This window comes from Devosia submarina (assembly GCF_003056345.1).
Taxonomy (GTDB): domain Bacteria; phylum Pseudomonadota; class Alphaproteobacteria; order Rhizobiales; family Devosiaceae; genus Devosia; species Devosia submarina.
Window position 1 is genome coordinate 1 of the sequence record NZ_PYWB01000010.1, and the last position, 114,069, is coordinate 114,069.

At 60.5% G+C, this 114,069-nt stretch carries 104 protein-coding genes, 1 tRNA gene and 2 pseudogenes (1 of these 107 only partly in view); 64 read left to right on the forward strand and 43 right to left on the reverse strand.

The window, feature by feature from the left end; all coding sequences use genetic code 11:
• From DDE77_RS19750 to DDE77_RS15350, 3 genes are all read left to right on the forward strand, one after another.
• Nucleotides 1–203: hypothetical protein (locus tag DDE77_RS19750; RefSeq protein WP_210204412.1), on the forward strand; the 203-nt coding region annotated here is incomplete at its 5' end.
• Nucleotides 204–218: 15 nt separating this feature from the next.
• Nucleotides 219–767 carry a recombinase family protein gene (locus DDE77_RS15345; RefSeq protein WP_108398369.1) on the forward strand — a complete coding sequence of 183 codons (549 nt, stop codon included), beginning with the start codon at nt 219–221 and terminating at the stop codon, nt 765–767.
• Nucleotides 768–2,308: 1,541 nt separating this feature from the next.
• Nucleotides 2,309–2,566: a hypothetical protein gene (locus tag DDE77_RS15350; RefSeq protein WP_108398370.1), complete on the forward strand. Its 258-nt coding sequence runs from the start codon at nt 2,309–2,311 to the stop codon at nt 2,564–2,566.
• 255 nt (nt 2,567–2,821) lie between these two features.
• On the opposite strand, the gene DDE77_RS15355 is transcribed toward DDE77_RS15350, so the two are convergent.
• The 3 genes from DDE77_RS15355 to DDE77_RS15365 form a co-directional block, all read right to left on the reverse strand.
• Complete coding sequence (locus DDE77_RS15355) at nt 2,822–3,712, reverse strand: YsnF/AvaK domain-containing protein (protein ID WP_108398371.1); 891 nt, start codon at nt 3,710–3,712, stop codon at nt 2,822–2,824.
• An 831-nt stretch (nt 3,713–4,543) separates the two neighbouring features.
• Complete coding sequence (locus DDE77_RS15360; RefSeq protein ID WP_108398372.1) at nt 4,544–5,455, reverse strand: Kiwa anti-phage protein KwaB-like domain-containing protein; 912 nt, start codon at nt 5,453–5,455, stop codon at nt 4,544–4,546.
• Nucleotides 5,436–6,029: a hypothetical protein gene (locus DDE77_RS15365; RefSeq protein ID WP_108398373.1), complete on the reverse strand. Its 594-nt coding sequence runs from the start codon at nt 6,027–6,029 to the stop codon at nt 5,436–5,438. The genes DDE77_RS15360 and DDE77_RS15365 overlap by 20 nt, the downstream gene beginning before the upstream one ends.
• A 237-nt stretch (nt 6,030–6,266) precedes the next feature.
• Here DDE77_RS15365 and DDE77_RS15370 point away from each other — a divergent pair, with 237 nt between their 5' ends.
• A complete protein-coding gene (locus DDE77_RS15370; protein ID WP_157959874.1) occupies nt 6,267–6,701 on the forward strand; it encodes a Panacea domain-containing protein in 435 nt (144 codons plus the stop codon).
• 13 nt (nt 6,702–6,714) lie between these two features.
• Nucleotides 6,715–7,440, forward strand: coding sequence for a hypothetical protein (locus DDE77_RS15375; RefSeq protein ID WP_108398375.1), 726 nt, complete (start codon nt 6,715–6,717; stop codon nt 7,438–7,440).
• 170 nt (nt 7,441–7,610) lie between these two features.
• On the opposite strand, the gene DDE77_RS15380 is transcribed toward DDE77_RS15375, so the two are convergent.
• The 4 genes and pseudogenes from DDE77_RS15380 to DDE77_RS20250 all read right to left on the reverse strand — a co-directional run.
• A complete protein-coding gene (locus DDE77_RS15380; RefSeq protein WP_157959875.1) occupies nt 7,611–8,204 on the reverse strand; it encodes a hypothetical protein in 594 nt (197 codons plus the stop codon).
• A 64-nt stretch (nt 8,205–8,268) separates the two neighbouring features.
• Nucleotides 8,269–9,192, reverse strand: coding sequence for a restriction endonuclease (locus DDE77_RS15385; RefSeq protein ID WP_108398377.1), 924 nt, complete (start codon nt 9,190–9,192; stop codon nt 8,269–8,271).
• 27 nt (nt 9,193–9,219) lie between these two features.
• Nucleotides 9,220–9,951 carry a tyrosine-type recombinase/integrase gene (locus DDE77_RS19965; protein WP_245895316.1) on the reverse strand — a complete coding sequence of 244 codons (732 nt, stop codon included), beginning with the start codon at nt 9,949–9,951 and terminating at the stop codon, nt 9,220–9,222.
• Between the two features lie 273 nt (nt 9,952–10,224).
• A pseudogene (locus DDE77_RS20250) lies at nt 10,225–10,455 on the reverse strand (Arm DNA-binding domain-containing protein); the annotation flags it as partial.
• Between DDE77_RS20250 and DDE77_RS15400 the strand changes: the two are divergent.
• The 3 genes from DDE77_RS15400 to dnaJ all read left to right on the forward strand — a co-directional run bounded on the left by DDE77_RS15400 (nt 10,424) and on the right by dnaJ (nt 13,689).
• Nucleotides 10,424–11,206: a hypothetical protein gene (locus DDE77_RS15400; RefSeq protein WP_157959876.1), complete on the forward strand. Its 783-nt coding sequence runs from the start codon at nt 10,424–10,426 to the stop codon at nt 11,204–11,206. The pseudogene DDE77_RS20250 and the gene DDE77_RS15400 sit on opposite strands and share 32 nt — an antisense overlap.
• 105 nt (nt 11,207–11,311) lie before the next feature.
• Nucleotides 11,312–12,367 carry an alpha/beta hydrolase gene (locus DDE77_RS19970; protein ID WP_108398380.1) on the forward strand — a complete coding sequence of 352 codons (1,056 nt, stop codon included), beginning with the start codon at nt 11,312–11,314 and terminating at the stop codon, nt 12,365–12,367.
• A gap of 194 nt (nt 12,368–12,561) precedes the next feature.
• Nucleotides 12,562–13,689, forward strand: coding sequence for a molecular chaperone DnaJ (gene dnaJ, locus DDE77_RS15410; protein WP_245895318.1), 1,128 nt, complete (start codon nt 12,562–12,564; stop codon nt 13,687–13,689).
• Nucleotides 13,690–13,865: 176 nt separating this feature from the next.
• Here the strand turns inward: dnaJ and miaB are convergent, their stop codons facing one another.
• Nucleotides 13,866–15,260, reverse strand: a complete 1,395-nt coding sequence (gene miaB, locus DDE77_RS15415) for a tRNA (N6-isopentenyl adenosine(37)-C2)-methylthiotransferase MiaB (protein WP_108398381.1) — start codon at nt 15,258–15,260, stop codon at nt 13,866–13,868.
• 93 nt (nt 15,261–15,353) lie between these two features.
• Between miaB and DDE77_RS15420 the strand changes: the two genes are divergently transcribed.
• From DDE77_RS15420 to DDE77_RS15460, 9 genes are all read left to right on the forward strand, one after another.
• On the forward strand, nt 15,354–15,545 hold the full coding sequence (locus DDE77_RS15420) for a hypothetical protein (protein ID WP_108398382.1): 192 nt from the start codon (nt 15,354–15,356) through the stop codon (nt 15,543–15,545).
• 114 nt (nt 15,546–15,659) lie between these two features.
• Nucleotides 15,660–17,357: a sensor histidine kinase gene (locus tag DDE77_RS15425; RefSeq protein ID WP_108398383.1), complete on the forward strand. Its 1,698-nt coding sequence runs from the start codon at nt 15,660–15,662 to the stop codon at nt 17,355–17,357.
• Between the two features lie 10 nt (nt 17,358–17,367).
• A complete protein-coding gene (rpsO, locus tag DDE77_RS15430) occupies nt 17,368–17,763 on the forward strand; it encodes a 30S ribosomal protein S15 (RefSeq protein ID WP_245895323.1) in 396 nt (131 codons plus the stop codon).
• A 305-nt stretch (nt 17,764–18,068) separates the two neighbouring features.
• On the forward strand, nt 18,069–20,216 hold the full coding sequence (pnp, locus tag DDE77_RS15435; protein ID WP_108398385.1) for a polyribonucleotide nucleotidyltransferase: 2,148 nt from the start codon (nt 18,069–18,071) through the stop codon (nt 20,214–20,216).
• 367 nt (nt 20,217–20,583) lie between these two features.
• A complete protein-coding gene (locus DDE77_RS15440; RefSeq protein WP_108398386.1) occupies nt 20,584–21,210 on the forward strand; it encodes a L,D-transpeptidase in 627 nt (208 codons plus the stop codon).
• A gap of 234 nt (nt 21,211–21,444) precedes the next feature.
• Nucleotides 21,445–21,747: an Rdx family protein gene (locus tag DDE77_RS15445; RefSeq protein WP_108398387.1), complete on the forward strand. Its 303-nt coding sequence runs from the start codon at nt 21,445–21,447 to the stop codon at nt 21,745–21,747.
• 77 nt (nt 21,748–21,824) lie between these two features.
• Nucleotides 21,825–22,622: a transporter substrate-binding domain-containing protein gene (locus DDE77_RS15450; protein ID WP_108398388.1), complete on the forward strand. Its 798-nt coding sequence runs from the start codon at nt 21,825–21,827 to the stop codon at nt 22,620–22,622.
• A gap of 92 nt (nt 22,623–22,714) precedes the next feature.
• Nucleotides 22,715–23,515: an amino acid ABC transporter permease gene (locus tag DDE77_RS15455; protein WP_108398389.1), complete on the forward strand. Its 801-nt coding sequence runs from the start codon at nt 22,715–22,717 to the stop codon at nt 23,513–23,515.
• Nucleotides 23,516–23,572: 57 nt separating this feature from the next.
• Complete coding sequence (locus tag DDE77_RS15460; RefSeq protein WP_108398390.1) at nt 23,573–24,067, forward strand: CreA family protein; 495 nt, start codon at nt 23,573–23,575, stop codon at nt 24,065–24,067.
• 33 nt (nt 24,068–24,100) lie between these two features.
• Here the strand turns inward: DDE77_RS15460 and DDE77_RS15465 are convergent, their stop codons facing one another.
• Entirely contained in the window at nt 24,101–24,397 is a 297-nt protein-coding gene (locus DDE77_RS15465; protein ID WP_108398391.1) for a hypothetical protein, read from the reverse strand.
• Nucleotides 24,398–24,675: 278 nt separating this feature from the next.
• On the opposite strand from DDE77_RS15465, the gene DDE77_RS15470 reads away from it, so the two are divergent.
• The gene (locus tag DDE77_RS15470; protein WP_108398392.1) at nt 24,676–25,311 is read left to right on the forward strand and encodes a peroxiredoxin; all 636 of its coding nucleotides are present in this window, start codon (nt 24,676–24,678) and stop codon (nt 25,309–25,311) included.
• Between the two features lie 64 nt (nt 25,312–25,375).
• Here DDE77_RS15470 and DDE77_RS15475 read toward each other — a convergent pair whose 3' ends face one another.
• Entirely contained in the window at nt 25,376–26,803 is a 1,428-nt protein-coding gene (locus DDE77_RS15475) for an MFS transporter (RefSeq protein WP_108398393.1), read from the reverse strand.
• Nucleotides 26,804–26,979: 176 nt separating this feature from the next.
• Here DDE77_RS15475 and trpA point away from each other — a divergent pair, with 176 nt between their 5' ends.
• The 4 genes from trpA (at nt 26,980) to DDE77_RS15495 (ending at nt 32,972) form a co-directional block, all read left to right on the forward strand.
• Complete coding sequence (gene trpA, locus DDE77_RS15480; RefSeq protein WP_108398394.1) at nt 26,980–27,804, forward strand: tryptophan synthase subunit alpha; 825 nt, start codon at nt 26,980–26,982, stop codon at nt 27,802–27,804.
• Nucleotides 27,805–27,890: 86 nt separating this feature from the next.
• A complete protein-coding gene (accD, locus tag DDE77_RS15485) occupies nt 27,891–28,871 on the forward strand; it encodes an acetyl-CoA carboxylase, carboxyltransferase subunit beta (RefSeq protein WP_108398395.1) in 981 nt (326 codons plus the stop codon).
• A gap of 95 nt (nt 28,872–28,966) precedes the next feature.
• Complete coding sequence (locus tag DDE77_RS19975) at nt 28,967–31,474, forward strand: methyl-accepting chemotaxis protein (protein ID WP_157959877.1); 2,508 nt, start codon at nt 28,967–28,969, stop codon at nt 31,472–31,474.
• Nucleotides 31,475–31,679: 205 nt separating this feature from the next.
• Entirely contained in the window at nt 31,680–32,972 is a 1,293-nt protein-coding gene (locus DDE77_RS15495) for a bifunctional folylpolyglutamate synthase/dihydrofolate synthase (RefSeq protein WP_108398468.1), read from the forward strand.
• Between the two features lie 7 nt (nt 32,973–32,979).
• On the opposite strand, the gene DDE77_RS15500 is transcribed toward DDE77_RS15495, so the two are convergent.
• The 7 genes from DDE77_RS15500 to DDE77_RS15530 form a co-directional block, all read right to left on the reverse strand.
• A complete protein-coding gene (locus DDE77_RS15500; RefSeq protein ID WP_245895319.1) occupies nt 32,980–34,647 on the reverse strand; it encodes a glycoside hydrolase family 3 protein in 1,668 nt (555 codons plus the stop codon).
• 111 nt (nt 34,648–34,758) lie between these two features.
• Entirely contained in the window at nt 34,759–35,082 is a 324-nt protein-coding gene (gene trxA, locus DDE77_RS15505; protein WP_108398398.1) for a thioredoxin, read from the reverse strand.
• A 77-nt stretch (nt 35,083–35,159) separates the two neighbouring features.
• Nucleotides 35,160–38,603, reverse strand: a complete 3,444-nt coding sequence (addA, locus tag DDE77_RS15510) for a double-strand break repair helicase AddA (protein WP_157959878.1) — start codon at nt 38,601–38,603, stop codon at nt 35,160–35,162.
• Nucleotides 38,600–41,614, reverse strand: a complete 3,015-nt coding sequence (gene addB, locus DDE77_RS15515) for a double-strand break repair protein AddB (protein WP_108398400.1) — start codon at nt 41,612–41,614, stop codon at nt 38,600–38,602. Before addB ends, addA begins: the two co-directional genes overlap by 4 nt.
• Nucleotides 41,611–42,303 carry a nucleotidyltransferase family protein gene (locus DDE77_RS15520; RefSeq protein ID WP_157959879.1) on the reverse strand — a complete coding sequence of 231 codons (693 nt, stop codon included), beginning with the start codon at nt 42,301–42,303 and terminating at the stop codon, nt 41,611–41,613. Before DDE77_RS15520 ends, addB begins: the two co-directional genes overlap by 4 nt.
• 32 nt (nt 42,304–42,335) lie before the next feature.
• Complete coding sequence (locus tag DDE77_RS15525; RefSeq protein WP_108398402.1) at nt 42,336–45,215, reverse strand: FAD-binding and (Fe-S)-binding domain-containing protein; 2,880 nt, start codon at nt 45,213–45,215, stop codon at nt 42,336–42,338.
• A gap of 311 nt (nt 45,216–45,526) precedes the next feature.
• On the reverse strand, nt 45,527–46,240 hold the full coding sequence (locus DDE77_RS15530; protein ID WP_108398403.1) for a PadR family transcriptional regulator: 714 nt from the start codon (nt 46,238–46,240) through the stop codon (nt 45,527–45,529).
• Nucleotides 46,241–46,515: 275 nt separating this feature from the next.
• Here DDE77_RS15530 and DDE77_RS19575 point away from each other — a divergent pair, with 275 nt between their 5' ends.
• On the forward strand, nt 46,516–46,671 hold the full coding sequence (locus DDE77_RS19575; protein WP_157959880.1) for a hypothetical protein: 156 nt from the start codon (nt 46,516–46,518) through the stop codon (nt 46,669–46,671).
• Here the strand turns inward: DDE77_RS19575 and DDE77_RS15535 are convergent, their stop codons facing one another.
• On the reverse strand, nt 46,672–47,664 hold the full coding sequence (locus DDE77_RS15535; protein ID WP_108398404.1) for a complex I NDUFA9 subunit family protein: 993 nt from the start codon (nt 47,662–47,664) through the stop codon (nt 46,672–46,674).
• Between the two features lie 141 nt (nt 47,665–47,805).
• Here DDE77_RS15535 and DDE77_RS15540 point away from each other — a divergent pair, with 141 nt between their 5' ends.
• From DDE77_RS15540 to DDE77_RS15585, 9 genes are all read left to right on the forward strand, one after another.
• Nucleotides 47,806–48,168 (forward strand): GFA family protein, encoded by a 363-nt coding sequence (locus DDE77_RS15540; RefSeq protein WP_157959881.1) that lies wholly within the window; start codon nt 47,806–47,808, stop codon nt 48,166–48,168.
• 77 nt (nt 48,169–48,245) lie between these two features.
• Nucleotides 48,246–48,330: transfer RNA gene (locus DDE77_RS15545), tRNA-Leu, on the forward strand.
• Between the two features lie 179 nt (nt 48,331–48,509).
• Nucleotides 48,510–49,127: a ribonuclease D gene (locus DDE77_RS15550; RefSeq protein WP_108398406.1), complete on the forward strand. Its 618-nt coding sequence runs from the start codon at nt 48,510–48,512 to the stop codon at nt 49,125–49,127.
• Between the two features lie 3 nt (nt 49,128–49,130).
• A complete protein-coding gene (locus DDE77_RS15555) occupies nt 49,131–49,763 on the forward strand; it encodes a hypothetical protein (protein ID WP_108398407.1) in 633 nt (210 codons plus the stop codon).
• Nucleotides 49,760–50,212: a lipopolysaccharide transport periplasmic protein LptA gene (gene lptA / locus DDE77_RS15560; RefSeq protein WP_108398408.1), complete on the forward strand. Its 453-nt coding sequence runs from the start codon at nt 49,760–49,762 to the stop codon at nt 50,210–50,212. The genes DDE77_RS15555 and lptA overlap by 4 nt, the downstream gene beginning before the upstream one ends.
• Nucleotides 50,209–50,967: an LPS export ABC transporter ATP-binding protein gene (lptB, locus tag DDE77_RS15565; protein WP_108398409.1), complete on the forward strand. Its 759-nt coding sequence runs from the start codon at nt 50,209–50,211 to the stop codon at nt 50,965–50,967. The genes lptA and lptB overlap by 4 nt, the downstream gene beginning before the upstream one ends.
• A gap of 473 nt (nt 50,968–51,440) precedes the next feature.
• The gene (gene rpoN, locus DDE77_RS15570; protein WP_108398410.1) at nt 51,441–52,946 is read left to right on the forward strand and encodes an RNA polymerase factor sigma-54; all 1,506 of its coding nucleotides are present in this window, start codon (nt 51,441–51,443) and stop codon (nt 52,944–52,946) included.
• Nucleotides 52,947–53,430: 484 nt separating this feature from the next.
• Complete coding sequence (locus DDE77_RS15580; protein WP_108398469.1) at nt 53,431–54,006, forward strand: ribosome hibernation promotion factor; 576 nt, start codon at nt 53,431–53,433, stop codon at nt 54,004–54,006.
• 43 nt (nt 54,007–54,049) lie between these two features.
• Nucleotides 54,050–54,517 (forward strand): PTS sugar transporter subunit IIA, encoded by a 468-nt coding sequence (locus DDE77_RS15585; RefSeq protein ID WP_108398412.1) that lies wholly within the window; start codon nt 54,050–54,052, stop codon nt 54,515–54,517.
• A gap of 68 nt (nt 54,518–54,585) precedes the next feature.
• Here DDE77_RS15585 and DDE77_RS15590 read toward each other — a convergent pair whose 3' ends face one another.
• Together DDE77_RS15590 and DDE77_RS15595 are read right to left on the reverse strand one after the other, a co-directional pair.
• Nucleotides 54,586–54,873 (reverse strand): DUF1150 family protein, encoded by a 288-nt coding sequence (locus DDE77_RS15590; RefSeq protein ID WP_108398413.1) that lies wholly within the window; start codon nt 54,871–54,873, stop codon nt 54,586–54,588.
• Nucleotides 54,874–54,888: 15 nt separating this feature from the next.
• Nucleotides 54,889–55,308: an Hsp20 family protein gene (locus DDE77_RS15595; RefSeq protein WP_108398414.1), complete on the reverse strand. Its 420-nt coding sequence runs from the start codon at nt 55,306–55,308 to the stop codon at nt 54,889–54,891.
• Nucleotides 55,309–55,425: 117 nt separating this feature from the next.
• Between DDE77_RS15595 and DDE77_RS15600 the strand changes: the two genes are divergently transcribed.
• The 7 genes from DDE77_RS15600 (at nt 55,426) to DDE77_RS15630 (ending at nt 62,593) form a co-directional block, all read left to right on the forward strand.
• Nucleotides 55,426–56,277, forward strand: coding sequence for a glycosyltransferase family 2 protein (locus DDE77_RS15600; protein ID WP_108398415.1), 852 nt, complete (start codon nt 55,426–55,428; stop codon nt 56,275–56,277).
• A 131-nt stretch (nt 56,278–56,408) separates the two neighbouring features.
• Nucleotides 56,409–56,609 carry a 50S ribosomal protein L35 gene (gene rpmI / locus DDE77_RS15605; protein WP_108398416.1) on the forward strand — a complete coding sequence of 67 codons (201 nt, stop codon included), beginning with the start codon at nt 56,409–56,411 and terminating at the stop codon, nt 56,607–56,609.
• 20 nt (nt 56,610–56,629) lie between these two features.
• Complete coding sequence (gene rplT, locus DDE77_RS15610; protein WP_108398417.1) at nt 56,630–57,031, forward strand: 50S ribosomal protein L20; 402 nt, start codon at nt 56,630–56,632, stop codon at nt 57,029–57,031.
• 213 nt (nt 57,032–57,244) lie between these two features.
• Entirely contained in the window at nt 57,245–58,375 is a 1,131-nt protein-coding gene (gene pheS / locus DDE77_RS15615) for a phenylalanine--tRNA ligase subunit alpha (protein ID WP_108398418.1), read from the forward strand.
• A 34-nt stretch (nt 58,376–58,409) separates the two neighbouring features.
• The gene (gene pheT / locus DDE77_RS15620; protein WP_108398419.1) at nt 58,410–60,830 is read left to right on the forward strand and encodes a phenylalanine--tRNA ligase subunit beta; all 2,421 of its coding nucleotides are present in this window, start codon (nt 58,410–58,412) and stop codon (nt 60,828–60,830) included.
• A gap of 51 nt (nt 60,831–60,881) precedes the next feature.
• The gene (locus DDE77_RS15625; RefSeq protein WP_108398470.1) at nt 60,882–62,075 is read left to right on the forward strand and encodes a class I SAM-dependent RNA methyltransferase; all 1,194 of its coding nucleotides are present in this window, start codon (nt 60,882–60,884) and stop codon (nt 62,073–62,075) included.
• A gap of 107 nt (nt 62,076–62,182) precedes the next feature.
• Complete coding sequence (locus tag DDE77_RS15630) at nt 62,183–62,593, forward strand: hypothetical protein (RefSeq protein WP_108398420.1); 411 nt, start codon at nt 62,183–62,185, stop codon at nt 62,591–62,593.
• A 58-nt stretch (nt 62,594–62,651) separates the two neighbouring features.
• Here the strand turns inward: DDE77_RS15630 and DDE77_RS15635 are convergent, their stop codons facing one another.
• The 3 genes from DDE77_RS15635 to DDE77_RS15645 form a co-directional block, all read right to left on the reverse strand.
• The gene (locus tag DDE77_RS15635; RefSeq protein ID WP_108398421.1) at nt 62,652–63,470 is read right to left on the reverse strand and encodes a sugar phosphate isomerase/epimerase family protein; all 819 of its coding nucleotides are present in this window, start codon (nt 63,468–63,470) and stop codon (nt 62,652–62,654) included.
• Nucleotides 63,467–64,636, reverse strand: a complete 1,170-nt coding sequence (locus DDE77_RS15640; RefSeq protein WP_108398422.1) for a dihydrodipicolinate synthase family protein — start codon at nt 64,634–64,636, stop codon at nt 63,467–63,469. Before DDE77_RS15640 ends, DDE77_RS15635 begins: the two co-directional genes overlap by 4 nt.
• A gap of 154 nt (nt 64,637–64,790) precedes the next feature.
• Nucleotides 64,791–65,942: a Gfo/Idh/MocA family protein gene (locus tag DDE77_RS15645; protein WP_108398423.1), complete on the reverse strand. Its 1,152-nt coding sequence runs from the start codon at nt 65,940–65,942 to the stop codon at nt 64,791–64,793.
• Between the two features lie 182 nt (nt 65,943–66,124).
• Here DDE77_RS15645 and DDE77_RS15650 point away from each other — a divergent pair, with 182 nt between their 5' ends.
• On the forward strand, nt 66,125–66,784 hold the full coding sequence (locus DDE77_RS15650; RefSeq protein ID WP_108398424.1) for a TetR/AcrR family transcriptional regulator: 660 nt from the start codon (nt 66,125–66,127) through the stop codon (nt 66,782–66,784).
• Here the strand turns inward: DDE77_RS15650 and DDE77_RS15655 are convergent.
• Nucleotides 66,781–67,701 (reverse strand): LysR family transcriptional regulator, encoded by a 921-nt coding sequence (locus tag DDE77_RS15655; protein ID WP_170116539.1) that lies wholly within the window; start codon nt 67,699–67,701, stop codon nt 66,781–66,783. The two genes, DDE77_RS15650 and DDE77_RS15655, sit on opposite strands and share 4 nt — an antisense overlap.
• A gap of 452 nt (nt 67,702–68,153) precedes the next feature.
• Between DDE77_RS15655 and DDE77_RS15665 the strand changes: the two genes are divergently transcribed.
• The 6 genes from DDE77_RS15665 to DDE77_RS15690 all read left to right on the forward strand — a co-directional run bounded on the left by DDE77_RS15665 (nt 68,154) and on the right by DDE77_RS15690 (nt 74,509).
• On the forward strand, nt 68,154–69,446 hold the full coding sequence (locus tag DDE77_RS15665) for an ABC transporter substrate-binding protein (protein WP_108398427.1): 1,293 nt from the start codon (nt 68,154–68,156) through the stop codon (nt 69,444–69,446).
• 57 nt (nt 69,447–69,503) lie between these two features.
• Entirely contained in the window at nt 69,504–70,454 is a 951-nt protein-coding gene (locus DDE77_RS15670; RefSeq protein WP_108398428.1) for a carbohydrate ABC transporter permease, read from the forward strand.
• 103 nt (nt 70,455–70,557) lie between these two features.
• Complete coding sequence (locus DDE77_RS15675) at nt 70,558–71,331, forward strand: carbohydrate ABC transporter permease (protein WP_245895327.1); 774 nt, start codon at nt 70,558–70,560, stop codon at nt 71,329–71,331.
• Nucleotides 71,332–71,335: 4 nt separating this feature from the next.
• Nucleotides 71,336–72,355 carry a Gfo/Idh/MocA family protein gene (locus tag DDE77_RS15680; protein WP_108398430.1) on the forward strand — a complete coding sequence of 340 codons (1,020 nt, stop codon included), beginning with the start codon at nt 71,336–71,338 and terminating at the stop codon, nt 72,353–72,355.
• A complete protein-coding gene (locus DDE77_RS15685; protein ID WP_108398431.1) occupies nt 72,352–73,437 on the forward strand; it encodes a Gfo/Idh/MocA family protein in 1,086 nt (361 codons plus the stop codon). The genes DDE77_RS15680 and DDE77_RS15685 overlap by 4 nt, the downstream gene beginning before the upstream one ends.
• Nucleotides 73,438–73,450: 13 nt before the next feature.
• Nucleotides 73,451–74,509, forward strand: a complete 1,059-nt coding sequence (locus DDE77_RS15690) for an ABC transporter ATP-binding protein (RefSeq protein ID WP_108398432.1) — start codon at nt 73,451–73,453, stop codon at nt 74,507–74,509.
• 473 nt (nt 74,510–74,982) lie between these two features.
• Here DDE77_RS15690 and DDE77_RS15695 read toward each other — a convergent pair whose 3' ends face one another.
• Nucleotides 74,983–75,273 carry a DUF2188 domain-containing protein gene (locus DDE77_RS15695; RefSeq protein ID WP_108398471.1) on the reverse strand — a complete coding sequence of 97 codons (291 nt, stop codon included), beginning with the start codon at nt 75,271–75,273 and terminating at the stop codon, nt 74,983–74,985.
• A 125-nt stretch (nt 75,274–75,398) separates the two neighbouring features.
• On the opposite strand from DDE77_RS15695, the gene DDE77_RS15700 reads away from it, so the two are divergent.
• Complete coding sequence (locus DDE77_RS15700) at nt 75,399–76,517, forward strand: NAD(P)-binding domain-containing protein (RefSeq protein ID WP_108398433.1); 1,119 nt, start codon at nt 75,399–75,401, stop codon at nt 76,515–76,517.
• A gap of 147 nt (nt 76,518–76,664) precedes the next feature.
• Here the strand turns inward: DDE77_RS15700 and DDE77_RS15705 are convergent, their stop codons facing one another.
• On the reverse strand, nt 76,665–77,702 hold the full coding sequence (locus DDE77_RS15705; protein ID WP_108398472.1) for an aldo/keto reductase: 1,038 nt from the start codon (nt 77,700–77,702) through the stop codon (nt 76,665–76,667).
• Between the two features lie 83 nt (nt 77,703–77,785).
• On the opposite strand from DDE77_RS15705, the gene trhO reads away from it, so the two are divergent.
• Nucleotides 77,786–78,805, forward strand: a complete 1,020-nt coding sequence (gene trhO, locus DDE77_RS15710; RefSeq protein ID WP_108398473.1) for an oxygen-dependent tRNA uridine(34) hydroxylase TrhO — start codon at nt 77,786–77,788, stop codon at nt 78,803–78,805.
• A 24-nt stretch (nt 78,806–78,829) separates the two neighbouring features.
• Here the strand turns inward: trhO and DDE77_RS15715 are convergent, their stop codons facing one another.
• Entirely contained in the window at nt 78,830–79,177 is a 348-nt protein-coding gene (locus tag DDE77_RS15715; protein WP_157959882.1) for an integration host factor subunit alpha, read from the reverse strand.
• A gap of 191 nt (nt 79,178–79,368) precedes the next feature.
• Here DDE77_RS15715 and rirA point away from each other — a divergent pair, with 191 nt between their 5' ends.
• Nucleotides 79,369–79,830, forward strand: a complete 462-nt coding sequence (gene rirA / locus DDE77_RS15720; RefSeq protein WP_108398435.1) for an iron-responsive transcriptional regulator RirA — start codon at nt 79,369–79,371, stop codon at nt 79,828–79,830.
• A 93-nt stretch (nt 79,831–79,923) separates the two neighbouring features.
• The gene (locus tag DDE77_RS15725; protein WP_108398436.1) at nt 79,924–81,738 is read left to right on the forward strand and encodes an ABC-F family ATP-binding cassette domain-containing protein; all 1,815 of its coding nucleotides are present in this window, start codon (nt 79,924–79,926) and stop codon (nt 81,736–81,738) included.
• On the opposite strand, the gene DDE77_RS15730 is transcribed toward DDE77_RS15725, so the two are convergent.
• The gene (locus tag DDE77_RS15730) at nt 81,735–82,793 is read right to left on the reverse strand and encodes a LacI family transcriptional regulator (RefSeq protein WP_245895321.1); all 1,059 of its coding nucleotides are present in this window, start codon (nt 82,791–82,793) and stop codon (nt 81,735–81,737) included. The two genes, DDE77_RS15725 and DDE77_RS15730, sit on opposite strands and share 4 nt — an antisense overlap.
• A gap of 503 nt (nt 82,794–83,296) precedes the next feature.
• Between DDE77_RS15730 and DDE77_RS15735 the strand changes: the two genes are divergently transcribed.
• Complete coding sequence (locus DDE77_RS15735) at nt 83,297–83,518, forward strand: hypothetical protein (protein WP_108398437.1); 222 nt, start codon at nt 83,297–83,299, stop codon at nt 83,516–83,518.
• Between the two features lie 39 nt (nt 83,519–83,557).
• Here the strand turns inward: DDE77_RS15735 and DDE77_RS15740 are convergent, their stop codons facing one another.
• From DDE77_RS15740 to DDE77_RS15755, 4 genes are read right to left on the reverse strand one after another with little or no spacing between them, the layout of a single operon-like run.
• On the reverse strand, nt 83,558–83,752 hold the full coding sequence (locus DDE77_RS15740) for a hypothetical protein (RefSeq protein WP_108398438.1): 195 nt from the start codon (nt 83,750–83,752) through the stop codon (nt 83,558–83,560).
• Between the two features lie 57 nt (nt 83,753–83,809).
• Nucleotides 83,810–84,379: a phosphonate metabolism protein/1,5-bisphosphokinase (PRPP-forming) PhnN gene (phnN, locus tag DDE77_RS15745; RefSeq protein WP_108398439.1), complete on the reverse strand. Its 570-nt coding sequence runs from the start codon at nt 84,377–84,379 to the stop codon at nt 83,810–83,812.
• Nucleotides 84,380–85,510 carry an alpha-D-ribose 1-methylphosphonate 5-triphosphate diphosphatase gene (locus DDE77_RS15750; protein WP_108398440.1) on the reverse strand — a complete coding sequence of 377 codons (1,131 nt, stop codon included), beginning with the start codon at nt 85,508–85,510 and terminating at the stop codon, nt 84,380–84,382.
• The gene (locus tag DDE77_RS15755; RefSeq protein WP_108398441.1) at nt 85,507–86,199 is read right to left on the reverse strand and encodes a DUF1045 domain-containing protein; all 693 of its coding nucleotides are present in this window, start codon (nt 86,197–86,199) and stop codon (nt 85,507–85,509) included. The genes DDE77_RS15750 and DDE77_RS15755 overlap by 4 nt, the downstream gene beginning before the upstream one ends.
• Nucleotides 86,200–86,311: 112 nt before the next feature.
• Between DDE77_RS15755 and DDE77_RS15760 the strand changes: the two genes are divergently transcribed.
• Both DDE77_RS15760 and DDE77_RS15765 read left to right on the forward strand, forming a co-directional pair.
• Nucleotides 86,312–87,565: a glycerate kinase type-2 family protein gene (locus DDE77_RS15760; protein ID WP_108398442.1), complete on the forward strand. Its 1,254-nt coding sequence runs from the start codon at nt 86,312–86,314 to the stop codon at nt 87,563–87,565.
• Between the two features lie 78 nt (nt 87,566–87,643).
• Complete coding sequence (locus DDE77_RS15765) at nt 87,644–88,582, forward strand: Gfo/Idh/MocA family protein (protein ID WP_108398443.1); 939 nt, start codon at nt 87,644–87,646, stop codon at nt 88,580–88,582.
• Nucleotides 88,583–88,830: 248 nt separating this feature from the next.
• Here the strand turns inward: DDE77_RS15765 and DDE77_RS15770 are convergent, their stop codons facing one another.
• The 3 genes from DDE77_RS15770 to DDE77_RS15780 are packed head-to-tail and all read right to left on the reverse strand — an operon-like array spanning nt 88,831 to nt 90,657.
• A complete protein-coding gene (locus DDE77_RS15770; protein WP_108398444.1) occupies nt 88,831–89,769 on the reverse strand; it encodes an aldo/keto reductase in 939 nt (312 codons plus the stop codon).
• Entirely contained in the window at nt 89,741–90,298 is a 558-nt protein-coding gene (locus tag DDE77_RS15775) for a hypothetical protein (protein WP_108398445.1), read from the reverse strand. The genes DDE77_RS15770 and DDE77_RS15775 overlap by 29 nt, the downstream gene beginning before the upstream one ends.
• A complete protein-coding gene (locus tag DDE77_RS15780) occupies nt 90,271–90,657 on the reverse strand; it encodes a VOC family protein (RefSeq protein WP_108398475.1) in 387 nt (128 codons plus the stop codon). The genes DDE77_RS15775 and DDE77_RS15780 overlap by 28 nt, the downstream gene beginning before the upstream one ends.
• A 221-nt stretch (nt 90,658–90,878) precedes the next feature.
• Here DDE77_RS15780 and DDE77_RS15785 point away from each other — a divergent pair, with 221 nt between their 5' ends.
• From DDE77_RS15785 to DDE77_RS15810, 6 genes are all read left to right on the forward strand, one after another.
• Nucleotides 90,879–92,474 (forward strand): ABC transporter substrate-binding protein, encoded by a 1,596-nt coding sequence (locus DDE77_RS15785; RefSeq protein WP_108398446.1) that lies wholly within the window; start codon nt 90,879–90,881, stop codon nt 92,472–92,474.
• Between the two features lie 182 nt (nt 92,475–92,656).
• Nucleotides 92,657–93,664 (forward strand): ABC transporter permease subunit, encoded by a 1,008-nt coding sequence (locus DDE77_RS15790; RefSeq protein WP_108398447.1) that lies wholly within the window; start codon nt 92,657–92,659, stop codon nt 93,662–93,664.
• Nucleotides 93,665–94,582: an ABC transporter permease subunit gene (locus DDE77_RS15795; protein WP_108398448.1), complete on the forward strand. Its 918-nt coding sequence runs from the start codon at nt 93,665–93,667 to the stop codon at nt 94,580–94,582.
• A 2-nt stretch (nt 94,583–94,584) separates the two neighbouring features.
• Nucleotides 94,585–95,427: an ABC transporter ATP-binding protein gene (locus DDE77_RS15800; protein ID WP_108398449.1), complete on the forward strand. Its 843-nt coding sequence runs from the start codon at nt 94,585–94,587 to the stop codon at nt 95,425–95,427.
• Nucleotides 95,428–95,430: 3 nt separating this feature from the next.
• Nucleotides 95,431–96,261, forward strand: a complete 831-nt coding sequence (locus tag DDE77_RS15805; protein WP_108398450.1) for an ABC transporter ATP-binding protein — start codon at nt 95,431–95,433, stop codon at nt 96,259–96,261.
• A gap of 305 nt (nt 96,262–96,566) precedes the next feature.
• On the forward strand, nt 96,567–96,758 hold the full coding sequence (locus tag DDE77_RS15810) for a hypothetical protein (protein ID WP_108398451.1): 192 nt from the start codon (nt 96,567–96,569) through the stop codon (nt 96,756–96,758).
• A gap of 303 nt (nt 96,759–97,061) precedes the next feature.
• On the opposite strand, the gene DDE77_RS15815 is transcribed toward DDE77_RS15810, so the two are convergent.
• The 8 genes from DDE77_RS15815 to DDE77_RS15850 all read right to left on the reverse strand — a co-directional run bounded on the left by DDE77_RS15815 (nt 97,062) and on the right by DDE77_RS15850 (nt 109,246).
• Nucleotides 97,062–100,127: a bifunctional diguanylate cyclase/phosphodiesterase gene (locus DDE77_RS15815; protein WP_157959883.1), complete on the reverse strand. Its 3,066-nt coding sequence runs from the start codon at nt 100,125–100,127 to the stop codon at nt 97,062–97,064.
• Nucleotides 100,128–100,240: 113 nt separating this feature from the next.
• The gene (gene mce / locus DDE77_RS15820) at nt 100,241–100,645 is read right to left on the reverse strand and encodes a methylmalonyl-CoA epimerase (RefSeq protein WP_108398453.1); all 405 of its coding nucleotides are present in this window, start codon (nt 100,643–100,645) and stop codon (nt 100,241–100,243) included.
• The gene (gene scpA, locus DDE77_RS15825) at nt 100,642–102,756 is read right to left on the reverse strand and encodes a methylmalonyl-CoA mutase (RefSeq protein WP_108398454.1); all 2,115 of its coding nucleotides are present in this window, start codon (nt 102,754–102,756) and stop codon (nt 100,642–100,644) included. The genes mce and scpA overlap by 4 nt, the downstream gene beginning before the upstream one ends.
• Nucleotides 102,757–102,995: 239 nt before the next feature.
• Complete coding sequence (locus DDE77_RS15830) at nt 102,996–105,014, reverse strand: acetyl-CoA carboxylase biotin carboxylase subunit (protein ID WP_108398455.1); 2,019 nt, start codon at nt 105,012–105,014, stop codon at nt 102,996–102,998.
• On the reverse strand, nt 105,011–105,640 hold the full coding sequence (locus DDE77_RS15835; protein ID WP_108398456.1) for a hypothetical protein: 630 nt from the start codon (nt 105,638–105,640) through the stop codon (nt 105,011–105,013). Before DDE77_RS15835 ends, DDE77_RS15830 begins: the two co-directional genes overlap by 4 nt.
• Before the next feature lie 7 nt (nt 105,641–105,647).
• The gene (locus DDE77_RS15840; RefSeq protein WP_108398476.1) at nt 105,648–107,180 is read right to left on the reverse strand and encodes an acyl-CoA carboxylase subunit beta; all 1,533 of its coding nucleotides are present in this window, start codon (nt 107,178–107,180) and stop codon (nt 105,648–105,650) included.
• Between the two features lie 92 nt (nt 107,181–107,272).
• Entirely contained in the window at nt 107,273–107,827 is a 555-nt protein-coding gene (locus tag DDE77_RS15845; protein WP_108398457.1) for a gamma carbonic anhydrase family protein, read from the reverse strand.
• A 9-nt stretch (nt 107,828–107,836) separates the two neighbouring features.
• Nucleotides 107,837–109,246 (reverse strand): protein adenylyltransferase SelO, encoded by a 1,410-nt coding sequence (locus tag DDE77_RS15850; protein WP_108398458.1) that lies wholly within the window; start codon nt 109,244–109,246, stop codon nt 107,837–107,839.
• A gap of 101 nt (nt 109,247–109,347) precedes the next feature.
• Here DDE77_RS15850 and DDE77_RS15855 point away from each other — a divergent pair, with 101 nt between their 5' ends.
• The 5 genes and pseudogenes from DDE77_RS15855 to rfbD all read left to right on the forward strand — a co-directional run.
• Entirely contained in the window at nt 109,348–110,031 is a 684-nt protein-coding gene (locus DDE77_RS15855; protein WP_108398459.1) for an HAD family hydrolase, read from the forward strand.
• 242 nt (nt 110,032–110,273) lie between these two features.
• Nucleotides 110,274–111,275, forward strand: coding sequence for a cell wall hydrolase (locus DDE77_RS15860; protein ID WP_245895329.1), 1,002 nt, complete (start codon nt 110,274–110,276; stop codon nt 111,273–111,275).
• A gap of 622 nt (nt 111,276–111,897) precedes the next feature.
• Complete coding sequence (gene rfbC, locus DDE77_RS15865; protein WP_108398461.1) at nt 111,898–112,464, forward strand: dTDP-4-dehydrorhamnose 3,5-epimerase; 567 nt, start codon at nt 111,898–111,900, stop codon at nt 112,462–112,464.
• 1 nt (nt 112,465) lies between these two features.
• Nucleotides 112,466–113,527 (forward strand): dTDP-glucose 4,6-dehydratase, encoded by a 1,062-nt coding sequence (gene rfbB / locus DDE77_RS15870; RefSeq protein ID WP_108398462.1) that lies wholly within the window; start codon nt 112,466–112,468, stop codon nt 113,525–113,527.
• A pseudogene (rfbD, locus tag DDE77_RS15875) lies at nt 113,527–114,069 on the forward strand (dTDP-4-dehydrorhamnose reductase) (it continues 386 nt past the right edge of the window). The gene rfbB and the pseudogene rfbD overlap by 1 nt, the downstream one beginning before the upstream one ends.

Consider the following 114,069-nt stretch of genomic DNA (forward strand, 5'->3'; position numbering starts at 1 on the left):
TAACCCCGGTCGGTGATCTGACGCACCGCGTCCCGCTTGAACTCGTCGGTGAAATTGGCTTTGCCCATAAAGGCCTCCTTGCCTCAAAATTAGGGAAGAAGGCGTCTACAAATCTAGGGGCTATTCACTCTCTATCGACTGGCGTCAGCCAGTTCATATGTATTGACACCCACTATTCGCGCCATGCGAGCTTCGAGGCTTAAACCTTGAGGTAACACATGGCCCGCATCGGCTACGCGCGCGTTAGCAGCATTGATCAAGACTTAGATATTCAACTCGCGAAGCTCAAAGCTGAGGGTTGCGAGATCATCCGATCAGAAAAGGTGTCGGGTGGCAGCCGTGAAGGCCGCGTCGAACTTGAAACCGTCATTCAATTTCTTCGACCCGGTGACGAACTGGTGGTTGCCCGGCTGGATCGTCTCGGGCGCGACACACGCGATGTGCTTAACCTCATCCATGAATGCGAACAGCGGCAAGCGTTCGTCACCGTGCTCGACCCGCATGTTTCTACACGCGGTGAGATGGGGCATATTGTACTAACTGTGCTCGGCATGGTGGCGCAAATGGAGCGGCGGTTCATCAAGGAACGGCAGCGGGAAGGCATTCAACAGGCTAAGGCACAGGGCCGCTATACTGGTGGCAAGCGCCGCCTTGATCGCCAGCGGGTTAGACTACTTAAAGACAAAGGGGTAGGTCCATCAAAGATTGCGCAGCAGCTTGGCTGCTCGCGGATGCAGGTTTACCGCATATTAGCCGAAGCAGAATAGTGCGTTATTCACGCCCGAAACGGAGAAGCATCATCGATGCGGTCTTCGTTCGAAACAAGCTCCCATTCCTTCGCGCCTCTCACGTTCTCGGCCACGATATGATCCGAATACGGACCAAGGATGCCACTGGCCTCATGCTTGCGCCATAACACCCAAGAGCCTTCCACATCGCTCCTGATACTCACGCTTACCCCTGAGCCAGCAGGCAATTCGCGAGCTCCTACTTTGCAGCGAGCGCTTTGCGCGCAGCGGCTGCGGCTCGCCTGACGATTGCTATCCGACGCTCATCTTCATCAGCAGACCACATGGAGTCTACTTTATCTTCACGGTACGTTTGAGTGGAACTAGCTGCCATAGTCATGTTGAGCCTCCGTGCAGAAACAGTTGAGCCAACGTGGTTAGCAGATCGTTAACGCCGAGTTCACGAAGGCGTGCTGCTTATCTTCGGCGGGCGCGAGATCCCTAAGGTAAGCCAATGGAACTGAGCTTAATCAGTGGGGGTTATGCAAAGGCAACTGGCCCAGAGCCACATGACGAGGGCGTAAACATAACGTCCGGAAAGAAGTCTACGAATGAACTGGATCCAACAGCAGATTGAGTCTTGGCAGCATATCATCAACTGCATTGAACGTGATGGCGGTCCACAGCAATATCTTGAGCGAGCCTACAGAACTCGTGATGGATATCAGCGGTTGTTGGACCAACGCTGACGGCGGTTGGCTCGCTCCGGCTGACAGAGTGTAGCACCAGTGCCAGCTAGTCAGTAGTTGGCCATGGACGAGCGGACTTCCGACGCCCTCAACATCAGTAAGTCTGCGGTGCTTGAGTGGGCTTTGAGAGCGTTTGAATCTGTTGAACCGCCAACAGCACTTGATCGTTATACAGGTGGCGCTCTGCTAAGCGTCGCTGGCCCGACCTAACGGGCGGGAGTGCATATGTACGTCTATGTATTTGAAGGGCCTGAAGGTGTACTCGGATTTGCTACTCACTCCGATGGACTTACTCTTCCAGCAACGCACCGACCTTGGGTTCTGATCAATCGCCTTATTATGTCAGATGACGATGATGATCGACCGATTGTTCGTACAAGAGAATGCATGGATGATATTCAGAGGTACGGGTTTCATCTGACGCAAGGAAATCGCCGCGTCACAGAAATTCTCATAGGCAAATCTAACTTGTGAACGTGGTGGCGCGGCCTCAAGCATCTGCGACCTGAGTAAGCGTCTTTTCTGGAGCCAAGGCCGCTCGTAGGCGACGTATGGTCTCCAGCACTGATCTTGCCCTAGGCGAGTATGCGGTACTTGCTATTGCCTCGTGCGCTGCGCGCTAGAAAGACGCTTTCTAAGATATCACGCAGCATCGGTTCAGCCTTTAATTTTCCAGACACCTGAGCGTAACTTGACGCCTTGCCTTCTTGAACTGCTGGATAGCATGGCATTGCATTACCGCTTCTCGTTCAGTGTTTGATCGTTAGTTGATCAGATTAATGCAACTTAGATCAAAGTCAGGGCTTCTGCTGGTAATGAGGAGCTTTTCATATGGCCAGCTATGAACGCCTACCATTGGGGGCACGTTATCCGCACGATGCGGTGATTGTCACTGTGCGGCGCGCGTTGGGCAGAACTGTAGCTGATGTTGCCGCAGTGGATCACATCGCTGATTTCCCGCTTCCGGTCTCCCGTGCACTGGAGCAAGCAACGCTGTGGTGTACAGAAATGGGATTGGCGCGCGTTCAGGTGGTTTTGGAAGATGAGCGGCTGTGGAGTGCCGAATGGGGCGAACTGAAAGATCCATAACCTACCAAATAGGGCAAAGTTGCCCAGTAGGCGGTTAGGCGTGCTTGCGACCATTTTCGCGTTTACATAAGAAGCTCATAGACGTCCATGTGCTGCTGCCTAAGCGGTTTGCTGAAACTGCTGCTGATACCCTTCAACTGCGTGCGCGCCCGCTCTGCGATGTGTGTCAACATGGTCAGTGTTGGTGTGACGGTCGGTTATGAGTGGCCTCAAAAATGAAAGCCCCTGCTCGTTGAGCAGGGGTGGGTTGAAGTATCAGCGCTCAGTTTCGTTGAGTGGATCGATACGGGTGTCCTCGATTTCCACCTCTTGGCTACGTACCGTGTCGGTAACTGTCTCAACACGATCCGACTCTTCTTTGCGAAGAGCAATCTCCTCAACGACACGCGCTTCTTTGGCTACGACGGCCTCTTCCGCAGTGGCAACAGCTTCGATTGTTCTTTCCTCAAATGCTGCATCAGCATCAGTAAGGGGCCGATCTACCGGACGACGATCCACAGCCACTTGCTCACTGTGTAGCGTCACTTGTTCGCTGACGGGAGTTTCGGACACATAGGAGCGGATGCGAACGCGGCCATGGCTTACATCGCGCTTGCCGACCCTGAGACGCTCCTCAACAACTGGGATCACGTCGCTTTCACCTCCGACACGATCCCGAACACCTAGGTCATTGTCGAGAGATACCGTGCTGTCTAGCGCCGCAGTATCGTCGAGGACCGCTGTGCCTTCCATCTCATCATCAAGCAAGCCGGAGGACGACGTAGTGAGCGGCCGTTCGACTTCCCAACCTTCCGAGCGCCATTGATTGGAGCGCTCGTCAAGGTCAATAGATCCGCGTTCCTCCAGAATATCGTAGACCGCGTCTTCATTGCTGCCCGCATCGGTGACAGCAACGATATACCCACCCCGGCGCAAGCCTTCGGCGTACAATGACCGGTCTTCATCGGGCATAAAGATGTTTGCTAGTGCCGCAAAGAACCCTTGGTTCTCAGCAGGAACACCAGCGAGGGCGTTTTCCGGACCGGCTGTTACCGAAATAGCGGAATCGCTCAAACCGATAGACCGAAGTTCTGCAACTGCTGCATCTGCATCAGCGCGGTTGTCGAAAAATGCGGTTATTGTTCGTTGCGACGTAAACTCGCTCATAGGACATTCCTCTGCTACTGGCGTGGCTGCCATGTAGAAGCTGACAATCCGAAGAGCACCACATCGTTCCTGTGCCTAAGGAAAGTTGCCGGTTGAATTGATCATGGACATCATCGGCAGCGAGCTGCTTCATGACCTTTAAGCCGTGACGGACGGAGCAAAAACCATTGCCGACATAGTGAAGGGTCAAGTACCAATAGCAAGTATGCCGACGTCAGAAGAAGGTGCTGCTGTCCATGCCTCGAACAAGCTATAGAGTAGTTGATAAGCGTCCTAGTGCCTCCGACGGTCAGGAGGTCACGGTTGATGCGGCCAATCCTGAGGCAGCAGCCCAAATGGTATTGGGACTCGATCTGACCCGGGCTGGTCGTCCAAGCGCACTCGTCGCAAGAGTATACTGGACCAATCCGGGGCAACCCGTCAGCATGGTGCGGTTGTACGCACGTGTTGACGACAGCGCTCTTTGACAAGGCGAGCGTGCACTGGCCTCAGTGTCACGTCAGGCTTTAAATTAGACCTCAAGCTGTCACAGGTAGGCGACCACCGCCCTAATGTTACGCCACATGCTGGGGCTTTCGTTACGTCACGCTGTGGTATACCCTGTTGCTACACCCACTAGCGCCAGTGGTGGGTGGCGTACGCGGCTAGGCGCAAAGTGGTGAACTTCCTACTACGCCCAACGGTCTTCACTGTACATCTGAGCGATAAATCTCACCTGTATCGGCAAGGCGTCGGCGGGTGATTGAAGCCACGTCGTTCGGGCGGCACTTTGGCCACAAAGCCCTGCATCGCTTACGCTGAGAAATTGGTAGTCAAAAGTAGCAATGCCATTCAGTTTGATACCCGCTGGCGAGCCGTGGCCCGGTAAGGGTCGCCACCATCCCCATGCAGGTCAAGATGGTACCGGCGCGCGTCAAGTAATTCCAACAGCCTTGCTTCATCAGCGACGCGGCACTGGAGGCGGCCATCATCGAGTTCCTTGAACTTGATCCCGTGTTTAGCCGCGAGTGCTTCGATTGCAGATCTTTGAAAGTTTGCAAGGTTTGGGTTCGAGGCAACTGATGCTGCATGGCGTGCCATGCGTGGATGTTTTCCAATCTTCTCGGCGACCCTGCTGAGATCTAAAAATGGGATAGCACTATGTATGGCCTGAACCTTTTCCGCTGCCGTTTCGGCGACACGCTCAACGATCTTTGCGACCTGTTCAGTCGGGCGCGTGTTCAGAATAAAAACGTCTGCGTCGGCGATAATAACGTCGAATTCTGTATCAAGGTGCAGGACGTCATCCTCGATTAGTACAAGAGTATCGTCGACCAAACGCATTAGCCTATTCCGAGCGTTCAATGTACCTTTAAGCTTGGTGGCTTTACGAATACCGACTGCTTTACGGTTCTGGTTGTCTCTGAATACAGCGAAATAGAAATCAACGTCATGTGCATGATCTTGAATGTTGGTTAGATCCTCTAGTGCCCCCGCTTCATAGATCGCGGACAGTTCTGTCATAAATTCCCCGCCCCGTGGTGCGTATATCCGCCTGCGGGCACCGTAATCTTCCGAAATATCGTGCAGTTCCCAATCGTCAGAGAGACTGAGGAAGATGTTTCTGGTTTCTCTCAGCATCTGCTTCAATGCTGTTTTGATACCCGGGTTCGTAGGAATGAAGTACATGTGTCGGTTGCTTCTGAGCGCCACCCCAAAGTTCACTGACGTAATGTCCAAAAAGTTAAACTGCTGATCTATCATTCGCTTCGTCCACAAGTACGTTTCCGCCCAGCCGATACCCTGTCAGGGCCGAAGATTCCGGTAGGTATTGACGCTTCGAAATAACCACGTAGGTCCCCATCCGGGAACTCTGCCTCTCTTGCCCCCCAATGCCGGGTTTTGCCTCGACCGTATAAATGCGATATCCACATAACGCGAATATCAAATTCATGTAGTGTAGTCGCATGTGCCAGAACAAAAACATGACAAAGAGTAGCGCAAAGGCAACTGCCACAACATCGCGCATGCCCCCAAGATTTGCGTCGAACAACGGTATCAGCATGGCGAACAAATAGGTAAGTAAATGCTCCCTTTGGTCGCGCGCTGTCTCAATTTCGACAGTCTTTACGTTCTTGCTGGAGCGGGACCGCCAGAAAATTATCAACAGTATTGCTGACGGAAGCGCAAAAAAGAGCAGGCACAGCGGGATCCAGATATAGTCCGCAACAGCATCGACGCCCCGGATAGACCAGAGTAGGAATACAGGACTTAGGCTTGACCAGACCAGAACAAATCTGACGAAGCCAAGACCTTCATGGACGTTGTTTGTTGCCATACTCGCGAGGGTCCCTTGTAATCACCCGCGTGTCAACGATCAGGGCCGAATTGCCCCAACAGTGGTTCTGTATCGCCGATACCTTCATTAAGGTGGGTCCGACCGCCACAGTGATTGTGCTGCGTCCAACTCTGGGTTAGGAACAAAGATGGAACGCAGCAACTTATGGCAGTAACCTACGACGGACGAGCGGTCGCTAATTTTGTGCTCGACGCTTGCGACTGCAGGGAAAGGGCAGTGACCAACCTTGCTTTGCAGAAGATCGTCTATTTTTGTCACGTGTGGTCCCTTATCGGGCTGCGCCGACCCTTGATAAGGCACAAGTTTGAGGCTTGGGAATTTGGGCCAGTTCTTCCCTATCTCTACAGAGAATTCAAAAGCTTTGATCGTTCACCGATAAAGGGACGCGCAACTGAGATTGATCCTCAGAATGGAAGTAAGCGCATTGTTTCCTACAGTTTCGGCGTAGAAACCGAAAAGCAGTTGCAGGAGATCGTTGCTTTCTACAGTCAAATGCGTCCGAGTGATCTTGTGGAGCTAAGCCACGTTCGCGGCGGGCCATGGCATAGTACGTGGAATCACGGGGGAAACGTCAATCCGGGAATGAAGATTGACGACTCTTTGATCGCCGCGTTCTATTCTAAAGTATCTAGTCCATTCTCGATTCAATGACGGCGGAAGCAATATGGCCGAACTGCGCGTTCCTACTCTTCAGCATCTCGCCCGCAACTGGCGCGCCGATCCGGTCATGATTGCCAGCGCCCTCGTCCGGCTTGTCGAGAATCCTCCAATCTTCAACTACAACCCGCTTTTCGGTGCCATTCGCGACCTTCTGGTGCTTCACGTGCCGTATGACCAGATCGTCACCGGTATTAGCAAGATCAAGCGCGAAGATGTCCGGAAGAACCTCTTGAGCATCCTGCCGCTGGTTCGAGATCACTTCGCCGATGTGCATCCGGATTTCTGCCAAGTCGTAGAAAGGCGTTTCTATCCTGTAGGACGAGGTCTAATGGTCCCGTTCGAGCAGCCGATGATGTACGGCGTCGGAGGTCAACTCTACTTCCCGTGGTTCAGCTTCTGGAGAACAAACCCGCTAGCCGCCGAACGCCTATCTCTATTTGTGACACTGGTCGACGAAGTGCTACTGCAAGACCCGGATCTCGAAACAGCACGTTTCGAAATTCTGGATTTCAGCGCGCCCAATGCGAAGGCGTCGCGAGAACTTACTATCATGGACGCCCGCGACATTCCTCGCGTTCATGAGGCGCGAAAAGTCGAAATGCTAGACACCTTCGCCGAGGGTTATTTCTTAGCCCTCGAAAGGCTAAAGGGCCGTACCCCGCCACCCCCGGCGGACGATTACAACAGGGCGGAGCTTGATCAGCCGCGTTTCCCGGGCTTCCCGGAATAGTGTTCGGCAGGTTGGCGAAGTCAACCCAGCTTCGCTGGTGGTGTTGGTTTCATAGCTTCAGACCGCCCAACTCTGGTCTGGAGATTTAGGGCGAATCCTTTTGATCGGCAAACCAGACCGGCAGTGCTGGTTTGCATAAAGATCTTCATAGTTTAACGTTTTGGATCAGACTACGTATCAGGTGCAGTAAACTCAGCGCTGTGTTTGACACGTGCCAAGACAAGGATCTCTCCAAGCTTCCTCCGATCAACAATGTATTCACCCTCGTTGATCCCGGGGACTATCAGCCCGGGTGCCGAGATAATTGCTTCAGTTGGAGCAAACGTTCCTAGAACGACCATTCCACCGTCGTTGCGGTCGGCTCGCACACTTGCGTAACTTTCGGCCACAGAACGTTGTGCCGACCATGACATACCATAAGTACGACGCTGGCGATTTCCGGCGGTTTCACCTCTAAATAGCTGCACCGGCTCGCCTTGGTAGGGCGGCAAAAGAGTGCGCAGTCCACCGATCAGTATAAGGTCCGAGGCTACTTGGGACCGCATCGTGTCGCCATGAGTGAGCCAGAACTTCAGGAAACTCGTCCGGATGTCAGGGGAGACTGACTGTAGTCGTGCACACGCCTTCATAGCTGGCTCTAAAAGCCAAGCATTGGCAACTTCTACAAAGGCTGACTCAAACGCAGCGGCGTCGCTATGGTTGATGGCCTCCACAAGCGTCACAACCTTCGACCACTCTTCGTGCCTATCGTCCAAAAGAGACATCTGTTTTCCCCGACGCTTTTCGACCTAGTGGTCCTCCGACAAGCTTCAACACCGCCGAGCGCACTCACTCGTCGAAGAAGAAGTCCTCATCCAGCCGCAGCACTTTGATCGTGCGACTTTCACGAACACCGACCCCATGCTCAATGAGCAACTCAGCTAAGCGTTCACCATCGAGTAAAACCACTCGCTGTGACAAATGCCGGACGTAATCTATCGCATGGCTGCTGAAGCTGGACGTGGTAACGAATACGCCCTTAGTTGCTCCCAAGCCGACAAGGCTGCCGACAAATCCCTGTATTTCCGGCCTACCGACACTAATGTGAGGTGCATATCGTTTAGCTTGCACGTAGATGCGGCTAAGGCCAAGACGGTCTTCATCGACTACTCCATCTACCCCACCATCCCCGCTTTTGCCCAACTGCTGTGCCGCGCTTCCGTGGGTGCCCCCGTACCCCATCGCGACAAGTAGCTCCACGATAAGCTGCTCGAAGAAGGAAGGGCTTTGCGCAAGAATACGCTGCAAGAGGTCGGCCTTTAGTACGGCTCGCAGCATCCCATAAGCAGCGTCGATTTGCTCCTCAGGTGTGGTGAGAGAAGAGGCATCAACCGGAGACGGCCCTTGCCTGAGGTCCACACCTGCAAGCGCTTCGGAACCATAGAAGGACTGGAAGGCCGGATAGGTCTTCAAGATGTCGACGTTGATTGTCCTAGGATTCGTCGCCAGCAGCTTGCGTCCAGCTTCGCTTGTGATGAAGCGTCCTCGACTTGGGGCATCAATTAGCCCCGCTTTGCTCATATAGAACTTGGCCCAGTGAATCCTGTTATGCAGGAGGCGCTGCTTGCCGCTGGGCAGCATCTCATCCCTTTCGGCTTCGGTGAGGCCGAGTTCATCAGCGATGAGAATCGCCAGTTCTGGCACCCTTGTTTCTTTCTGAGATGCGTGGCGAAGGACCGGCAACATCAATGATTGATAGTCTGGAATTGCCAAAAGGCTCTCTCCAACGGCCTGTGTGTGTCAGGCCAACAGTTCATCAGCCCAACGTTGCAGAGCAACTTGTTTCTCAGGCAAATAGCCGTAGTGCCGGTACGTGGCGGCGATGCCTGTGAGTTTATGCCCTAGGCAAAGTTCGATCACATGAGGTTCAATGCCCAGCCGTTCCATGTGGGTTGCCATTGAGCGTCGAAGGTCGTGTGTCACCCAACTGATAGCCAAGCTTTGCTTCTGCATTGTGATCTGCTGATCTAGCTGTGTCTTGGCCTTGCTAAAGCCCGAAACTGGAACAAGCCCGCCCGTTGTAGAAAATAGGAATGGCCCGTTGTTTCCTTGCGGCAGCGAACGAACTATCGCTTGTGCTTGGGTGCTGAGCGGCACGACCTGTGGCTTTCTCGTCTTGTACTGTTCGGCAGGTACTTCCAATATTGTGCTCTCAGCCTTGAGCCAGTCCACGCGGGCATTGGCCCATTCTGAGCGCCGGCTTCCGGTAAGCATGAGAAGCTTGAATAGGTGTCCCCATGGATGGGCCAATGCAGTGGCTGCAGACCATATTTGTCGTAACTCCTCCATCTGTAGTACCCGGTCTCTTGGAGTTTGCCGGTCTCGGTTGCGGACATCTGCTAGAGGATTGCTTGGCAACAGGTCCACTTCAACACCGAACTGGAACATCGCCCGTGTCCACTTGCGGACCTCCGCAGCCGAGCCTTTGCCCCCGCGCGTCTGCATTGTTTCCCTACCTTTAGGCGTGAGCACGGGCATCTCCTTGGAAGTGCGCACCTCCTCCAACAGAGCAAGAAACTCACTGCGATTGACATTGGCAAGGCCAACATCGGCCCACCGGGATAAGACATGGCGCTCTAGCAGCTTCACCACGTTTGGACCGGAGCTTATGTTCCTCTCAAGGTGCTCGACACGATATCGCTCGAAGAGAGCTGAGACGGTGCGTGCTGATGGTTCCAGTTTCGGCGCGGCTGCATCTATACCAGAACGCGCCAGCCGCTTAGTTTCACTTGCGATTGCCCGAGCCTCAGCAAGGCTAATCGTTGGGTACTCTCCTAGCTGTAAGCGCCTTTTTGGGCCTGCCAGCGAGGTCTTCCGCGCCCCGCCTCCAGAGCCACTCCCATGAACCCGATAGCTGAGACTCCAACTTAGCTTGCCTGATTGCGACACACGGAGAACAAGGCCGTCCCTATCTGGCAGGTCAAAGCGACTGCCGGTTGCCTTTATGCCCCTGATCTTCGTGTCGGTGAGTGCCATTGTTGTGCTTCGTTTGGGGGCCGCTTGGGGGCCGATTTCGTCTGATTTCGCGCGAACGATAGCAGACAGCGGCGAACCAACAAAGAAAATAATCAAGTCATTCCAGAGAGTTAAAGAGCATCAGCGAACACTGGCGAACACTATGCATAACCTTGCCAAGGTTAGGGTCGTGGGTTCGAATCCCATCGCCCGCTCCAATCTTCCCGAAAGGGAAAGCAACAAAGTGCCGGGCCTTGTGCCCGGCCTTTTGCTTTGTGCTGGGCTTTTGGAGGCTGATGGCCTAAGAAGACCCATGAACATTCCAGATCCAAAAACATTCACCGATCCTGAAAAACTGCGCAAGCTGATGGCCAATGCTGTCCGCCTTGGCTATCCGGACCTTGCTTTCGAGTGCCAGTTGCGCATCGCAGAGATTGCCGGAGCCTCCTACAAGAATGCTGTCGAGCGTGCCTTCTGGACCAGCCTCACGGCAGCCGAAGAATTCCGCACCGCCGACAATGGCCGGTCCACCCGCTTGTTGAAAATACGCGCAAAGCACAAGCGCGTGGGCGCCCAGAAGGTGCTAGCTGACCTGATGATGGAAGACGGCTTAAGCGACGGGTTCGACAAATTCGTGGAGCATGGCCGCAGCGATCTGACCGGTGAGGCCATCGTCCTGCAGCATGAAGAGCAGTTCAGCGTTGACGTGGTCAATGCCGCCCGCAAGAAGCTGCTAGACCGCGGCGTCGCCATGGCGCAAGCAATGGCTTGACCAAGCCCTTAGGGTGCAAGCGCCCCAAAATACCCTTGATTGGGTCCAATTGGGGACTCGTTTAGGCCGCTAAAGGGGTGATCACGTTTTCAACGAGGTCGCCCTATGACCGATCTGCACTTCGACACAATTCCGGCACCCCTAACCACGCTTCAGCCAGCTGGCGATTCGTCCGCCGGCGGCGCTCCGGCGCAGCTGGATGCCGATATGAAGCATGTGCTCGATGTCTTGGGCGAACTCGGCGCCCGTCCTCTTGAATATTCAACGCCGTCCATGGCCCGCCGTCAGCCTCGCCTCGCAGATGCCGTTGCATCAATCATATCGCGCCAGAACCGCTCGGCGGCCGAAGATGGCGTTGCCGCTGAAGAGTTCGTAATTCCCAACGGCGATGTGGAGCCTCTCGGCGCGCGCCTTTATCGCCCACTTGGCTTGCTGAGCCGCCTCAATCCGATGGTCCTGTATTTCCACGGCGGCGGGTTTGTAACCGGCGATCTCGACAGCCACGATACTTCGGCACGCGCCATTGCGCGGCGAACCGGGGCAATCGTTGTGTCTATCGCGTATCGCCTTGCTCCCGAGCATCGCTTCCCGGCAGCTCACGAGGATAGTTGGACTGTCTGGACCTGGCTCCTGGAGCAGGCGCATGAACTGGGCGGCGATCCCCGGCGGATCGCTGTTGCCGGCGAGGACGCTGGCGCCAATCTGGCTGCCAACATTGCCATCCGCGCACGCAACGAAAGAACAACGCGGCCAATCCACCAGGGCTTGATCCACCCCATGGCGGGCAGTGATTGGACACGAGAGTCCTACGGGCAATTTCAGCGTGCTCGCCCGATCGGCCTGGCAGCCATGCGTTGGCGCTACCGGCAATTGCTGGAGCAGGAGGGCGAAATCAACGATCCGCGCGTCGATCTTCTGGCGCAAGACAGTTTGCGCAATCTGGCGCCCGCAACCATTATTCTCGCTGAAGCCGACCCCCTGCGCTCGGAGGGCGAAGCCTTGGCCCAGGCGTTTGTGGACAGTGGTACCCCGGTTGAATGCCGGACCTATGCTGGCGTAACGCAGGGCTTTTTCGGCTTGGGGCAGCTGGTCACCAAGGCGCTATTTGCCCAGACCGATCTTGCCCAGGCGCTTGGCAGAGCCTTCGCCCCTTCAAGCTAAGGCTAGCCTGTACGGCTAGGCGCAGGCGAATCAGCGATATTGCCCCATGGGCCTGCTCTTGTTATGAGCGGGCCCATCGGTTTGCCTTTTCAGTGACCCCGGACCCTTGCGGGTCGTGGGGTCGGTTGCCATCTAGGGGCAAGGTTTTCCGCTGGGCGCGCGTGACGCGACTGGCCGGTACGGAGAAAATTTCATTGTCCAAACGGGATTTCTATGAGGTGCTCGGCGTCAGCAAGGGCGCTGATGAAGCATCGCTCAAGAGCGCCTATCGCAAGCTTGCCATGCAGTTTCACCCCGACCGCAACCCCGGCAATACGGAGGCGGAGGCCAAGTTTAAGGAAATCAACGAGGCCTACGACACCCTCAAGGACGCACAAAAGCGCGCCGCCTATGACCGCTTCGGCCATGCCGCCTTTGAAAATGGCGGGCGCGGCGGGGCAGGGGGCTTTGGCCCTGAGTTTTCCTCATCGATGTCCGATATCTTTGAAGATATTTTCGGCGATTTTATGGGCGGGCAACGCCGCGGTGGTGGCTCGTCCAAGCTGCGCGGCAGCGATCTGCGCTACAATCTTGAAATTAGCCTTGAAGAAAGCTTCGAAGGCCGCACGGTCGAAATCGACGTGCCAACGCTTGTCGGTTGCACCACCTGCGACGGCTCGGGCGCCAAACCCGGCACGGGCACCCACACCTGCCGGCAATGTAACGGCCATGGCAAGGTTCGGGCCGCCCAGGGCTTTTTCACCATCGAGCGCACCTGCCCGGTTTGCCAGGGGCGCGGTCAGATGATGGACCAGCCCTGCACCGATTGCGGTGGCCAGGGCCGCCGTCAGGAACACCGCAAGCTATCGGTCGATATCCCAAAAGGCATCGAGGACGGCACTCGCATCCGTCTTGCCAATGAAGGCGAAGCCGGCGTTCGGGGTGGCCCTCCCGGGGATCTCTATATTTTCATCTCCATCCGCCCGCACGATCTGTTCCAGCGTGACGGTGCCGACCTTTATGCACGCGTGCCCATCGCCATGACGACGGCGGCCCTGGGTGGGGAATTCGAAGTGCCAACGCTTGATGGTGCTCGCGCCAAGGTCAAGGTTGCCGCCGGCACCCAGCCTGGCCAGCGCGTTCGCCTTAAGGGCAAGGGCATGCCGGTGTTGCGTTCCAAGGATGTCGGCGATCTTTATGTCCAGCTCGACATCGAGACTCCCCAGGCCCTTAGCCGCCGGCAGCGCGAACTGCTTGAGGAATTCGCGCGCCTCGAAACCGAAGAAACCAGCCCCACATCGGGCGGGTTCTTCGACAAGCTCAAGAAGATGTTTGAAGCTTAAGCGTGTAGGAAGTGGCTCCACTGGAGCAGCTTTCGACCCTTTTTGGGACACGTTCTATCCCACTCTCGATGTCGCCCCGGGCTCGACCCGGGGCCCATCCTGAGATCTCGAGATGCATTCCAGGAGCAAGTCCTGGAATAACGGGGTTTGTTGCTGTAAAGCCCGAGAAACAGCTCTTACGCCGCCGCCGCGACCTTTAACTGCCCCACCAGCGAATTGGTGCTGGTTCCCACGACCTCCACCTGATGGATCCCCCCGATCAGCTCGGTCCCACCTGGCAGATGCACCGCCTGCAAATACGGCGAACGGCCACCCACCTGGCCGGGCATGCGCCCCGGCCGTTCGATTAGCACTGGCAGGGTCTTGCCCACGCATGAAGCGTGGAATGCCGTCGTTTGCCGGTTCACCAGTTCCTGAAGTCGGTAAAGCCGCTCGGTCTTGACCTCCTCGGCAATCTGGTCTGGCAGGTTTGCGCCTGGTGTACCCGGGCGGGTCGAGTATTTGAATGAATAGGCCGAGGCATAGCCCACATCGGCGATGATGCGCAGCGTGTCCTCGAAATCCTGGTCCGTTTCGCCGGGGAAGCCGACAATGAAATCCCCCGACAGCGCCATGTCGGGACGCGCTGTCTTTATGCGCTCGATCAGCCGCATGTATTCGGCCGCAGTGTGGCGCCGGTTCATGGCCTTCAGGATGCTGTCTGAGCCCGACTGCACCGGCAGGTGCAGATAAGGCATCAGGATATCGAGATCGCGATGGGCAGCGATCAAAGCATCATCCATGTCGCGCGGATGGCTCGTGGTATAGCGCAGCCGCTCCAGCCCAGCGATTTCTGCCAGCCGATAAGCCAGTTCGCCCAGCCCAACCGGGCGACCATTGTCATCGCCGTGATAAGCGTTGACGTTCTGCCCCAGTAGCGTGATCTCCTTGACGCCGGCGTCCACCAGCGCCCGCGCTTCTGCCAGAACTTGTGCTACGGGGCGCGATACTTCGGCGCCCCGCGTGTAGGGCACCACGCAGAACGAGCAGAACTTGTCGCAGCCCTCCTGCACAGTCAAAAAAGCTGTCAGACCGCGCTTGATGGTCACTTCTTTTTGGGGCAGCGGCAGGTGCTCGAACTTGTCTTCTTCGGGGAAGTCCGTGTCGATCACGGCTTGCTTGAGGGAAGGGTGCATATGCCGCTGTGCCTCGGCCCGCGCCAGCATATCGGGCAGGCGGTGGTATGCCTGCGGCCCGAACACCATGTCGACTACGGGCGCGCGGCGAGCAATCTCCTCGCCCTCGGCCTGAGCCACGCAACCGGCCACTCCGATCATCATGTCGCTGCCCATGGCGCGCCGCTCGGTCTGCAGCTCCTTGAGCCGGCCCAGCTCGGAGAACACCTTTTCCGAGGCTTTCTCGCGGATATGGCAGGTATTGAGCAGCACCAAATCCGCCTGCGCAATGTCCAGCGTTGGCTCATAGCCATGGGGCGCCAGGGCATCGCCCATGCGGTCGCTGTCATAAACATTCATCTGACAGCCATAGGTCTTGATGAAGAGCTTTTTGGTATTTGCGCGCGTCTCGGTCATTTCAGCTCTTTAGCAGAGGACGCGCCAAGACTCAAAGCCAGTGCAACCATGGCCGATGCTCGGGTGTTTCCCTCTCGAACAAGGGGAATTATCATGACCGATACCAACAAGACCGACAAAGCCCCGGCAATGAAGGACGGCAAGAAGCCGGGTCCTGCAGAAGCCGTAGTGCAGGTCCGCGACGCCGGCAAGGACGCCCAGGCTGACAAGCCAAAAGACTGGGATAAACAGGACCAAGCCGTGGACGAGAGCTTCCCGGCAAGTGACCCTCCGTCCACCTACTAAGCTTCACAAGGGGACGCCTAAACCTTTGTTGTTGCCCGAAACAGGCGAGTGAACCTATGCTGCGTCCGGGGAAGGGACGAGCAGGGCGCTCGCCCATGATTCCGTGCGGGCGGTATGGCAGAGGCAAACACCAGCGAACCGGCCAAGCGCTCGAGCCGTCGCTCGATCGTCAATTATCTTGCGGCCTTGGCTCTGGTCGGCGTTGTCCCAAGCTTTATCTTTGCCGGCGTCCTGATCGAGCGCAACGAAGCTGCTCAGGAAAAAACTGTCGAAACCTTGATCGTTGCCACTGCCCGCTCCAGCATTCAGGCAGTGGAGCGCGAGATCGCGGCCAACATCACAACGCTTCGTGTTCTGGCCTCTACCCCCGCCTTGAGGGTTGGGGATTACCGAGGCTTTTACGAGCGCAGCAAACTGGCGCTTGCTGGAAGTGACACGCATCTGTTTATCGTCGATCCCGACTTTTCAACCTTTGCCAGCACTCGGCTGCCCTACAACAGTCCACGCATTCCGATCAGCGATACCGACGCGGCCAAACGGGCCTTCGAGACTAGGCAGGTAGTCATCTCAGACTTGGTGTTTGGCGCTGTTTCCAAGCTCTGGGTCTACAACATTCTTATGCCGGTGGACCTTGGACTTGCGGGCGAAAAACTCATCGCCCTCAACCAGCCTGCCAGCAATTTTGCTTCAGCGCTCTCCGCAAGTGGCCTGCCCGAGGGGTGGAATGCCGCTCTGCTTGATACGCACGGGCAGATCATTGCCGGCACACCTGAGGCCGGCAATGTGGGCGAGCAGTTCGCGCATTTCAACGCGATGGAACAGCCGTTTTCAAGCGGATGGCAGCGCCTCCAGTCGGCTTCGGGGCCTGCCATGGGCGTTATCCAGCGCTCCTCGGTAACAGGCTGGCGTCTTGTTGTTTGGGCCTCCGCCGCCACCATCAGCCAGCCGCTACTTAACGCCATGCTGTCGCTAATCGCTGGTGCCTTCATTCTTTTGAGCCTGATTCTGGCCGCGCTTTACTGGGTGAGCCGCCGTATCGGCAGCTCGGTCCGTGGCCTTGCGCGGGATGCACGGCGCCTGGGCGCCGGAGAGATCGTCGAGGCCAAGCCATATCCGATCTCCGAAATTGCCGAAGTCTCAGACGCACTGGCGCAGGCTTCGCAGGATCGGCAGGCTGCCCAGAGCGAAGTCATGTTTTTGATGCGCGAGGTCGCCCACCGGTCCAAGAACCAGATGACCGTTATTGCCGCCATGGCAAAGCAGACGGCCCGCGGTGCGGACGATGTTGTGTCCTATGTCGAAAATTTCGAGCGGCGCATCATGGGGCTGGCCCGTTCAACCGATCTGCTGCTCGCCCATGGCCGCCAGGGTGTCTTGCTGGGCGATCTTGTGACGAGCCAGATCGCGCCCTTTAGCCCACGCGATCCCGGGCGCGTCAAGATCGAGGGACCCCAGGTGCGTCTCAACATGCAGGCAGCCCAGATCGTCGGCATGGCGCTCCATGAGCTATCCACCAATGCCGTTAAATACGGCGCCTTTTCCGGAGACGAGGGCGTGGTCACTTCGCGTTGGGCCCTGGTGGGCGACAAGCTCGACTGGATCTGGCGCGAAACGGTCAAGCGGCCACAGCAAACCGATGCGAGGGTTGGCTTCGGCACCACCGTGCTCAAGACCATGGTGGCGCGCTCGCTCGGTGCCCAGGTTGAGCGAATATGCCATCCTGACGGCATAGAATGGCGCTTCATCATTCCCCTGGCGTCCATCGATCCGGTGCAGGGCCCCGATGTTGAGCAGGACCTTGCCGCCGAATAGCTCTGGCAATTTGCGGCCTTATGGCCTATATGCGAGCCAGCCCAAGGACCTTCGGGCCTTTTGGCGTTTTCATGGCCCCTCCTGGACGACATCCCGGCTGGGGCGACCCAATCCTCCAATTCAAAGGATCTATCCGATGTCGATCACGCCAGAGCGCAAGGCCGAACTCATCCAGGAATATGCAATCAAGCCAAACGATACCGGCTCGCCGGAAGTGCAGATTGCCATCCTGTCCGAGCGCATTGCGAACCTGACCGAGCACTTCAAGGGTCACGGCAAGGACAACCATTCCCGCCGCGGTCTGCTCAAGCTCGTTTCGACCCGCCGTTCCCTGCTTGACTATGTCAAGAAGGTCGATGACGCTCGTTACAAGACGATCATCGAACGCCTCGGCCTGCGTCGCTAAGCGCGCCTTGTGAATTGCAGGTGCGGGATCTTTCCGCATCTGCCTTGCGGCACCTCCGAAAAGGGCGATGTCGCTTATGTAGCCGGCGAATGCTGGAACATGGCAGGATTATTGGCCGCTTTGCCACTCAAGGAGCGGCTTGTTGTCTTGTCCATGTTTCGTTTTCGCCCGAAATGAACAGTACCTGATTTTGAGCCCTGCTCCCACATGGGGTGCGAGCGTGGTGCGGGTACACCGGTTGAGTTCGTGGGGATTCGCTACGCCCCCGCGTTCCCGCTCTCCGGCAGAATGGAAAGACGAAATACATGACGATCAATTTTGATCACCACAAGGTCGAGCTCAACTGGGGCGGCCAGCCCCTGACGCTCGAGACCGGCAAGATGGCCCGCCAGGCCGATGGCGCCGTGCTCGCTACCCTGGGCGAAACCGTGCTGCTGGCGACCGTTGTGTCGGCCAAGTCGGCAAAGCCTGGCCAGGATTTCTTCCCGCTGACCGTCAACTACCAGGAAAAGTACTTTGCCGCCGGCAAGATCCCCGGTGGCTATTTCAAGCGTGAAGGCCGTCCGACCGAGAACGAGACCCTGGTTTCGCGTCTGATCGACCGTCCAATCCGCCCCCTGTTCCCCGAAGGCTACAAGAACGAGACCCAGGTGGTTGTCACCGTTCTGCAGCACGACATGGAAAATAATCCCGATGTGCTGGCCATGGTCGCAGCCTCCGCTGCCCTGACCATTTCGGGCATTCCCTTCATGGGCCCGATTGGCGCTGCCCGCGTCGGCTATGTCGATGGCGAGTATGTGCTGAACCTGCCAGTTGACCGCCGCAGCGAGTCCAAGCTCGATCTCGTCATGGCTGGTACCGAAGACGCCGTCCTGATGGTGGAATCGGAAGCCAAGGAACTCAGCGAAGAAGTGATGCTGGGCGCCGTGATGTTCGGCCATGCCGAGTCGCGCAAGGTCATCCAGGCCATCATCAAGCTGGCTGAGCTTGCTGCCAAGGAACCGCGCGACTTCCAGGCGCCGGATTATTCCGCGCTCGAAAAAGACGTGCTGGCCGTTGCAGAACAAGATCTGCGCGCCGCCTACAAGATCACCAAGAAGGAAGATCGCTACGCGGCAGTTGACGCTGCTAAGGCCAAGGTCAAGGAGCAGTTTGCTGCCAAGATCGAAGCTGGCGAAGTCTCCGCCGAAGCTCTGGGCGAAGTGATCCACAACCTTCAGGCCAAGATCGTGCGCTGGAATGTGCTCGACACCGGCCTGCGCATCGACGGTCGTGATCTGTCCACCGTCCGCCCGATCGTTTCCGAAGTTGGCGTCCTGCCCCGCACCCATGGTTCGGCGCTGTTTACCCGCGGCGAGACCCAGGCGCTGGTGGTTGCGACCCTCGGCACCGGCGAAGACGAGCAGTTCATCGACTCGCTAGAAGGCACCCAGAAGCAGAACTTCCTGTTGCACTACAACTTCCCTCCCTATTCGGTGGGTGAAGCTGGCCGCATGGGTTCCCCCGGCCGCCGCGAAATCGGTCATGGCAAGCTCGCTTGGCGCGCGATCAACCCGATCCGCCCCTCGATCGAGGAATTTCCCTACACGATCCGCGTCGTATCGGAGATCACCGAGTCAAATGGCTCCTCGTCCATGGCAACCGTTTGCGGCACTTCGCTGGCTCTGATGGATGCCGGCGTGCCGCTGGCGCGTCCAGTGGCCGGTATCGCCATGGGTCTGATCCTTGAAGGCGAGAAGTTTGCTGTTCTCAGCGACATCCTCGGCGACGAAGATCACCTCGGCGACATGGACTTCAAGGTCGCCGGCACCGACCAGGGCGTGACTTCGCTCCAGATGGACATCAAGATCGCTGGCATCACTGAGGAGATCATGAAGATCGCCCTCGAGCAGGCCAAGGGCGGTCGTATCCACATCCTGGGCGAAATGGCAAAGGCCCTGTCGGCATCGCGTGGTGAAGTCGGTGAGTTCGCTCCCCGCATCGAAACCATGAAGATTCCGACCGAGAAGATCCGTGAAGTGATCGGCACCGGCGGCAAGGTGATCCGCGAGATCGTCGAAAAGACCGGGGCCAAGATCAACATCGACGATGACGGCACGATCAAGATCTCGTCCTCGGACGGTTCGCAGATCGAAGCCGCGATCAAGTGGATCCGCTCGATCACCGACGAAGCCGAAGTGGGCGCCATCTACCAGGGCACTGTCGTCAAGACCGCCGATTTCGGCGCCTTCGTGAACTTTTTCGGCGCGAAAGACGGCTTGGTTCACATCAGCCAACTGGCCGAACAGCGGGTTGCCAAGACCACCGATGTGGTCAAGGAAGGTGACAAGGTCTGGGTCAAGCTGCTTGGCTTTGACGAGCGTGGCAAGGTCCGCCTGTCTATGAAGGTGGTCGATCAGGCTACCGGCAAGGAAATTACCAAGGACGCTGCTGAAACTCCTGCTGCCGAATAAGCGCAGATCACCAGATAAGAAAGGCCCGGAGCGACCCGGGCCTTTTTGTTTCCGCATGGCTCTTTTTCGCTACGCGGCATTGCGGTGCAGTCATGGCCGGAATAAGCATCGGGTAGCTTGGCTCCAGTTCACGGAATGTCTAGCTTTAACAAAGCCTTAAATTTGGTGGACCTGCGCTGTTGCTTCCTTGCCACAGTGAAAAATCATCACAAGGCGGCGAGGAACCGGCCGTATTGCTCGCCGTTCCAGAAGTGAGGCTTTCCTGCACTAGCGATCCGCAGCGACGCGGCATAGGGCTTGAGCCACACTAGTATTTTTGCGTCACCGCTTCCCAAAGGGAACTGCTTTGCTCTCTCGTCGCCTCTTCATGATTGGCCTCCCCGCCGTAGCTCTTGCAGCTTGTTCCTCCACCCGCACTCCTGTGGTCGAGGAGCCGCGCATCGATCCGTACTACCAGGCCATGTACGGCGCTATCTACGATGACAAATTCCCCATTGATGCCATGGATCTTCGTCGGGTCGATCCGCAGTATTGGCGCCAGGAAGTACCATACGTCACGAGTGAGCGCCCCGGAACCATTGTGGTGGATACGCCCAACCGCTTCCTTTACCTTGTGATGGAAGGCGGCCGGGCCCTGCGCTATGGCGTCGGCGTCGGCAAGACCGAAGCGCTCGTGTTCCGGGGTACGGCAACCATCGGCCGCAAGGCTGCGTGGCCCCGCTGGACTCCGACGCCGGCCATGATCAAGCGCGAGCCTGACCGCTATGGTCCCTATGCCGGTGGCATGGAAGGTGGCCCGACCAACCCACTCGGCCCTCGCGCGCTTTACCTTTACAAAAACGGCCGGGATACGCTGTTCCGTCTGCATGGCACCACCGAACCCTATACCATCGGTACCAATGTTTCCTCTGGCTGCATCCGCTTGATGAACCAGGATATTATTGATCTTTATTCCCGCGTGCCGGTCGGCACCAAAGTGGTTGTGATCAACTAATCGGCTGGAGCTCCGGGCCGCTGCCGCGGCAGCGGAGAGCCTTGCTTCGGATTCCGTAGTCACCGAAGTGAAGTTCCTTGCTGTCGCGACAAGGGCCCGGACCTACCAATTAGACAAAGCCCGGCTCGCGAGTCGGGCTTTGTCTTTTTTGACCGTCCCCGAGCCGCGCGCTAGAAGGGCTTATGATGCCGGCAAGGCTTGACCCCCTTGCCTATTGCCGCCGCAAAGGACGCCATGACCGAACAAAAGCCGAAGCTTTCCATCACCTACTGCACCCAATGCAATTGGCTGCTCCGCTCCGCCTGGATGGCGTCCGAGGTGCTCTCCACCTTTAGTCTGGAAATGGGTTCGGTCGCCCTGGTACCGGGCAGCGGCGGCATATTCGAAATCCGTATCGACGGAGATTTGGTCTGGGAGCGCAAGCGGGATGGCGGCTTCCCCGATGTCAAGCAGCTCAAGCAGCTGGTGCGCGATCGCATCGACCCCGATCGCGATCTTGGTCACATTGATCGGCACAGTTCTTCCAGGCCGGCTTAGTAGGTCAACCAGCCACCTTCCCAAAGGACAAGGCTTCGGTCTAATCTCCGCCCGATCTTTGCCCGGAGCCAGTTCTCATGCCATCGCTGCCAAAGTTTTTCGCCGCCGTATTTGCCATTGCAGTGAACTTTTCAGGCGTGCAGGCGCAAGGCCTTCCCGATCTGGGCGGACGCGAGATCGTCGCGGTGACAGAAAACGCCTATGTTCCCCTCAACTTTGCCGACCCGGCAACTGGAGAAGGGGTTGGGCTGGAATACGATCTCTTCAACGAAATTGCTAAGCGTCTAAATGCCAGCGTCCGCTGGGAACTTTCGAGCTGGGACGTCATGATCCAGTCCGTGCGGGACGGGCAATTCGATGTCGGTATGGATGGCATCACCATCAATGACGAGCGCAAGGGGCTGGTTGATTTCTCCGACAGCTATCTGACATCCCAGCAGCTCATGTTGGTCCGGGCCGACGAATCCCGGTTCGCTGACGCTGAGAGCTTTGCCGCGAACTCCGATCTCCTGGTGGGCGCGCAAGCCGGCACTACCAATTTTTATGTGGCGGTCTACAATGTCCTGGATGGGGATGAAGCCAACCCGCGCATCAAGCTTTTTGAAACCTTCGGCGCTTCGGTGCAGGCCCTTCAGTCGGGCGATGTCGATACGGTCTTGATGGATCAAACTTCGGCCAATGGATATATCGGCAGCAATCCAGGCGCTTTCAAAGTTGTCGGTGAGCCACTCGGCACCGAAGAGTTCGGCTTTATCTTCACGCCTGGCTCGGACCTTGTGGAGCCGGTGAACGCAGCCCTCGCCGCGATCAAGGCAGACGGCACCATGGACGCTCTGGAAGAGAAGTGGTTCTACGAGTTCAACGCAGCGCAATAAGTTCTGGCTGGATCAACAGCGTTCAATCAACACTTACCCTTCCGAAGGGAGGTGTCGGCCGGCTTTGCGGCCTTCAATGAAATGAAGCCGTCTTGAGCTACACCCCTCGTCCACCATCCCTGCTTTCGCGCATTCCCTGGTGGCTGCTGGCGATCGGCCTATTATTCGTTCTGGGTGCCTGGGGCATTTCGAGCAGCGCTACCTACAGCCAGATTTTTCGCTCGCTTCAGGGCGGAATCCTGACGACGCTCTGGGTAACCGCTGTCGCATTCTCGGCCGCCACGATGCTTGGGCTACTCGTTGCGTTGGCTCGCACGTCCGGTAACCGCATCCTGCGCGAGATCGCGACCTTCTATGTCGAAATCATCCGCGGCATTCCTGTGCTGGTGTTTTTGTTCTACGTCGCCTTTGTCGGCGCGCCGGGCCTTGTTGCGGCGGTGAACTGGCTGCTGCAGCCGTTCGACTGGTCCATAACCATCCGCCAGTTCGACTTCACTTGGCGCGCGATTGTTGCGCTCACCATCTGCTATTCGGCCTTTATCGCTGAAATCTTCCGGGCAGGCATCGAGGCCGTTGAACGCGGACAGCTCGAAGCTGCCCGCTCACTCGGCTTGTCGCGTTGGAAGTGCTTTCGCTTCGTGACCTTTCCCCAGGCGCTGCGCACCATTCTGCCGCCGCTCGCAAATGATTTCGTGTCCATGATCAAGGATTCAGCGCTGGTTTCCGCCTTGGGCGTGCAGGACATCACGCAACTGGGGAAGGTTTACTCATCGGGCACCTTCCTCTTTTTCGAAACCTACAACGTCGTGGCCTATCTGTATCTCACCATGACCATCTCGCTTTCGCTTCTGGTGCGCCTTCTGGAACGCTTCATCCGTAATAATAGAGGCTGACCCTTGCAGGCTGGTGCGGTGCAGGCCATGTGTGGGTCGCATCAAGGAGCCATCTGCATGAACAGATTTGTCAACTTCGCCATCGTCGCCCCTCTTGCGCTGCTGCTCGCAGCCTGCGGTGACAGTCGCGAGGTGGGCAGTGTGGGGGTGGACTGGACGGGTAATGACATCGCCATCGAGGCTGTGGCGGATCCCGAAGTGGATGGCGTCGTCTGCCATCTGGCCTATTTCAACCGATCGTTCATCGATCGGGTAAGCCAAGGAAACTGGTTCGAAGATCCGAGCTATTCAGCGTTGGATTGCTCTGTCACCGGTCCTATCACGATCGGCGACATCAATACCCGTCCGGGCGGCGAAGAGGTGTTTCGGCAGGGCCGTTCGTTGATCTGGAAATCGCTGCGCGTCACCCGCGTCTACGACCAGTCCAGCAATTCGCTGATCTACCTTGGCCATGCCCGTCAGGTTCAGCAAGGCTCCGGCAAAATGAGCCTTTCGGTTATCCCGCTCTCCACGGAGCAGGTGGTGTGGACCAACGGCGCCCCCACACCATGAAAAAAGGCCCGGTATGAACCGGGCCTTTCGTTTTTACTGGCCTTCGCTTTCGTTAACGACTGGGCAGTCAGCCGGAGTCGTATCATCGATGGCGCCAGCCGCATCGGTGCTGTCGCTTTCAGTACCGGTAGCAGTTTCGGCAGAATTGTCGTCTTCCTGCTCATTCACAAGCGATTCGTCAGGCGCGGTCGAGCCTGCAGCCTGCAGTTCCAGGCATTCTTCAGCGCTGGTCGGCGCAGTCGTGGTCGAAGCATCCTGAGCGAACGATACTGAGGTGGCGCCGAACATCAGGGCAGCGGCGGTAGCAAGAGCAAGGGCAGAGGACTTCATGTTATCATCTCCAGTTGAATGGGGAATTCTTCTTTGCGATTACCCACCCTCAACGCACCAGGTATGAGTTTGGTTAGTTCACGACCTCGTGATCTGATTGCCCCGTCTTGCGAGACGTCCCTCCGTTTTATCGAGAGGTGAGTTTGGACAAGTTCATGCTGACCACTGTTTGCGAAACATAAAAACGTTTCAGCCAGGTGCGCTTACATGATAGCCGCCCACCACGATATTCTAGGCAGCACCATCACCGGGTACGGATCCCGAAAGGACAATAATCCATGGCAATTCTCATTGGCGACACTGCGCCTGATTTCACGCTCGATTCCACCGAAGGTCCAATCCACTTCTACGACTATATCGAAGGATCCTGGGCCGTCTTGTTTAGCCATCCCAAGAACTTCACGCCTGTTTGCACGACGGAACTGGGTTACACGGCCAAGCTGAAGCCCGAGTTCGAAAAGCGCGGGGTCAAGGTGCTCGGGTTGTCTGTGGATCGGCTCGAAGATCACGGCGGATGGGCGAAGGATATCGAGGAAACTCAGGGTACTGCCCTGAACTTTCCCCTGCTTGCCGACACCTCGGGCGAGGTGGCGCGTCTCTATGACATGATCCATCCTAATGCTGACAATACGTTAACTGTTCGCTCGGTTTTTGTTATTGGTCCGGACAAAAAGGTGAAGCTAAAAATCGAATACCCGGCATCGACCGGCCGCAATTTCGATGAAGTGCTTCGGGTCATCGACAGCCTGCAGCTGACTGCGGCGCACTCCGTCGCTACGCCGGTCAATTGGAAGAACGGCGAGGACGTGATCATCGCAAGTTCGCTTTCGACGGAAGCGGCCAAGGAAAAGTTTCCAGAGGGCTGGAAGGAACCCAAGCCATACCTGCGGATTGTCCCTCAGCCCCGCGCGTGATGACGCGCCTGTCGTTTTCTCCCTGACAAACTGGGCGGTGCGTTTGCGCCGCCCTTTTCTTTGCTTAATGGGCAGCAAAGCGCGAGTTGATGTCCTGTGGCTGGATCAGCCTCACTGTTCGCCAAGCGGCAAGCAGGGCCAGGGCGGCCATGCCGGCACCAAGCAGGTAAACAGGAATAATGGCCAGCTTGATGTCGGCCACCGAACTGGCCGTTGCCAGTCCTGCCGAGTTGGCGGCAAGGCCCGCAAGCGCGGCACCGATCGCATTGCCGGCCGATTGCGTCGTGGGCATCAATGCCGATGTCCTGTCCCGCTCCTCATCGCTGGCAGCTTCCATCATGGTAAGATTGAGATAGCCATTGCAGGTGCCAAAGCCTGAGCCGATTACCAATTGTCCGAGGAGGACTATGGCGAGCTGATCCAGCTGCAAGCCAGCCATCACAAAGATCAAACCCGCGGTAATCAGGGCCGGGCCAAGTCGGATCAGAGCCTTGCGCGTTTCTTTCTGGCGCACATTGGCAACAATGATGGCTGACGCGCTCCAGGCCACCGCCAGAGTTGCTGCAATGGCGCCTGCAAGGGTCGGCCCGTAGCCCCACATCTGCTGCACCACCAAAACGAGGTATACCGCCGAGCCAGCACCGGCGATGTTGATCAGCAATGTCATCCATAATCCGGTGCCAACAACAGAGATCGGCCGGAAAGCGTCGGGCGGCATCAGCCGGTCACGGCTGCGTCCATCCAGCCATACCGCTCCCGAGAGCATCAGCGCGGCACCCAGGAGCAGACCCGCGGCCGACCAGGGCGCTGCAAGGCCCGCGAGCGCCACCAGCATGATGCCCAGCCCGATGGCGAGCAGCCGCAGGCCGGGGAAGCTGGTGGTCTGGGAAGTCTGCTGGCGTCCGGATGGCACTACGAACAGCACCATCACGGCAAAAACTAGCACCAGTGGCACGCTGACCAGGAAGGCTGCGCGCCAGGACACCAGTTCCGTCAACAATCCGGCAATGGCTGGCCCGCCAAAGGCGGCGGTGGCCCAGATCATGGCCTGCATGCCGAACACTTTCGGCACCAGCCGCGACGGGAAAAGTTCGGGAATAAGCGCAAAACAAATGGCGGAAACCGTCCCCTCGCCCAGGCCTTGCAGCGCCCGGCCCACGAGCACAATGGGCATGGAGGTCGCCGTGGCGGCAATCAGCGTGCCGGCAAGGAATATGCCGGCGGACAGGAGCAGGGCAGTGCGCGCGCCCAAGCGGATTTTCAGAAGCGCCGCTCCCGAGCCGCCCACAATGGCGAATACCAAGAACAGCGTCAGTGCCCAGGAGATCAGCGCAACTCCACCCATCTCTTGCACGGCGGTTGGCAAGGAGATGGAGGCCAGAAACGCGTTGAAGGCCAGGAAGGCTACGCCGATGCACAGGATCAGGGTGACACTGGCATAACGCGGCGCAAGAATTTCGCTCCAGCTGCCGCTGGTCGACTGGTCAGACATTGATGCGCTCTCCTGCTGTTTGCCCAGCGTTATAGAATAGAATAAAGAAAGATGAAGCTTGTTTTATTACTCTTGCCTTGGAACGCAACAGCGCAGACCGGGCTTTTCCCTGCCTCCGATTGACAGCACTCCCCTCGCGCCCCTAAACCCCAGCACCAGTAAAGGGGAACCAGCAGATGTCGTCTCGGATCGCGTCGCGCTTTGCCGCACTCAAAGAACAAGGCCGTCCCGCCTTGGTCACCTTTGTGGTCGCGGGTGATCCGGATCTGGCAACAGGCCAGGCGATTCTTGAAGCGCTGCCGCAGGCCGGCGCCGACATCATCGAGCTCGGCATGCCCTTTTCCGACCCTATGGCCGACGGCGTTGCCATCCAGCTCGGTGGCCAGCGTGCGCTTGCCGCGGGCCAGACCCTGCGCGGCGTCCTTGGCATGGTGGAGGACTTCCGCCGCAAGGACGAAACCACGCCCATCGTGCTGATGGGCTACTACAACCCCATCTATATGTTTGGCGTCGACAATTTCCTCGCTGCCGCCGTGGAGGCGGGGGTTGACGGGCTTATCATCGTCGATCTGCCACCCGAGGAAGACGAGGAACTCTGCCTTCCCGCGCTCAAGGCGGGGCTCAACTTCATCCGCCTGACCACGCCGACAACTGACGACAAGCGCTTGCCTGCCGTGCTCAAGAATACGTCCGGCTTTGTGTACTATGTTTCCATGACCGGCGTTACCGGCGCTGCCATCAAGTCGCGCGGGGCAGTGGGCGAAGCCGTCGACCGCATCAAGAGCCATACCGACCTGCCCGTTGCCGTCGGCTTCGGCATCAAGACAGCCGAAGACGCCGCCGAGATCGGCAGGCATGCCGATGGCATCGTCGTGGGCTCCGTTCTGGTGGACGCCGTCGCCAAGTCCCTCATTGATGGCAAGGCTACAGGCCAAACCGTTGGTGCCGTACGGGAATTGGTTGCGGACATTTTTGCCGGTGTCAAGCGGGCGCGTACCTGAACGGCTTTGCCCCATCCCATCGCAGCTGATAACATTTGCCACAATTGACGCGTAGCTGACCCAAAGCTCACCGCACGAGGCTTGCCATGAACTGGATCGACAATTTCGTCCGCCCCAAGATCCGCTCCATTCTGGGGCAGAAGCGCGACATTGGGGAAAATCTCTGGGTCAAAGATCCGGAATCGGGCGAGATGGTCTTTTATCGCGACCTCGAAGCCAATCAATGGGTGGTGCCCAATTCGGGCTACCACATGAAGATCAAGCCGACGGACCGGCTCAAGACCTTTTTCGACGACGGCCAGTACAATCTGGTCAGCGTTCCCCCGGTGCCGGTTGATCCGCTCAAGTTCCGCGACCAGAAGCGCTATGTCGATCGCCTCAAGGAAAGCCGCGCCAAGACCGGCTTTGATGATGCGGTTCTTGTAGCCACCGGCAAGCTTTATCAGCGCGACATCACCGTGGCGGTGCAGGATTTCGACTTCATGGGCGGCTCGCTTGGCATGGCCGCGGGCCAGGGCATCATTACGGGCCTTGAAACCGCTGCCAATCGCAAAACGCCCTTCGTGCTGTTTGTCGCTTCAGGCGGCGCGCGCATGCAGGAAGGCGTCCTCTCGCTGATGCAGATGCCGCGCACGACCGTAGCCGTGCTGCGCCTGCGCGAAGCGGGCCTGCCGTTCTTTGTGGTCTTCACCGACCCGACCACCGGCGGCGTTACCGCTTCCTATGCCATGCTGGGCGACGTGCATATCGCTGAGCCCGGCGCCCGCATCGGCTTTGCCGGCGCTCGCGTGATCGAGCAGACAATCCGCGAAAAGCTCCCCAAGGGCTTTCAGCGCTCCGAATATCTCTATGAGCATGGCATGGTCGACATGGTCGTCCACCGCCACAATCTGCGCTCCACCATTGGTTCGCTCGCCTCCATACTGACCAAGGGCGAGCCTGTCGGTGAATTGGCATCGGCCGCTCCATCCATCGCCCGAGCCAGCATGCGCGATGCCGCCTTGGCAGCTGAAGGCGACAATGACGACGATGAGATGACGGTGCCTAGCGCCGCGCACGCCGAGTAAACTTTACCGCTATTTAAGCACGTCGCCTTATCTTTGAGCACAAGAACGTTCGGTGGGGGATCCCGCCGTTCTGTTGTTTGCCAAAGGGGACGCCTGTGCCAAAGTTTTCGATGCCGATTGCGCGCAAGCTGCCACTCGCCCTGCTCGGTTCTGCCCTGCTGGTGAGCTTGGGCGTTGGTCTTGCCAGCTACAAAATCGGCTCGGACGCGCTACGCACAGCGGCGGAAACCAATCTCGCGACCCTGGCCAGCGAGCGTGCTTCCCAGGTATCGACCTATCTCGAAACGGTAGAGAACGACCTTGTCGCGACGTCGCGCTCGGAAGCCACTATTCAGGCGCTTCGCGACTTTGCGGGCGCCTGGCTGTCGTTCAAGGTCGATCCGACGGCCGAAGTGCGCAAGCTCTATGTGGATGATAATCCCAACAAGGACGATCTGGGCGCACTTGAAACGCTGGGCACGACAGGCGCCTATGACGTGCCGCACACCCGGGCGCACAAGGGTTTCCGCACTCAGATGACCGTGCGCGGCTATCGCGACCTCTATCTCTTCGACCTTAAGGGCGCCCTGGTCTATTCCGTCAGCAAGCAAGCCGATTTTGGCACGAGCTTTGCCGAAGGCGGGACCTATGCGGCCACTTCGCTGGGCAAGGCTTTCCAACGGGCCATTGCCATCGAGAACCCAGACGACATCGTCTTTGAAGACTTTGCGCCCTATGAAGTCGCTGGCGGCTTGCCCGCGAGCTTCTTTGCCAAGCCGGTTTTCAACGCGCAGGGCCGCAAGATCGGTGTGCTGGCGTTGCAACTACCATCGGAACGGCTCGACGCTGTTGTCGGTGATCGCAGGGGCCTGGGTGGGACAGGCGAAGTCATCGTCGTTGGTTCCGACGCGCTGCTGCGCTCGGATTCAACCTTTACCGCCGACAATGATGCCCTGCTGACGCCGTTTACCGCGCCTGTATTGGATGCTGCGCTTGCTGGCACGCCCAGCAATGGAGAAACGGGGGAATATCGCGCCACCGACATGCTGGTAGCGGCCGCCCCCATCACCACGAATGGCCAGCCATGGGCCGCAGTGGCCGTTATGGCCAAGAACGAAGTGCTGGCGCCAGTCGCGAACATGCGCAACATGATGTTGCTGATTGGCGCAGGGCTCCTGGCGGTCGTCGCGGCCATGGGCCTACTGTTCTCCCGCACCATTACCCGGCCGATCACCCGCCTCACGGGCACCATGCAGGCCCTTGCGCAAGGCGATCTGGCGGCTGAAGTCCGTGGTGCCGAGCGCACCGACGAATTGGGCGCCATGGCCCGTGCCGTGGAAGTGTTCCGCGAAAACGGCTTGAAGGTCGCTGAGATGACCGAAGCCGAGGCGGCTCGCATTTTGAGCAACCAGGCGGAGCGCGCCGCCATGATGGTCACGCTGCAACGCTCGTTCGGTGACGTGGTCGACGCCGCCATTGCCGGTGATTTCACCAAGCGGGTTGATGCAAGCTTCCCCGATGCCGAACTCAATGCTCTCGCGCATTCGGTCAATTCCCTCGTCGAGACGGTTGATCGGGGCTTGGGCGAAACCGGAGAAGTGCTGGCCGCGCTTGCTGACACAAACCTGACCCGCCGCGTTCGTGGCGACTACGAGGGCGCCTTCGCGCGCCTCAAGGCCGATACCAATGCCGTCGCCGAGAGGCTGGGCGAGATCGTCGGGCAATTGCGGTCCACCTCCGGCGCGCTCAAGACGGCGACTGGCGAAATCCTTTCGGGCGCAAACGATCTGAGTGAACGCACCACTAGGCAGGCTGCAACAATCGAGGAAACATCGGCTACAGTTGAGCAACTTGCCGCCACCGTGCTGGAAAGCGCTGATCGCGCCGAGGCTGCAAGCCTTCAAGCCAAGAATGTGTCGCGCACGGCCGAAGAGGGCGGCGAGGTCATGGCAGCGGCCACCCAAGCCATGGATCGCATCACCGCGTCCTCCGGCAAGATTTCCAACATCATCGGTCTGATCGACGATATTGCCTTCCAGACCAATCTGCTGGCCCTGAACGCCTCCGTTGAGGCTGCTCGCGCCGGTGACGCTGGCAAGGGCTTTGCCGTGGTCGCAGTGGAAGTGCGGCGTCTTGCCCAGTCGGCCGCGAGTGCATCGGCCGACGTCAAGGCGCTGATCGAGCAATCGGCCAACGAGGTCAAGGGCGGCACCAAGCTGGTGTCTGATGCCTCAACCAAGCTCTCGTCCATGCTCTCGGCGATTCGCGACAATACAACTGCGCTCGAAACCATTTCCCACGACAGCCGCAAGCAGGCGGGCGCACTCAAGGAGGTCACCGTCGCCGTGCAGCAGATGGACGAGATGACCCAGCACAATGCTGCGCTGGTGGAGCAAACCAACGCTGCAATTGAGCAGACCGAGGCCCAGGCCGTGGAGCTCGATCGCATTGTCGAGATCTTCACGCTCGACCATCCGACCCCGCGCCTCGTGACTGCGCCAGCTGCAGCGCCGGCCAAGGGGGCCCGGAGCATGCAGGACAAGCTCAAGGCCGTCGCCGGCACCTATCTGCGTCGGGGGAACAACAGTGCCGCTGCGGTAGACAAGGACTGGTCGGAGTTTTAACGCCTCTCGCCGTCGTTCCCTCCATCCTAAAGACCTCCTGGTGAACCCGTTGAACCATGAGGTCGAGTGGGGGGATTGAGCAACTTACCTGCTCTTGAGCCGATGAAGGCTTGGGGTCAGATCTTCTGCAATCCCCCGCGCCATGCGCCTTGCAGCGCATCCGCATCGGCGCTACCTCATCGGCATCTCATTCCGGACCATTCCCATGTCCCGCACCGATGCCATCCTCAAGCGCCTTTCTGGGCTTCATCCCAAGCTGATTGATCTTAGCCTTGATCGCATCCTGCCGCTGCTTGAAGCGCTAGGCAATCCGCACCAGAAGCTGCCGCCGGTGATCCATGTGGCTGGCACCAATGCCAAGGGCTCAACAATCGCCTATCTCAGGGCCTTCCTGGAAGCCGCTGGGCAGTCGGTTCATGTCTACAATTCGCCCCACCTCGTGCGCTTCAACGAGCGGATCCGCCTAGGCGGCAAGCTGGTGAGCACGCCAATGCTTGATGACACGCTGGAGCGAGTGGAGCAGATCAACGCCGGTCGCAACATCACCCTTTTCGAGATCACCACGGCGGCAGCTTTCGTGCTTTATGCCGAAGCGCCTGCCGATTACCTGCTGCTTGAGACCGGCTTGGGCGGCACCTATGACACCACCAATGTGGTGCAGAACCCTCTGGGCGTCGTCATTACGCCCGTTGATCTGGATCACCAGGGTTTCCTTGGCAACACCATCGCCGAGATAGCCGTCAACAAGGCCGGCATTCTCAAGCGCGGCAGCAAGGCCGTGATCGGTATCCAGCAGGAAGAAGGCCGTGCGGTGATCGACCGCGCGGCGCAACGCCTAGGCATCACGCCTCTGTATCAGGGCGAAGAATTCCACGGCGCGGCGCAGGACGGCCGCCTGGTTTATCAGGATGAAGCGGGGCTTCTCGACCTGCCTCCACCCGCTCTCCTGGGTGCCCACCAGTTCGAAAATGCAGCTTTGGCCATCGCAGCCACGCGGCATTTCGGCCTGCCGGTTAACAGCGATGCCCTTGCACGTGGTTTACGCAATGTCGTCTGGCCGGCCCGCATGATGCCGCTCAAGGGCAAGCTACGTGACCAATTGGGTGCCGGCGCCGAGCTTTGGCTTGATGGTGGCCATAATGTCCACGGCGCTCGAGCCATTGCTCACGCCATCGCCGATATGAACCGAACTCGGCCTGCGCCTTTGATCCTGATCATGGGCATGATGAACAATCGCTCGCCTGCCGAGTTTCTCGAGCCCTTCAAGGAGATCGCGCAAGAGGTGGTCGCCGTTGCTGTCCCTGGCGAACCCAATGCCCACACGGCCGATGCCATTGCCACCGACGCCCGTGCTGTTGGCTTGCCGGCCAGCACCACGACGGACGTGGAGGTGGCTCTGGCTCAGGCCGCCAGGACGCCAAACGCGCGCGTCCTGATCTGTGGCTCGCTCTATCTGGCCGGCGATGTGCTGGCGCGCAATGGCACGCCGCCTGATTGAGCTCGGATCAATAACGGCCCTGATCACTGCCCACGAAAGGATCGACTGGGCTTGTTCCTGAAAACGGCTGCCGTCCCATAATGGCTTCCACAACGGCTGCCTGCATGGCTTCATTGGACCCATAAGCGTTGACATAGGCCGGCACACGCGGGGCGTCGTAGAGATAATAGGGGTAGCCGAAGCTGATCATCAGCGTAGGCAGATCGTGCCAATATCGCGTCATGGCGCCGAACACGGACCCTGTAAGCTTGTGCCAGTCGAGAAAGATGCGGCTGCGCGTCAGCAGGGTTTCCTCGGCAAAAAGGTAAAGCACCAGATCAAAGTCGCGCGGGCTGATGCTCATGCCGGGCTCATAAACCGTCACATCGAAGCCTTCGATTATCAGCCGTTCAGGCACGCTGAGGCGCACTGGCGCAGGCGCAAAGGGCATGACCGCTCCTGGAGAGAACACCAGGAGGCGGCCGTACTTGGTGGGCGAGAGGGGAAGGATATTGCGCACATCCTTGACCAGGGTCGGCACGCGCGCGGTAGCGTTCCGAACGGTTATGGCGTTCTGCTCATCCGCCATCAGCCGCTGTGCAACCTCAAGATTCGGACGGGGGCGGTCAGCTTTGTGCAGCCCCAAGGCGGCCTTGAAGGCCAGTACACGTGTGACAGCCTCGTCCACCCGCTCTTGGGCCAGCCGACCATCCGCGACGGCCTTCACCAGCCGCATCAGATCGGCATTTGGATCGTCGGAGAAGAGGATCACATCGCAACCCGAAATGATGACTTCAGGCAAAACTACATCGCGCGGACCCCAATCATTCAGACCCGCCATGGGCGTTGCATCCGACACGATCAGGCCATTAAAGCCCAGTTCGCGTCGCAACAGATCGTGGTTGAGGATTCGTGACACCGATGCGGGCCGGAACGCCTCGGCGCCAGCCTGTGGGTCGAGTGCGCGTGCAAAGGCGGGAAGGGCGATGTGGGCCGACATGACGCTCATCACGCCTTCTGCAATGGCGCGTCGGTAGAGCCACCCGAAGCTCTTTTCCCAGGCATCCATGTTCAGCGGATTGATCGTGGTCACTAGATGCTGGTCGCGGTCGTCATAGCCTTCGCCCGGCCAGTGCTTGACCGTGGCCGCCACACCATGGGCCTCAAACGCAGCGATTTGCGCCAGGGCATGCCGTTCGATCCGCTCGACTTCGCTGCCGAACGAGCGCGTGCCCACAATAGCGCTACGCCATGCGGCGTTGATGTCGATAACAGGAGTGAAGCTCCAGTTCAGGCCAACGGCGCGTGCCTCTTGCGCCATGATGGTGGCAATGGCGGTGGTTGCCTCCACATCGTCCACGGCCGCAAGGCCCAGCGGATTGGGAACGCTGGAGCCGAATGGCAGGCTCATGCGGCTGCCCTCAAGGTCCGCGCTAATCAGGAGGGGCACATTGGTGTCGGCTAGCGATTGCACCAGGTCGATTTCGGCTTCTAGATCGGCCGAGTAAACCCGCGTGATGCCACCTGGCTTAAAGCTGCGCACCGCCTCGCTGACCCGCTCGGGTTCACCGCGCGCCAGAAGAACAAACAGCTGCGCCAGTCGGTCACGCGGCGAAAGCGCTTCACGCGTCGTGTGCACCCAGGCAATGGCTTCATTGTCGAGGTGAAAGGGGCGGGCATAAAGATCAATCGCCACCAAGCATGCTCCCAAGTCTTCTTTTTATGAGGGCGAATTTAGCAGAGACGGTAAAACAAAACACCGCCCGATTGCTCGAGCGGTGTTGGTGTAAACGACGGGAAGTTAAGCTTAAGCGGCGTGGCTTTCGAGCCATTTGGTAAGGCCCGCCTTGGGTGTGCCGGCACCGATCTTCATGTCGGCAGCTTCACCGCCCTTGAACAGAATCATCGTCGGGATGGAGCGAACGCCATACTTGCTGGCCGTGCCCGGATTGTCGTCGACATTAAGCTTCACGATCTTGACCTTGCCGGCCAGTTCGGTCGAAAGCTCATCGAGCACGGGAGCGATTGCGCGGCAGGGCCCGCACCACTCAGCCCAGAAATCCACGAGGACGGGCTCTTTGGAGTTGAGGACTTCCTCGCCAAAGGTGGCGTCGGAAACATGAGTAGCCATGGGATTTTGCCTTTTGTTTTAGCGGCGGAGTGTGTGCGCCTAAAGCTGGGAAGAGTCCAGCCTAGGGGCAAGCACATTCACCGCATGGTGAAGCCCTTTGAACCTGCCGCCAGCAGATCCGGCGGTAAATTCATCAATGATTCCAGTTGTGTCCAGAGAATTGCCGCATGCACCTGCCGCCCGGGGAAAAGCTGACCTGCAACCAACGCATATAATCCAAGCTGGGTGACATAGTTCCCCGGCGCATCCTCGGGCCTTTGGGGCACCGAAGCGTCGGACTTGTAGTCGATCACCGTTACCCCCTCCTCGTCAACCACCAGCCGGTCGATACGCCCAGCCAAACGAATGGGTTCTCCATCCCGTGTGGCATGAACCAGGAATGGCACCTCAGCTCGACTATTTCGGGCAAAGAGCCATGCCAGCTCTGGCCGTTGTAGGATCGACATGGCCTTGTTGCCCAAAAATTCATGCCGTTCTGGCGCCTCGGGCAAAAGCGCCAGCAGCGCCTTGGGCACGATCTGCGGCCAAAGGAGGCGATCTATCGGCACCAGATGCTGCAGCAGGGCATGAAGCACCACACCTTCGCGGCGGGCCTGATCGGGATCACGCGTTTGCTCAAGCAGGCTATCAAGCGCCTGGATGGGGCTGAGGTGGCCCCGCGCCGTCGAAGGGGAAACGATTAGGGGAACAACAGGCTCGGGTACCCGGGCGAGTTCCAGCCCATCCAGCGGTCCTCTGGCAGCTGAACTGACCGATTTCGCAGGAGCCGGGGGCACGCGCTCATGGGGAAAAATCAGCGCCGTTTCCCGTCCGTCCTCGTCCACAACGCTCTCGGCATGGGGCCGAAGAGCGGTTTCGATCGCCTCGTACCAGCTCCCGGCCAATTGCGTGTTTCGGTCGGTACCCGGCGTCAGCGCGCCGGTGACGTATAGCTCGTCCTCGGCCCGCGTCATGCCGACATAGAGCCGGCGCCAATATTCGGCTAATATATTGCCGTCAATCTCCTGCTTGTGCGGCAAGGTGCCTGGCACATGTGCCTTGGTGCCTGCGGCATGGATCAGTAATGGCCCGGGTGTATCGGCCAAGAGGTACACAGGCTTGCTGATCTGCTGACCCATGGGCTTCTTGCTGGCATCTGCCAGAATGACAATCGGCGCTTCCAGCCCCTTTGCCCCGTGCACAGTCATCACGCGCACACCGCCGCCGATTTCAGCAAGCTCTCGCTTCACCGAGACCGAACGCGTGCGCAGATTGGACACAAAGCCCTGCAGGGACGGTTGGTTGGTTTGTTCGTGCTCGATGGCGAGCGCTAGCAATTCAGCGAACACATCATCCACTTCGGTGCCCATGCGCGCATGAAACCGCTTGAGCCCGCCTTCGGCATAAAGCACCTGCGCCAGAAATTCGAACGGCCGCTCGAAATCGAGCGCACCGCGCCAGCGATGGAGGCGATCCGCAGCGTCTTGGCACAGAGGCGCCTTGCAGTGCTCCAGCGCCTGCCACAAGGTTTCGCCCTCTGCGCGCTGGGAAAGCTCGAACAGCTCCTCTTCCGTGACATCGAACAGGGGTGAGCGCAGCAAGGCGGCCAGCTGTAGATTGTCGGCCGGATTAAGCAGCACATCGCACAGGGCCAGCAGATCCATAACGGCAATGTGCCCGGTGACGTTCAGGCGGTCAGCGCCGGGGGTCGGGATGCGGAGCTTGCGCAGGGCGCGGATGATCTCGGCAAACAGCGGCCCACGTGATTGCACCAGGATCATCACATCGTCGGCGCAGACGGCGCGGCCGCGACCGGTCAGCGGCCGTTGCGCCTTGATCCAGCCATCGATTTCCCGGGCAATGCGCATAGCGACCTGGCGTGGTGCGGTTTGCTCGCCTTCCAAAGCCGTAATGGGCCATTCGCTTCCGCCCGCCGCATCTCCGCCCTGTTGCACCGGCGGCCATAGGGTGACGCTGCCGCCCACCATTGTCCGCGCCGTGTTGTGGTGCACCTTGTCCTGCTCCAGCAGCGCGGCCTGGATATGAGGCGCATCGCTGACCAGGTCCACAGCCTGCAGGATTTCGGGAAGGGTGCGGAAGCTCGTATGCAGGGGCAGGGGCTTGAACGGCGCCTGGACGTTTTCGGCGAGCTGGGCATATTCGCGCCCCGTCTCGCCGAAAAGCTTGGGCTCGGCGCCCTGGAATGAATAGATCGACTGCTTCTGGTCACCCACGGCGAACAAGGAGCGCGGCCGATCTACCGCGCCGGCACCGCTAAAGAATTCGGCCGTAATGGCCTTCACCACGCGCCATTGCTCGCCATTGGTGTCCTGCGATTCATCAACCAGGATATGATCAATTCCTGCATCAAGCTTATAGCGCACCCAATCGGCCGATTGGGTTTCAAACAGATTGGCGAGCCTTGAAACAAGGTCGTCGAAGTCAAGGAGCGAGCGGGCGCGCTTGCGGTCCTCGTAATGTTTGGCAATGGCTGCCACGATATCGAGCACGGCCTCGCTGCGGGCCCCTAGCCGAAGCGGCATTAGTTCTGCGTCCAGCGCCGCTACCCGTTCCTGTTCAGCTTCCACAAGAGCAAACAGATCCGGGCGGGCCTTCTTCTGCGCCGCGTTAAGGAGATTGCTGCGCGGCCCCCGCGTGCCATCCGCCTTGTCGGTCATGAAGAGGCTGCAGATTTGGCCGGCTGTCAGCGACTTCGGGTCAAGCCGCGCCAGCAGGTCCACGAACCTATTGCCCTTTTCCGGGTTGCCGTCAAAAGCGTCCCGGAACTGGGCAAATACTGCAGGCGTCAGCGCCGTACCACCAAGGATTTCCTCAACAACGTCCTGTTCGGTTCGATCCCCCACCTGCAGGAGGCGCCGCAGATTGTGTTTGCTCCGATCAATGTCGCGCAGCACGGCCTTGAGCTTGCGGCCATCGCTCAGTGCTGCATCAATCGCGCCCTCGATCTGGCTGTTGCTCAGCGTCTCGAACAGGGTTTCAACAGCACCCTGGATGTTCAGCCCTTCGGCCAACACCCTTTCGCGTGCCTGGAGCACCATGCCATTGCGCTCTTCATCCTCGATGACGCTGAAGTCAAAGGGGACGCCCGCTTCCAGAGGGAAGCGGTGCAGCACCGATTCACAAAATGCATGGATGGTGACGATCTTGAGCCCGCCTGGCGTTTCGAGTGCACGAGCAAACAGGGTCCGTGCCCGCTCGCGCATCTCGTCGGTCAGGCCATCACCTTCGATGGCGACCAGTTCCTTTTCGAGCAGCGCGGGCTCGAGCACCGCCCATGCGCCCAGGCGCTGTGCCACGCGCCGGCGCATTTCGGCGGCTGCGGCCTTGGTATAGGTAAGGCACAGGATTGCTTCGGGCTTTACCCCCGCGAGCAACATGCGCAGCACACGCTGCGTCAAGACATAGGTCTTGCCCGATCCAGCATTTGCCGACACCCAGATAGACCAACCAGGATTAGCCGCCTGCGCCTGGTTGCGTGCCGTATCGAACGGCACCTGCAAAGCGCCACGTTCCCCGCTCATGCCTCGCCCTCCTCGCCGTCGACCGAGGTCCATTCGGCGACACGCGCCAGATGCTCATAGGCGCCGGCAAAACGCTGGCCGGGCAGCGGCAGCAATCGCGCGGGCATAGGTACATCGCCGAACAAGAAGTGCACTACATGCCTTTGCATGCGCTGCGACAGCTCCTCGGCGGCTTCCATCAAGCCAAACCCTTCGGCCGGAACGAAGTCCTTGGTGGTGAAGGCCTCTGGCCCCAGCCCGATCTTGATATAGGTGAGGCGCGAGGTTTGTGCAGCGGCAACGCCTCCGAGTGCGCCGATCTCGGCCATCTTGGCTTCCAGCAGCAATTGCGGCACTTCGAACGCCTGCATCGCGCCTTTGGACGGCACGGCGCCAGTCTTGAAGTCGATGATTTCCAGCGTGCCATCAACCATCTCGTCTACACGGTCGGCGCGGCCAGTCAGCACGAAATCTTCGGCAAGCTTGAGGGTCCAGCGGCCATCGATTTCGGCATGGCGCTTTTTGACCAGCGGCTCGCGCCGTCGCTCGAAGCGCAGGAATTGCTCGGCGGTGGTCGCAAACCGCCGGAGCCAGATATCACGTCGCTCGGCAATACCCTCCAGTCCCGAGAACTTGCGCTGGGCAATATGCTTGAGCACATCGAGGGCATCTGGTGCCGAAACATCATGCCCTTCCATGACGAACTGGGCGAATATGTCATGCGTGATGTTGCCGCGCTCGCGCGCATCGGGGTCCTCGCCCAGCGGGTCAAGGGGACGTAGCCGCAGCACATGGCGCGCATAGATGTCATAGGGCGAACGCATCAGCGTTTCGATTTCAGTGATCGAGAGCTTGCGCGGGCGCAAATTGACGGGCGGCGCCGGCACGGGGCGTTCAGCCGATATGGTCGCAGGCACGGCATCGATGCGGCGGGCCTGTTCCAGCCAATACGAGCCCTCGGCCTGCCAGCGCTCGGCGGTCTGAGCCCCTGCAAAGGCTTCGAGCCGCTGCACCAGCCGTGACGCGATCGCCGGACCTGACCCGACGCGGTCCGAAAAACTGACGATAACTTCCTTGTTCCCAAGGCTCTGCGCAAAATCATGCGCAGCTTGTCCTTGCCGTCGCTCGGGTGGTTCCAGGCCTGCGGCAAGGCGCATGCCCCGGCTCAACCAAGGACCGGGATCTGCCGCTTCGGGCCATTTGTCTTCGTTGAGCCCGGCAAGGATCAGAAGGTCGGGATGCTGCAGCCGCGCTTCCAGCTGGCCCCAGATGGCGATGTCGTTGCGGCGTTCCTCGTGCGTGCGCACCTGAAACCCAACCATCAGCGCTGCCAGAACGCTTTCCAGCTGCCGCGGCGCGAAATGGTGGCCTTTGCCGTGCTGCGCTTCCATCTGCGCCGCCCAGTCGTCGAGCTCCTGCCGGCCTGGGATTTGGGCGCCATCTGCAACATTGGTGAAGGCCGAACAAAGGGCTTTTGCCAGATCGCTGGAGCAGATCAGCGGCGCCTCGATCACGCGCACCAGCGGCTCAATGGCCTCTTCGATCTTGTCGAGCAGTGCGGCAATGGCCTCGCCCTCGTGGGGTCGCAGGCGTAGCGAGGGGTATTCAGTGGTTCCGTCCAGATTGTCTTGCAGAAGCTTGCGCACGCTGGTGAGACCCGGATTAAGCCTTTGCCCGCGCAGCAGACCCAGCTCGATTGAATCGGCAAGCCGGGCGATTTCCAGTCGCTCCATGCCGAACAGCGCTGCGCGATTGCGCAGGAGGCTCATCAGATCCACCGGGGTGCAGCCATTGACCGCCAGCGCCAGGATCTGCCGCAGCAAGCGGCCTGCTCCTGACTGGAACAGCGGGGCGCCCGCCGCGTCATCCACAAAGATATCAAAGCGCTTGAGCTCTGCCGCGACACGGCGCGCTAGGTTCCGGTCAGGGGTCACAATACCCACCGTCTTGCCGTCCGCTAGTCCCTGGCGCGCCGCAAGCGCAACAGCTCGGCCCTCTTCATCCTCGTTGCGGGCACGGATCACAGCCAATCGTTGGCTCGCTGCCTCAAGGTCAGCGGCGGACAAGCGGTTCTCGGCCCAGCGCGCCGTGTCCTTGGTGAGTGCCAGAGCGCGGTTGACGAGGATCGTGCGTGGCGCTTCAATCTCGGCCAGTTCGGTGACTTCCGCGACACCTGCTCCCAAATGCCGCAGCAGCTGCGCCAACTGGTACTGCGGGTGTCCATGGGGATTGTTGTTGTGGTCGAGCAGGGCCGCGTGATCGCTGGCGGTCATGCTGCAATCGAGCCCCGGCAGCACCACTGCGCCCCGCGGCAGCAGATGGATGGCCTTGAGCAATCGGGCCGTGGCGGGAATGGAGCCGGTGGAGCCTGCAGCAATCACCGGGCGGTCCTGGTAGATCAGGGGGGCGGCGATGGCCTGCCGGTCTAGCCGCTGGCTGCGCAGGCTTATGGGATCAGTCTTGCCATTGTCGCGGAGCCAGTCGGGCCAGAACTGGAGGGCTATATCCAGAAAATGCAGCGTCTGCTGCCAATAGGCGCTGAGATTGGCCTCCACCTCTGAAACGATCGCCCGCACGTCCCCGGCTGTGCGCTCTTCGCTGACGAGGTCATCGATCAGATCGCCGAGCGACTCCGCCATGGAAAGGATTTCACCGGCCGTCGGCGGGGTTGAGAATGCTTCCCGGCCCGCTTCCGTTTTGGCCCAAGCATCTACCAGTTGCGATAGCAACAGCCGCCGCTCCAGCGCCGTGGCGGAGGGGGGTGGGATGGGCACGTCGAACGGGGGCAGGAACGGCTCTTCGTCCTCCACTTCGCCGCCAAAGGTGCGGATATCGGGGAGCAAGCCTTGTCCGAGCTCTGCGAACTCATTGGCCAGCGCCAGCTTGGCGCGGCGCGTTGGGACGACAATGGTGACGTCGCTGAGCCAGAAGGGATGGGAGGTGTCGGCCCCACCCAGCAGCGTGCCATCGAGGACCTTTTGCGCCAGTGTGCGCAGGAAAACGGCATGGGGGGCGATGGAATAAAGCGTCATGGCTGGAGCTGCCGCTCGGCCTCCGCCAAGGCTTGCGGGTCGCCCACGTGGAACCAGCGGGCGTCGAGCGCCACGCCTGCTATGGTCTCGCGGTCGATGCACCGCTCGAACAGGTCGTTGAGCGAGAATGGTCCGTCCGGCGTGCCGTCAAAGAGCTTCTTGCCGACCAGCGCCACGCCGCCATAGATGACCGGAGCGCCATAGTCGCGGGTCACAAGCCCTTGCGGGGAAAGGCAAAAATCGTGACTACGGGCAAAGCCAGTGGCATTGCGGGGGTGAACGCACAGCAGCACCATCTCGACGCCGTCATGGTATCGGCCAAGCATCCGTTGCAGCGGGGTGTCGCTGCCGGCGGGCCAGAAGGCGTCGGTGTTCATCACAAAGAACGGGTCGGAGTGGAGCATGGGCAAGGCGCGCTTGACGCCGCCGCCGGTACCCAGCAATTGCTCCTCGCGGCTGACCTTGAGCAGGCCGCCGAAATGGGCGAGAACCTGGTCGGCGCGATAGTGCGCATTGGCCATAAACCGTTTTGCGCCCTCAATTTTTGCCGCATCCATGATGCGCTCGATGAGCGGCACGCCGGCCACTGGAACCAGCGGCTTGGGCAGGGTTTCGGTGAGTGGCCGCAGCCGCGTGCCTAGCCCTGCCGCAAGCAGCATCACATCGGGGAATCGCTGGTTTTCGCTCATGGTCGGATATGACCGGGCGGTTTTTGGCTTGTCTAGTGTGCTGGGCGGCTTGCCCACTCAACAAGACTTGCGAGACTCACAAACGGGATACCGGCGTGCTCGGAAAGACCCGAGGCGCAGGTGCTGACGGTGGAGACGCCCAGGGTGCAATTGGGGGGTATGTCGGACTGGACGAAGCGGGTGGCGTGCTTGTTAAGTTCTGGAAAGAACAAGCCTTTATCGCCCGCATAGCCACAACAGCTCACCGATGAGAGAACCGCGATACTCTCGGCACAGGCTCTGGCAATGGCCTCGGTCATGGGCTGTTCGGCCAATCTTTGGGCTGAGCAATTGTGGTGTACGGCTACCACTTCGAGTTTTCGCACAATTGCTATTCGCGTTAGCAGACTGTTAGCAATGAACGCCGCGGAATCGATCACGGGGGCATCGCCGGGGAATTCCTTGAGATGTTTGGCACAGGTCGAAGCGTCGGTCACGACGCTGAGCTGTCCGGCATCGGAAAGCGCCGACAATTCCTGCTTGAGCTCACCGCCAACGCGCCGGGCCTCCTCGGGAAAGCCCTTGGACTGCCATGGCTGACCACAGCACTGCCCTGTGAGGTGCTCGGGCATGATCACGTTGAAGCCGGCGCGCTTGAGCAGGGCCAGCATGGCGTCCGGCGCTGACAGCAGACCGTGCTCGGTCTGGGGTGAGCCAAACATGCGGGTGGCGCAGCTGGGGAAGTAGACGATGGATTGTTGTCCGGCCGACGCAACGCTCGAGGGCCCACCCGGACCATGGCGCAGGGTGGGGGCCACACGCGGCACGCGGTCGCCGGTGAGCTTGCGCGCCGTGTCGGTGAGAGCGGCAACAGCTTCGGCTGGAACGATCCGGCGCGCGGCATCGGCCAGGGCGGTCCCGCCGCGCATCATGGTTTCCACGGCACCGCGATGGTCGGCCGCAAAGCCCGCAACCGAGCGCGCCGTGCTGCCGCGCCGGCGTTCGCGCTGGCCGATGATCATGGTGCCAGTCTCGATGCCGACAGGGCAGCGGGTGGAGCACATATTGCAGGCTGCGCAGGTATCGAGGCCGGGATATTGGAAATCCTGGTCGAGCTGCTTGAGGCGCTGCGGGTTTTCGCCCGTCGCGCGCAGGCGTTCGCGCTCGCGCGTCACTGCGATCCGCTGGCGGGGCGAAAGGGTCATGTGGTGGCTGGGGCAGGCGGGCTCGCAAAAGCCGCACTCGATGCAAAGGTCCACCAGCTCGTCGGCGGGCGGCATGACCTTGAGGTTCTTGACGTGAATATGGGGGTCCGCGTTGAGCAGCACGCCCGGATTAAGCAGCCCTTCGGGATCAAACAGCGCCTTGATCCGCTGCATGATGCGGTAGGCGGCGGGCCCCCATTCGGCCTCGACAAACGGGGCAATGGCGCGGCCCGTGCCGTGTTCGGCTTTGAGCGAGCCGCCATATTGGATGGACACCAGCCGGGACAGGTCTGCTGAGAAGCGATCGAATTTCTCGGCTGAGCCTTCCAGGGCGAAATTATCGCTCATCTGGAAATGCAAATTTCCTGCAAGCGCATGGCCGAAGATGATGGCGTCATCATAGCCGTGGTCATCCAGCAGCTGGCGCATGTCGAGCACGAATTCGGCCAGGCGTTCGATGGGCGCCGCGACGTCTTCGGTCAGCATGGTCGTGCCCTTGGGTCGCGCCGCGCCGCCCGAGGTGAAAAAGCCCTTGCGGATATCCCACAAGGCATGACTGCGCTGCTCGTCGGTGGAAAAATCGATATGCCTAGCGCCATGGCGCTGGAGAAGGGAGACGGCCCTCTCGGTTTCGCGTGCCAGCGTTTCCGCATCGGGCGCTGTCACATCGATAAGCACGGCGGGGGAATCGTCGGTCAGCCAGGGCAGGAGCGGTGCCATGGGAGCCAGATGCTCCACCGTCTGCAACGCCCGCCTTTCCATATATTCGGCGGCCGTGATGCCCGTGGTGACCTGCACCCCGCCATTGGCCATCTCGATAATGGCGCGACCGGCCGATTGCGGATCGGGGAAGGGCACCAGCGCCGTGGCCTTGTGCGGGTGCTCGGGCACGGTGTTGTAGGTGACTTCCGAGACAAAGCCGAGCGTGCCTTCCGAACCCACCATGAGGTGAACAAGGATATCGAGCGGGTCGTGGTAATCGACAAGCGCGTTGAGCGAATAGCCTACCGTGTTCTTGATGCGGTATTTGTGGCGGATCAGCGCAACAAGGTCCGGGTCGGCCATGACATCGCGGTGCAGTTCGGCAATGCCCTCGAGCATGGGGGCATGGGTGATGCGGAAAGCGTCGCAACTGGCCGGATCGCCTGAATCGAGCATGGTGCCGTCGGTGAGCACAATCCGCAGCCGCGCCATGGTGTGGTAGGTGTTCTGCGCCACGCCGCAGCACATGCCGGACGAATTATTGTTGACCACGCCACCAATCTTGCAGGTGGCCTGGGAGGCCGGGTCTGGCCCGATTTTCTTGTTGAAGGGCTTCAGGGCCCTGTTAGCCTGGGCCACGATAATGGCGGGCCCCAGAGTAATCTGCTCGGCGCCCGGATGGATGTCCAGCTTGCGCCAGCCATCGCCCAGGACAGCTAGGACACCATCGGTGACGGCCTGGCCGGAAAGCGAGGTGCCGGCGGCGCGGAAGGTGATCGGCAGATTCTCCGCGCCTGCCGCCCGCATGACGGCGCGCACTTCGTCCTCGGAATTGATGAAGACCACGGCAGCCGGGATCAGCCGGTAGGAGGAAGCATCTCCGCTCCATGCATAGGTCATCAGCGGGTCGGTGAACATCCGCCCTTTGACCTGGCCCTGGAGCCGGGCAACGACACGCTCCCCGGCGGCCTGCCGGTCGGGAGTGGCAATGGTTTGCTGGGTGGAGGATTGGAGAGCTTGCTGCATGAAGCCTAACTAACATGTTAGTTCGCGCGGCTAAACCCCCTGCTGTTGATTAGGTTGGTTGGTGCGCGCCCAAGCAGGCACGACCTCGTGATTCGACAGGCTCACCATGAGGTCTACTAGGAGAAGGGACGCAGGCCCCGGCTCCAGTTTGTCCCTCTTGCCGAGGACCCTCGGGCCTGACCAAGCCTATGTTCCGCAGGAATGATGCCTCGGCGGCCTCATGGTGAGCTTGTCGAACCACGAGGCCGGCGAGTGGAGGCCGTGCCGCGCTCCCATGGTTCGATGGGTTCTCCATGAGGTTCACGGCACGATCAGAGATCGACTTCGTCGTCTTCACCCAGAGCCTCGATGTCCCGAGCGGCCTTGCGCAAGATTTCGGCGGCGCGGCGTTGCTGGTCCGGGCTGGCCTTGCGGGCGGTCTTGATCGCGGCCTTGAGGGTGCGGCGGGCGTCGTTAAGTTCGGGAACGACATCCTGGAGGTCGCGGTCGGCTGGTTCGGCAGACTGATAGTGCGCGGATTGTGCGCCATGGCCTTGGCCCGCAGCCTCACCGCGGCCAACGGGCCAGTCCGCACGGGCGAATTCGCGGAAGCGGCTCATCTGTTCGCCCGCCTTGTGCAGGAACGATAGAGTCGATTCGATCGCCTCGCGATTGTCGGCCAGATGGGTGCGGCCTTCGGGGGTGATGGTATAAAGCTTCTTGTTGCCCTCGCTTTGCGAGGTAACAAAGCCGGCTTCTTCAAGGAAGGTCAGCGCGGGATAAACCACGCCGGGGCTGGGCGCGTAGAACCCGCCCGATTTTTCCTCGATGGCCTTGATGAGGTCATAGCCGTGCCGGGGCTGCTGCTCGATAAGGTAGAGCGCAACCAGCCGGATATCGCCTGCAGCGAGCATGCGCCCGATGCGGAAATTGCCCCCTAACCAATCATTGCCTTCCATGCCCGCCGCCAGCCGGTTCCAACCGCGGCGCGCCATGGCTTCCATGCGGCGCCAATTGGGGTCCCCGTTCTTCCAATCATTGGCCATGATGTGTCTCCGATATGTTTTGTGTGCTGAACAGGAGATCGGAACAGGCAGGAGATGTTTCAAGATATATCGCACGATTGTTTTCGGCGGCGATGTCGTGCCGAGGTCGCTGTTTCCTGGCGTGCTGAGAAAGAGGCTGCGGCCCTATCTTGCCACGCAATTGTGGTTCGACAGGCTCAACATGAGGGCTGTTGTGAGGGCAGGGGGTTGCGGGGCAAGGAACCTTTTCCTGGCTCCAAGCCTTTATCGTCATGGGGAAATCCAGGGAGGATGGGATGACCGAGCGCAAGGCCGACCATGACCGATTAACTGCAGCCCCCCAGGGGGCAACAGCCAATAGGACGCCCAAGCGCAAGCGCTTGCCGTCGGGCTTGATGCTTTACGGCATCCTCACCGCACTGGGTGGGCTGGCGCTGCTGGTTGTGGAGTAGCTAGGCTTCCGAGGTGGTGTCGGCCGCGGCGCGGTCGAACTGGCCATGCTTGCGGAAGCGCCACATATAGCTGGGCAGCACATTGTCCATGGAGGTGGGTGTGATGCCGAAGGCCGCAAAAGTGCGCTTTTCGCTGATGGCTTCCTCGCTTACCACATTGTCGACATGCAGCAATTCCACCTGGTCCGCAGTAAGAAGCGGGCGACCGGGCAGGATCTTGAACGGCAGGGCCATGAGCTTGGCAATGCCGGCCGGGACCGGCAGGAGCGGGCGGTTGCGCTTGGTTTCGCGCTTGATGCGCTCCATCAGCTCGCGATTGGTTTCCACCTGCGGGCCGCCAAATTCATAGATGCGACCGGTGCGGACCAGCCCATCGGCGGCCATGGCAATGGCTTCGGCAACATCGCCCACAAACACTGGCTGGAAGCGCGTATCGCCCCCGATCAGCGGCAGGATGGGCAGGACGCGCGCAAGCGATCCCATCTGGTTAAAGAAGCCGTCATCCTGGCCAAACATCAGCGAGGGCCGCACGATCACGGCGCTGGGGAAGGCCTCGAGAACACCGCGCTCGCCTGCCAGCTTGCTGTCGGCATAAACACTCACATCGGCAGCCTTGTCGACGCCCAGCGCCGACATGTGGATCAGATGCGTTGCGCCCAGCCGCTTGGCGGCGTCGGCAATCATCACCGCGGCCTTGTTGTGAATGGCGGCAAAAGTCTGCTCGCCCTTTTCAAAGCCGATGCCCACGAGGTTGACCACGATATCGGCGCCGGCAATGGCGCGCTCGATCGAAGCGAGATTTCGCACATTGGCCTGGATGCGCACGACCTGGCCCACGCCCCCGCCGAGAAGGGTCACCTGCCGCGTCAGGTTCGGACGGCGCACGGCGACGCGCACCCGGTGCCCGCGCCGGGCCAGTTCCTGCGCCACTTGTGTGCCCACAAAGCCCGAGCCACCAAAGATGGTGACGAGTTTGGGTTCGAGGCTGTTCATAAGCAAGGCTCCGCACGGTGCTGGGTTTTTCCAGCTTCTATCCCAAGCGCGCCGCCGATGTCGAGGCCTGTAGGGGCGAATCGGGCTTGACTCTCTCCGAGCAATGTTCTTGATATGTTCCGTAAAGCAAGGGAGGGTTCAATGCCGGAGCGTCAGACTTACCAAGGCCAATGCCATTGCGGCGCTGTCCGCTTCACGGCCACAACCGATCTTGGAGCCATGGGCGATTGCAATTGTTCGCGCTGCCGCCGCCTGGGCTCGATTATGCAGCCGGTGGCCGAAGCCGATTTTTCGCTGGTGAGCGGAGCCGATGATCTGGTGTTCTACCATTTCAACACGCACAAGATCGATCACCAGTTCTGCCGCGTCTGCGGCATCCAGGCTTTTTCGAGCGGGCTGGACGACAAGGGGCAGAAAACCTTCATGGTCAGCGTTCTTTGCCTCGAAAATGTGCCGCCCATCGATCGCAACAGCATCACCCATTGGGATGGCGCGAGCTGGTGAGCGGGACGGGGAAGATGGGACGGGCAAAGAAAGCCGATTGACAAGGGCGCCCCGTGCCCCTAGTTACACCGGCGCTTGCCCAGATGGCGGAATTGGTAGACGCGCACGGTTCAGGTCCGTGTACCGCAAGGTGTGGAAGTTCGAGTCTTCTTCTGGGCACCAGAATTAGAGAGCCCCGGCTCCGGTGAAAACCGGGCCGGGGTTTTTGGTTTTCTGGCCCTAGGGCTTGCCCGGTGAGCGGGGAGGCACGCTCTGGCGGGACCGCGCAACGGCCGCCCATGCCTTTCCAACGCCTTGATGCTGTGCCAAGAGAAACGGACCCTTCCTTGCACGAGCACCTCATGGCCATCAGACTGCATCGCGGCGATCTGCCCAATCTTCATAATTATGACGGCCGCGAAGTTGCCATCGATACCGAAACCATGGGCCTGCAGCCCCATCGCGACCGACTCTGCGTAGTGCAATTATCGGCAGGCGACGGCAGCGCCGATATCGTACAGATCCCGCAAGATGCCTCCGAGGCGCCCAATCTTGTGAAGCTCCTGGGCGATCCCGCGGTCACCAAGATTTTCCACTATGCGCGGTTTGACGTTTCGGTGCTGCGCAAGCGCTTCGGCGTGGTGACGGGGCCTATTTTCTGCACCAAGATCGCCTCCAAGCTGGTGCGCACCTATACCGACCGGCATGGGCTAAAGGACCTTGCGCGCGAATTGCTGAACGTGGATCTATCCAAGCAGCAGCAAAGCTCGGATTGGGGCGCCGACAAGCTCAGCGATGCCCAGCTCGATTATGCGGCCTCTGATGTGCTGTATCTGCATGATCTCAAGCGCCACCTTGATCGCATGCTGCGGCGCGAGAACCGCTTGGAACTGGCCCAGCAATGCTTTGATTTCCTTGGCACGCGCTGCGAGCTGGACCTGCTGGGCTGGAACGAAAGCGACATTTTCGCCCATAGCTAGCCCATGAGCACCCATACCCATCAGGACAGATCGCTGATCTACCGGCGGCTCGAGGCGCGCAACCGCCTTGTGGGTGTCCTGCGCATTGCAGTGCCCCTGTCCGGATTGCTGATTCTCGGCGTGCTGCTGGTGCAGATCTACCTTTCAGGCATGGGTGACAGTTTCAGCATTGGCCGGGTCGAGGTGACGCCCGACAATATCTCGGTGGAAGCGCCCGAATATGCGGGGATCTTGAGCAATGGCACAACCTATCGGGTGAGCGCGGCTACGGCGCGTGCGGCGCCCGGAGCGGCCCACCTCATCACCCTGGCCGATGCGGGCTTGACCATGACCAAGCCCGATGGCGTCCAGATCCATGTTCACGCCGATCAGGCGGTGCTTGATACATCGGCCGAGGCCGTCGTGATCAAGGATCTCGCCTATGTCGAGGATTCCACTGGCACAAGCGGCATCATCGCCGATTCGGTTTTCGATTATGCCGCCCAAACCTTGGTGGGACAGGGCGCGGTGAGCCTGCAATATGCCGATGGCACCACGCTGGACGGGGAGGGCCTGGTGTATGATCTGCGCCAGGCCGTCTGGACTTTTACGGAGGCGGACGTCACCTTGCCCAGGACACCCGGAAGCGCCCCATGATCCGTTCTCTTGCCCCGCTGCTCGCCCTCCTGCTGCTGGCTGCCCCTGTTGCGGCCCAGCAAAAGGTCAACATCACGGCCGACCAGTTCACCGTGGATGAAAACACCAAGCAGGCTGTGTTTAACGGCAATGTGGTGGTGGTTCACCCCAGCGTCACGGTCAATGCCGACAAGGTCGAGGCGGTTTATGGCACGGGTGGCGCCAGCGACATCGAGAGTTTCGTCGCCAGCGGCGCGGTCAAGCTCGAAACACCCGATCAAACGGCAACCGGTGAGCGGGCCGTGTTCAATCCGGGCGACCAGCTCTTGCGGCTGACGGGCAATGTGAAGGTCACCAATCCCTCTGGCACGGTGGATGCGCAGGAGCTGGTGGTGAACCTTGCCACCAATGTGTCCACCTTCACCTCCTCGGGCAATGGGCGGGTGACAGGGGTGTTTACCTCCCAATGAGCGAGGCGCAACCCAAGGGGCGCATCGACCAGACTGGCTGGCTGGTTGCCCATAATCTGGCAAAGAATTTCGGCAAGCGCGTTGTGGTGCGCGATGTGTCTATTGCCGTGCGGCGCGGGGAGGCCGTGGGGCTGCTCGGACCCAATGGCGCGGGCAAGACCACGGTGTTCACCATGATCATGGGGCTGGTGAAGCCCGACCATGGCGCCATTTCGCTCGATGGGCGGGCAATCACGCATTTGCCCCTGTTCCAGCGCGGACAGCTGGGTATCGGCTATCTGCCGCAGGAGCCCTCCATTTTCCGCGGGCTATCGGTGCGCGGCAACATCCTAGCGGTGCTGGAAAACCATGTGCGCAACAGGGCCGAGCGCAAGGCGCGGCTTGAGTCTTTGCTGGCCGAATTTTCCATCGAGCATCTGGCCAACAGCAATGCGCTGGCGCTTTCGGGAGGCGAGCGGCGGCGGGTGGAGATCGCGCGGGCGCTGGCAGCCGATCCGGTGTTCATGCTGCTCGACGAACCCTTTGCGGGGGTGGACCCCATTGCCGTGGCGGAGGTGAAGGGGTTGGTCAAGCAGTTGACGCAGCGGGGAATCGGGGTGCTGATCACCGACCATGCCGTGCGCGAGACGCTGGGGCTGGTGGATCGCGCCTATGTGATCCATGGGGGCAAGGTGATGATCCAGGGGCGGCCGGAGACCATCAGCGCCGATCCCGATGCACGGCGGGTGTATCTGGGGGAGAATTTCGAGATCTAGGGGCACCTTGTGGTGAGGCGAGTGGAAGCCGGGTACCACGGCCTCGTCCTTCGACAGGCTCAGGATGAGGGCTGCTGGGCGAGGGAGGCTGGGGAGGTAGATGAGCGAACGCTTTGAGGCCGCAGGGCTATCCACGCCGTCACCACCCGATTTGTTCGGGTGGTCCATGCAGTGTCAGGGCAGGGTGGATTGCCGGGACAAGCCCGGCAATGACGGTGTGTGTGGGTGTGTGTAACAGTAGACCTCATCCTGAGCGTGCCGAAAGATGAAGGCGTGGCACGCTAGCCTCCACTCGTACAGCCTCGTGGTTCGACCGGTTCACCCTGAAGCTTCTGATATCATTGCCAAGAGCGTAAACTCACTTGGCACAGAACTTGCCCATGCGCTTGCGCGGAACACAAAAATGCGTTTATGGTCCGCGCGGGAAGCTGCCGGGAGCGGCAGGGTAGTTTTGCGCTAAAGGTCTTCGCCATATGGCTCTTTCGCCGCGTCTCGAGTTTCGGCAGGCCCAAAGCCTGACCTTGACGCCGCAGCTCATGCAGTCGATCCGGCTGCTGCAATTGAGCCATCTTGAGTTAAACGAATTCGTTGAAACCGAGCTGCTGCGCAATCCGCTGCTGGAGCGCGAGGATGGCCCGGAACCCGACGAAGGCAGCGAGCCACCCGAGCGCCCGACCGAGATCAGCGCCTATGAGGACACGGTGGATCGTGCCGACCGCATCCAGGATGCGGCATCGATCGCTGATGGCTATGACACGTCGGTGGAAAACGTCTTTCCCGACCAGGCAGCGCAGGACCAGCTCAATCCCCAGTCGCGGCTGGACCGCAATGGGGCAAGCGAAGGCGGTGAAGCGCCGGACCTTGATCAGTTCGTCGCCTCGCGCCCCCAGCTGAGCGAGCATCTGGAAGCGCAAGCCAACATGATCCTGCGCACTCCGGCTGATCGCTTGATTGCGCAGCACCTGATCGATGGCCTCAATGAAGCGGGTTATCTCGCCATTGAGCTCGAGGCACTGGCCGAGCAATTGGGCGCCGAACTGGCCGATGTGCAAGCGGTGCTCCAGGCGCTGCAGGGCTGCGATCCCGTGGGTGTTTTTGCGCGCAATGTCAGCGAGTGCCTCGCGCTGCAATTGCGCGAGCGCGACAGGCTCGACCCCATCATGCAGCGCCTGCTCGACAATCTTCCCATGCTGGCCGAGCACAACCTGGCCGGGCTGATGCGCGCCATTGGCTGCGACCGGGAAGATCTGATCGATATGCTGGGCGAAATCCGCCAGCTCGATCCCCGGCCGGGCCTCGCCTTCGATTCGGGGCCGAGCGAGGCGGTGGTGCCCGATGTGTTTGTGCGACGTGGGCCCGATGGCGCCTGGCAGATCGAACTCAATAGCGAAACCCTGCCCAAGGTGCTGGTCAATCGCGTTTATTACGCCAGCGTCAGCAAAAAGAGCCGCGGCCCGGCGGAAAAGGCGTTTCTGAGCGATTGCCTGCAAACGGCCAATTGGCTGACCAAGAGTCTCGACCAACGCGCGCAAACGATTCTCAAGGTTTCCGCCGAAATCGTGCGCCAGCAGGACGGCTTTTTGACCCATGGCATTGCCCATCTCAAGCCCATGACGCTCAAGATGGTGGCCGAAGCCATTGAAATGCATGAATCCACCGTCAGCCGCGTCACGGCCAACAAATACATTGCCACGCCCCGGGGACTGTTTGAGCTCAAATATTTCTTCACCACCGCGATTGCCTCCAGCGATGGTGGCGGCGAGCACTCCGCCGAAGCGGTGCGCCACCGCATCCGGCAATTGATCGATGCCGAAGAACTGAGCAATATCCTGAGCGACGACACGATCGCCGAAATCCTCAAAAAAGAGCAGGGGATCGATGTGGCGCGGCGGACTGTGGCCAAGTACCGGGAGGGGATGAATATCCCGTCCTCGGTAATGCGCCGGCGGCAGAAAAAGAATCTGGCGGATGTGGGGTGAGTGGAGAGCGGCAATCTGCCCCACCTTGCCGGGCTTTGCGGCACCCCCCCCCTGCTCGCGAACAACATGGACCACCCGAACAAGTCGGCTGGTGACGGTGTGAAGGCTTCGCGGGGTGGTGACAGTGCGGACCCCGTGGTGATGACGCACTGGCGTGGCACCCCCACTCTCGGTCCCTCCTCTCAGGGCGAGGCAGGGGCAGCCCAATTTTGCGGTTTGGAAAAGCGTTTCAACAGTTCTGGGGCTGGGTCGGCTGACCCAATCAGTCTTTTTGCCGCGGGCAAAAAGGGCTCCAACGCAATCCAAGGCGTAGTCCGGTGGTGAAACGAACCGGATAGTGCGCTCGCGCATTGCCCTTGCGAGGCACGTGGGTCTAGCATCCCTTGTCGTTATGGCCCATGATGGGCGGCGGCAGACGTGATCCCGAAACCGGGAAACGGCTTCGGAGATCCTCGTGTCCAACGACAACAAGGAAGAGGAAGCCATGACCCTACGCGTTTCAGGAAAGAACATGGACATCGGTGAGGCTTTGCGCGGCAAGGCCGAACAGCACATCGACAATGTCGTCACCAAATATTTCGATGGTGGCTATGACGGGCATTTGACGCTCACGCCTGATGGCATGGGCTATCTCGCCGATTGCGTCGTGCATCTGGATACCGGTGTGGTTCTGCAGGCCAGCGCCCAGGGCGGTGACCCGACCGTGGCCTATGAAGCCATGTCCACCAATATCGAAAAGCGCCTGCGCCGTTATAACCGCAAGATCCGGCAGCGGCCGCGGGGCATCAATGGCGTCGAGGATGGCATGACCGCCGCCTATACGGTTCTGGGCTCGGGCGCCGAGCACGAGGAACTCGAGGAAGATTATGCGCCTCCGGTGATCGCCGAAAGTACCAAGAACCTGCGCCAGCTGAGCGTGGAAGAGGCCGTGATGGAGCTTGATCTGACTGGAAGCCAGGTCGTGATGTTCCGCCATGCTGGACATGGCGGCCTGAATGTGGTCTACCGCCGCTCCGATGGCAATATAGGCTGGATCGATCCAGCATTGGGCGCGAACTGACGACGCCCGCAACTTCCCATGTGTAGACTTCAAGGCGTTGCGAATGGAATTGGCCGATATCCTGGCGGAGCGGGGCGTGCTGTATTGCACGTCCATTTCCAGCAAAAGCCAGTTATTCGATGAACTTGCTGGCCGTGCAGCGGAATTGACCGATTTACCGGTCGAAACCATTGCAGAAGCCGTGCAAACGCGCGAGGACCTCGGTTCCACCGGGCTCGGTAACGGCATTGCCATTCCCCATGGCAAGATCGCCGGCCTCAAAAACGTGACTGCGCTGTTTGCCCGGCTCGAGGAGCCCATCGATTTCGATGCGGTCGACGACCAGCCGGTCGACATCGTGGTGATGCTGCTCGCGCCAGCCGGCGCGGGCGCCGATCATCTCAAGGCCCTCTCGCGCTTTGCTCGCATGCTGCGCACCGAGGAAGTCGTGGATCAGCTGCGGCGCACCACCGATCCTGCCCGGATCCATGCGCTGCTCACCTCCGATTCCACGACCCATTACGCCGCCTGAAGCGGACAATAAAAAAGGCTCTGCAACCCCGAGGGGCTGCAGAGCCTGATTTCTAAGACCCTGTCTGCTTAGTGCAGGGTCGCCAATCCCAGATTTTTGTCGCCCAGCCAATCCACCACCGCATCTTCGGTGTCGGTGACCAGAAGGGGCGTGCCATCGGCTGACATCAGGAGCTGGTATTCGGCCTCGGCCTCGAATTCGGCCTCGGTGATCATAGAACTGAGCACGGCGCCACTGACGGGGCGGACATAGGCAACCGCGTCGCCGCCAAGCGCTGCAAACTGCGCGCGGGTGAGGGATTTCAGAGGATTGAGGTAGGCGTGGCCTGCGGCCTCGTTGCTGTTCTTTTGATACATATGTCGGCCCTTTCCTCAGACTGAGCGAATTTCGATACGGCGGGCGATCTTGGGCGCCGTGGGGCGCTCTATTGTAACAACGAGCATACCATGCCCTAAAGTTGCATCCTTAACGATCATCCCTTCGGCGAGAAGAAAGGATCGCTGGAATTGCCGCGCCGCTATGCCGCGATGAAGGAACTCCCGGGAAGGGTCATCCTTCTGCTTGCCGCGCACGATGATCTGGTTGTCTTCCACCACCACATCGAGCTCAGGGGCGCTAAAGCCGGCCACGGCAATCGACACCAGGAACTTCTCGGTTCCATCTGTGGCGACATTACGCTCGATATTGTAGGGCGGGTAGCCGTCGGACGACTTGGTCAGCCGGTCCACACGCTCCTCAAAGCTCTCGAAGCCGAGGAGAAAAGGGGCAGAAAACACCGAAATACGCGACATTCAGACCCGTCCTTGATAATCAAGCAACGTTAGGGCAGGGACCCAAAACACTGGCATCGTCCGCTTGATCCAGGATATGGGGCAGCCTCGCGCCGCGTTCAAGACCAGAGTTTTTTCATGCCGCAAACTGTTGCCGTGATCACCCCTGCATGGAAGGCGCAAGACACCATTGTTGCAACCGTCCGGAGTGTTTTGGATCAGACGCACCAGGATTGGGAGTTGTGGCTCGTGGCCGATGACGGTGCCGATTATGAGCGCTTTCTGGCCGAGAGTGGCATTCGCGACGGGCGCATCAAATATCTGTCAAGTGGCGGTTTGGGGCGAGGCGCCTCGCACACGCGCAATGTGGCGCTGGAGCAGATCGTGGCCCCTTATGCGGCGATCCTGGATGCCGATGATCGGCTCAAGCCACAAAAGCTCGCGCGTGCGGTTGCGGCGCTGCAAACGCATGGCATCGTGACCACGGCCCTCGATGTGATGACCGATCGGTTGGAGCATTTGCGCCTAGTGGGGCAGGGGCCAGACCGGGAGGTTGCGCCGGGCGAGCACAAATGGATCAGCCTTTCCATGGATTCCATGATCGTCTGGGATCGGCGCAAGGCCGATGGGCGCTATGATCCGGCCATGAGCAATATGACGGATTTGGAATTCCTGCTGCAGCTTTACCGTACCGTGCCGCGCTCATTTCATCTGGGCACGCCGCTCCACGACTACATCAAGCGATCCTCGTCGATGAGCAATGGCAAGAATGTTGCGGCAGGGATGATTGCGAGCAAGCAGGTGATCCGCCAGCGGCTGGTGGATGGCGCCTATGGCTTGCCGGACGAGGATGTGGAGGGCCTGCTGGGCTTTCTCGATATATCGCTCGAGGCTGAGGCGCTTTACCAAGGGGCGCTGGCAACACGGCCTGGCCTGCTGTTCGAGGACCATATCGAACCCATGTTGGAGACGGCGCGGCAAGCTTCTTGAGGGCTTGCCTTCCCCAAGCTTTCGCCCTATAGAGCCGACTTCTCCGGATCGCCCGGCCAAAAGGCATGCCGTGGCGGTCTTTGAATGCGATGGGCCCAAATCCATCCGAACACATCTAAAGGACCCGCAAAATGCCAAAAATGAAGACGAAGTCTGGCGCCAAGAAGCGCTTCAGCTTCACAGCGACCGGTCGTGTCAAGGCAGGCGTCGCCGGCAAGCGCCACCGCCTGATCAACCACAACGCCAAGTACATCCGCACGAACCGCGGCACCAAGATCCTCGCCAAGGGCGACGAGAACTTGGTTAAGTGGTACATGCCGTACAACCGCTAACGCTGAAGGGAAGCTGACACATGTCACGCGTTAAAAGAGGCGTTACCGCTCACGCCCGTCATAAAAAGGTTTTGAAGGCAGCGGAGGGCTATTATGGCCGCCGCAAGTCTACGATCCGTATCGCCAAGCAGGCCGTCGAAAAGGCTGGCCAGTATGCTTACCGCGACCGTCGCGTCAAAAAGCGCAACTTCCGCGCCCTCTGGATCCAGCGCATCAACGCTGCCGTCCGTGATCATGGGCTGACCTATGGCCGATTTATCGACGGCCTCAGCAAGGCTGAGATCGCTGTCGACCGCAAGGTGCTGAGCGATCTGGCGATCACCCAGCCCGAAGCATTCGGTGCGCTGGTTGCCAAGGCCAAGGCCGCGCTTGCGTATCTCGAAGGGGTGGACGCCACCACCCACGCTCGCGTCACTGCCTGATCCTTAGCCAAGCTGAGGCCAAATCCAACGCCTTGCGCTATCTCCGAAAGGGGGTAGCGCGAGGCGTTTTTGTTTGGTCTATAGCGGCCAAATACCCCGATAACCCCGTGAGGCCTCATGGTGAGCCTGTCGAACCACGAGGTCGGGTGCTCCAAGCGTGCCACGCCCTCGTCCTTCGACAGGCTCAGGATGAGGTCTACTGAAAGCTTTCCGATGTCCCTCGACCAACAGATCGACACCCTTCGCGCCGAACTTTCGGCTGCCATTGCCGGAGCGACCGACGAAGCTTCGCTTGATGCTGTTCGCGTCAGCGCGCTGGGCAAGAAGGGCAGCGTTTCAGCTTTGCTGGCGTCGCTCGGCTCCATGGCGCCCGAAGATCGCAAGAGCGCCGGCCCGGCCATCAACGGCCTCAAAGGCGAGATTGCCGGCCTGATCGAAGCGCGCAGCACGGCGCTCAAATCAGCAGCGCTCGAAGCGCGCCTCAAGGCCGAAACAGTGGATATCACCTTGCCCCTGCAGCCGGCGCCGACGGCCAAGGGCCGCATCCACCCGATCTCGCAGACAATCGACGAGATCACGGCCATCTTCTCGGACATGGGCTTTTCCATCGCCGAAGGGCCCGATATCGAGACGGACTATTACAATTTCACCGCGCTGAACTTCCCTGAAGGGCATCCGGCGCGCGAAATGCACGACACCTTCTTCATGAAGCCGGGCCCCGATGGGGTAAAGAAGGTGCTGCGCACGCACACGTCCCCAGTGCAGATGCGGGTGATGCAGAAGACCAACGACAAGCCGCAGGCGAGCTACATCACCCCGGCGATGGACCCGCCCATTCGCGTGGTCATGCCCGGCCGCACCTATCGTAACGATAGCGACCAGACCCACACGCCCATGTTCCACCAGGTGGAAGGGCTGGTGATCGACAAGTCATCGCATATCGGCCAGCTGCGCTGGGTGCTCGAGGAGTTCCTCAAGGCCTATTTCGAGGTGCCCAACGTCACCCTGCGCTTCCGCCCCAGCTTCTTCCCGTTCACCGAACCATCAATGGAAGTGGACGTGCAGTGCGACCGCTCGGGAAGCGAGGTCAAGATCGGCGAAGGCAATGACTGGCTCGAAATCCTGGGCTGCGGCATGGTTCATCCCAATGTGATCCGCAATGCCGGCCTTGATCCCGATGTCTACCAAGGCTTTGCCTGGGGCATGGGCATTGATCGCATCGCCATGCTGAAATACGGCATGCCCGATCTGCGCGCCTTCTTTGACGCCGACCAGCGCTGGCTCGACCATTACGGCTTCCGCCCGCTCGACCTGCCAACCCTGTTCGGCGGCCTGAGCAGCTGAGCCCGCCCTGAGATCATCCCGAAAGACAAAAAGAATGAAATTCACCCTCGATTGGCTCAAGGATCATCTCGACACCACAGCTTCGGTGGACGAGATCGGCAAGACGCTGACCACGATCGGGCTCGAGCTCGAAGGCATCGAGAACCAGGGCAAAGTGCTCGAAAAATTCGTCGTGGCGCAAGTCGTGCATGCCGAGCCGCACCCCAATTCCGACCACCTCAACATCTGCAAGGTCGACGCCGGCACGGGCGAGCTGATCGATGTGGTCTGTGGCGCGCCCAATGTCACGACAGGCATGAAGTCGGTGTTCGCTTTCCCCGGCACCTATATCCCGGGCAAGGATTTCGAGCTCAAGGGTGGCGTGGTTATTCGCGGCGCACCATCCAATGGCATGCTCTGCTCGGCCGCCGAGCTCGAGCTCAGCAACGACCATGACGGCATCATCACCCTGCCCGAAGATGCGCCGGTCGGCGCAAAATATGTCGACTATGCCGGGATAAACGGCGTGGTGTTCGATATCTCCATCACGCCCAATCGCGGTGACGCGACGGGCGTTTATGGCATAGCGCGGGACCTTGCCGCCTATGGGTTGGGGACGCTCAAATGCACCGACATGTCGCCCGTCCCATCGGTTGGCCCAAGCCCGATAGCGCCGCTGCCGCACCAATTTGCCCAAGGCGAGCCCAAGGCCATCCAGAAATTTGCTGGCCGCTATATCCGTGGCATCAAGAACGGCCCATCGCCCGACTGGCTGCAGCAGCGCCTGCGCGCGGTGGGCTTGCGTCCCATCAACGCCATTGTCGATATCACCAATTGGGTATCGCTGGGCTGGGGCCGGCCGCTCCATGCCTATGACGCCGACAAGCTCAATGGCCAGCCCGTGCTGCGCAATGGGCGCAACGAGCCGTTCGATGCGCTCGACAACAAGATCTATACGCTCGACGAAACCATGACGGTGATCGCCGACGACACCGGCCCGCTCTGCCTGGGTGGAGTCATGGGCGGCATCCGCTCCGGTGTGACCGAAGAGACGGTCAATGTCTTGATGGAATGCGCCAGCTGGGACCCTGAGCTGATCGCCCGCACGGGGCGCAAGACCGGTATCGTCTCGGACGCGCGCTACCGCCTGGAACGCCACGTCGACCCGGCGCTGACCGAGCCCGGGCTGGAGTTGGCCACGCGCCTCGTAATGGAGCTCTGCGGCGGCGAGCCCATGGAGCCGGCGATCTCGGGCGAAGATGTGTTCCCCAACAGTGTGATCGAATTTCCGCTTGGCGAGATCAAGCGCCTGACCGGGCTTGATGTGGAGCCCGCGACCGTTTCTGCGATCCTGAACCGGCTCGGTTTCGAGATCGAAGGGGCTGGCTACATCCTTTCCGTCAAGGTGCCGAGCTGGCGCCCCGACGTGACGCAGAAGGCCGACATCGTAGAAGAAGTGATGCGCATGGTGGGCGTGGACAATGTTCCGGTGGAACCGCTGCCGCGCCTCAACCACGTTGCGCCACGCATACTGACCTCTATCCAGAACCGTCGCCGCCTCGCTCGCCGGGCTCTGGCCGCGCGCGGGCTTGATGAGGCGGTGACTTGGTCGTTCATTTCCCATGACGAGGCGGTGCGGTTCGGGGGCGGCGATGAAGGGCTGCAGCTGGCCAATGCCATTGCCTCTGATATGACCGACATGCGTCCATCCCTGCTGCCAGGCCTGCTGGCCGCTGTTCGCCGCAATGGCAATCGCGGCCGGTCCGACCTTGCGCTGTTTGAGGTAGGGCAGGTGTTCCTTAACACCAATCCCGATGGCCAGCACACCTTTGCCACGGGCCTTCGCACCGGCACGGCAAGACTTGCGAGCAGCGGCCGCCACTGGTCTGAGAAGGCCAAGCCCGTTGGGGTCTTCGATGCCAAGGCCGATCTGGCGGCCCTTCTTGATGCGCTGGGCTATGACATCGACAAGATGCAGCTATTTGCCGATCCGGCACCCTGGAGCCATCCAGGCCGCGGCGGCCGTATCGCCCAGGGTCCAAAAACCCTTGGCTGGTTCGGCGAGTTGCACCCGGCCTGGGCGGCAGAGCTCGATATCGATGGTCCCGTCGCGGCATTCGAGCTTGATCTCGATGCCCTCCCCGAAGGGCGTAAGAAGCCGACCAAAACCAAGCCGGCGCTTGATCTCTCCGCGCTGATGCCGCTCACCCGCGACTTTGCCTTTGTGGTGGACAAGTCGGTGACTGCCGGCGCCATCCTCAAGGCGGCCCGCGGCGCCGACAAGAACCTCATCAGGGACGTCACCGTCTTCGACGTCTTTGAAGGATCGCATGTCGGAGAAGGCAAGAAGTCGATCGCGATCGAGGTGACCCTCCAACCGCGCGACAAGACGCTGACCGACGAGGACATCGAGAAAGTCTCCGCCGCTATCGTCGCGGCCGTCACCAAGACCAGCGGCGGCGTGCTTCGCGCCTGATGATTGCTGCTGCCGCCGTCGCTGATGGCGGCAGTTCAAACCTGGAATCACATGAGTATCACCGCCAACATTACGGGTCTGGGCCACAAGGGCGAGGGCATTGCCGAAATCGATGGCGGCAAGGTCTTCGTGCCCTTGAGCCTGCCCGGTGAGACGGTGGAGATCGAGCGGGATGGCGAGCGGGGCCATTTGATCGGGGTCCTCGAGCCCGCGCCCAATCGGATCGAGCCTTTTTGCCCCCATTTTGGCTCCTGTGGCGGCTGCCAGCTGCAGCACATGGACCGCCCCAGCTACGAGGCGTTCAAGACGGGGCTCGTTGAAACGCCACTGGGCTTTGCGGGGATCGATGCCAAAATTTCCCGCTTCATCGACGCCGCGGGCGATGGCCGCCGCCGCGCAACGCTGCATGCGCGTCGGGAAGGCGCGGGCTATATGCGCCTGCGCAGCCATCAGGTGCATGACATCGACGCCTGCCCCATCCTGGTGCCGGCGCTGGTGCGGGCGCCCGAGATTGCCCGCGCCGTAATGGATGCCATTGGCGAGGCCGATGTCAGCTTCACCGCAAGCTTGTCTGGCCTTGATGTGGCCATTCGCACGGAAAAGAAGCAGGCGCGGGCGGATCGCGTGATGCCGCTGGTGCAGCACTTCAAGCTGGCCCGGCTCGCGCTTAATGGCGAGATGGTGCTGCAGACGCAAGCCCCTCTGATCCAGATGGGGCGAGCCCAAGTGGAACTGCCAATCGGCAGTTTTTTGCAGGCGACGGGAACGGCTGAGAATATCCTGGCCGATTATGTGCTCGGTGCCGTGGGCAAGAGCAAGAGCGTGGCCGATCTGTTTTGCGGCATCGGGCCCTTTGCCCTGCGCCTTGCCGAGAGGCGCCCGGTTTCAGCTTTCGACAGCGACAAGCCAGCCATTGCAGCGCTCGACAAGGCGCGTCGCTTCACCAAGGGTTTGCGGGAAGTGACTGCCAAGACGCGGGATTTATTTCGCGATCCGCTGACCCGGTTCGAGCTGCCCTTCGAGGCCGTGGTGCTCGACCCGCCACGGGCCGGGGCCGAAGCGCAGGTGCGCGAAATCGTGAAGAGCAAGGTTGAGCGTGTTGTGATGATCGCCTGTGATGCGCGCACCTTCGCGCGAGACGCAGCCATCCTGGTAACAGAAGGTTTTACACTCACCGATTTGCAGGCGGTTGATCAGTTCACACAGTCTACCCATATCGAGATTGCTGCCACATTCAGGCGGTAATCACAGTTTTGCTGAACAGGCAACCTGGGCGGAATCGACGCGTTCCGTACCATCACTAACATCATAGCGGCTGCGTGGGGCGGGCGTTGTTGTGAATGGAGAGACCCATGCAAATTCTAAAGACTACACTGGCGATCGGCATCTTGTGTGCTGCCACTGTCACACCCCTATTCGCTCAGGAACAGGCGGCACGGCCTCGTCAGGCTGCATCGCCCGAAGGCGTTTTCGTTGACGAATGGGGTACATCCTTCAAGTTCTCGCTGTGCGGCGAGGATGGTACGAGCCTGTGTGGCGTGCTGACCAACCTTGAGGGCCGCTCGGCCACGGAAGAAAACCTGGCCTATGTGGGCCGGCAGGTGATGCAGGCGCCGCAGGTGGCGCCCAACGAATGGAAGGGTTCGCTGGAAGCCGGCGGCATCAGTGCCGAAGCAACGGTGACCCAGACCAGCCCCAATACAATCGACATCCAGGGCTGCCGTTCGATCCTGTGCCAGACCCTGACCTATACGCGGATGTAGCATTCCGCTGATGCGCAAAGCCCCGGAGCCGCGAGGTTCGGGGGCTTTTTTGTGCGCTCTAGCAGACCGTCGCGACGCGCTCCTTGATGACGGCCAGAACCTCGTCGCCAGGGCGCTTCCACCAATTGTCCTGCGAGAAGATTTCCACTTCCTGTGGACCGAAAAAGCCGGCGTCTTCGATCATTTTGCGGATGGCCGGAAGGTCGATGACGCCGTCGCCCATCATGCCGCGATCAAGCAGCATGTCCTTGGTAGGGACGAGCCAATCGCAGATGTGGTGCGCAAAGATGCGCTTCATTCTGCCAGCGCGCCTAATGGCTTGCGCCAGGTTCGGGTCCCACCAGACGTGGTAGACATCGATGGCAACGCCGACATTTTCGCCTAAGCTTTCGCAGATATCGAGGGCCTGGTCGATCGTGTTCACGCAGGCGCGGTCTGCGGCGTACATGGGGTGCAAGGGCTCGATGGCGATGCGCACGCCCGAGGATTTGGCATGGGGGAGCATGGCGGCAATGCCGTCGCTGACCATCCCTCGGGCACCAGGTAAGTCCTTGGAAGATCCCGGTAATCCGCCGACGACGAGGACCAGGCAATCGGCGTTGAGCGCGGCTGCTTCATCGATGGCACGTAGATTGTCGTCGATCTGCTGTTGCCGGCCTTCGGCAGTCTCGGCGGGGAACATGCCGCCGCGGCAGACGCCGGTGACCTGGAGCTTGTTGTCACGCACGATCCGGGCCGCTTCGGGGAGACCGATGGCTGCGATCTGGTCCCGCCAGGGAGAAATGGCGGTGATGCCGGCGCGCAGGCACCCGTCCACGGCCTCGGCAAAACCCCAGACCTGGCGCGTTGTCGCAAGGTTTAGCGAAATGGCTCTCATGCTAGCACACTGTTAACGTTGAGCACCGCATTCATGCGCTTTACGGCCTCATCTGGGTCACCCAGGACGCGTGCCTTGTCGGCCAGGCGGAACAATTCCGCCAGGTGCTGCACGGAGCGGGCCGATTGCTGGCCGCCGATCATCTGGAAATGGTCCTGCAGCCCGTTGAGATAGGCGAGGAACACCACGCCCGTTTTGTAGAATCGGGTGGGTGCCGCAAAGATATGCCGGCTGAGCGGTACGGTAGGTTCGAGGAGATCAAAGAACTCGTTGGTGTTGCCACGACCGAGGGCAGCCAGGCCGGCGGAGGCGGCAGGGGCGACGGCGTCGAAGATGCCGAGCAGGGCATGGGAATAGCCCTGGTCATCGCCCGCGATCAAATCGGCATAGTTGAAATCATCGCCCGTATACATCTTGACCGACGCCGGGAGGCGCCGGCGCATGGCGATTTCTTTTTCGGCCGAAAGAAGGGAGATCTTGATGCCATCGACCTTGTCGGCATTGGCAGCGATCAGGTCGAGGCAGGTGTCCATGGCAACGTCATGGTCGATATTGCCCCAATAGCCCTGAAGGGCCGGGTCGAACATCTCGCCCAACCAGTGCATGATGACGGGCTGGCGGACCTGTTGAAGGATGTGGCCATAGACCCTGATGTAATCGTCGGGCGATTTGGCAGACGCCGCAAGGGCGCGGCTGGCCATCAGGATCACGCGACCGCCTTCCTTTTCCACGAACCCGACCTGTTCTTCATAGGCGCGGATGATCTGGTCGATCGTGACGTAGGGGCCGGGGGCAAGGTGATCGGTGCCTGCACCATAGGCGATCAGCGAGTCGTCTCGCGTCCGGGCTTCGGCCTGAGAGCGACGGATCAGTTCCTGCGCATCGGTCCAGGTGAGGCCCATGCCGCGCTGGGCGGTATCCATGGCTTCGGCAACGCCGAGGCCGAGGTCCCAAAGGCGGTGACGGAATTTGAGGGTGGTGGCCCAGTCGATGGCGGGGGTTAGCCAGGGATCGTTGTTTGCGAGCGGATCGGCCACGACATGGGCCGCCGCATAGGCGATGCGGGAGAAGTCGCTCGCCTTGTGGCGGATAAAGGGAAGGGGTTCGCCCGTGAGCTGATAGGGGGTGATGGAGCGGTCGGGATTGGGCAGGTTGATGCTGGTCATGGGAACGTCCTTGAAACTTCAAAGAACTGGATGTCATCCCGGGCTAGACCCGGGATCCATCCTGAGATCGCCCAGCGATCACTGATCGGGGAAGCATCTCGGGATGGGCCCCGGCTCAAGGCCGGGGTGACATCGTGGGTGTGGCGCGTTTGGATCAAAACGTCAGCTTTGGCACGTCGAGCCAGCGGCGTTCGGCCCAGCTCTGGAGGCCCAGTTCGGCGAGCTGCACGCCCTTGGCTCCGGCTTCGAGGCCATAGGGCCATGGTGCGTCTTCGGCGACGTGGCGCAGGAACATTTCCCATTGCGCCTTGAAGCCGTTTTGCGCGGGCCAGTTGTCGGGCACTTCTTCCCAATCGGCAAAGAAGTTCATGGTCTGCGGCTGGTCGGGGTTCCAGACGGGCTTGGGCGTGTTGACCCGATGCTGCGTCCAGCATTTATGGAGGCCCGCGACGGCCGAGCCATGGGTGCCATCAACATGGAAGGTGACGAGATCGTCGCGCCGGACGCGGGTGGTCCAGCTGGAATTGATCTGCGCCACGACGCCGCCCTCGAGCTGGAAGGTGGCATAGGCGGCATCATCGGTGTCGGCCTTGAAGCGGTTGCCTTTTTCATCGACGCGCTCGGGAATGTGGGTCGCGCCCAGGCACGATACGGCCTGCACTTCGCCAAAGAGATTGTCGAGCACATAGCGCCAGTGGCAGAGCATATCGAGGATGATGCCGCCTCCATCGGCCTTGCGATAGTTCCAGGATGGGCGCTGCGCCGGCTGCCAGTCGCCTTCGAACACCCAATAGCCGAACTCGCCGCGCACCGAGAGGATATCGCCGAAAAAGCCGGAATCGCGCAGCATTTTGAGCTTGAGCAGGCCCGGCAGGAACAGCTTGTCCTGCACCACGCCATGCTTGAGGCCCGAAGCGCGGGCCGTCTTGGCAAGGTTCAGCGCGACCTCGAGCGAGTCCGAGGTCGGCTTTTCGCAATAAACGTGCTTGCCAGCGGCGAGTGCCTTTTCAAGGAGCGAGGCGCGCATCAGCGTCGTGCCAGCGTCGAAAAACACGGTGTCGTCTGGGTTGGCGAGGGCCGCGTCGAGGTCGGCGCTCCAGCGGGCGATGTTGTGCTTTTTGGCGAGGCGCTCGATCTTTTCGGCGTCACGGCCCACGATAATGGGATCGACCACGAGGCGATCGCCATTGCTGAGCTGGACACCGCCCTGATCCCGGATCGCCAGAATGGAGCGCACCAGATGCTGGTTATAGCCCATGCGCCCGGTAACGCCGTGCATGATGAGCCCGAGCCTTTGATCGGCCATGAAATCCTCCCTCGCCGCCTTGTGTAACTGATTGGTTACTTAGCTAGCGCGAGCGTTCAACGTTCGTCAAGCGGGGGAATGGCGGAATCTGGCTTTTCCTTCCTTGTGCTTTACCCCGGTGAGCGGCGCTGCTATTTCAGGGGCGACATGCCGGTAACCGTCGGGTTCGCATGTGAGGGAATATGGACCAGCTTGCAGACCAGTCATCTCAGCCCAAGCGGGCCCGCAATGCGGAGCGCACCAAGGCGGCGATCCTGGAGGCGGGCCGGGCAGAATTCGCCGAACGGGGCTTTGAAGGCGCGCGGGTGGATGCCATTGCGGCTCTGGCCGGGGCCAATAAGCGGCTGCTTTACCATTATTTCGGCAACAAGGAGGACCTTTACCGGGCGGTCCTGCTCGATGCCTATCAGGAAATCCGTCGTGGCGAGCGGGCGCTGTCGCTCGATCAATATGGTCCGGTGGAAGCCATGGATCGGCTGGTGCGCTTCACCTTTCGCCATTTCCTGGCCAATCCCTGGTTTCCGCGCCTCCTCGGTACGGAAAACATCGAAAATGCGCGGTTCCTGAAAACCCTGCCCGATATCCAGGCGCTCCATTCGCCCCTCGTTGGGCAGATCACCACGATTGTGGATCGCGGCGCCGATGCGGGTACTTTTCGCCGCGATGTGGACCCGGTCCAGCTTTACATTTCCATTGCCGCCCTGGGCTTTTTCTATGTGTCCAACATGGCGACGCTTTCGGTGATCTTTGCGCGCGATCTTTCGGGCGTGGCCATGCTGCAGGAGCGGGAGGCGCAGGCCGTGCAGATGGTGCTCGATTACCTCCGCACCAAGCCGAGCTAGACCGGCTCAAGCACGCTGGGCGCCTTGGCGCGGATCGCCTCGATCAGTTCAACCATGCGCTCGTCATCGGCGCGCTCCTGCAGCACATAGATGCCCACAATACTTTGACGCGTGGGCTCGGTGACCTCTATGCGCTTGAGGCCGCGCCGGCCGAACTCGGCTTCCATCACATCGGTATGGCCAAGCACGGCATCGCTGCGTTCCACATAGTCGAGGCATGCCGCCAGGGAATTGGACGCAAAGGCATAGCGGCCTCCGTCGAATGGGGCGCTGGCCGCAGTGGTGCGGCTCCAGGTTTCAAAGAAGCGCTGATGACGAATTTCGGGCAGCGATGAGGTCACTGCCGGAAAGGCCTCGATTTCGCTGAGCGATCGTGGCCGGCTCAGGAGCGGATGGCCCGGGCGCACGAAATAGCCCTGTTCCACCCGGCCCAGGGCGATGAAGCGGGCGCCCGTGCTCCGGTTTAGCCCTTCGATCTCGTGGGCGATAAACAGGGAAATATCACCGCTGAGCAGCTGGTCCATGCAGCGCAGCTGATTGCCCAGGCTCACATGGATGCGTGCCTTGCCATAGCGCTTGGCATAATCGAGCACGAGATCGCGGATAAACAGGGTCCACCACGAATAGCCTGTGCCGATCCGCAAGCCCTGTTCGGTGCGGCCGCGCTGGTCGGCGAGGGCGCTCAGCGTGTTGTCATAAAGGCGGCGCATGAGGCGCCCGTTCTGGTAGAGCGTTTCGCCATATTCGGTGAGCTCGACGCCGCGCGATGTTCGCACCAGGAGCGGCACGCCCAGATTTTCCTCAAGCTTGCGCATGTTGAAGGTGAGGGTGGGCTGGGTCACAAAAAGCGCTGTGGCAGCACCGGTGATGCTGCCCGCCTCGGCCACGGCGAGAAATTGGGTAAGAAGCTTGTCCATCAAATGCCTTGGCATAGAAGAAATCTATAGCTGAGATGATATTTCGTATTGTTCTTTTGATCCAGACTGCGCCACCATTGCGTGAACACAACAAGGATGCTGGCCAACAGCACCAAGGATCGCTGTTCCGAATGGAAAGCGGCGGGGACAAACGAGGAGATTTCAGAGGCACTTAGCAAGGTGGAGGACGCGGTCCGAGGGCTATTCTCGGCTGCCTTTATCTTCCATACAAGTTCGTTGCGCAGCTTCGAATCCCTGTGCTATGCCGTAACCAGCCAGTTAAATGCACAATTGGTGGGGCAGGCAGTCAGCGCAGAGCACTGAACGGCGGTCTTGACAACCAAGGGCAAGTGCGGCTGCAATGTAACTGATTGGTGACTTAGCGGTGGAGAGGCCGTGGTCGCCGCGTCCGGCAGAATGCTGGGCAACAAAGTTCAATGGGAGGAAAATCCATGACTATTCGTGTCGATCGTCGCAAATTCCTGATGGGCAGCACCGCGCTTGCGGCCGCCGGCGCTATGGGCGTCATGCCGGCTTGGGCGCAAAGCGAAGATCTGCGCCTGATCTTCTGGGGTGGCCAGGCCCGTGCCGACCGCACCAACAAGGTGACCGATCTGTTTGAGCAGGCCAAGGGCGGCAGCGTTCAGAGCGAGTTCCTCGCCTGGAACGATTACTGGCCGAAGCTCGCGACCCAGACCGCCGGCGGCAATGCCCCGGACGTGATCCAGATGGACTATCGCTACATCGTTGAATACGCCAAGCGTAACGCGATTGCCCCGCTTGACGAATTCGTGGGCGGCGCGCTGCAGCTGGCCGATTTTGACCAGGACCAGCTCGAGGGCGGCAAGGTCGACGGCAAGCTTTATGGCATTTCGCTGGGCGCCAATTCGGTGGCCATGCTGATGAACGTCACGGCCTTCGAGGAAGCCGGCATCGAGCCGCCGACCAATGATTGGACCTATGACGACATCATGACCATGGGCGAAGCCTTCAAGGCCGCCAATGTGCGTGGCGGCATGAAGCTGATTGCCGACGGCTCCTACAACGAACCCATGCTCAACAACTGGCTGCGCCAGAAGGGCAAGGAACTCTACACTGCTGACGGAAAGCTCGCCTTCGAGGAAGCCGACATGGTGGAATGGTTTAAGCTCTGGCAGACCATGCGTGATGCCGGGGTCTGCGTTGCTCCCGACGAGCAGGCGCTTGATACGGGCCCGCTGGAATCAACCATGCTGGTTTCGGGCAAGGCGGCATTGCTGCCGGCCAACTCCAACCAGCTCGTGGCCTTCCAGGCCATCATGCAGGACAAGGTCGACATGGTTGGCCATCCCCGCATTGCGCCCGGCGCCGGTGGCGGTCACTATCGCAAGCCGTCCATGTTCTTCTCGGTGGCCGCTTCCTCGGCCAACAAGGAGCGCGCGGCCGAGTTCCTCAACTTCTTTATCTCGGACCCCGAGGCGGCCAAGATTCTCGATGTCGAGCGCGGCATTCCCTGCCTGCCTTCCACGCGCGACGTCGTGGCGCCGATCCTGGACGAGCAGAACCTGATCGCGCTCAACTTCGTGTCCAATCTGGGCGACCTGCTTGGGCCGCTACCCCCGCCACCACCAGCCGCTGCTGGCGAAATCGATCTCTCGCTGCTGCGCGTGATCGGCCAGGAAGTGGGCTTTGGTGCCCGCACGCCGGAAGACGGCGCGGCCTATTTCGTGTCCGAGGCCACCGCGATCCTGGAACGCGCTGCCTAATCAAACCTTCCCGCGCGCCTCTCCCCGGGGCGCGCGGCCTCCGGCCACTTCAAGGATATGACCATGGCAGTTCAAACGGTCAGCCCCGCCGATCTCTCCCCTCCGGCAAAGCAAACCAGCCTCTGGTCGCGCATCTGGCACAATGATGCACCGGGCTATCTGTTTCTCCTGCCCTGGCTTGTCGGCTTTTTGGGCCTGACCATCGGGCCGATGGTCACCTCGCTCTATCTCAGCTTCACCGATTTCGACCTTCTCACCGCGCCTGAATGGGTGGGTGCCAACAATTACATCCGCATGCTCACCAACGACCCCAAATTCTGGACGTCGATGCGCGTGACCATGTTCTTCGTGATCTTCTCGGTGCCGCTCAAGCTCGCCTTTGCGCTGGCTGTTGCCATGCTGCTCAATCGCGGCATTCGCGGGCTGCCGCTTTATCGCGCGCTGTTCTACCTGCCATCGCTGCTGGGCGCTTCGGTCGCCATCGCCATTTTGTGGCGGCAGATTTTTGCCGGTGACGGCCTGGTCAACAAATTCCTTGCCATGTTCGGCATTATCGGGCCGAGCTGGATTTCCAACCCCAATTACTCGCTCTGGACGCTGATCGTGCTGTCCATCTGGCAGTTCGGCTCGCCCATGATCATTTTTCTGGCCGGGCTCCGTCAGATCCCGCAGGACATGTATGAAGCGGCAAGCCTTGATGGCGCTTCGAAATGGCGGCAGTTCGTCAAGATCACGCTGCCGCTGCTCACGCCCGTCGTGTTCTTCAACGCCATTATCCAGACCATTGAAGCCTTCAAGAGCTTCACCCCCGCCTTCATCATCTCGGGCGGCACGGGCAATCCGATCAATTCGACGCTGTTCTACACGCTCTACCTCTATCAGGAGGCCTTCGGCTTCTTCCGCATGGGCTATGCCTCGGCACTGGCCTGGGTGCTGCTGGCGCTGGTGGGGGTGTTCACGGCCTTCTCGTTCCTGACCTCCAAATATTGGGTGCACTACGATGACTGATGCTCCCGCCGGTTTGACCGTAGTCAATGGCAGCGTGTCCCCCGCACGTAAGCGGATCACGACCATACTGATCCACGCAGCGCTCCTGGGCGCCTCGATCCTGATGCTCTATCCGCTCCTCTGGATGCTGGCGGCCTCGTTTCGCCCGGAAAACGAGATCTTCACCTCGGCCAGCATCATCCCGTCATCGTGGAGCATCGATTCCTATATTCGCGGCTGGAATGGCCTGCGCACCAGCTTTGGCGTCTTTTTCACCAATAGCTTCATCATCTCTATCCTGAGCGTGTGCGGCAATGTCCTGGCCTGTTCCATGGCGGCCTTTGCCTTTGCGCGCCTGCAGTTCCGCGGCCGGAATTTCTGGTTCGCCATGATGCTGATGACGCTGATGCTGCCCTATCAGGTGACGCTGATCCCCCAATATGTGCTGTTCCGTCAGCTGGGGTGGGTCAACACCTTCCTGCCGCTGGTGGTGCCGAAATTTCTCGCCGCCGACGGGTTCTTTATCTTCCTCATGGTGCAGTTCTTCCGTGGCCTGCCCAAGGAATTGGATGAAGCGGCGCAAATGGACGGCTGCTCGCCCTGGCGCATCTATTGGAAGATCGTCATGCCGCTTTCGCTGCCAGTTTTGGCGACGGCTGCCATCTTCACCTTCATCTGGACCTGGGACGATTTCTTCGGGCCGCTGATCTATCTCAGCGAAATGCGCCAATACACGGTGATGCTGGGCCTGCGCACCTTCACAGACTCCACGGGCACGTCGGACTATGGGGGATTGTTCGCCATGAGCGTGCTCAGCCTTGTGCCGATCTTCCTTTTCTTCCTCTTCTTCCAGCGCTTGCTGATCGAAGGCATCGCGACCACCGGAATGAAACGCTAGACCTATGACCGACTTGAAATTTGCTGCCATCGGCATCAACCACAGCCACATCTATGGACAGGTGGAGTGCCTCAAGCGCGCCGGCGCCCAGTTCGTCGCCTTCCATGCGGTGGAAGACGATCTGGCCGCTGCCTTCTCGCAGAAGTTTCCCGAAGCCCGGCGCGTTGCCGAGGCGCGGGAAATCCTTGAAGACGAGACGATTGCCATCATCACGACGGCCGCCATTCCGGCTGACCGCGCGGCGATTTCGATTGCTGCGATGCAACATGGCAAGGATGTTTTGTCCGACAAGCCGGGCATGACCACATTCGCGCAGCTCGAAGAGATCAAGCGTGTGCAGCGGGAAACCGGCCGCATCTATGGCGTGCTTTATTCCGAGCATTTCGAAGTGCGCGCCACGGTGGAAGCCGGCAATTTGATTGCGCAGGGCGCCATCGGCAAGGTGATCAATACGGTGGGCCTTGGCCCCCACGCCATCCGCAACAACCAGCGTCCGGACTGGTTCTTCACCCGCGAGCGCTATGGCGGCATCCTGTGCGATATCGCCAGCCACCAGTTCGAGCAGTTCCTGTTTTTCTCCAACGCCATGGATGCCGAGATCGTTTCGGCAAGCGTCGCCAACCGTGGCAATCCGGACAAGCCGGGCCTGCAGGATGTGGGCGACACGCACCTCAAGACGGCTGATACTACGGGGTATATCCGCGTGGACTGGTTCACCCCGCAGGGCCTGCCCACCTGGGGCGACGGGCGCCTCACGATCCTGGGCACGGAAGGCTATATCGAGCTGCGCAAATACATCGATATTGCTGGCAAGCCGGGCGAGAACCACCTCTTCATCGTGAACAAGGAGGGCCCGCGCCACATCGATTGTTCGAACGTCGACCTGCCGTTTGGTCGGCAATTCCTCGATGATGTCAGAAACCGGACGGAAACGGCCATGCCGCAGGAGCGGTGCTTCAATGCCATGAAACTGGCTTTGACGGCGCAACAAATGGCGGAACGCGGCACGGAGTGGGCACAATGAGCAAGATCTTGAACGTCGCCATCATCGGTGTCGGCATCGGCCGCAGCCATATCGTGGAGGGCTACCAACCCAATTCCGACAAATACAGGGTGCTGGCGCTATGCGACCTTAATGTCGAGCGCATGACGCCGATAGCCGATGAATTTGGCGTCGAGCGGCGGCTGACCGATTTCGATGAGGTCCTTGGGATGGAGGATATCGACGTGGTCGACATCTGCACGCCCCCAGGGCTTCACTATCCCATGGTGATGGCGGCGCTGAAGGCCGGCAAGCACGTGATCTGTGAAAAGCCGCTGGTCGGCTCGCTCCAGCAGGTCGATGACGTGATCGCCCAAGAAAAGATCAGCAAGGGCAAGCTGATGCCCGTGTTCCAGTACCGGTTCGGCGACGGCATTGAGCAGGCCAAGGCCATCATCGACGCTGGCATCGCCGGCAAGCCATTCGTGGGCACGGTGGAAACCATGTGGCGCCGCGGGCCCGACTATTACGCCGTGCCATGGCGCGGCAAATGGGCGACCGAATTGGGTGGCGTGCTGATGACCCATGCCATCCACCAGCATGATCTCTTCACCTACCTCATGGGCGATGTGTCGCGCCTGTTTGGCCGTGTTGCCACCCGCGTCAACGATATCGAGGTGGAAGATTGCGTCACGGCTAGCCTCGAGCTCGCCAATGGCGCGCTGGGCAGCTTTACCGCGACCCTGGGCGCTGCCGAAGAAGTCACCCGGCTGTTCTTGACCTTCGAGAATGTCACCTTCGAAAGCGATTACGAGCCCTACAACCCAGGCAACAAGCCCTGGCGCATCCAGCCGCGCAACCCGGAAACTGCTGCAAAGATCGAGGCATTGCTCAAGGACTGGAAGCATGTGCCCTCGCGCTTTCAGACGCAGATGGCACGCTTCCACGACGCCTTGATGGGCACTGCACCCATGCCGGTCACATCAGCAGATTCCCGCCGGGCACTGGAAATCGTAACGGCATTCTACCATTCCTCCACCACGCATGAAGACGTGGCGCTGCCCATTCCCGCCGACCATCCGCGCTACCAGAGCTGGGTTCCACCCCAGTTCCGCGCCGCCTGAGGAGTTTGAGTTCATGGCCACACCGATCGAGCTGCGCAAGATTGTCAAAGCCTATGGCGACGTGGAGGTGATTCACGGCATCGACCTCACCATCGACCCCGGTGATTTCACCGTCTTTGTGGGGCCGTCGGGGTGCGGGAAATCGACGCTTCTGCGCATGATTGCTGGGCTCGAGCCGATTTCGGGCGGCGATCTGCTGATCGACGGGCAGCGCATGAACGAAGTGCCAGCGGCACGCCGTGGCATTGCCATGGTGTTCCAGAGCTATGCGCTTTACCCGCACATGAACGTCTACCAGAATTTGGCATTCGGGCTGGAAACGGCGAAAGTGCCCAAGGACGAGATCAAGGTCCGCGTGCAGCGCGCGGCCGAGATCCTGCAGATTGTGCCGCTGCTGCAGCGCAAGCCCAAGCAGCTTTCGGGCGGGCAGCGGCAGCGCGTCGCCATCGGGCGCGCCATCGTGCGCGAGCCCAAGATCTTCCTGTTCGACGAGCCGCTGTCCAACCTTGACGCCGAGCTGCGCGTGCAGATGCGCGTGGAGATCGCGAAGCTCCACAACGATTTGGGTAACACCATGATCTATGTGACACACGACCAGGTGGAGGCCATGACCATGGCCGACAAGATCGTGGTGCTGCGCCTAGGCGTCATCGAGCAGGCTGGCGCGCCGCTGGAGCTCTACAACAATCCGCGCAACCTCTTTGTCGCGGGCTTCATCGGCTCGCCCAAGATGAATTTCTTGAAGGCCGCGCCAGCGGGTGGGGGGTTGCAGGTGGCGGGCGGTACATTGACGCTGCCGCGCAACATGGCCGGCGCGGTGACGCTGGGCATCCGCCCGGAGCACATCAGCATCGCCGATGGCAGCGGCACCAAGCTCGCCGATGTGCGGGTGGATCTGGTGGAAAGCCTGGGTGGGCAGACCGTGGTTTATGCCACGACGAGCGACGGGCAGGCGCTGACCATTGTGCTCGAAGGGCAGCGGCGGTTCGAGCTGGGGTCGACCGTGCAGGCGTTTATCGATCCGGCACGCGTGCATCTGTTTGATGCCGAAGGGGTGGCGATCCCTGGCTAGTTCGCTGCTTCCCCCAGCACCTCAGGATGGATTCCGGCTCAGGCCGGGGGTGGGGCTAGGCTGGTAGAAGGCACAGAATCTGCAGTCGACACCCTACCCCTTGCGGGGAGGGATCAAGGGTGGGGGAGCTGCGTCTGCAGCTCGCACCAGAGCTTAGGGTTCGACATACACTCAGCACCCCCACCCTGGCCCTCCCCGCAAGGGGGAGGGTGACATCGCGTATGCGGGCTGGTTCTTTGCTCGCCTGCCAAGGCTTGGGCTGGAATATCAGTAGACCTCATGGTGAGCTTGTCGAACCACGAGGTCGTGGCACGGGCTCCACTCGGGCGGCCTCGTGGTTCGACAGGCTCACCATGAGGCCTCTGGGGCATGGCGCTAAGGCCATCGGGTGCGCTAGGCGCCGCGCTCAATGACAGCACCGACCCCCACCTTGGCCCTCTCCGCAAGGGTGAGGGGGTGCATCGTGGCCGCACTCAGGTTGGATGGGCTTCAACCTTGCCGGCTTCGTCGGACTCGTCATCGAGATGGTCTTCCACATCGGTATCGGGCCGATCGCCGCCGTCGGCGAGCTCTTCGTGCCATTTGCCGTCGGCGTCCTGGTAAAGGATAGCGTCGGTTTCGCCGGCGAGGCGCTGGCGCTCGGCTGCGGCGACGGCGGCTTCGTGGGCGGCTTCGTGGGTGGGGTAGGTTTCGGAAAAAACGTCACCGACCTTGTAGGCGAAGCCGCCATCATGCTGGACGACGTCATAGGTTACATGCGCCATTATAGTCTCCTTGTTGGCGGCAAAACGCCCCTTGGCGCCGAGAAGTTGCGTCGTGCCGGTGGCGACAGCCTCACTTGTTCGCCGCCGCGGGCTCACCTACATGCCTTGGGTGAAACGGGACTGACATGGCGGACATTGGCAAGGCACGCGTCGCGCTCAAGCTCGACATAGCGGTGATCGGCGCGGGGCAGGCGGGGCTGAGCGCGGCCTATCATCTCAAGCGCGCGGGTCTTGAGCCGGGCGAGGATTTCCTGGTGCTCGATGGCGCGCCAAAGCCCGGGGGCGCCTGGCAATATCGTTGGCCGTCACTGACGTTGTCCACCGTAAACCGCGTGCATGATCTCCCCGGCATGAGCTTTGCCGAGAATGCTGGCGGCGATGCGAGCGTCCGCGCTTCGGTAGCGGTGCCCCATTATTTCGAGGCTTATGAGCAGCATTTCGGGCTCAAGGTCTTGCGCCCGGCCAATGTCCGCCTGGTGAGCGACCGGGGCGAGCGGCTGCGGGTGGAATCCGATCGCGGTTTGTTCAGCGTGCGCGGGCTGATCAATGCCACCGGCACCTGGGAGCGGCCGTATATTCCGGATTATCCTGGTGCAGCGAGCTTTTTGGGCCAGCAATTGCACACGCGTGATTATCAGACGGCCGACCAGTTCCGGGGCAGGCACGTCTTGGTGGTGGGGGGCGGGATTTCCGCTGTTCAGCTGCTCGACGAAATATCGCAGGTGACGCGCACCTCTTGGGTCACGCGCACACCACCGCGCTTTCGCGAGGGACCGTTCGATGAGGAAGCGGGCCGGGCAGCAGTCGCCATGGTGGAGGAACGGGTGCGCGCGGGATTGCCGCCGCGCTCGGTGGTGTCGGTCACGGGGCTGCCGGTGACGCCCGCCATTGAGGCCATGCGCGAGCGCGGCGTGCTGGAGCGGCAGCCCATGTTCGAGAGCATTGCAGCCGAGGGTGTGCGCTGGAGCGATGGGCGGGCGCTCGAGGTCGATGTGATCCTGTGGTGCACCGGGTTCCGCTCGGCGCTCGATCACCTCGCGCCACTTGGGCTGCGCCAGCCTTCGGGCGGGATCACCATGACGGGGCGGCTCGCGACGCAGGTGGCGCGTGATCCGCGTATTCACCTGGTGGGTTATGGGCCGTCGGCATCCACCATCGGGGCGAACCGGGCGGGGAGCGCTGCGGCGCGGGAGTTGCTGGGGTTTTTGGCTTCTAAGGAGGCCTTAAAGGAAGCGGAGGGATAGGCTCTTGCGTGGGTCCGATGCCTCAGTCGACACCTCCCCCTCGTGAGGGGGAGGATCAAGGTGGGGGTTGGTTGAGCTGGCATCGGGGCTCTCGGACCCCCACCCAACCTCCCCCTGGGAGGGGGAGGGCACACCGGTGGCCGAGCCTTACCGCAGCCAGCCCTGGGGGCGGGGCTGGAGGTCCATCTGGCCGCCGGCGGTAGCTTCGTTGATGGCGAGGATTTCTTCGGGCGTCAGATCGAGATTGTTGAGGACGCCCAGATTGTCCTTGAGCTGGTCGAGATTACGCACGCCGATCAGCGCCGACGTCATCTCGGGACGGCGCAGCACCCAGGAGAGGGCCAGTTGCACCATGGATTGCCCACGGGCACGGGCGATCTCGCCGACTTTATCGACAGCTTCAAGGACACGTGGCTCGATATGGCTGGCGCGCAGCGAGCCGTTCGGGTTTTCCCCGCGCGTGCCTTGCGTCTTGCCGGTGTTGTATTTGCCGGACAGCACGCCCTGCGCGAGGGGCGAAAAGGCGATGACGCCGATGCCAAGCTCGCCACACGCATCGATGGTGCGGTCGTTTTCGATCCAGCGGTTGATCATGGAATAGCTGGGTTGATGGATCGTGGTGGCGACGCCCATTTCCTTCAGAAGGCGGTAGGCCTCGCGCGTTTCCTTTTCGGGGTAGGAGGAAATGCCTACATATAATGCCTTCCCCTGCCGCACGGCATGGGCGAGCGCACCCATGGTTTCCTCGAGCGGAGTTTCGGGGTCAAAGCGGTGGGAGTAAAAGATGTCGACATAGTCGAGCCCCATGCGCCGGAGCGACTGGTCAAGGCTCGCCAGAAGGTATTTCCGGCTGCCGAACTCCCCATAGGGACCCGGCCACATATTGTAGCCGGCCTTGGTGGAGATGATGAGCTCGTCGCGATAGGGGCGGAAATCGCGGGCCATGACCTGCCCGAACAGCTCTTCGGAGGAGCCGGCTGGCGGGCCGTAATTGTTGGCGAGGTCGAAATGGGTGATGCCATTGTCGAAGGCATGGCCCAGGATTTCCATGGCGGAAGGATAATCGCGCGTGCCGCCGAAATTCTGCCACAGGCCCAGGCTGATCACGGGGAGCTTGAGTCCCGAGCGGCCGGAGCGGCGATATTGCATGGTGTCATAGCGTGACGTATCGGCCCGATAGGTCATGGCATCCTCCAACGATTTCTCGATTTGGCCGCAGGGGCGGCAAATGATATGAGCCGAGGCCAATGACCCGACTGCGTGATGTTATGACCCCCAATCTGCCCCAAGCCAAAGAGCCATACAAGGTCATGGCGATCTATAAATTTGCCGATCTGCCCGATGCCGAGCTGATCCAGCCGGCGCTGGCCAAGCTGTGCTGCGCCAAGGGGATCAAGGGCACGCTGATCCTGGCGCCCGAGGGCATCAATGGCACAGTTGCGGGCACGGCTGAGGCGATCGATGCACTGGCGGCGGAGCTGTTTGGCGGCGCCCTGTTCGGCGAGCGGCTCGCTGGGGCGGAGGTAAAATATTCCACGGCTGAAACCATGCCGTTCCTCCGCATGAAGGTGCGGCTCAAAAGCGAGATCGTGACCTTGCGCGCGCCCGAGGCTAACCCGGCCAAGCAGGTGGGGACCTATGTCGAGCCGGAGGACTGGAATGCGCTGATCGAGCGCAATGACGTGGTGCTCGTCGATACGCGCAACGATTACGAAGTGGGGCTGGGGACCTTCCAGCGGGCGCTGGATCCGGCGACAAAGACGTTCACCGAGTTCAAGGACTATGTGGAAGCAAACCTCGACCCTCAGCGGGACCGGAAGGTCGCCATGTTCTGCACCGGGGGGATCCGCTGCGAAAAGGCGTCCTCGTACCTCCTGAGCAAGGGGTTCGAGGAAGTGTTCCACCTCAAGGGGGGGATCCTTAAATATCTCGAGACGGTGCCGGAAAGCGAAAGCCGCTTTGCCGGGGAATGCTTTGTGTTCGACGAGCGCGTGTCGGTGGGACACGGGCTGGTGGAGGGCGATGCGACGCTCTGCCGGGCCTGCCGCCATCCGCTGACGGCAGCGGATCGCGCTGATCCAGCGTTCCACGAAGGCGTCTCTTGCCCCTATTGCGCCGGGGAAGCCGACAAGCACGCGGCAGCGGCCGAACGGCAGCGGCAGATGGATCTGGCCAAGCAGCGCGGCCTGGCGCATCTGGGTGATGAGGCTGCGGCGCTGGCGCAGGAGCGCAAGCGGCAAAAGCGGGCGCAGGCCGAGGCTTCCCGCCTGCGGAACAAGGCGGGCTAGAGCTCGCTGCCTATTGCTTTGCGCCTAGGGCGCGGTGGGTGCGCTCGCGGGATTTTCGGCCATTTGGGCGGCACGCATCTGCGTCAGGGGCTCAAGGCTCTTGCGCAGCTGGGCCCCGGGGGTGAACACCACGGTATGGCGCGGGGAAATCGTGTGCTCGCTGCCGGTGCGCGGATTGCGGCCGATGCGCTCGGCGCGGGCGCGGACCTGCAAGGACCCAAAGCCCGTGAGCTTGACGTTTTCGCCGGCCATCAGGGCGGCGCCCATCAGCGCGAACATGGAATCGGCGATGGCCGAAATGTCCGCCTTGCTCAAACCGGTTTTTGCTGCTGCGACTTCTGTTAGCCCTGCGCGTGTGATTGTGTTGCTCATCTTGCGTGCCCCCATGCAAGCCTCAAGTGATAAGAAGAGATTAACACAGAGTCCAGAGCAGCTCTCGCTCAAAGTTGAACGCGCGGTTCAGCTTATGTTTGACATTTCTTAGAATGATTATAATTTGGCGGTCAACCGAACGGCGCTGACGCCGCCGTTTGCCCCCGTGCTGCAGCGACAAGGCCACCCAAGTGAGACTGACCCGCCAATCGAACTATGCCATCCGCACACTGGTTTATTGCGCGGTCAATGAGCCGGGCCTGAGCCGGGTCGCCGATATTGCCAAGGCCTACAATATTTCCGAGCTTTTTCTGTTCAAGCTGATCAAGCCGCTGGTGGAAAACGGCCTGCTGGCGACGGTGCGCGGCCGCCATGGCGGCATCAAGCTGGGCAAGGCGGCCGAAGACATCACGCTGCTCGACACCATCCGGCTCACGGAAGAAAATTTCGCCCTCGCCGAATGCTTCGAAGATGGCGCCGATTGCCCGCTGATCGGGGAATGCGATCTCAACGGGGCCCTGCGCGAGGCGCTGGGTGCATTCTTTGAAGTGCTGGCGAGCTACACCATCGCCGATCTTGCCAGCAAGAAGCGCTCGATTCGCGATCGTCTGGGCCTTTCGACCCTGGAAGCGGTAATGGAGCCGCTGCACTAAAGGGCGTTTCTTTTCGAGCCATCCGGGCGGGTAGGGGCCTTCATGCCCCCACTCGCCTTTTCTTTGTCCCTTGCCTGTGATTTATCCGCGCCCATGGCTGCAGCTCCTCTTCTTACGCTTCAAAATATCCAGCTCACCTTTGGCGGCACGCGCCTGCTCGAGGGGGCCGAACTGATCGTGTCACCCGGCCAGCGCATTGCGCTGGTGGGCCGCAATGGCTCGGGCAAATCGACCCTGCTCAAGATCGCCTCGGGCGAAGTGGCTTATGATGCCGGCCTGCGGTTCGTTGAGCCCAGCGCCACGCTGCGCTACCTGCCGCAGGAGCCCGATCTTTCGGCCTATGCAACGACACTGGAATATGTGGAGGCAGGGCTTGGGCCCGGCGATGACGAATATCGCGCGCAATATCTGCTGAGCTCGCTTGGCCTTAACGGCACCGAAGACCCCAAGAAGCTTTCGGGCGGCGAGGGACGGCGTGCCGCGCTGGCGCGGGTGCTGGCGCCCAAGCCCGATATTCTGCTCCTGGACGAGCCCACCAACCACCTTGATCTCCCCGTGATCGAATGGCTGCAGTCCGAACTGGATTCCCTGCGCTCGGCCATGGTGCTGATCAGCCACGATCGCCGCTTCCTGTCCGACCTCACGCGTTCCACCGTCTGGCTCGACCGCGGTGTGACCCGCCGCCTCGACAAGGGCTTTGGTGCCTTTGAAGCCTGGCGCGACCAGGTGCTCGAGGAAGAAGAGCGCGACCGGCACAAGCTCGACCGCCAGATCGTGCGCGAGGAGCATTGGGTGCGCTATGGCGTGACCGCCCGGCGCAAGCGCAATGTGGGTCGCATGGAGCGACTGGCCAATCTGCGCCAGGACCGGCGCGAGCAGCGCCGCGTCACCGGCTCGGTCAACATGCAGGTTTCCGAAGGCCGTACTTCCGGCGCGCTGGTGGTGGAAGCGGAAAATATCTCCAAGCGCTTCGGCGATCGGGTGATCGTGGAGGATTTCTCGACCCGCGTCCTGCGCGGCGACCGGATCGGCATTGTGGGGCCCAATGGTGCGGGCAAGACGACGCTGATCAAGATGCTGACGGGAACACTCGCGCCTGACACTGGCACGGTCAAGCTCGGCTCGGCACTGGAATTGGCCATGCTCGACCAGGGTCGAGCCAAATTGCACCCCGAAACGCGCCTCAAGGAAGCCCTGACCGGGGGCGGCTCCGATACGCTCCAGATCAACGGCCAGCCCAAGCATGTGGTTGGCTACATGAAGGACTTCCTGTTCAACCCCGAACAGGCCAATACCCCCATCGGCAAGCTATCGGGTGGCGAGCGGGCCCGTGTGGCCCTGGCGCGTGCCTTGTCCTTGCCATCCAACTTCCTGGTGCTGGACGAGCCGACCAACGATCTTGATCTTGAAACGCTCGACCTGCTCGAGGAGATGGTGTCCGAATATGCCGGCACGGTGATTGTGGTCAGCCACGACCGTGACTTCCTGGATCGTGTCGCGACCTCGATCATCATCGCCGAGGGCAATGGCGAGTGGACCGAATATGCCGGTGGCTATTCCGACATGGTGATCCAGCGCGGAGAGGGCGTGCAGGCCCGCGCCGCTGCCAAGGCCCATCGCCCCGGCAAGACGACGATGGCCCCGATTGCCGCGCCGGCATCTCAGCCCAAGCGCAAGATGTCATTCAAGGAAAAGCACGCCCTTGAAACGCTGCCCAAGGAGATCGAAAAGCTCGAAGCCGAGATCCGCCAGATCAATGCGGAACTGGCTCAGGGCGATCTTTACAGCAAGGACCCGGATGGTTTTGCGCGCAAGTCGAAGGCCCTGATGGCAGCCGAGGCCAAGCGGGCGGCGGCCGAGGAGCAGTGGCTGGAACTCGAAATGCTGCGCGAGGAAATCGAGGGCTAGTCTTGCCCGTCCTGCCAGGTGAACTGGGGCTGGGCCAAATGCTGCAGCCCAGCCGGTTCCGCCCCGCCAATGCGCGCCATCAAGAGGCGTCCCATCTGCCGGCCCGCGTCCACGAAATCCTCGGGCACGGTTTCCGCCCCCGTCTTGAACTGGGCAAACATGGGGCTCGCTTGCTTGCTGATCACATGGGATGAAATGCCTACCGGCCTGCCGGCCTCGTTGAGCCCGCCGATCACGGCCAGGGCCGAAACTTCGGACGCACAGACCCAGCCATCGGGCCCGTCCGGGCGCTTGGAGCGCTTGATCACGTAATTGCGGATCGCATCGGTCGGGCTTTGGAGCGTTACATCTCCGGCAAATTCATGGGCGATGCCTGCTTCCGATGCAGCCCGCGCCATGCCGTTCTTGAGATGGTCGGTATAGGTCAGCGCACTTTCGGGCAGGACGATGGAAACCTTTTTGCAGCCTTTTTGCGCGAGGCGCCGGACCGCGCCATAGGCATAAGCCTCGTTGTCGAAATCGACGAACGGATGCGCCTCGGGCCAGCGGCTGCGCCCATGGCTCACAAAGGGGAAATTGTTGTCGAGCAGGAAGCGGATACGTTCGTCAAAGCTTTCCGCCTTGGAAAAGATCACGCCATCCGCCATGCGATTGCGCACAATGTGCCGGATCGGCTCCATGGGCGACACATTGCGGAACAGGGGCGTGATCACGAGATGGTAGGCCGTGTCGCGCATGGCCTCGGTCAGACCCGCCACGATGGACGTGCCAAAGCCATAGATCTGCTCGTCGGGCTCGAGCACAAGGGAAACCACATTGGTGCGGCCCGTCTTGAGGCGCAGGGCGGCGCGATCGGGCGAATAGCCGATTTCGGCGGCAATCTTCTGGACACGGTCGCGCGTGTCCTGGGAAAGCTCGGGCGCATTGTTGAGCGCACGTGAGATCGTGGTCACGTTGAGGCCGGTCATCTGCGCAATGGTCTTCAGCGTCGGCTTGCCGGATGGCTTGATGCCGCGCTTGCCCGTGCTTCCGGGCAGATCCTCGGACACTGTCACTATTCCCCTCCACCCCGATCTGTTCCAGGGCGCTTGTTTAAAGAGGACATCACCAGATTGTGGCCTCAAAAACAAGCACCGAGGCTCCTCAGGGCTCCCGCGTGGCAGGAAGATGGGCCCGGCGCTTAACGGAATGATCCCAAAGTTGAGTATGGTTTTTTCTTTTTTTCGCGCATCTTGTTGTTTGCAGCGCTAGCAATCAGCCACGAACGCGCCTATCTTGCCTCTACATCGCCAACTGCCGATGTTTCTGATCGTCAACCAGCAGGAAAGGAATGAAGATGACATCATCTATCCCATTCACCATCCATGCAAGTTGCACGCTCGTACGTACCCACAAGCCCGTCAGCAAACGCTGGCAAGGGATTTGTCGCAACAAACGAATGTGACCACCGTCACACCATCGTCTTCAAGTTTCGATAAAACCCCAGCGTTGTCGGCCCGACAGAGCATTCCATGCCTGTCGCCATAGCCGTCCTGACGCGCAAGTGGAGATTCCACAAATGCAGGAAAACAATATCAGCCGGGCCAAGGCCCAGAGGCCCATCGTGATCGAGGTGGGGGGCGAGCCACAGGGCGTGGTCGTGCCCCATGCCGAAGGCTTCCGGTTCCTTGCGGTCAAGCTGCCGGCCTTTGCCATTGATGGGCAGCACTTCCCATCAATTGAAAAGGCTCACCTTGCTGCCTCGCAAGCCGTTCGCGACCACGGAACTGGCGCGGCATAAAGGGGCGAGGCGCCCAGGCCTCGCTCACCCCAGGCTTTTCTAGTCGTCATTGGTGGAATTGAGATCCTGCGGCCGCTTGCCTTCGGCGGGTGGCGCGGGCTCGGCCATGGCATTCTGGACGGCCTCGGCAATGGCCTCCACGTCGGCGCCTTCTATGCCTTGCCGCTGCAATTCCCGGCTTACGGCATCCGCTATGCTGACAAGGCGGGCATTGGGGCCATCCACGATCGTCATTGCTTGATCATCCTTTGCTGCTTTTGTTTGGGGAGAACGCCCGCACGCAAAGGCGGTTCAATCCTGGGCGGCAATGGCGCGCAGGGCCATGACAAAGGCGGTGACGCCAATGGCGAGCGAGCCCGAATTATCGATGATGATGGGCTCAATCCCGGAAGGGACGGCGGCACTCTCGCGCGCAAGCCGGGAGGTGATCTGATCGGCATTTTCCCGGCCCCGCTTGCGCAGGCGCTCGGCGCGGCACGAGATTTCGGCGGTGATCAGGATCACGGCGCAGGATGGATATTTGCGGCAGGCCTCGGCCACCACATGGCGCGAAACATTGGCAACGACGACCCGGCCCAGCGCAAGATCGGTATCGACGCTGATCGGCAAGGCGTAGCGCAGCTCATGGGCGTCCCAGGCCAAGGCGAAGCGGCCAGCGGCCTCGTTTTCGCGGAACGCCTGGAGGTCCATGCTGTCATGGTCTTCCACATCCAGGGCGGCGGGGCGCGTGACGATGCGGCGCACAAAGGTGAAGCGCTTGTCATTGGCAAGGGCCTGCCGGGCGCCACCGATCAGCGTGTCCTTGCCGACCCCGGAGGGGCCTACCACCAGCACCAATGATCCCAGTGGACGGCTTAGCAATCAGCTGACCCTTTTTCCCTGCCGCCACACGCCGCGCACCACGGGCAAATCCTCTACCATGCTGACCCGGACCAGATCGGCCCGCTTGCCAATGGCGATCTCGCCCCGGTCATGAAGGCCCGCGGCCTCCGCAGGATTGATCGACACGGTCGCCAAGGCTGCCGGCAAGGCAATCTCCTCGATTCGAGCCGGCATGGCAAAGGCTGCTTGCAGCAGCGCATAGGGCACGTAATCGGAGCTCAGGATGTCGAGCAGCCCTGCCCGGACAAGGTCGGTGGCCGAAATATTGCCCGAATGGGATTTGCCGCGCACCACATTGGGAGCGCCCATGAGGATGGCAAGGCCCGCATCATGGGCGGCGGCGGCGGCTTCAAGCGTCGTCGGGAATTCGGCAATGGCGACCTTGTCGCGCACCGATTCGTCCACCTGCTCAATGGTGGAATCGTCGTGGCTGGCAAGCGCCAGGCCAAGCTCCTGCGCGCGCCGCACGATATGGGCGCGGTGGGGCTGGGAATAGCGCGCCTGATCGCCCAGGCGATCGCTGATATAGCGCTCGAGTTCTTCTTCGGTGCGACCGGTCTTGTAGAAGCGCCGGTAGGCTTCAAGCGAGCGAAACTGCCGCTGGCCGGGCGTGTGGTCCATCATGGAGGCCAGTTTCACCAGCGGCTGGACGGCATAGGTGTCGAACTGGCCGATGACGTCATGGGCGGGCAATTCGCAGCGCAGATGCACGAAATGCTCGGCCCTGAGCCACCCGCCCGCGCTGCCCTCGGCTATGGCGCCGGTGAGCTTGTCGACATGGACAGCCATGTTGGGCGTGTCGGGATCCGAGCCGATGCGAACGGCGTCAAATACGGTGGTGATGCCCGAGGCTGCAATCTGCGCGTCATGGGCGTGAAGGGCGGCAAGTGGGTTCCAGAAGACGCCAGGGCGGGGGCGATAATGGCCCTCCAGCTGGTCGGTATGCAGTTCCACAAGGCCGGGGATCAGGAAATCGCCTCCGAAATCCTCGCCCTGGGTCGAGGTTCCGGGCTCGATTGCAGTGATCATGCCATCCTGGGCCAGGACGCTGCCCGTTATGACCTCGTCGCGCAGGACGATGCGGGCATTGCGGAACGCAACTGGGCTCATGAGGCGCGGCCCAGCTTGAAATCGGCAATGCGGCGGAAGGGCTTTCCTGTGTCCGCTTCATGGAAAAGGGACAGGCGATCGAGCACCAGGGGCTCTTCGAGAACCGGGGTGAACCAGGTCTGCGCCGCCTGGGTGATCTCGGCGAGGTCCTCGTCAGCCAGCTTGTCGGTCAGGGTCATGTGGAAGCGGAACTCTTCAAAGACATAAGGATAGCCATAACCATCAAGCAGTTCGATCTGCCGCTCGGAGAGCCCCTTGCCGATCCGCGCTTCGCGATCCTTCATGCTCATGGGCGCGCGAAAGGGGTCGAACTGTTCCACCACATGGGCGGCAAAATCCTGAAGGCGCTCATTATCGTCCACAAGAAGCGCGAGAAAACCACCAAGCGAGGCGAGGCGCGGCTTGCCCAGATCGATGGGCTCGTGCTGGCCGGAAAATTGGGTGAGCGCCTCGCGCAGCTCGGCTTCCGAAGTGCCTTCCGCCAGTGCCATGGGAGCCTTGAGCGTGGCGTGAAAGCCGTAGCGATTGGCCGACTGGGTGAGATTGAGAAGCCGGTCGCGATCGATCCCGGCCACCGTGCCGCTCAACAATTCGCCATTGCTCGGATCGCGCCCCAGCCAGGTCGCAGCCCTTTCCCACAGATTGCTGCTGGCGGATGGGGCGAAATAGATGGCGAATCGTTCTGTCATCGGAACTCCTTGGCGCCTGCCGCTAGCCCTTGGGTGTGTCGATGGTTTGACACCGGGGCGGCTTCAATGCTGGCTAACGCTGCAAACACAGAATCGCAAGCCGGGAGAATGCATGGACCGCGACCTGCTCGAAAAGATGTTTCACGCAGCCGTGGCGCAAGCCCAGCCAGCCTTGGCCGTTCGCCAGCACCTGCCCGGCAAGCCCAAGGGGCGCACGATCGTGATCGGCGCCGGCAAGGCTTCGGCGCAAATGGCGCGGGCGCTGGAAGAGGCCTGGGCCGGGCCGCTCACCGGGCTTGTGGTGACACGCTATGGTTATGGCGAAACTTGCGAGCACATCGAGATCGTGGAAGCCGCCCATCCCGTGCCCGATGAAGCGGGGTTTCTGGCCGCGCGGCGGATGATGGAAATGGTATCGGGGCTCAGCGCGGACGATCTGGTGATCGCGCTAATTTCGGGGGGTGGTTCAGCGCTGTTGCCGGCACCGGCGCCGGGGCTCACCTTTGACGACGAGCAGGCGATCAATCGGGCGCTTCTGGCCTCGGGTGCGCCGATCGGCGTCATGAACCTGCTTCGCAATCAATTCTCGACCATCAAGGGCGGAAGGCTCGCGGCGCAATGCGCTCCGGCAAGGGTTGCAACGCTTGTGGTATCGGATGTGCCGGGAGATGATCCGGCGCTGGTGGCGTCGGGCCCCACCATTCCCCTCGGTGGGTCGCGCGAACTGGCGCGCAAATACGCAACGCTCTATCGGCTCAACCTGCCGCCGCACGCCCATGCCCTGCTCGTCGGCGAGGATAATCTGGCGCCAACGCCCGATGATGCGGTGTTCCGCGGGAACAGCGTCCGGACCATCGCCTCGGCGGCCCTGTCGCTGGACGCTGCGGCAAAATTGGCGCGGGAGGCGGGGCTTGAAGCCGCGATCCTTTCGGACTCCGTGGAAGGCGAAGCCCGGGACGTGGGGCAGGTCCATGCGGCGCTGGCGCGCGAAGTGGCCATGCGCAATCGGCCGTTCCGCAAGCCCGCCGTGCTGCTTTCGGGCGGGGAAACCACGGTGACGCTGCGCGGCAAGGGCCGGGGCGGGCGCAATGGGGAGTTCCTGCTGGCACTCGCCATCGCTATTGACGGGCTGGAAGGCATTTCGGCCCTGGCCGCCGACACGGACGGCATTGACGGCTCGGAAAACAATGCCGGAGCCTTTGCCGATGGCCAGACGGCCACAAGGCTGCGCAAGGCTGGGATCGACCCGCTGGCGGCGCTCGGTGCGAATGACGCCTATGGGGCGTTTGAAGCAATCGGGGATTTGCTGGTCACCGGCCCCACCGGCACCAATGTGAACGACTTCCGCGCCATTATCGTGCGCTAGAATAAATCATACAATTTGGGCTTGGCAGATTGGGGCACCGTCTGTTTTATACGCCCTCGTTTCGGGGAGGAGCCAAGCATGGCCAAACGCAAGATCGCCATTATCGGTGTGGGCAAGATCGCACAGGACCAGCATCTGCCGGTGATCGATGCATCCGAGGATTTCGAGCTCGGCGCCACTGTTTCAACGCGTGGGCTTGGCCACAATGGCGTTCCCGTCTTCAAGACGCCGGGCGAACTTTATGCTGCCATGCCCGAGATCGACCTCGTGTCCATCTGCACCCCGCCCGGCATTCGCCACCAATATGTCCGCGAGGCGCTCGACGCCGGCAAGGACGTGATGATGGAAAAGCCGCCTACCACCACTATTTCCGAGCTCGATGATCTTGTTGACCATGCAAGGAGACTTGATCGGGTTCTCTACCAGACCTGGCACTCGCAATATAACGCCGCCGTCGACAGGACGCGCGATATTTTGGCCAAGGATGGCGTGAAGTCCGCGCGGATCGACTGGCGCGAAAGCGTGCGCAAATGGCACCCGGGGCAAGATTGGGTCTGGGAGCCCGGCGGGTTCGGCGTGTGTGATCCGGGCATCAATGCCCTTTCGATCTTCACCAAGGTCATGCCCTTTCCCGTGTTCGTCCAAAGCGCCAAGCTGACCTTCCCCGCCAACCGGCAAACGCCGGTCGATGTGGAAATCGAGTTCAAATCGGGCCAGATCGGCAAGCCGGAACTCTCGGCCGGGTTCAACTGGCTGGAAGAAAGCGGGGAAATCTGGACCATCCGCTTTGAAACCGGCACGGGCGACATCATCAAGCTCGAGGGCGGCGGGCGCAGCCTTAGCGTCAATGACGAGCTGATCCTCAAGCATGGGGATGGGGAATATGCGGCCATGTACGAGCATTTCGCGGGGCTCCTGGAGCGCGGCGAAAGCGATGTGGATAAAGCGCCCATGCGGCTGATGAGCGATGTATTCCTGATGGGTGCGCGGGAAAATGGGCCGGAGTTTGAATGGTAGGCTGAACGCGAGCGGGCATCCTGGGGCTTGGCCCAAGCGGAGCTTCCCAAGGCCTACATCACCCCGGATCGTCACCCTCGGGCTTGACCCGAGGGTACTTTACTTGGCGATTGCAGGAAGTGCAGAGCCCTCGGCTCAAGGCCGAGGGTGACGATTGGGGGGTGTGACGGGTTCAGTGGGGTAAACCTTCATCCCGCTGCTCCATATCCCACCCATGAAGGCGAGCGAGACGTTCGGCGCGCCGGTTCTTACTTCCCCGCCTCCGTCAGCGTCTGCAGATCCTCGTCGCTGAGCTTGAGCCGTACGCCCTTGGCAAGGCTTTTGACCTGTTCCACCGAAGTGGCCGAGGCGATGGGGGCGCTGACGCCGGGTTGGGCGACGAGCCAGGCAAGGGACACTTCGGCGGGCGTCGCGTCATTATTGGCGGCAACTTTGTCGAGTGCGGCAAGGATCTTCTCGCCCTTGGCATCCAGGTAGCGCTCCACCCCACCGCCACGCGGTGACTGGCCGAAATCGGCTTTGCTGCGGTATTTTCCGGTCAGGAACCCCGAGGCAAGACTATAATAAACAATGGTGCCGATCTCATTTTCGAGCACCGTGTCGCGCAAGGCGTCGAACTCGGCGCGGTCATAAAGATTGAAGCGCGGCTGCAGAACTTCATAGCGCTGCAGGGATTTGATCACGGCAGTTTCCTGTGCGTCGCGCACCATCTCGGCCGTGTAGTTGGACGCCCCGATCACCCGCACCCGGCCCGAGCGCACGAGCGTGTCCATGGCGCCAAGAGTTTCCTCGTGGCTGGCCTCGGGATCGGGCCAGTGGCTGAAGTAAAGATCGACATAATCGGTCTGGAGGCGCTTGAGGGACTCCTCGAAGCCTTGCTTGACGGCATCGGCCTTGAGCCCACCCGGCTTGTTGGCCGAGTTGACCTTGGTGAAGATGTGAACATCAGCGCGATTGCCGCGCTCCTTCATCCACTTGCCAATAATAGTTTCGCTCATGCCGGGCGGATTGCCGGGCACCCAATTGGGATAACCCTCGGCCGTGTCGATGGCGGTGAAACCCGCCTCGACAAACGCATCGAGGATTTCAAAGCCCTGCTTTTCGTCCACGGTCCAGCCAAACACATTGCCCCCCAGGACCAGGGGTTCAATCACGAGTTCACTGCGTCCGAGCGGGCGACGGTCCATTGGGCTTCTCCAGATTGGTGTGGGAGGGGGAAACGTCTGGATCGGCAATCGGTTCGACCGGCACGCGCGGCGCACAATAGGCGAGCGCCCGGTTGATGGCGTAGAGCGAGCCGTCCAGCGCGATGTGATTGTCTGGCATGGGCGAGCCATCCTCGGGTTCGAGATAGGCGACGGCGCCGTGCTGCAGATTGTGGAGTACCCAGGAAAAATCGCCGATGAGCCGTGCGCCATAAGGCTCTGCGGCCTCGGCATCAAAGGAGCGGGTTTCCTTGTCAACGGTAATGGCCCAGCGCCCGGCGCTGCCCTGTGGGCGGCTGGTATGGATGTGCACGCCGGTCGAAAAGTCGTCCTCGCAGCGCACGGCAACGCAGGTGTAGAGCTCGGGGGTGGATTTGAGCCCACAACCCATGGCGGCCCTGTCGCCTTCCCCCGGCAGCGGGGAATAGGACCAGCCGGGCTGTTGCGCATGGGCGGGAAGGGCCAGCAGGGCTGCGCCCAGGATCAGGATCGTGGCTCGATGACGTCCCATAGATTTCCGTAAAGGTCCTTAAACACGGCAACCGTGCCATAGCTTTCGTGCCGCGGCTCTTCCGCAAACGCGATGCCCGTGGCCAGCATAGCGCTGTAGTCACCCATGAAATCATCGGTTTCGAGGAACAGCATGACGCGCCCGGCTGCCTGATTGCCAATGGCGGCGCGTTGTTCCGGCCCGTCAGCCCGCGCCAGGAGCAGCCGTGCGCCGCCTTGGGGGCTCACGACCACCCAGCGTTTGCCACCACCCAGATCATCGTCTGCGATCAAGGCAAAGCCCAGCGTATTGCAGTAAAAGGCAATAGCCTCGTCGTAGTCGGCAACAAGGAGGGTGACAGTGGCAATGGAGCGCGGCATAGCACCATGGATCACCAAGGCCTTGTACCGGTCAAGCCGGCAAAGGGGAGCCGAACGGAAGTTTTTAAATCCGTCCATATCTGTGGAATGTTTATCCTCCTGTCATCAGATTGACCAAATGGTCAAACTCCCCCATTGCGCTCCCAAGGATTCTAGGCTTTGTTGGCGCCCAAGCTCTGGTGGCAAGCCGGTGCAAACAAGATATTCGGGAGACAACATTCATGAAATTAGCCAAAACGCTCTTGGCAGCGACCGCCATCGTGGCGCTGGCCGCTGGCGCTGCCCAGGCCAAGCAGCTCGTATATTGCTCTGAAGCTTCCCCCGCACACTTCGATCCCGGCCCGCTGACCGGCGGCAACGACTTCGACGCCACCTCGCACGCCATCTACAACCGCCTCGTCGAGTTTGTGCCCGGCGGCACCGAAGTCGCTCCGGCTCTGGCCGAAAGCTGGGAAATTTCCGAGGACGGCCTTGAGATCACCTTCAAGCTGCGCCCCGGCGTCAAGTGGCACACCACGCCATACTTCACCCCCACGCGCGATCTCACGGCTGAAGACGTGATCTTCACCTTCGAGCGCCAGTGGAAGGAAGACAACGCCTGGTACAACTACCTTGAAGGCATGACCTGGGACTATTTCCAGGGCATGGACATGCCCAAATACATCAAGGACATCACCGCCGTTGACGATCTGACCGTCAAGTTCACCTTGACCGAGCCCAATGCGCCGATGATCGCGAACCTGGCAATGGACTTTGCTTCGATCGTCTCCAAGGAATATGCCGACAAGCTTGAAGCCGAAGGCAACCTTGCTGCGTTCTCGACCCAGCCCGTCGGTACCGGCCCATTCGTGTTCGTCGACTACCAGCTCGACACCGTTATCCGCTACCAGGCCTTTGCCGATTACTGGGACGGCAAGCAGCCGATCGATGATCTGGTCTTTGCCATCACCACCGACCCGTCCGTGCGTGCGCAGCGGCTGATCGCCGGCGAATGCGATATCATGCCCTATCCGGCACCAGCCGATATCGCCCAGCTGCAGAACGATCCTAACCTCACCGTCATGGAGCAGGAAGGCCTCAACATCGGCTACATTTCCTACAACGTGACCGAAGCCCCGTTCGACAACGTCAATGTCCGCAAGGCTTTGACCATGGCGATCGACAAGGCTGCCATCATTGAAGCGGTTTACCAGGGCGCCGGCGAAGACGCCAAGAACCTGATCCCGCCCACCATGTGGTCCTATAACGACGAGATCCCCGCCGACGAATACAACCCCGAGGAAGCCAAGCGCCTTCTCGAGGAAGCCGGCGTGACCGAGCTGACGACCGACCTCTGGGCCATGCCCGTGTCGCGTCCCTATAACCCCAACGCTCAGCGCGTTGCCGAACTGATCCAGTCCGACTGGGCCGCTGTTGGCGTCAACGCCAATATCGTTTCCTATGAATGGACCGAATACCGCGAGCGCGGCAAGCAGCCCGACCGCAAGGGTCCGTTCCAGATCGGCTGGACCGGCGACAATGGCGATCCGGACAACTTCTTTGCGACCCTGTTCTCCTGCTCGGCCATTGGCGTTTCGAACTACTCCAACTGGTGCAATGACGAGTTCGAGGCCCTGATCCAGGAAGCCAAGACCACGTCCGACCAGGAAAAGCGCGCCGAGCTTTATTCCAAGGCCCAGGAAATCTTCAAGGCTGAAGAGCCTGCCATGACCCTCGCTCATTCGCGTGTGTTCATGCCGATGAAGAAGACCGTGCTGAACTACAAGATGAGCCCACTGGGCAACCACTCCTTCAAGGGCGTGGATATCCAGGAATAAGGCTTAAGCCTATAAACAAGCTGGGGAGCCTCGGTCCGGTCAAGCCGGAACGGGGCTCCCCGTTTTAGAGCGGGTGAATACGGGATGCCGAGCAGCGGCGCTCACCGAACAGCCTGCCACCATAGCAAACGTGAACGGCCCGATGGTTTTCAGGCCACGGCCCAAGGGGTATAGACCCGCTCATGCTGAACTTCATCCTGCGCAGGCTTGCGCTGATCGTGCCGACCGTGATCGGCATTTCCCTTTGCGCCTTCTTCTTTGTGCGCGTGCTTCCAGGCGACCCGATCCTGGCCATGGCTGGCCAGCACGGCGTTTCGCCCGAGCGCTACGAGATCCTGCGCGAACAATTTGGCTATAATCTGCCCATATGGCAGCAATATTTCAATTACCTGGGCAATGTGCTCCAGGGCAATTTCGGCGTCTCGCTCTCCACCAAGCGGCCCGTGCTGACCGAGTTCATGACCCTGTTCCCCGCCACGGTGGAACTGGCGCTGGTCGCCATGTTGTTTGCAGTTCTGGTCGGTATCCCTGCCGGCATCTTTGCCGCCGTCAAGCGCGGCTCCTGGTTCGACCAGCTGACCATGGGCGTAGCGCTGACCGGCTATTCCATGCCCATCTTCTGGTGGGGCCTGCTGCTGATCATCTTCTTTTCCGGCTATCTCGGCTGGACACCAGTTTCGGGGCGCATTGCGCTGACCTTTTTCCTCCGGCCTATCACCGGCTTCATGCTGATCGACACGATCCTTTATGGCAATTGGGCCGCCTTCGTCTCGGCGCTGCGCCATCTGATCCTGCCAGCCATCGTTTTGGGCACCATTCCGCTCGCGGTGATCGCGCGCCAGACACGCTCGGCCATGCTCGAAGTGCTGGGTGAGGACTATGTCCGCACCGCGCGCGCCAAGGGGCTGTCGCCCAAGCGGGTCGTCAATGTGCACGCCCTGCGCAATGCCTTGATCCCCGTGATCACCACGATCGGGCTCCAAATCGGGCTGCTGCTGGGCGGCGCGATCCTGACCGAAACCATCTTCTCCTGGCCGGGCATCGGCAAGTGGATGATCGACTCCATCTCCAAGCGCGATTATGTCGTGGTGCAATCAGGCCTGCTGCTGATTGCCCTCATCGTCATGGCCGTGAACCTGATCGTCGATGTGCTTTATGCCGTCATCAATCCGCGCATCCGGGTGAAGTAAATGAGTGAACTCCAAGCCACCCCTGCACCCGCACCCGTGCCCGCCAAGACCGACATCAGCGCGGGTCTGCGTGAATTCTGGCATTATTTCTCGGTCAACCGCGGGGCTGTCCTTGGCCTCGTTGTGTTTACCCTGCTTGTGCTGGTTGCCATTTTTGCGCCCCTCATCGCGCCCCATTCGCCCGACCAGCAATATCGCGACGCGCTGCTCGTTCCGCCCATGTGGGACGCGCTGGGTGATCCGCGCTTTATCCTGGGCACCGATCCCGTCGGCCGCGATATCCTGAGCCGGCTTATCCATGGCGCGCGTTATTCACTGTTTATAGGCCTCTTTGTTGTTGTCGGCGCCCTGATCGTGGGCGTGATCCTGGGCGTGCTGGCCGGCTATTTCGGCGGCTGGGTCGACGCCATGATCATGCGCGTCATGGACATCATCCTGGCTTTTCCCTCGCTCCTGCTGGCACTGGTGCTGGTGGCAATCCTTGGGCCGGGGCTGTTCAACGCCATGGTGGCCATCGCCATTGTCTTGCAGCCACACTTCGCCCGCCTGGTGCGTGCGGCAGTGATGGCCGAAAAGAGCCGCGAATATGTGACGGCCGCCAAGCTCTCGGGCGCGAGCCATCTTCGGCTCATGCTCGTGACCATCCTGCCCAATTGCCTGGGGCCGCTGATCGTGCAGGCGACGCTGAGCTTTTCCAATGCGATCCTTGATGCAGCAGCCCTTGGGTTCCTAGGCATGGGCGCACAGCCCCCGACCCCTGAATGGGGCACTATGCTGGCCTCGGCACGCGAGTTCATCCTGCGTGCGCCATGGGTCGTGACCTTTCCCGGCCTTGCCATCCTCATCACCGTTCTGGCGATCAATCTGATCGGGGACGGCATGCGCGATGCGCTCGATCCCAAGCTCAAGCGGAGCTGACAATGCCTCTTCTCGATATCAAGAATCTTACCGTTTCCTTTGATACCTCCGCTGGCCTGTTCAAGGCCGTGGACGGGATCGATGTGTCGGTGGACGCGCGCGAAGTGCTGGCCATTGTGGGAGAGTCGGGCTCGGGCAAGTCCGTGGCCATGCTGGCGGTGATGGGCCTGCTTCCATCCACCGCCACTGTGACGGCTGACAAGATGGAGTTCGAAGGGCTCGACCTGCTCAAGATGTCAGCGGACGAGAAGCGCAAGATCATCGGCAAGGACATTGCCATGATCTTCCAGGAGCCAGTGGCGAGCCTTAATCCCTGCTTCACCGTGGGCTTCCAGCTCGAGGAAGTGCTGGCCAAGCATCTTGGGATGACCGGTCGCGCCGCGCGGGACCGTGCCGTGGAACTGCTGTCCCTTGTCGGCATCAAGGATGGTGCCGATCGCCTTGGCGCCTTCCCGCACCAGATGAGCGGTGGGCAGTGCCAGCGCGTGATGATCGCCATGGCTATCGCTTGCAACCCCAAGCTCTTGATTGCGGATGAGCCGACCACGGCGCTTGACGTGACCATCCAGAAGCAGATTCTCGATCTTCTGGTGCGTCTCCAGGCCGAGCACGGCATGGCGCTGATCATGATCACCCATGACATGGGCGTGGTTGCCGAAACGGCGGACCGCGTGATCGTGCAATACAAGGGCCGCAAAATGGAAGAGGCGGACGTTCTTTCCCTCTTTGAAGCGCCAAAGAGCAATTATACGCGGGCGCTGCTGTCGGCACTGCCGGAGAATGCCGTGGGTGACCGCCTGCCGACGGTGTCGGACTTTGTTTTCGAACCGGCGCCAGGAGTTTAAGCGATGGCGACACCTGTTCTCGAAGTGCGCGACCTCAAGCGCGACTATATCTCATCGGGCGGTTTCCTCCGGCCCGCCAAGGTCAACCACGCCGTCAAGGGCGTGAGCTTTACGTTGCAAAAAGGCAAGACGCTGGCGGTGGTCGGCGAAAGCGGTTGCGGCAAGTCGACCCTGGCGCGCATGATCACCCTGATCGATCCGCCAACATCGGGCGAAATCCTGATCGATGGCATGCCGGTCGATGCCAAGCACGTCACCCGCGAGATGCGCCAAAAGGTGCAGATCGTGTTCCAGAACCCCTATGGCTCGCTCAACCCGCGCCAGAAGATCGGCGATGTCCTCTCCGAGCCGCTGCTGCTCAACACGTCGATGTCATCGGCCGAACGGCGCGACAAGGCCATGGCCATGTTGGTCAAGGTGGGGCTCGGGCCCGAACACTTCAACCGCTATCCCCATATGTTCTCGGGCGGTCAGCGGCAGCGCATCGCTATCGCGCGTGCACTGATGCTCAATCCAAGCTTCCTCGTGCTGGACGAGCCCGTTTCGGCGCTCGACCTCAGCGTCCAGGCGCAGATCCTGAACCTGCTGAAGGATCTGCAGGACGAGTTCGGGCTGACCTATGTGTTCATCAGCCACGACCTTTCCGTGGTGCGCTATATCGCCGATGAAGTCATGGTCATGTATTTCGGCGACGTGGTGGAACATGGCACGCGCGAGGCGGTGTTCGGAAATCCGCAGCACAGCTATACCCAGACCCTGTTCGCCGCGACCCCCAAGGCAGACGTGCAGAGCATCAAGGATCGACTGGCGAAAAAGGCGGCGCTGGCCGGATAAACGAACGGCGGGAGCTTCTCGCACGAGCCCATCATCCCCGCAAAAGCGGGGATCAGCGTTAGACAGGGGTGCCACTTTAGCGGGAATGCCATTGGGAAAGTGGCCGGGCCCCCCAGCAGTCCTGAGCCAATATGCGCGGGGGGAGGCGAGCCTTCCCCTACTACCCAGAACCCGCACCCTTTTTTTGAGAGGGAGGACTGCGCTAGCTGCGAGTTCTGCACAGATCGAATTTGCGGTGTGGATGTTATGACGATGTTTACCGCGCCCGCGCGTCCGGAGCGACCCGGGCGTCAAAGTGGGATTGATTGCCGGCACTTGCTTATCGGGTGCTGGCCTTGGATCGTGTGTTTGAGATTTTGCTGAGCTTCGGCTATCCGCCCAAAGGGGTGGATTGGCTGCGCCGGCACCGAACCTACACCATCATGGTTCTGGCGCTGCTGTCCTGGGCGCTGTTTATCGGATTGGGCTATCTGCTCTGGACCGCGCTGGCGCACTAGCGCTGGAACCGATTATTCACCCAGCGGCCAATTCCTTGTGCGTCCCCCGCTCAAGGCGTCTGCTGTTCCAAGAATGATGATCAGGGGCGCGAGAAAAAACCAGATCGCAGCCAGTTTGACGCGGTGAGCCGAAGCAGAGTTGCCGGTAAGCATGGGAAAGCCTTGCACGCAATGGGTGGGAACCGTGATCGCCGGTTCGGCAATCGCGTGGGCGTTCCAGGCATGCGCCAGGCTCGAATACTGTCTCGCATGAGCCGCTGCGTGAGACAATTAAAGCGTTGTGTTAACCTTACCTTGCTGGTGTCAGCCAGCCTTGCGCCAGGTCTGGGCGAAAAGGAGGTTCTCGAGCTCCCTCGCGCTTAGGGGCTTGGCAAAGGCATAGCCTTGCAGGATGTCGCAGCCGAGATCGCGCAGGATGCGCGCGTGCTCCATGGTTTCAACGCCCTCGGCCACGACCTCGATGTTCATCGACTTGCCGATCTCGATAATCGAGACCAGCAGGCGCCGCTGTGCCTGGTCGGTCAGGATCGGGTGAACCAACTGCCGGTCGATCTTGAGGCGCTTGGGGCGCAGCTTCTGGAGCGACACGATGGAGGCATAGCCCGTGCCGAAATCGTCGATTTCGACGTCGATGCCAAGCTCCTTGATCTGGTCGATGTTCCAGCCGACGATTGCATCGCTTTCATCGAGATAGATGGATTCAACAAGCTCGAACGAGATCAGCCCCGGCTCGATCTCAAGCTCGCGCAGGCCCCGGATCAGGTCTTCGTCATGGAGGCGCCGGAGCGAAACGTTGACCGATGCGCGCGGCACCTGAAGGCCCTTGGCCCGCCAGCGCTTGAGATCGCCCAGCGCCTGTTCAAGGATCAGCCGGTCAATGGTGGACACCACGTTGAGCTCTTCCGCCATGGGCAGGAAAGCGTAGGGCGCGCGAATGCCCTCAAGGGGATGGTTCCAGCGCGCTAGCGCTTCCACACCCACAACGTCATGGGTATGAGCGTCGAACTGGGGCTGGTAGAAGGCAATGAATTCATTGCGCTCGAGCCCGGCCAGGATCTCGTCGGCCACGCGCTTGGATTTGACGACTTCGGCCTGTAGCGCCTCGGAGAAGAATTCGAACCGATTGCGGCCGCGTCCCTTGGCCCGGTAGAGTGCAATATCGGCATTGATCAAGAGGCGCTTGCAATCGATCGGCGTGCCGCGTTCTGCCGCAATGCCGATGCTGACGCCAAAGCGGACTTCATGGCCCTCATAGTTCACCGGCCGGCGCATTTGCGTCACGATCTTTTCGGCCAACGTGCCGAGGTAGATGTCGCCATTGTTGGCGCTGGTCAGCACCACGAATTCGTCGCCCCCGATCCGCGCCACGAAATCTTCCCAGCCGCAATTGGCCAGAAGCACGGAGCTCGCATGAACCAGCATGGCATCGCCTGCCGCATGGCCCATCGTATCGTTAATCTGCTTGAAGCGATCGAGGTCGATATGGAGCAGCGCAACGCTGCCGCGGTCGCCAAAGCCTTCCGCCTCCATCGCCTTGAGCTTTTCGTCGAGATAGCGGCGATTGGGAAGGCCCGTCAGGCTGTCATGCAGAGCATTGTATTCGATACGAACACGGGCAGCATCGAGCTCGCGATTGTGCGCCTCGGTCGCCTGCTTGGCGAGGCGCAGGTCTTCGTTGAGCGTGACATCGGCGGTGACGTCCCAATTGACCCCGATGACGCGCTCCTTGGCGTCGGGCTCATCGAATTTGATGCCGACCGAGCGGATATGGCGCACCGATCCATCGGCAAGCCGCACGCGATAGGTCGATTCATAGCGGCCCGTGGGCAGCATGCGGGCGAAATCGGCCTCGGCACGATCGAGATCACCGGGATGAACCGCGTCGCGCCACTGCGCATGGGTGCGTGTCTGGTCATGCTCGGGTAGGCCATAGAGCTGGTTCATGCGCAGATCCCAGGTCTCGAGGCCCGTGGCGAGATCGAGCTCCCACACCCCAATCTTGGATGCTTCAAGCGCCAGCTCGAGCCGCCGTGTCACTTGCACCAGCTCGGTTTCCCGTGCTTTGAGTTCGGCGGTCTTGGTGACATCGGTTGTGACGTCCCAATTAACGCCCAGGATTTTGCGATGCCCGTCGGCGTCGGTATAGACCGTGCCGACCGAACGGATATGGCGCATCTGTCCATCAGGCGCGATCGAGCGGAACTCGGACCGGTAGGAACCCCGACGAAGGCCGGCATGGAAATCGGCCTTGGCGCGTTCGCGATCATCGGGATGCAAACTATTCACCCAATGGGCATAGCAGCGTTCATTGCCATCGGCCGGATAGCCATTGAGCTCGTTCATCCGGTCGTCCCAAATCTGTTCCTGGGTGACGAGGTCCATTTCCCAAACGCCGACCTGGGAGGTTTCGAGCGCCAGCGTCAGCCGGCGCGACAGGCGGTGCAGGGCCGCTTCACGCGCCTTGAGCTCGCGAAAGTGCAATTGGCGCTCACCCACCAGCCGCCCCGTAATGATGATGGGCAAAAGGATCAGCGCACCCGCCGCGAGCAGCGCCAGGCGCAGCATCCATGCGTCCTTGTGCGCGGCAACCCAGCCCCCCTTGGGAACGGCCGAGATTTCCCAGGTGCCCGAAGGCAGCACAACATCGGCCGTTACCGGGTTCTGCCTTGTCAGGTCGGGCCCGAAAAATCGTTCGCCCAGATGCCCCTTGGCATCGCGTCCTGTAATGGAAATATCGATCCCCAAGGCCGGGTCAACAAGCCCGGAATCGGCATAAAGCCGGCCCACATCGACAACCGCGGACACAATGCCCCAGAATGTGCCTCCGGCAGGACCGTCGGTGAACACCGGAAAGCGCCCTATGAACCCGTGTCCGCCCTGCACCAGCTCGACCGGCCCGGCCAGCACCAGCTTGCCTGTGTCGCGTGCACGCAAAACGCTGTCGCGCTGCTGCTCGTTGGTACGGTAATCAAGTCCGATTGCCCTGTCGTTGCCATCAAAGGGATAGGTCATCGACACAACCAGGTCAGGCGCTGCCGCCACCGAGCGCAGCTGACTGTGTTCCTCGAATAGACTGCTGACCAGGGCCGAAAACCGCCTTTGGTCCATTTCCGGCTCGGTGGTGAGCGTGGAGACAAGTCCACGCACCAGCTGGATATTGCTGTTGATGTTACCCTCGAGCTTGGCGCGGATCAGCGAGGCCTGCGCCAAAACCTCCGCGCGCATGCGCTCTTCGGCAAGGTAAGTGCTTTGCCGGTCAACAAACAGACCAACGGCCACAAGGACGGCCAGACCGATCAGGGCGGGCAGCACCATTGGCTTGAGCCAGGCCAAGCGCCATTCCTGCAATTTGCTCGCTTCCGAACTCACAAGGTCCACTCGTATTGGGCACAACAAGGCTTGCGGACGAAGGTACGGGGCGGCAGTTTATGTTTGGCTTACGCAGGGCGCGGCTTTGCCGAACTGGTTAGCAAACCGCTAAGTCAAACCTCTTCGAGCTCGATCAGCGTGCCGTCGAAATCCTTGGGATGGAGGAACAGCACCGGCCTGCCATGCGCTCCGATCTTGGGCGTGCCATCGCCCAGCACGCGCGCGCCGCCGGCGGTGAGGGTCTGGGCGGCCGCGGCAATGTCTGGCACCTCGAAGCAGATGTGGTGCATGCCGCCCGTCGGGTTCTTGGCAAGGAACGCCACGATGGGCGAATCTTCGCCCAAGGGTTCGAGCAGTTCCACCTTGGTGTTGCCCGTGTCGATAAATACAACCGTTACCCCATGCTCGGGCAAAGCCTGTGGCTGGCCGACGCGGGCGCCAAGGAGGTCGCGATATTTCGCTGATGCCGCCGCAAGGCTCGGCACGGCAATGGCGATGTGGTTGAGCCGGCCGATCATTGATTGGAGAGCCTCCCTTCGATCTGGCTCAACACGGAAAAAGCGGCGCTGAGCACATTGGTGCCCGGGCCGAAGATCGCTGCGACGCCAGCATCGTAGAGGAACTGGTAGTCCGGCTCGGGAATGACGCCACCGACGATCACGGTTACATCGCCCAGCTCGCGCGCGCGGAGTGCCTCGATCAGTTCGGGCACCAGCGTCTTGTGTCCAGCTGCAAGCGAGGAAACGCCGACGGCATCGACATGCAGCTCGGCTACGTGATCTGCCACTTCATCGGCGGTCTCAAAGAGGTCGCCCATATGGACGGTGAAACCGAGATCAGCGAACGCGGAGGCAATGATTTTGGCGCCGCGGTCGTGGCCGTCCTGGCCCATCTTGGCGATGAAAATGGAGGGCGCACGGCCGCGTGCAGCCTTAAAGGCGTCGATGCGGCCACTAATGGCCGAAAACTCCGGGTCCTCGCCATACCCTTGGGCATAAATGCCAGATATGACGCGGGTCACGGCCGAATGGCGGCCAAAAACGTCTTCCATGGCCTGGCTGACTTCGCCCAGCGTGGCGCGGGCACGGGCAGCCTCGATGGCGGCCTCCAGGAGATTGCCCTCGTCCATGGCTGCATATTCACGCAAGGCCGAAAGCATGGACTGCGTCCTGGCCTCGTCGCGTGTGGCGCGGATGCGTTCCAATTGCGCGATCTGCTCGGCCCGCACCTTGGCATTGTCTATGCTTCGGACCTCGATCGCTTCCTCTGTGTCCACCCGGTAGCGGTTGACGCCCACGATGACGTCCTCCCCCCGATCGACGCGTGCCTGGCGGAGGGCTGCGGCACGCTCGATGGCAAGCTTGGGTTCGCCCGACTGGACGGCGCGCGTCATGCCACCCTGCGCTTCGGCCTCGCCGATCAGCGCCTTGGCACCTTGGACGAGCTGCCGCGTCAGTTCCTCGACATAGTAAGAACCGCCCAGCGGATCGACCACGTCAGTGATGCGGGATTCATGCTGCAGGATCAACTGCGTATTCCGGGCAATGCGGCTCGAAAATTCGGTCGGCAAGGCGATGGCCTCGTCAAACGAGTTCGTGTGGAGCGACTGCGTGCCGCCCAGCGTCGCTGCGAGCGCCTCGATCGTGGTGCGCACGATATTGTTGTGCGGGTCCTGCTCGGTCAGCGACACGCCCGAAGTCTGGCAATGGGTGCGCAGCATCTTTGAACGTGGGTCCTTGGCGCCCAACCCCGTCATGATCTCGCTCCAAAGCTGGCGCGCGGCCCGCAGCTTTGAAACTTCAAGGAAGAAGTTCATGCCGATGCCGAAAAAGAAGCTCAGCCGCCCGGCAAAGGCGTCGATGTCTAGGCCACGGGCCTGGGCGGCGCGGACATATTCCATGCCGTCGGCCAGCGTATAGGCCAGTTCCTGCACTGCCGTCGCGCCGGCCTCGTGCATATGGTAGCCCGAGATGGAGATCGAATTGAACTTGGGCATGTGCTGGGCGGTATGGGCGATGATGTCGCCCACGATGCGCATGGAAGGTTCGGGCGGGTAGATATAGGTGTTGCGGACCATGAACTCCTTGAGGATGTCGTTCTGGATGGTCCCTTCGAGCTTGGATTGCGGCACGCCCTGTTCCTCGGCCGCCACGATGAACATGGCAAGCACGGGAATGACCGCCCCGTTCATGGTCATGGAGACAGACATCTGATCGAGCGGAATGCCGTCGAACAGCGTCTTCATGTCTTCCACTGTATCGATGGCAACGCCCGCCTTGCCCACATCGCCAACGACGCGAGGATGGTCACTGTCATAGCCACGATGGGTGGCCAGATCGAAGGCGACGGAGAGGCCTTTTTGGCCCTTTTCCAGCGCCTGGCGATAAAAGGCGTTGGACTCCCGCGCCGTGGAGAAGCCGGCATATTGGCGGATGGTCCAGGGCCGGTTGGCATACATGGTGGCCCGGATGCCGCGGGTGAAAGGTTCCACGCCGGGGATCTCGCTCCCTTCGCCAAAATAGACCGGCTGGACAGGGATGCCGCCATAATCGCGGTTGAGGGAGGCGAGGGGGGTGTCGCGGAGTTCCTTTTGGGCGAGGGTGGCCCAGTGGGCGAAATTATCGGGCATAGCGCACCATCCTGCCCCGACCGCAGGCCTGCACCTCCCCCTCGACGGGGGAGGTTGGGAGGGGGTGCGAGAGCCCCGATATCGGGGCTAACCGCCCCCCACCCTTGATCCGCCATTCGAGCATAGCTCTCATGGCCTTCTCCCTTCTAATCGCTCCACAGGAGCGATTGGCCCTTCGGGACGGCTCGAAGCCCCGCAAGGGGAGGGTGTCGACTGCCAATCCGGGTGGATCGATTCCATCACACCGCCTCGAATTCCAAAATCACCGCGTCCACCGCCAGCACCGCACCGGGCTCGGCATGCACCTTGCTGACGCGGGCCCGCTTTTCGGCCTTGAGGACGTTCTCCATCTTCATGGCCTCAACAATGGCCAGTGTCTGCCCATCTTCCACGATATCGCCTTCGCTGACATCGATCCGCACCACCTGGCCCGGCATGGGGCAGAGGAGGAAGCGGGACATGTCGGGCGGCACTTTGACCGGCATCAGCGGCAGGAGCGCGGCGACATGGGGGCGTAGCACCTGGACCGTAAGGTCCGAGCCGCAATAGCGCATGCGGAAGCCCGACGTGGTGCGATTGACCTTGATGACGCTGGAGGCGCCACCGGCCCATTGGATGCGCGCAATGGTCTGCCCTGGCGTCCAATCGAAGCTTTCCACGGCCGCCGCCTGGTCGAAAAGGTTGAGCTCCCAAGTGCCCTCGGGATCAAGGCGATGGAGTTTGAGCGGCACCTGCTCGCCCTCGATCACCACGGTCCACTCGCCATAGATCTCGGTGGAATGGCCCAGCTGCGTCCGCGTGGCGCGTCCTTTGCGCTCCTCAAGCAGCAATTGCATCATGGCGGCAGCGGCCGCGACCTCGAACACCCGGCCGCGCGGCAGGGCAGGTCCATGAAAACCCTCAGGGAATTCCTCGGCGATATAGCCGGTGGTCAGCCGCCCCTCGCGGAACCTTTCCTGGTCCATGACCGTGGACAGGAAGGGCAGATTATTGCCCACGCCTTCTACCTCGAAGCTCCCCAGCGCCACGGCCATGGCATCGATCGCCTCAAGCCGTGTCGGCGCCCAGGTGCAGAGCTTCGCGATCATGGGATCATAGAAGGTCGAAATCTCGCCGCCTTCAAAAACGCCGGTGTCATTGCGCACGGCAAAATCAGCAGCGCTTTCCTCGTTGGGCGGGCGATAGCGGGTGAGCCGGCCAGTGGAGGGGAGGAAATTGCGATAGGGGTCTTCGGCATAGAGCCGGGATTCAATGGCCCAGCCATTGAGCTGCACCTCGTCCTGCGATAGCGGCAGCTTCTCGCCATCGGCGACGCGTAGCATGAGTTCCACGAGATCGAGCCCACTGATGAGCTCGGTTACCGGATGCTCCACCTGAAGGCGCGTGTTCATTTCAAGGAAATAGAAATTGCGCTCGGCGTCGACAATGAATTCGACCGTGCCGGCGCTGGTATAACCAACGGCCTTGGCGAGCGCGACGGATTGCTCGCCCATGGCCTTGCGCGTGGCGTCGTCGAGAAAAGGGGAGGGCGCTTCCTCGATCACCTTCTGGTTGCGCCGCTGAATGGAGCATTCGCGCTCGTTGAGGTAGAGCACATTGCCGTGACTGTCGCCGATCAGCTGGATTTCGATATGGCGCGGCTCGGTGACGAATTTCTCGATAAAGATGCGATCATCGCCAAAGGAGGAGGCGGCTTCGGACCGGGAGCGCTCGAAGCCCTCGCGCGCCTCCGCCTCGTTCCATGCGATGCGCATGCCCTTGCCGCCGCCACCGGCGGAAGCCTTGATCATCACGGGATAGCCGATCTCGCCAGCAATCTGCACCGCCTCGTCGGCATCGGCGATCAGCCCCATATGGCCGGGCACTGTGGAAACACCCGCCTCGGCGGCCAGCTTCTTGGACGTGATCTTGTCACCCATCGCCTCGATGGCCTTGACCGGCGGGCCCACAAAGATGATCCCGGCGTCCCCGAGCGCCTGGGCAAATTTGGGGTTTTCCGAGAGGAACCCATAGCCGGGATGCACTGCCTCGGCCCCGGTTTCCTTGCAGGCGGCAATGATCTTGTCGATCTGCAGGTACGAATCCTTGGCTGGCGAGGGGCCGATATGAACCGCCTCATCCGCCATGCGCACATGGAGAGCTTCCCGATCCGCATCGGAATAAACGGCAACAGTCGCAATGCCCATCTTGCGCGCTGTCTTGATCACCCGGCAGGCGATTTCGCCACGGTTGGCGATGAGGAGTTTGGTGATCGTCATTGATCTAGTCCTGGCATCCATGCACCATACTCATCCCGCAGTTTAATCTTTGCACCATGTACCCGCGCAGCCACATCAAGTACTGCATTCCACATCTCGATGGTACTAAACCGCTCCCCGCGATAGATGAAATCGCGAGTGCGGAAATTGAAATGCTCGAAGATTTCTGAGTCTTCCACGCCAGCGAATATATTATCGACGTCTCCCATAGATCGACGCGAGATTATGTGTCGTTTGGATGTGAGCCACCAATCGTCAATGTCTTCGTCGAGGTGGGCTAAACGGTTTCGGAGGTTTCTAGCGAGGATCGGATGATCTTCACCTATGTCCAGCAATGATCGAAGTGCCTCGCCCCTCCGATCAGAAAACTCCTGAGCGTTTGCCGGCCGCCGTCTGTGCGGATTGGGTTTGATAATCCGGCTTATGGCGGCCGCCGCTTCAGCCATCGTTTGTAGGTCGTGCCAGATCGCCTCTGTATTTCCGCGCTGAGCGTGCTGCTCCAGAGCTAAATTCAGCCTGTTAGCAGCATGTTCTGCTTTACTGACTTGCGCTTCGATTTCGGACAGCATGAGCCTAAAAAGCATACTACTGCTGCTAACAAACTCCCGCAGCTCCTCAGGTGTCATTACTGCCTCACAGCGGAATATTATCGTGCTTCTTCTTGGGCATGCTCGACTGCTTGTGCTTCAGCGTCGCAAAGGCGCGGATCACGCGCCGCCGCGTCCCATGCGGCATGATCACGTCGTCGATGAAGCCCCGCTCCGCGGCAACGAACGGGTTGGCAAACCGCGCCTCGTATTCGGCGGTTCGTTGCGCAATCTTGTCCTTGTCTCCCAGTTCCGAGCGATAAAGGATTTCCGTCGCGCCCTTGGCGCCCATCACGGCGATCTCAGCCGAGGGCCAGGCATAGTTCACATCGGCCTTGATGTGCTTGGATGCCATCACATCATAGGCGCCGCCATAGGCCTTGCGGGTGATGACGGTGACCAGCGGCACGGTGGCTTCGGCATAGGCGAAGAGGAGCTTGGCGCCATGCTTGATGATGCCGCCATATTCCTGCGCCACGCCGGGCAGGAAGCCGGGGACATCCACAAAGGTGAGGATCGGGATTTCGAAACTGTCGCAGAAGCGGATGAACCGCGCGGCTTTCTTGGAGGCATTGATGTCGAGGCACCCGGCGAGCACCAGGGGCTGGTTGGCGACGACACCAATTGTTTCCCCGTCGAGCCGGATGAAACCGACCAGGATATTGCCGGCATGTTCCTTTTGCAGCTCCAGGAACTCGCCTTCGTCGGCGATCTTTTCGATCACCTCGCGCATGTCATAGGGCTTGTTGGCGCTATCAGGGATGATCGTATCGAGGCTCATGTCGACACGGTCGATCGGATCGATGCTGGGGAGGCGCGGCGGCTTGTGACCCGCTGCGAGCGGGAGGTAGCCGAACAGGCGCCGCACTTCGAGCAGGGTTTCGATGTCGTTGTCGAACGCCGCATCGGCCACCGAGGAAATCTTGGTGTGCGTGGATGCGCCACCCAGCTCTTCCTGTGTCACGCTCTCATTGGTGACGGTCTTGACCACGTCGGGCCCCGTCACGAACATGTAGCTCGTGTCCTTGACCATGTAGATGAAGTCGGTCATGGCCGGGGAATACACCGCCCCACCCGCGCAAGGCCCCATAATGACCGAAATCTGCGGCACGGCGCCCGAGGCCTGCACATTGCGCCAGAACACATCGGCATAACCGCCCAGGGACGCCACGCCTTCCTGGATGCGCGCGCCGCCTGAATCGTTGAGCCCGATCACTGGCGCGCCGTTCTGCATGGCGAGATCCATGATCTTGCAGATCTTTTTGGCATGGGTTTCGCTGAGCGAGCCGCCAAAGACGGTGAAATCCTGGCTGAACACATAGGTGAGCCGCCCATCGATCGTGCCCCAGCCGGTGACCACGCCATCGCCGGGAATGATCGTCTCGGCCATGCCGAAATCGGTCGCCCGGTGAGTAACGAACATGTCGTATTCCTCGAATGACCCGGGATCGAGCAGCACATCGAGCCGCTCGCGGGCCGTGAGCTTGCCCTTGCCGTGCTGGGTGTCGATGCGCTTCTGTCCGCCGCCGAGCCGCGCCTGCCTGCGCTTTTCTTCCAGTTCGGCGATGATTTTCTGCATGCGTTCAGGCTCCGCTGCCTCTTGTTCTTTGACCGGACAGTCAAACACGAACTTGGCGGGCGTCGCGCAAAAATGCAAACGCGTTTATCGGCTCATGCGGGGGTAAAATCGGCCGGTGTCGTGCCGATCTGGCTCAGCCCCGCGGCGAAGCGGCGGGCATTGCTGACATAATTGTCGGCCGACGCGGTGAGCCGCGCTATCGCTTCGCTATCAAGTTCGCGGATCACCTTGCCGGGCGAACCGATCACGAGCGAATTGTCCGGGACCTCCTTGCCTTCGGTGATTAGGGCACCAGCACCGATCAGGCAATTGCGCCCGATCCGCGCCCCATTGAGCACCGTCGCCCCCATGCCGATCAGCGTATTGTCCCCGATCGTGCAGCCATGCAGCATGGCCTTGTGCCCGATGGTGCAGCCGTTTCCGATCGTCAGCGGATAGCCCTTGTCGGTGTGAAGAGCGACGTTTTCCTGCACATTGCTGCGCGCGCCAATGGTGATCGGCTCGAGATCCCCCCGCGCCACCACACCGAACCAGATGCCCACATCCGCCCCGACAATGATCCTGCCCACAACAATTGCCGTGGGCGCAATCCAGGCGACATCAGGATCAATTTCGGGTGCAACACCGTCCAGCGCGTAAAGGGGCATGGGACAACCTCAAACAACAATCCCATAGGCTTGGCGCATTTGAGCGATTTCGCCAAGGGTCTGGTGAAAAAGGCTCCAGTCATCGCTCTCGGCAATCGGCGCCCAGATCGCCTCCACCTCTTCGATCAGCATGGTGCGCGGGCTCACGCGGGCAAAATAGGCATGGTCCAGATTGATCCCGGCTGCTGGCGCATAACGTTCCAGCCCATTGGCCACGGGGCGGAACGCCTCGCTGGCATAATGCTCTGCCGAAGGGCTGCGAGCGGCGCGGCTGGCACTCAGCGCCCCGCCGCGCCAGTCGAAAAAGAACTGCTCGTAAGGCGCCTGGCTTGCAGCGAGGAAGCCGAAGATATCGGTGATGAATGCGCCATCATGCTCGGTGCCCTGGGGCTCGAGGCCCAGCCGGCGCAGGATGTTCTGCGGCAGGGCCTCCCGGAAGGCGGGCCAGATCGTATTGAGCGCCGGCTCGAGCTTTTCCACGCTCGAGAGCGGCAGGAGGCATTCAGCGAGCCGCGTCAAATTCCAGGCCAGTGTGTCGGGCTGCCGGCCAAAGCTATAAAGCCCGCTTTCATCGAAATAGGCGGCGGTAAAAGCGGGGTCATAGGTAGGAAGGAACCGCCAGGGACCATAGTCGAAACTTTCCCCGGTAATGTTGATATTGTCGGTGTTGAGAACGCCATGCACAAAGCCCGCGGCGGTCCATTGCGCCCCGAGCCGCGCGACATTGCCTGCTACCGCTTCAATAAAGGCGACCGGCTTGTCCGGCGCATCGGCAAGCGCTGGAAAATAGGTGGCAATGGCATAGTCGAGCAGGCGCTGGAGGTTCTCAGTGTCCTCCAGATAGGCCAGCCGCTGGAACGTGCCGATGCGGATATGGCTATGGCTGAGGCGGACCAGCACCGATGAGCGCGTAGGGGAGGGCTCGTCCCCGCGATAGAGCTGCTCGCCCGTTTCCACTAGGGAAAAGCTCTTGGAGGTATAGACGCCAAGGGCTTCGAGCATTTCGGTGGCCAGCACCTCACGCACGCCACCCTTCAGGGTCAGCCGCCCATCGCCACCGCGCGACCACGGCGTCTTGCCGCTGCCCTTGGTGGCAAAATCAAGCAGCCGGCCATCTTCGAGGTCATAGCCCTGGGCAAACAGAAAGCCGCGGCCGTCCCCGAGTTCGGGATTATAGGAGCGGAACTGATGGCCATGGTAGCGCAGCGCCAGTGGCTGCGTAAACGAACCCTCCAGCGGCTCGAAGCGCCCGAAATGGCGCAGCCATTGATCATCGGTGAGATCGTCCAGTCCCACGCGCTTGGCCCAGCGCTGGTCGCGATGGCGCAGAATGTTCTGGGGAAAAGGGGCGGGCTCGACGCGATCGAAAAAGGCATCGCCCAGCGTCTCGTGATTGCGGGAGGGTTTGAAAAGGCTCATGGGTCGCTAACGCGGTGAGTGGTTAGCCGGTTCGCCCGTGCAACCCAGCCTATCGCAAGGCTTGCTGGCGGCGGCGGGCAAATCGCCCTATATGGCGCTAGATGCACACGCAAACCGACATTCTTCGCCTCCAGCCCTTCCAGGCCGTCATCTTTGACATGGATGGAACACTGCTAGATACCGAAAGCGTGTTCAAGACGATCGTGTTCGAAGTTTGCACCGAGCTTGGCTTCGAAATGACTGACGCCGTACACATGTCCATGGTCGGTGGCAGCCACGAAAACACCAACCGCTTGCTGGTCGAAGCCTATGGCGTGGCTTTTCCCTATACGCTGTTCGACGAACGGTGCCGCGTCATCATGCGCGAACGCAGCCATGGCGGCGTTCCAGTAAAGCCCGGCGCGCACGAACTGATTAGCGAACTGCGCGAGCGCGGCATCCCCACGGCTGTGGCCACCTCCTCGCGCCAACCCCATGCCCATACCCATCTGGGCGCGGCTGGCCTGCTCGACCTGTTTGAAACTGTGGTCACGCGCGACGACGTCCTTCACCCCAAACCACACCCCGAACCGTATTTAACGGCAGCTCGGCGCCTAGGCGTGGACCCGCTCGAATGCCTTGCGGTGGAGGACAGCCATGCCGGCGTCCGCGCCGCCTATGCGGCCGGAATGCAGACCGTGATGGTGCCCGATCTGGTGCACCCCAATGACGACATCCGTGCCTTGGGAATTGCTGTCCTCGAGAGCCTGGACCACGTCCGGCTTGCGGCCTTCAATCCGCGTTAAAAGGCCTCTCGAAAACGGATCTGTTTCCCCGTTGCAACAGCTTGCAGCAAAAAACCGGGGAAAACCCTTAACTGCGTAAACTTTTATGCATCCGGCTAAACCTCCCTTCACCACCAATCAAGTCATTCAAAATACAAGCTTTTCAACCGGGCTTGGGTGCATTAACCACGTATTAAGATGCTAACCTGTATGGTTAAGCAGCGGTAAATCTTGGCTTCCCAGCAGAGGGTGGCTTGGCTAGTGTGCCGCTCAATCGCAGCGGCGGTCGGAACCGATTGTTTCTGCAGATGAAGGCTCGCCGGATACGGCCGGACGAGCTCATGGGTAAGGACGGGACGTTGACGCAAAACTGGCAGTCCACATTCAAGCGTGTTGTTTCCCACGTGATTGCCCCGGGCGCCGCTGCGCTCTTTTTGCTGTCCAGCCTTGTTTCCGTCCACGCCGAAGACCTGAAGCCGCAGGCCGTTGCGCCGCTTCCCGTTCCTGCCGATCTGGTTGCTCTACGCGCCCAGCCGCCCATCGGTCCCACCGCCGTGCCGCTTCCCGCCGGTGCGCAGCCGCTGACTCCCGCGCTCCTAAGCAATTATGTTGAGCGCCAACGCGAGTTGCGGGCCGTCAACGTCCTGGCCTATGGCCAGCCGCAGGAACTCAACAGCGAAGTGCTGATGGGCTATATCGCGCGCGGCTCACTGGGCAACAACAGCGCGGTTTCCGCCATTGCGAGCTTTGCCAGCGGTCCGTCCGCCGCAAAAGACGAACCAGCCCTTAATCCATCCACGCTCGCCGCCTATGTCGAAACCGGCTACGAGCCGATCGAAAAGCGCGTCGAGCGGGCCAATTCCGAGCGCGACTGCCTCGCCCAAGCCATCTACCACGAGGCCCGCGGCGAAAGCGAAGCTGGCCAGTTAGCCGTCGCCAATGTCATTGTTAACCGCGCTCGCTCCGGAAAGTTCCCGTCCACCTTGTGCGGGGTTATCTACCAGAACGCCGAAAAAGGCCGTTACCGCTGCCAGTTCACCTTCGCCTGTGACGGCCGCAGCGACACCCCCGGCGAACGCCGCGCCTGGGCCCGCTCGGCTGCCCTTGCCCAGGATGTCTACGCCGAATTCGCCACCGGCGAGAATGTCGGCGCGGTTCCCGGCTCAACCCTCTACTACCACACCACCGCCGTCCGCCCTTCCTGGTCCAACACCTTCAACGCTGTAGCAAAAATCGGCTCCCACATTTTCTACTCGCCAAACTGAGTGGGAGAAGAAAAGGGAAGTCGAGCCGTTCCTTTTTGGTAACGCGGTTCACCTCCCGGTAAGGTTCTGGAACACTGAGACCCTTGAGAATACGCTGTTCGCAAGATGGAACCAGGGTGGTTTAGCAGCAGCAGTCAGCTCCCCTACTGTACTGGCATGTGGGTGTGTACAGTCTCAGCAACTCTCGAAACAGACTTCCAGGTAGTGCGGGTAATGCGTTCGTCGCGCGCATCGCGGCTCCAGCGGCGCGGCCTTTATAAACTACAGCCTATTTTGGGTCCCAACTGCTATTTCCATTTTCTGGATGCTAAGCGGTGAGAAGGTTGCTCGCCGGTACGGATGCCACAGCGCCTCGTTGCTTATAGCGAAGGACCCAACTCTTTGGTCTGCGTAGGCGTAGCGCCAATCGTTCGGGCTAATCATTTTTGCATTGAGGTAATCTAGTCTAGCTTCCCAAGAGCTGGCGGGAATTGTCCATAGCGCATGCCGTGCGAGGCTCTCAAGATATCGTGCCGAGTTTCGGTTCTGCCAAATCTGTCTAGCTGCTGCACCAACAGATGATGGTAGCAACAGGCGCGGCTTCAAGCATATTGTCTGTCCAGTCCTATTGTGTATGAGCCCCATGGAACTTCGAAAAACCAGCTTGCATGATGTGCTGGAGATCATTCCCAAGCGTCACCAGGATACACGTGGACATTTCACCGAGCTTTTTCGCCAGGATTGGTTCGCTGCAAACATTGCCGATATCTGCTTCGTGCAGGAAAACCAGTCGTTGAGCCGCGGCGCCGGGGTGGTGCGGGGGCTTCATTTCCAAGCGCCGCCCGCGGCGCAAGGCAAGCTGGTCCGCTGCATAGCCGGCTCCATTTTCGACGTCGCAGTCGATATAAGGGCTGGTTCACGCAGTTTCGGGCAATGGACCTCTGTCGTGCTTTCGGCCAAGCAGGGGAACCAGTTGTGGATCCCTGAAGGTTTCCTTCATGGCTTTTGTACGCTCGTTCCAGACTGCATTGTCGCTTACAAAGTCACAGCCTATTACGATCCTGATTGTGACAGGGGCGTGCTCTGGAATGACCCTGATCTGGGGATAGATTGGCCAGTCAGCCCGGAAGCGGCAGAGCTTTCGGCCAAGGATGCTAGCCAGCTGCGCCTAGCCGATCTTCCCAGCTATTTTTCTCACGCGGAGGTGTGACGTGCGGGTCCTTGTTACCGGCGGGGCGGGGTTTATCGGTTCAGCTCTGGTGCGCCACCTAGTTCTCACCAAAGGCTACGAGGTTCTCACCGTCGACAAGCTCACCTATGCTGGTCACCGCTCGTCCCTCAAACTGGTGGATGAGCGACCCAATCACCGGTTCCTCAAAGCCGACATCTGCAACAGGCAGGCTATGCAGGAAGCTTTCGAAAGCTTCAAACCCGATCGTGTCATGCATCTGGCGGCAGAAAGCCATGTGGATCGATCCATCACCGCTTCGGAAGATTTCATTCGCACCAACGTGCTGGGCAGCTTTACGCTGCTGGAAGCGGCGCGGGCCCATTTTGCTGGGCTTGGCCAGGCGGAAAAAGCCAGGTTCCGCTTCCTCCATGTCTCGACGGACGAGGTCTATGGCTCACTCGGGTCCAATGGTCTTTTCACCGAAGAAACACCCTACGATCCGAGCTCTCCTTATTCAGCGTCGAAAGCTGCCTCGGATCATCTGGCCAAAGCCTGGGCACGCACCTATGACATGCCGGTTATCGTATCAAACTGTTCCAACAATTACGGACCCTATCATTTCCCAGAGAAGCTGATCCCGCTCACCATCCTCAATGCGCTCGAAGGCAAACAACTGCCGGTTTACGGCCGGGGCGAAAACATTCGCGACTGGTTGTATGTCGATGATCATGTCCGGGCGCTCGACATGATTGTTGAACGCGGAAGGACCGGGGAAACCTATAATGTTGGCGGACGCAATGAACGGCGCAACATCGACGTTGTTCGCAGCATTTGCGCGGCGCTCGACAAACGGGTTCCGTCTGCTCGGCCAAGGGAAAGCTTGATCCACTTCGTTCCGGATCGTCCCGGACACGATGCACGCTACGCGATCGATGCGACCAAGCTTGAAACGGAACTCGGATGGCGCGCGCACGAGGATTTCGAGTCCGGCATCGACAAGACCGTGCACTGGTATCTGGAGAACAGCTGGTGGTGGCAGCCGCTGCGTGAGCGGTATGCGGGTGAACGACTGGGTATCTTGCCCCAGGTAAGGGCCGGCTGATGCGCATCGTCGTGACGGGCAAGTCCGGCCAAGTTGCTATGGCGCTAGCCGAACGAGCTGCCGAACAGAGCGTGACGATGATCCAGATCGGTCGCCCGGAGTTCGACCTTACAGCTCCAGACGGGAGGCTAGACCTTATCGCCGCAGCAAAGCCGGACGTGATCGTGTCGGCTGCAGCTTATACGGCGGTGGACAAGGCCGAAACCGATACGCAAACGGCGCGGGTCATAAACACCGACGGCCCCGCAGCCTTGGGTCGATTGGCAGCAGATTTGGCCGTTTCCCTCATTCATCTCTCGACAGATTATGTGTTCGACGGCACCAAATCCGAGCCTTATGGGGAAAACGACAGGACGAACCCACTCGGCGTCTATGGCGCCACCAAACTGGCCGGTGAACAGGCGATTGCGGCAGCGACAGCCAATCACGCCATCCTCCGAACCGCCTGGTATACTCCCCGTTTGGAGCAAACTTTCTCAAGACCATGCTGCGCGTAGGGGTGGAGCAAGCAGAACTGAGGATCGTGGAAGACCAGATCGGCA

Excerpts from the sequence above, each read along its gene's own strand:
- DDE77_RS15525 (WP_108398402.1), bottom strand. The coding sequence starts at position 45,215 with ATGCAGCAAGCTCTCCAATCCTCCACCCAGCAAACCATTGCCACTCCC.
- trpA (WP_108398394.1), top strand. The coding sequence starts at position 26,980 with ATGTCGTCTCGGATCGCGTCGCGCTTTGCCGCACTCAAAGAACAAGGC.
- trxA (WP_108398398.1), bottom strand. The coding sequence starts at position 35,082 with ATGGCTACTCATGTTTCCGACGCCACCTTTGGCGAGGAAGTCCTCAAC.
- DDE77_RS15540 (WP_157959881.1), top strand. The coding sequence starts at position 47,806 with ATGCCGGAGCGTCAGACTTACCAAGGCCAATGCCATTGCGGCGCTGTC.
- DDE77_RS15805 (WP_108398450.1), top strand. The coding sequence starts at position 95,431 with ATGGCGACACCTGTTCTCGAAGTGCGCGACCTCAAGCGCGACTATATC.
- scpA (WP_108398454.1), bottom strand. The coding sequence starts at position 102,756 with ATGCCCGATAATTTCGCCCACTGGGCCACCCTCGCCCAAAAGGAACTC.
- DDE77_RS15440 (WP_108398386.1), top strand. The coding sequence starts at position 20,584 with ATGATTGGCCTCCCCGCCGTAGCTCTTGCAGCTTGTTCCTCCACCCGC.
- DDE77_RS15715 (WP_157959882.1), bottom strand. The coding sequence starts at position 79,177 with ATGAGCAACACAATCACACGCGCAGGGCTAACAGAAGTCGCAGCAGCA.
- DDE77_RS15690 (WP_108398432.1), top strand. The coding sequence starts at position 73,451 with ATGGCCACACCGATCGAGCTGCGCAAGATTGTCAAAGCCTATGGCGAC.
- DDE77_RS15650 (WP_108398424.1), top strand. The coding sequence starts at position 66,125 with ATGGACCAGCTTGCAGACCAGTCATCTCAGCCCAAGCGGGCCCGCAAT.
- DDE77_RS15450 (WP_108398388.1), top strand. The coding sequence starts at position 21,825 with ATGCCATCGCTGCCAAAGTTTTTCGCCGCCGTATTTGCCATTGCAGTG.
- accD (WP_108398395.1), top strand. The coding sequence starts at position 27,891 with ATGAACTGGATCGACAATTTCGTCCGCCCCAAGATCCGCTCCATTCTG.
- DDE77_RS15555 (WP_108398407.1), top strand. The coding sequence starts at position 49,131 with ATGAGCACCCATACCCATCAGGACAGATCGCTGATCTACCGGCGGCTC.
- pnp (WP_108398385.1), top strand. The coding sequence starts at position 18,069 with ATGACGATCAATTTTGATCACCACAAGGTCGAGCTCAACTGGGGCGGC.
- rpoN (WP_108398410.1), top strand. The coding sequence starts at position 51,441 with ATGGCTCTTTCGCCGCGTCTCGAGTTTCGGCAGGCCCAAAGCCTGACC.
- DDE77_RS15750 (WP_108398440.1), bottom strand. The coding sequence starts at position 85,510 with ATGAGCCCAGTTGCGTTCCGCAATGCCCGCATCGTCCTGCGCGACGAG.
- DDE77_RS15645 (WP_108398423.1), bottom strand. The coding sequence starts at position 65,942 with ATGGCCGATCAAAGGCTCGGGCTCATCATGCACGGCGTTACCGGGCGC.
- DDE77_RS15460 (WP_108398390.1), top strand. The coding sequence starts at position 23,573 with ATGAACAGATTTGTCAACTTCGCCATCGTCGCCCCTCTTGCGCTGCTG.
- DDE77_RS15780 (WP_108398475.1), bottom strand. The coding sequence starts at position 90,657 with ATGCCGCGCTCCATTGCCACTGTCACCCTCCTTGTTGCCGACTACGAC.
- DDE77_RS15625 (WP_108398470.1), top strand. The coding sequence starts at position 60,882 with ATGAGTATCACCGCCAACATTACGGGTCTGGGCCACAAGGGCGAGGGC.
- DDE77_RS15350 (WP_108398370.1), top strand. The coding sequence starts at position 2,309 with ATGGCCAGCTATGAACGCCTACCATTGGGGGCACGTTATCCGCACGAT.
- rplT (WP_108398417.1), top strand. The coding sequence starts at position 56,630 with ATGTCACGCGTTAAAAGAGGCGTTACCGCTCACGCCCGTCATAAAAAG.
- rpmI (WP_108398416.1), top strand. The coding sequence starts at position 56,409 with ATGCCAAAAATGAAGACGAAGTCTGGCGCCAAGAAGCGCTTCAGCTTC.
- DDE77_RS19575 (WP_157959880.1), top strand. The coding sequence starts at position 46,516 with ATGACCGAGCGCAAGGCCGACCATGACCGATTAACTGCAGCCCCCCAG.
- pheS (WP_108398418.1), top strand. The coding sequence starts at position 57,245 with ATGTCCCTCGACCAACAGATCGACACCCTTCGCGCCGAACTTTCGGCT.
- DDE77_RS15355 (WP_108398371.1), bottom strand. The coding sequence starts at position 3,712 with ATGAGCGAGTTTACGTCGCAACGAACAATAACCGCATTTTTCGACAAC.
- DDE77_RS15840 (WP_108398476.1), bottom strand. The coding sequence starts at position 107,180 with ATGCAGAAAATCATCGCCGAACTGGAAGAAAAGCGCAGGCAGGCGCGG.
- DDE77_RS15765 (WP_108398443.1), top strand. The coding sequence starts at position 87,644 with ATGGCCAAACGCAAGATCGCCATTATCGGTGTGGGCAAGATCGCACAG.
- trhO (WP_108398473.1), top strand. The coding sequence starts at position 77,786 with ATGACCCCCAATCTGCCCCAAGCCAAAGAGCCATACAAGGTCATGGCG.
- DDE77_RS15800 (WP_108398449.1), top strand. The coding sequence starts at position 94,585 with ATGCCTCTTCTCGATATCAAGAATCTTACCGTTTCCTTTGATACCTCC.
- DDE77_RS19970 (WP_108398380.1), top strand. The coding sequence starts at position 11,312 with ATGACCGATCTGCACTTCGACACAATTCCGGCACCCCTAACCACGCTT.
- rfbC (WP_108398461.1), top strand. The coding sequence starts at position 111,898 with ATGGAACTTCGAAAAACCAGCTTGCATGATGTGCTGGAGATCATTCCC.
- DDE77_RS15400 (WP_157959876.1), top strand. The coding sequence starts at position 10,424 with ATGCCCCTGATCTTCGTGTCGGTGAGTGCCATTGTTGTGCTTCGTTTG.
- DDE77_RS15755 (WP_108398441.1), bottom strand. The coding sequence starts at position 86,199 with ATGACAGAACGATTCGCCATCTATTTCGCCCCATCCGCCAGCAGCAAT.
- DDE77_RS15835 (WP_108398456.1), bottom strand. The coding sequence starts at position 105,640 with ATGACACCTGAGGAGCTGCGGGAGTTTGTTAGCAGCAGTAGTATGCTT.
- DDE77_RS15845 (WP_108398457.1), bottom strand. The coding sequence starts at position 107,827 with ATGCCCCTTTACGCGCTGGACGGTGTTGCACCCGAAATTGATCCTGAT.
- DDE77_RS15595 (WP_108398414.1), bottom strand. The coding sequence starts at position 55,308 with ATGTCGCGTATTTCGGTGTTTTCTGCCCCTTTTCTCCTCGGCTTCGAG.
- DDE77_RS15445 (WP_108398387.1), top strand. The coding sequence starts at position 21,445 with ATGACCGAACAAAAGCCGAAGCTTTCCATCACCTACTGCACCCAATGC.
- DDE77_RS15790 (WP_108398447.1), top strand. The coding sequence starts at position 92,657 with ATGCTGAACTTCATCCTGCGCAGGCTTGCGCTGATCGTGCCGACCGTG.
- DDE77_RS15740 (WP_108398438.1), bottom strand. The coding sequence starts at position 83,752 with ATGACGATCGTGGATGGCCCCAATGCCCGCCTTGTCAGCATAGCGGAT.
- DDE77_RS15530 (WP_108398403.1), bottom strand. The coding sequence starts at position 46,240 with ATGGCCAATGATTGGAAGAACGGGGACCCCAATTGGCGCCGCATGGAA.
- DDE77_RS15680 (WP_108398430.1), top strand. The coding sequence starts at position 71,336 with ATGACCGACTTGAAATTTGCTGCCATCGGCATCAACCACAGCCACATC.
- DDE77_RS15775 (WP_108398445.1), bottom strand. The coding sequence starts at position 90,298 with ATGGGACGTCATCGAGCCACGATCCTGATCCTGGGCGCAGCCCTGCTG.
- DDE77_RS15520 (WP_157959879.1), bottom strand. The coding sequence starts at position 42,303 with ATGAGCGAAAACCAGCGATTCCCCGATGTGATGCTGCTTGCGGCAGGG.
- DDE77_RS15380 (WP_157959875.1), bottom strand. The coding sequence starts at position 8,204 with ATGTCTCTTTTGGACGATAGGCACGAAGAGTGGTCGAAGGTTGTGACG.
- DDE77_RS15365 (WP_108398373.1), bottom strand. The coding sequence starts at position 6,029 with ATGGCAACAAACAACGTCCATGAAGGTCTTGGCTTCGTCAGATTTGTT.
- DDE77_RS15785 (WP_108398446.1), top strand. The coding sequence starts at position 90,879 with ATGAAATTAGCCAAAACGCTCTTGGCAGCGACCGCCATCGTGGCGCTG.
- lptA (WP_108398408.1), top strand. The coding sequence starts at position 49,760 with ATGATCCGTTCTCTTGCCCCGCTGCTCGCCCTCCTGCTGCTGGCTGCC.
- DDE77_RS15675 (WP_245895327.1), top strand. The coding sequence starts at position 70,558 with ATGCTCTATCCGCTCCTCTGGATGCTGGCGGCCTCGTTTCGCCCGGAA.
- DDE77_RS15375 (WP_108398375.1), top strand. The coding sequence starts at position 6,715 with ATGGCCGAACTGCGCGTTCCTACTCTTCAGCATCTCGCCCGCAACTGG.
- DDE77_RS15640 (WP_108398422.1), bottom strand. The coding sequence starts at position 64,636 with ATGACCAGCATCAACCTGCCCAATCCCGACCGCTCCATCACCCCCTAT.
- DDE77_RS15465 (WP_108398391.1), bottom strand. The coding sequence starts at position 24,397 with ATGAAGTCCTCTGCCCTTGCTCTTGCTACCGCCGCTGCCCTGATGTTC.
- DDE77_RS15700 (WP_108398433.1), top strand. The coding sequence starts at position 75,399 with ATGGCGGACATTGGCAAGGCACGCGTCGCGCTCAAGCTCGACATAGCG.
- addB (WP_108398400.1), bottom strand. The coding sequence starts at position 41,614 with ATGACGCTTTATTCCATCGCCCCCCATGCCGTTTTCCTGCGCACACTG.
- DDE77_RS15345 (WP_108398369.1), top strand. The coding sequence starts at position 219 with ATGGCCCGCATCGGCTACGCGCGCGTTAGCAGCATTGATCAAGACTTA.
- DDE77_RS15495 (WP_108398468.1), top strand. The coding sequence starts at position 31,680 with ATGTCCCGCACCGATGCCATCCTCAAGCGCCTTTCTGGGCTTCATCCC.
- DDE77_RS15635 (WP_108398421.1), bottom strand. The coding sequence starts at position 63,470 with ATGAGAGCCATTTCGCTAAACCTTGCGACAACGCGCCAGGTCTGGGGT.
- DDE77_RS15795 (WP_108398448.1), top strand. The coding sequence starts at position 93,665 with ATGAGTGAACTCCAAGCCACCCCTGCACCCGCACCCGTGCCCGCCAAG.
- lptB (WP_108398409.1), top strand. The coding sequence starts at position 50,209 with ATGAGCGAGGCGCAACCCAAGGGGCGCATCGACCAGACTGGCTGGCTG.
- DDE77_RS15585 (WP_108398412.1), top strand. The coding sequence starts at position 54,050 with ATGGAATTGGCCGATATCCTGGCGGAGCGGGGCGTGCTGTATTGCACG.
- miaB (WP_108398381.1), bottom strand. The coding sequence starts at position 15,260 with ATGACCGAGACGCGCGCAAATACCAAAAAGCTCTTCATCAAGACCTAT.
- DDE77_RS15665 (WP_108398427.1), top strand. The coding sequence starts at position 68,154 with ATGACTATTCGTGTCGATCGTCGCAAATTCCTGATGGGCAGCACCGCG.
- DDE77_RS15550 (WP_108398406.1), top strand. The coding sequence starts at position 48,510 with ATGGCCATCAGACTGCATCGCGGCGATCTGCCCAATCTTCATAATTAT.
- DDE77_RS15705 (WP_108398472.1), bottom strand. The coding sequence starts at position 77,702 with ATGACCTATCGGGCCGATACGTCACGCTATGACACCATGCAATATCGC.
- DDE77_RS15770 (WP_108398444.1), bottom strand. The coding sequence starts at position 89,769 with ATGGACCGTCGCCCGCTCGGACGCAGTGAACTCGTGATTGAACCCCTG.
- DDE77_RS15535 (WP_108398404.1), bottom strand. The coding sequence starts at position 47,664 with ATGAACAGCCTCGAACCCAAACTCGTCACCATCTTTGGTGGCTCGGGC.
- DDE77_RS15655 (WP_170116539.1), bottom strand. The coding sequence starts at position 67,701 with ATGGACAAGCTTCTTACCCAATTTCTCGCCGTGGCCGAGGCGGGCAGC.
- addA (WP_157959878.1), bottom strand. The coding sequence starts at position 38,603 with ATGAGCGGGGAACGTGGCGCTTTGCAGGTGCCGTTCGATACGGCACGC.
- DDE77_RS15670 (WP_108398428.1), top strand. The coding sequence starts at position 69,504 with ATGACCATGGCAGTTCAAACGGTCAGCCCCGCCGATCTCTCCCCTCCG.
- DDE77_RS15470 (WP_108398392.1), top strand. The coding sequence starts at position 24,676 with ATGGCAATTCTCATTGGCGACACTGCGCCTGATTTCACGCTCGATTCC.
- DDE77_RS15855 (WP_108398459.1), top strand. The coding sequence starts at position 109,348 with ATGCACACGCAAACCGACATTCTTCGCCTCCAGCCCTTCCAGGCCGTC.
- DDE77_RS15360 (WP_108398372.1), bottom strand. The coding sequence starts at position 5,455 with ATGATAGATCAGCAGTTTAACTTTTTGGACATTACGTCAGTGAACTTT.
- DDE77_RS15420 (WP_108398382.1), top strand. The coding sequence starts at position 15,354 with ATGACCGATACCAACAAGACCGACAAAGCCCCGGCAATGAAGGACGGC.
- DDE77_RS15475 (WP_108398393.1), bottom strand. The coding sequence starts at position 26,803 with ATGTCTGACCAGTCGACCAGCGGCAGCTGGAGCGAAATTCTTGCGCCG.
- DDE77_RS15580 (WP_108398469.1), top strand. The coding sequence starts at position 53,431 with ATGACCCTACGCGTTTCAGGAAAGAACATGGACATCGGTGAGGCTTTG.
- DDE77_RS15630 (WP_108398420.1), top strand. The coding sequence starts at position 62,183 with ATGCAAATTCTAAAGACTACACTGGCGATCGGCATCTTGTGTGCTGCC.
- DDE77_RS15760 (WP_108398442.1), top strand. The coding sequence starts at position 86,312 with ATGGACCGCGACCTGCTCGAAAAGATGTTTCACGCAGCCGTGGCGCAA.
- DDE77_RS15600 (WP_108398415.1), top strand. The coding sequence starts at position 55,426 with ATGCCGCAAACTGTTGCCGTGATCACCCCTGCATGGAAGGCGCAAGAC.
- DDE77_RS15590 (WP_108398413.1), bottom strand. The coding sequence starts at position 54,873 with ATGTATCAAAAGAACAGCAACGAGGCCGCAGGCCACGCCTACCTCAAT.
- DDE77_RS15425 (WP_108398383.1), top strand. The coding sequence starts at position 15,660 with ATGGCAGAGGCAAACACCAGCGAACCGGCCAAGCGCTCGAGCCGTCGC.
- DDE77_RS15685 (WP_108398431.1), top strand. The coding sequence starts at position 72,352 with ATGAGCAAGATCTTGAACGTCGCCATCATCGGTGTCGGCATCGGCCGC.
- DDE77_RS15850 (WP_108398458.1), bottom strand. The coding sequence starts at position 109,246 with ATGAGCCTTTTCAAACCCTCCCGCAATCACGAGACGCTGGGCGATGCC.
- pheT (WP_108398419.1), top strand. The coding sequence starts at position 58,410 with ATGAAATTCACCCTCGATTGGCTCAAGGATCATCTCGACACCACAGCT.
- DDE77_RS15830 (WP_108398455.1), bottom strand. The coding sequence starts at position 105,014 with ATGACGATCACCAAACTCCTCATCGCCAACCGTGGCGAAATCGCCTGC.
- DDE77_RS15735 (WP_108398437.1), top strand. The coding sequence starts at position 83,297 with ATGCAGGAAAACAATATCAGCCGGGCCAAGGCCCAGAGGCCCATCGTG.
- DDE77_RS15695 (WP_108398471.1), bottom strand. The coding sequence starts at position 75,273 with ATGGCGCATGTAACCTATGACGTCGTCCAGCATGATGGCGGCTTCGCC.
- DDE77_RS15725 (WP_108398436.1), top strand. The coding sequence starts at position 79,924 with ATGGCTGCAGCTCCTCTTCTTACGCTTCAAAATATCCAGCTCACCTTT.
- mce (WP_108398453.1), bottom strand. The coding sequence starts at position 100,645 with ATGATCGGCCGGCTCAACCACATCGCCATTGCCGTGCCGAGCCTTGCG.